Source organism: Rhodovulum strictum (assembly GCF_009649175.1).
GTDB lineage: Bacteria > Pseudomonadota > Alphaproteobacteria > Rhodobacterales > Rhodobacteraceae > Rhodovulum > Rhodovulum strictum.
Genome location: NZ_WJPO01000002.1, coordinates 53508 through 164855, shown reverse-complemented (window position 1 = coordinate 164855; position 111348 = coordinate 53508). Strand labels below are relative to the sequence as shown.

Annotated in this window: 114 protein-coding genes and 1 riboswitch (2 of these 115 running past the window's edge); of the genes, 72 read left to right on the top strand and 42 right to left on the bottom strand. The window is 67.5% G+C overall.

Features of this window, described 5'->3' with window-relative positions:
• The 3 genes in view from grxC to GH815_RS02470 are tightly spaced (at most 47 nt apart) and all read left to right on the top strand, a layout consistent with a single transcriptional unit that may run on beyond the window.
• On the top strand, window positions 1-98 hold the end of the coding sequence (gene grxC, locus GH815_RS02480) for a glutaredoxin 3 (RefSeq protein WP_153747153.1). It extends 160 nt beyond the left edge of the window; the window shows 98 of its 258 coding nt (coding positions 161-258); its start codon lies off the left edge, out of view; its stop codon occupies window positions 96-98.
• A gap of 5 nt (window positions 99-103) precedes the next feature.
• Window positions 104-937, top strand: coding sequence for a carbon-nitrogen hydrolase family protein (locus tag GH815_RS02475; RefSeq protein ID WP_153747152.1), 834 nt, complete (start codon window positions 104-106; stop codon window positions 935-937).
• A 47-nt stretch (window positions 938-984) separates the two neighbouring features.
• Window positions 985-1377, top strand: coding sequence for a MarR family winged helix-turn-helix transcriptional regulator (locus tag GH815_RS02470; protein WP_153747255.1), 393 nt, complete (start codon window positions 985-987; stop codon window positions 1375-1377).
• Here the strand turns inward: GH815_RS02470 and ubiG are convergent.
• On the bottom strand, window positions 1374-2120 hold the full coding sequence (gene ubiG / locus GH815_RS02465; protein WP_153747151.1) for a bifunctional 2-polyprenyl-6-hydroxyphenol methylase/3-demethylubiquinol 3-O-methyltransferase UbiG: 747 nt from the start codon (window positions 2118-2120) through the stop codon (window positions 1374-1376). The genes GH815_RS02470 and ubiG overlap by 4 nt on opposite strands.
• Window positions 2121-2191: 71 nt before the next feature.
• Here ubiG and pip point away from each other — a divergent pair, with 71 nt between their 5' ends.
• The 6 genes from pip to infB all read left to right on the top strand — a co-directional run bounded on the left by pip (window position 2192) and on the right by infB (window position 9338).
• On the top strand, window positions 2192-3181 hold the full coding sequence (gene pip, locus GH815_RS02460) for a prolyl aminopeptidase (RefSeq protein WP_153747150.1): 990 nt from the start codon (window positions 2192-2194) through the stop codon (window positions 3179-3181).
• Window positions 3178-3804: a methyltransferase domain-containing protein gene (locus GH815_RS02455; protein WP_153747149.1), complete on the top strand. Its 627-nt coding sequence runs from the start codon at window positions 3178-3180 to the stop codon at window positions 3802-3804. The genes pip and GH815_RS02455 overlap by 4 nt, the downstream gene beginning before the upstream one ends.
• Window positions 3805-3948: 144 nt before the next feature.
• The gene (gene rimP, locus GH815_RS02450; protein WP_153747148.1) at window positions 3949-4542 is read left to right on the top strand and encodes a ribosome maturation factor RimP; all 594 of its coding nucleotides are present in this window, start codon (window positions 3949-3951) and stop codon (window positions 4540-4542) included.
• Window positions 4543-4545: 3 nt separating this feature from the next.
• A complete protein-coding gene (gene nusA, locus GH815_RS02445; RefSeq protein WP_153747147.1) occupies window positions 4546-6150 on the top strand; it encodes a transcription termination factor NusA in 1605 nt (534 codons plus the stop codon).
• A gap of 22 nt (window positions 6151-6172) precedes the next feature.
• Window positions 6173-6793 carry an RNA-binding protein gene (locus GH815_RS02440; protein ID WP_153747146.1) on the top strand — a complete coding sequence of 207 codons (621 nt, stop codon included), beginning with the start codon at window positions 6173-6175 and terminating at the stop codon, window positions 6791-6793.
• Window positions 6794-6800: 7 nt separating this feature from the next.
• On the top strand, window positions 6801-9338 hold the full coding sequence (gene infB, locus GH815_RS02435; RefSeq protein WP_153747145.1) for a translation initiation factor IF-2: 2538 nt from the start codon (window positions 6801-6803) through the stop codon (window positions 9336-9338).
• 76 nt (window positions 9339-9414) lie between these two features.
• Here the strand turns inward: infB and GH815_RS19365 are convergent, their stop codons facing one another.
• The 4 genes from GH815_RS19365 to GH815_RS02420 all read right to left on the bottom strand — a co-directional run bounded on the left by GH815_RS19365 (window position 9415) and on the right by GH815_RS02420 (window position 12312).
• Window positions 9415-9549, bottom strand: a complete 135-nt coding sequence (locus GH815_RS19365; RefSeq protein WP_281354765.1) for a hypothetical protein — start codon at window positions 9547-9549, stop codon at window positions 9415-9417.
• Window positions 9550-9671: 122 nt separating this feature from the next.
• Window positions 9672-10070 (bottom strand): 8-oxo-dGTP diphosphatase MutT, encoded by a 399-nt coding sequence (gene mutT, locus GH815_RS02430; RefSeq protein WP_153747144.1) that lies wholly within the window; start codon window positions 10068-10070, stop codon window positions 9672-9674.
• On the bottom strand, window positions 10067-11419 hold the full coding sequence (argJ, locus tag GH815_RS02425; RefSeq protein WP_407072159.1) for a bifunctional glutamate N-acetyltransferase/amino-acid acetyltransferase ArgJ: 1353 nt from the start codon (window positions 11417-11419) through the stop codon (window positions 10067-10069). Before argJ ends, mutT begins: the two co-directional genes overlap by 4 nt.
• A 47-nt stretch (window positions 11420-11466) precedes the next feature.
• Entirely contained in the window at window positions 11467-12312 is an 846-nt protein-coding gene (locus GH815_RS02420) for a peptidylprolyl isomerase (RefSeq protein ID WP_153747142.1), read from the bottom strand.
• A gap of 184 nt (window positions 12313-12496) precedes the next feature.
• Between GH815_RS02420 and secA the strand changes: the two genes are divergently transcribed.
• Both secA and GH815_RS02410 read left to right on the top strand, forming a co-directional pair.
• Entirely contained in the window at window positions 12497-15220 is a 2724-nt protein-coding gene (gene secA, locus GH815_RS02415) for a preprotein translocase subunit SecA (protein ID WP_153747141.1), read from the top strand.
• 90 nt (window positions 15221-15310) lie between these two features.
• Window positions 15311-16852, top strand: a complete 1542-nt coding sequence (locus GH815_RS02410) for a substrate-binding domain-containing protein (protein WP_153747140.1) — start codon at window positions 15311-15313, stop codon at window positions 16850-16852.
• A gap of 7 nt (window positions 16853-16859) precedes the next feature.
• On the opposite strand, the gene GH815_RS02405 is transcribed toward GH815_RS02410, so the two are convergent.
• Window positions 16860-17546: a response regulator transcription factor gene (locus GH815_RS02405; protein WP_153747139.1), complete on the bottom strand. Its 687-nt coding sequence runs from the start codon at window positions 17544-17546 to the stop codon at window positions 16860-16862.
• Window positions 17547-17701: 155 nt separating this feature from the next.
• On the opposite strand from GH815_RS02405, the gene ribA reads away from it, so the two are divergent.
• Complete coding sequence (gene ribA, locus GH815_RS02400) at window positions 17702-18778, top strand: GTP cyclohydrolase II (RefSeq protein WP_153747138.1); 1077 nt, start codon at window positions 17702-17704, stop codon at window positions 18776-18778.
• A 13-nt stretch (window positions 18779-18791) separates the two neighbouring features.
• Here ribA and GH815_RS02395 read toward each other — a convergent pair whose 3' ends face one another.
• Window positions 18792-18992 carry a hypothetical protein gene (locus GH815_RS02395; protein WP_246176280.1) on the bottom strand — a complete coding sequence of 67 codons (201 nt, stop codon included), beginning with the start codon at window positions 18990-18992 and terminating at the stop codon, window positions 18792-18794.
• 123 nt (window positions 18993-19115) lie between these two features.
• Here GH815_RS02395 and GH815_RS02390 point away from each other — a divergent pair, with 123 nt between their 5' ends.
• The gene (locus tag GH815_RS02390) at window positions 19116-19610 is read left to right on the top strand and encodes a L,D-transpeptidase family protein (RefSeq protein WP_153747137.1); all 495 of its coding nucleotides are present in this window, start codon (window positions 19116-19118) and stop codon (window positions 19608-19610) included.
• Window positions 19611-19622: 12 nt separating this feature from the next.
• Here the strand turns inward: GH815_RS02390 and GH815_RS02385 are convergent, their stop codons facing one another.
• The 3 genes from GH815_RS02385 to GH815_RS02375 form a co-directional block, all read right to left on the bottom strand.
• Complete coding sequence (locus GH815_RS02385; RefSeq protein WP_153747136.1) at window positions 19623-20276, bottom strand: YggS family pyridoxal phosphate-dependent enzyme; 654 nt, start codon at window positions 20274-20276, stop codon at window positions 19623-19625.
• The gene (locus GH815_RS02380; RefSeq protein ID WP_246176279.1) at window positions 20273-22066 is read right to left on the bottom strand and encodes a tetratricopeptide repeat-containing sulfotransferase family protein; all 1794 of its coding nucleotides are present in this window, start codon (window positions 22064-22066) and stop codon (window positions 20273-20275) included. Before GH815_RS02380 ends, GH815_RS02385 begins: the two co-directional genes overlap by 4 nt.
• Window positions 22067-22193: 127 nt before the next feature.
• Entirely contained in the window at window positions 22194-23198 is a 1005-nt protein-coding gene (locus GH815_RS02375; RefSeq protein WP_153747135.1) for a porin, read from the bottom strand.
• Window positions 23199-23441: 243 nt separating this feature from the next.
• Between GH815_RS02375 and GH815_RS02370 the strand changes: the two genes are divergently transcribed.
• The 5 genes from GH815_RS02370 (at window position 23442) to GH815_RS02350 (ending at window position 28870) form a co-directional block, all read left to right on the top strand.
• Window positions 23442-23984 (top strand): DUF3576 domain-containing protein, encoded by a 543-nt coding sequence (locus GH815_RS02370; RefSeq protein WP_153747134.1) that lies wholly within the window; start codon window positions 23442-23444, stop codon window positions 23982-23984.
• An 83-nt stretch (window positions 23985-24067) separates the two neighbouring features.
• Entirely contained in the window at window positions 24068-26728 is a 2661-nt protein-coding gene (gene leuS / locus GH815_RS02365; RefSeq protein ID WP_153747133.1) for a leucine--tRNA ligase, read from the top strand.
• Window positions 26715-27209 (top strand): LPS assembly lipoprotein LptE, encoded by a 495-nt coding sequence (gene lptE, locus GH815_RS02360; protein ID WP_153747132.1) that lies wholly within the window; start codon window positions 26715-26717, stop codon window positions 27207-27209. The genes leuS and lptE overlap by 14 nt, the downstream gene beginning before the upstream one ends.
• The gene (gene holA, locus GH815_RS02355) at window positions 27206-28234 is read left to right on the top strand and encodes a DNA polymerase III subunit delta (protein ID WP_153747131.1); all 1029 of its coding nucleotides are present in this window, start codon (window positions 27206-27208) and stop codon (window positions 28232-28234) included. The genes lptE and holA overlap by 4 nt, the downstream gene beginning before the upstream one ends.
• Window positions 28235-28282: 48 nt before the next feature.
• Window positions 28283-28870, top strand: coding sequence for a glutathione S-transferase family protein (locus GH815_RS02350; protein ID WP_153747130.1), 588 nt, complete (start codon window positions 28283-28285; stop codon window positions 28868-28870).
• Here the strand turns inward: GH815_RS02350 and GH815_RS02345 are convergent.
• The 4 genes from GH815_RS02345 to GH815_RS02330 all read right to left on the bottom strand — a co-directional run bounded on the left by GH815_RS02345 (window position 28849) and on the right by GH815_RS02330 (window position 32747).
• Window positions 28849-30045: a TIGR03862 family flavoprotein gene (locus tag GH815_RS02345; RefSeq protein ID WP_153747129.1), complete on the bottom strand. Its 1197-nt coding sequence runs from the start codon at window positions 30043-30045 to the stop codon at window positions 28849-28851. The genes GH815_RS02350 and GH815_RS02345 overlap by 22 nt on opposite strands.
• Before the next feature lie 78 nt (window positions 30046-30123).
• Window positions 30124-31686 (bottom strand): hypothetical protein, encoded by a 1563-nt coding sequence (locus tag GH815_RS02340; protein WP_153747128.1) that lies wholly within the window; start codon window positions 31684-31686, stop codon window positions 30124-30126.
• Window positions 31687-31731: 45 nt separating this feature from the next.
• Window positions 31732-32370 (bottom strand): winged helix-turn-helix domain-containing protein, encoded by a 639-nt coding sequence (locus GH815_RS02335; protein WP_153747252.1) that lies wholly within the window; start codon window positions 32368-32370, stop codon window positions 31732-31734.
• An 83-nt stretch (window positions 32371-32453) separates the two neighbouring features.
• Window positions 32454-32747 carry a hypothetical protein gene (locus GH815_RS02330; protein ID WP_153747127.1) on the bottom strand — a complete coding sequence of 98 codons (294 nt, stop codon included), beginning with the start codon at window positions 32745-32747 and terminating at the stop codon, window positions 32454-32456.
• 198 nt (window positions 32748-32945) lie between these two features.
• On the opposite strand from GH815_RS02330, the gene GH815_RS02325 reads away from it, so the two are divergent.
• Window positions 32946-33377 carry a hypothetical protein gene (locus tag GH815_RS02325; protein ID WP_153747126.1) on the top strand — a complete coding sequence of 144 codons (432 nt, stop codon included), beginning with the start codon at window positions 32946-32948 and terminating at the stop codon, window positions 33375-33377.
• A 116-nt stretch (window positions 33378-33493) separates the two neighbouring features.
• Here the strand turns inward: GH815_RS02325 and GH815_RS02320 are convergent, their stop codons facing one another.
• Window positions 33494-34315: an ABC transporter permease gene (locus GH815_RS02320; protein ID WP_153747125.1), complete on the bottom strand. Its 822-nt coding sequence runs from the start codon at window positions 34313-34315 to the stop codon at window positions 33494-33496.
• A gap of 118 nt (window positions 34316-34433) precedes the next feature.
• Between GH815_RS02320 and cysQ the strand changes: the two genes are divergently transcribed.
• From cysQ to GH815_RS02285, 7 genes are all read left to right on the top strand, one after another.
• Window positions 34434-35219: a 3'(2'),5'-bisphosphate nucleotidase CysQ gene (gene cysQ, locus GH815_RS02315; RefSeq protein ID WP_407072158.1), complete on the top strand. Its 786-nt coding sequence runs from the start codon at window positions 34434-34436 to the stop codon at window positions 35217-35219.
• The gene (locus GH815_RS02310) at window positions 35219-36019 is read left to right on the top strand and encodes a 3-deoxy-manno-octulosonate cytidylyltransferase (protein ID WP_153747123.1); all 801 of its coding nucleotides are present in this window, start codon (window positions 35219-35221) and stop codon (window positions 36017-36019) included. Before cysQ ends, GH815_RS02310 begins: the two co-directional genes overlap by 1 nt.
• Window positions 36020-36279: 260 nt before the next feature.
• Complete coding sequence (locus GH815_RS02305; protein WP_153747122.1) at window positions 36280-37182, top strand: UTP--glucose-1-phosphate uridylyltransferase; 903 nt, start codon at window positions 36280-36282, stop codon at window positions 37180-37182.
• 105 nt (window positions 37183-37287) lie between these two features.
• Entirely contained in the window at window positions 37288-38274 is a 987-nt protein-coding gene (locus GH815_RS02300) for a glycosyltransferase family 2 protein (protein WP_153747251.1), read from the top strand.
• A gap of 112 nt (window positions 38275-38386) precedes the next feature.
• Window positions 38387-39373 carry a glycosyltransferase family 2 protein gene (locus GH815_RS02295; RefSeq protein WP_153747121.1) on the top strand — a complete coding sequence of 329 codons (987 nt, stop codon included), beginning with the start codon at window positions 38387-38389 and terminating at the stop codon, window positions 39371-39373.
• Window positions 39370-41067 (top strand): DUF5927 domain-containing protein, encoded by a 1698-nt coding sequence (locus tag GH815_RS02290; RefSeq protein WP_153747120.1) that lies wholly within the window; start codon window positions 39370-39372, stop codon window positions 41065-41067. The genes GH815_RS02295 and GH815_RS02290 overlap by 4 nt, the downstream gene beginning before the upstream one ends.
• A 1-nt stretch (window position 41068) precedes the next feature.
• A complete protein-coding gene (locus GH815_RS02285; protein WP_153747119.1) occupies window positions 41069-42505 on the top strand; it encodes a nodulation protein NodH in 1437 nt (478 codons plus the stop codon).
• Window position 42506: 1 nt separating this feature from the next.
• Here GH815_RS02285 and GH815_RS02280 read toward each other — a convergent pair whose 3' ends face one another.
• The 10 genes from GH815_RS02280 to GH815_RS02235 form a co-directional block, all read right to left on the bottom strand.
• The gene (locus GH815_RS02280; RefSeq protein ID WP_153747118.1) at window positions 42507-42971 is read right to left on the bottom strand and encodes a PTS sugar transporter subunit IIA; all 465 of its coding nucleotides are present in this window, start codon (window positions 42969-42971) and stop codon (window positions 42507-42509) included.
• A 58-nt stretch (window positions 42972-43029) separates the two neighbouring features.
• Window positions 43030-43593: a ribosome hibernation-promoting factor, HPF/YfiA family gene (hpf, locus tag GH815_RS02275; protein WP_153747117.1), complete on the bottom strand. Its 564-nt coding sequence runs from the start codon at window positions 43591-43593 to the stop codon at window positions 43030-43032.
• 87 nt (window positions 43594-43680) lie between these two features.
• The gene (locus GH815_RS02270) at window positions 43681-44943 is read right to left on the bottom strand and encodes an RNA polymerase factor sigma-54 (RefSeq protein WP_170290277.1); all 1263 of its coding nucleotides are present in this window, start codon (window positions 44941-44943) and stop codon (window positions 43681-43683) included.
• A 10-nt stretch (window positions 44944-44953) separates the two neighbouring features.
• Complete coding sequence (gene lptB, locus GH815_RS02265; protein ID WP_153747115.1) at window positions 44954-45715, bottom strand: LPS export ABC transporter ATP-binding protein; 762 nt, start codon at window positions 45713-45715, stop codon at window positions 44954-44956.
• Window positions 45712-46212: a lipopolysaccharide transport periplasmic protein LptA gene (gene lptA, locus GH815_RS02260; RefSeq protein WP_407072152.1), complete on the bottom strand. Its 501-nt coding sequence runs from the start codon at window positions 46210-46212 to the stop codon at window positions 45712-45714. Before lptA ends, lptB begins: the two co-directional genes overlap by 4 nt.
• Window positions 46213-46228: 16 nt before the next feature.
• Entirely contained in the window at window positions 46229-46837 is a 609-nt protein-coding gene (locus GH815_RS02255) for a hypothetical protein (RefSeq protein ID WP_153747113.1), read from the bottom strand.
• A 3-nt stretch (window positions 46838-46840) separates the two neighbouring features.
• Window positions 46841-47800 (bottom strand): KpsF/GutQ family sugar-phosphate isomerase, encoded by a 960-nt coding sequence (locus tag GH815_RS02250; protein ID WP_153747112.1) that lies wholly within the window; start codon window positions 47798-47800, stop codon window positions 46841-46843.
• Window positions 47801-47809: 9 nt separating this feature from the next.
• Window positions 47810-48421 carry a ribonuclease D gene (locus GH815_RS02245; RefSeq protein ID WP_343030615.1) on the bottom strand — a complete coding sequence of 204 codons (612 nt, stop codon included), beginning with the start codon at window positions 48419-48421 and terminating at the stop codon, window positions 47810-47812.
• Between the two features lie 180 nt (window positions 48422-48601).
• On the bottom strand, window positions 48602-49228 hold the full coding sequence (locus GH815_RS02240; RefSeq protein ID WP_343030614.1) for an enoyl-CoA hydratase/isomerase family protein: 627 nt from the start codon (window positions 49226-49228) through the stop codon (window positions 48602-48604).
• A complete protein-coding gene (locus GH815_RS02235; RefSeq protein WP_153747111.1) occupies window positions 49225-49980 on the bottom strand; it encodes an SDR family oxidoreductase in 756 nt (251 codons plus the stop codon). The genes GH815_RS02240 and GH815_RS02235 overlap by 4 nt, the downstream gene beginning before the upstream one ends.
• Before the next feature lie 139 nt (window positions 49981-50119).
• On the opposite strand from GH815_RS02235, the gene GH815_RS02230 reads away from it, so the two are divergent.
• The 6 genes from GH815_RS02230 (at window position 50120) to lpxK (ending at window position 56319) form a co-directional block, all read left to right on the top strand.
• A complete protein-coding gene (locus GH815_RS02230; RefSeq protein WP_153747110.1) occupies window positions 50120-51622 on the top strand; it encodes a DUF2125 domain-containing protein in 1503 nt (500 codons plus the stop codon).
• Between the two features lie 85 nt (window positions 51623-51707).
• A complete protein-coding gene (locus GH815_RS02225) occupies window positions 51708-53054 on the top strand; it encodes a TldD/PmbA family protein (RefSeq protein WP_153747109.1) in 1347 nt (448 codons plus the stop codon).
• Window positions 53041-53814, top strand: coding sequence for an inositol monophosphatase family protein (locus tag GH815_RS02220; RefSeq protein ID WP_153747108.1), 774 nt, complete (start codon window positions 53041-53043; stop codon window positions 53812-53814). Before GH815_RS02225 ends, GH815_RS02220 begins: the two co-directional genes overlap by 14 nt.
• 80 nt (window positions 53815-53894) lie before the next feature.
• A complete protein-coding gene (locus tag GH815_RS02215) occupies window positions 53895-54140 on the top strand; it encodes a DUF4170 domain-containing protein (protein ID WP_132693343.1) in 246 nt (81 codons plus the stop codon).
• An 11-nt stretch (window positions 54141-54151) separates the two neighbouring features.
• Entirely contained in the window at window positions 54152-55318 is a 1167-nt protein-coding gene (locus GH815_RS02210) for a 3-deoxy-D-manno-octulosonic acid transferase (protein WP_153747107.1), read from the top strand.
• Complete coding sequence (gene lpxK / locus GH815_RS02205) at window positions 55318-56319, top strand: tetraacyldisaccharide 4'-kinase (protein WP_153747106.1); 1002 nt, start codon at window positions 55318-55320, stop codon at window positions 56317-56319. The genes GH815_RS02210 and lpxK overlap by 1 nt, the downstream gene beginning before the upstream one ends.
• Here lpxK and GH815_RS02200 read toward each other — a convergent pair.
• Genes GH815_RS02200 through GH815_RS02190 form a run of 3 tightly spaced genes read right to left on the bottom strand, consistent with a single transcriptional unit; the run spans window position 56291 to window position 58646 of the window.
• Complete coding sequence (locus tag GH815_RS02200) at window positions 56291-57448, bottom strand: CaiB/BaiF CoA transferase family protein (RefSeq protein WP_153747105.1); 1158 nt, start codon at window positions 57446-57448, stop codon at window positions 56291-56293. The genes lpxK and GH815_RS02200 overlap by 29 nt on opposite strands.
• Before the next feature lie 3 nt (window positions 57449-57451).
• Complete coding sequence (locus tag GH815_RS02195) at window positions 57452-58114, bottom strand: DsbA family protein (RefSeq protein WP_170290276.1); 663 nt, start codon at window positions 58112-58114, stop codon at window positions 57452-57454.
• A gap of 13 nt (window positions 58115-58127) precedes the next feature.
• Window positions 58128-58646: a DUF721 domain-containing protein gene (locus GH815_RS02190; RefSeq protein WP_153747103.1), complete on the bottom strand. Its 519-nt coding sequence runs from the start codon at window positions 58644-58646 to the stop codon at window positions 58128-58130.
• A gap of 84 nt (window positions 58647-58730) precedes the next feature.
• On the opposite strand from GH815_RS02190, the gene mutY reads away from it, so the two are divergent.
• Both mutY and GH815_RS02180 read left to right on the top strand, forming a co-directional pair.
• On the top strand, window positions 58731-59792 hold the full coding sequence (gene mutY, locus GH815_RS02185; RefSeq protein ID WP_246176278.1) for an A/G-specific adenine glycosylase: 1062 nt from the start codon (window positions 58731-58733) through the stop codon (window positions 59790-59792).
• A 65-nt stretch (window positions 59793-59857) separates the two neighbouring features.
• Window positions 59858-60997, top strand: a complete 1140-nt coding sequence (locus GH815_RS02180; RefSeq protein ID WP_153747102.1) for an alkane 1-monooxygenase — start codon at window positions 59858-59860, stop codon at window positions 60995-60997.
• 14 nt (window positions 60998-61011) lie between these two features.
• Here GH815_RS02180 and GH815_RS02175 read toward each other — a convergent pair whose 3' ends face one another.
• The 3 genes from GH815_RS02175 to GH815_RS02165 form a co-directional block, all read right to left on the bottom strand.
• Window positions 61012-61650: an NAD(P)-dependent oxidoreductase gene (locus GH815_RS02175; RefSeq protein ID WP_153747101.1), complete on the bottom strand. Its 639-nt coding sequence runs from the start codon at window positions 61648-61650 to the stop codon at window positions 61012-61014.
• A 156-nt stretch (window positions 61651-61806) separates the two neighbouring features.
• Window positions 61807-62910 (bottom strand): site-specific DNA-methyltransferase, encoded by a 1104-nt coding sequence (locus GH815_RS02170; protein WP_153747100.1) that lies wholly within the window; start codon window positions 62908-62910, stop codon window positions 61807-61809.
• Window positions 62911-63009: 99 nt separating this feature from the next.
• On the bottom strand, window positions 63010-63660 hold the full coding sequence (locus GH815_RS02165) for a ribonuclease HII (protein WP_153747099.1): 651 nt from the start codon (window positions 63658-63660) through the stop codon (window positions 63010-63012).
• Between the two features lie 190 nt (window positions 63661-63850).
• On the opposite strand from GH815_RS02165, the gene GH815_RS02160 reads away from it, so the two are divergent.
• From GH815_RS02160 to purU, 10 genes are all read left to right on the top strand, one after another.
• On the top strand, window positions 63851-64498 hold the full coding sequence (locus GH815_RS02160; protein WP_153747098.1) for a helix-turn-helix domain-containing protein: 648 nt from the start codon (window positions 63851-63853) through the stop codon (window positions 64496-64498).
• A gap of 198 nt (window positions 64499-64696) precedes the next feature.
• Window positions 64697-65584, top strand: coding sequence for a class II glutamine amidotransferase (locus GH815_RS02155; protein WP_153747097.1), 888 nt, complete (start codon window positions 64697-64699; stop codon window positions 65582-65584).
• A 3-nt stretch (window positions 65585-65587) separates the two neighbouring features.
• A complete protein-coding gene (locus GH815_RS02150) occupies window positions 65588-66271 on the top strand; it encodes a GltB/FmdC/FwdC-like GXGXG domain-containing protein (protein ID WP_153747096.1) in 684 nt (227 codons plus the stop codon).
• 10 nt (window positions 66272-66281) lie between these two features.
• Window positions 66282-67607, top strand: a complete 1326-nt coding sequence (locus tag GH815_RS02145) for an FMN-binding glutamate synthase family protein (protein WP_153747095.1) — start codon at window positions 66282-66284, stop codon at window positions 67605-67607.
• 58 nt (window positions 67608-67665) lie between these two features.
• Complete coding sequence (gene glnT, locus GH815_RS02140) at window positions 67666-68970, top strand: type III glutamate--ammonia ligase (RefSeq protein WP_153747094.1); 1305 nt, start codon at window positions 67666-67668, stop codon at window positions 68968-68970.
• A 16-nt stretch (window positions 68971-68986) separates the two neighbouring features.
• A complete protein-coding gene (locus GH815_RS02135; RefSeq protein ID WP_153747093.1) occupies window positions 68987-70237 on the top strand; it encodes a sarcosine oxidase subunit beta family protein in 1251 nt (416 codons plus the stop codon).
• 12 nt (window positions 70238-70249) lie between these two features.
• Entirely contained in the window at window positions 70250-70528 is a 279-nt protein-coding gene (locus tag GH815_RS02130; RefSeq protein ID WP_153747092.1) for a sarcosine oxidase subunit delta, read from the top strand.
• Window positions 70525-73473 carry a sarcosine oxidase subunit alpha family protein gene (locus GH815_RS02125; RefSeq protein WP_153747091.1) on the top strand — a complete coding sequence of 983 codons (2949 nt, stop codon included), beginning with the start codon at window positions 70525-70527 and terminating at the stop codon, window positions 73471-73473. The genes GH815_RS02130 and GH815_RS02125 overlap by 4 nt, the downstream gene beginning before the upstream one ends.
• Complete coding sequence (locus tag GH815_RS02120) at window positions 73466-74029, top strand: sarcosine oxidase subunit gamma (protein WP_343030613.1); 564 nt, start codon at window positions 73466-73468, stop codon at window positions 74027-74029. Before GH815_RS02125 ends, GH815_RS02120 begins: the two co-directional genes overlap by 8 nt.
• Window positions 74030-74097: 68 nt before the next feature.
• Window positions 74098-74982: a formyltetrahydrofolate deformylase gene (gene purU, locus GH815_RS02115; protein ID WP_153747090.1), complete on the top strand. Its 885-nt coding sequence runs from the start codon at window positions 74098-74100 to the stop codon at window positions 74980-74982.
• Between the two features lie 33 nt (window positions 74983-75015).
• On the opposite strand, the gene GH815_RS02110 is transcribed toward purU, so the two are convergent.
• Entirely contained in the window at window positions 75016-76176 is a 1161-nt protein-coding gene (locus GH815_RS02110; protein ID WP_153747089.1) for an MFS transporter, read from the bottom strand.
• A gap of 392 nt (window positions 76177-76568) precedes the next feature.
• Between GH815_RS02110 and GH815_RS02105 the strand changes: the two genes are divergently transcribed.
• The 6 genes from GH815_RS02105 (at window position 76569) to phoB (ending at window position 82586) form a co-directional block, all read left to right on the top strand.
• Window positions 76569-77603 carry a substrate-binding domain-containing protein gene (locus tag GH815_RS02105; RefSeq protein ID WP_153747088.1) on the top strand — a complete coding sequence of 345 codons (1035 nt, stop codon included), beginning with the start codon at window positions 76569-76571 and terminating at the stop codon, window positions 77601-77603.
• Between the two features lie 70 nt (window positions 77604-77673).
• Window positions 77674-79050 (top strand): phosphate ABC transporter permease subunit PstC, encoded by a 1377-nt coding sequence (gene pstC, locus GH815_RS02100; protein WP_153747087.1) that lies wholly within the window; start codon window positions 77674-77676, stop codon window positions 79048-79050.
• A gap of 10 nt (window positions 79051-79060) precedes the next feature.
• Window positions 79061-80347 (top strand): phosphate ABC transporter permease PstA, encoded by a 1287-nt coding sequence (gene pstA / locus GH815_RS02095; protein WP_153747086.1) that lies wholly within the window; start codon window positions 79061-79063, stop codon window positions 80345-80347.
• Between the two features lie 21 nt (window positions 80348-80368).
• Window positions 80369-81166, top strand: coding sequence for a phosphate ABC transporter ATP-binding protein PstB (gene pstB / locus GH815_RS02090; protein ID WP_153747085.1), 798 nt, complete (start codon window positions 80369-80371; stop codon window positions 81164-81166).
• A 13-nt stretch (window positions 81167-81179) separates the two neighbouring features.
• A complete protein-coding gene (gene phoU, locus GH815_RS02085; protein ID WP_153747084.1) occupies window positions 81180-81890 on the top strand; it encodes a phosphate signaling complex protein PhoU in 711 nt (236 codons plus the stop codon).
• A 3-nt stretch (window positions 81891-81893) separates the two neighbouring features.
• The gene (gene phoB, locus GH815_RS02080) at window positions 81894-82586 is read left to right on the top strand and encodes a phosphate regulon transcriptional regulator PhoB (RefSeq protein WP_153747083.1); all 693 of its coding nucleotides are present in this window, start codon (window positions 81894-81896) and stop codon (window positions 82584-82586) included.
• 11 nt (window positions 82587-82597) lie between these two features.
• Here phoB and GH815_RS02075 read toward each other — a convergent pair whose 3' ends face one another.
• Both GH815_RS02075 and GH815_RS02070 read right to left on the bottom strand, forming a co-directional pair.
• Window positions 82598-83578: a hemerythrin domain-containing protein gene (locus GH815_RS02075; RefSeq protein ID WP_153747082.1), complete on the bottom strand. Its 981-nt coding sequence runs from the start codon at window positions 83576-83578 to the stop codon at window positions 82598-82600.
• Window positions 83579-83580: 2 nt separating this feature from the next.
• Entirely contained in the window at window positions 83581-84150 is a 570-nt protein-coding gene (locus GH815_RS02070) for a hypothetical protein (RefSeq protein WP_153747081.1), read from the bottom strand.
• A gap of 381 nt (window positions 84151-84531) precedes the next feature.
• Here GH815_RS02070 and GH815_RS02065 point away from each other — a divergent pair, with 381 nt between their 5' ends.
• Window positions 84532-85230, top strand: coding sequence for a helix-turn-helix domain-containing protein (locus GH815_RS02065; RefSeq protein WP_153747080.1), 699 nt, complete (start codon window positions 84532-84534; stop codon window positions 85228-85230).
• Window positions 85231-85236: 6 nt separating this feature from the next.
• Here GH815_RS02065 and GH815_RS02060 read toward each other — a convergent pair whose 3' ends face one another.
• Both GH815_RS02060 and GH815_RS02055 read right to left on the bottom strand, forming a co-directional pair.
• Window positions 85237-85962: an NnrU family protein gene (locus tag GH815_RS02060; RefSeq protein ID WP_246176277.1), complete on the bottom strand. Its 726-nt coding sequence runs from the start codon at window positions 85960-85962 to the stop codon at window positions 85237-85239.
• Window positions 85935-86348: an Rrf2 family transcriptional regulator gene (locus GH815_RS02055; RefSeq protein WP_153747079.1), complete on the bottom strand. Its 414-nt coding sequence runs from the start codon at window positions 86346-86348 to the stop codon at window positions 85935-85937. Before GH815_RS02055 ends, GH815_RS02060 begins: the two co-directional genes overlap by 28 nt.
• 78 nt (window positions 86349-86426) lie before the next feature.
• Here GH815_RS02055 and GH815_RS02050 point away from each other — a divergent pair, with 78 nt between their 5' ends.
• The 14 genes from GH815_RS02050 (at window position 86427) to GH815_RS01985 (ending at window position 99992) form a co-directional block, all read left to right on the top strand.
• The gene (locus GH815_RS02050; RefSeq protein WP_153747078.1) at window positions 86427-87623 is read left to right on the top strand and encodes an NnrS family protein; all 1197 of its coding nucleotides are present in this window, start codon (window positions 86427-86429) and stop codon (window positions 87621-87623) included.
• Between the two features lie 53 nt (window positions 87624-87676).
• Window positions 87677-87774: riboswitch (TPP riboswitch) on the top strand.
• Window positions 87775-87819: 45 nt separating this feature from the next.
• Window positions 87820-88611: a hydroxyethylthiazole kinase gene (gene thiM / locus GH815_RS02045; RefSeq protein ID WP_153747077.1), complete on the top strand. Its 792-nt coding sequence runs from the start codon at window positions 87820-87822 to the stop codon at window positions 88609-88611.
• Entirely contained in the window at window positions 88608-89213 is a 606-nt protein-coding gene (gene thiE / locus GH815_RS02040; RefSeq protein WP_153747076.1) for a thiamine phosphate synthase, read from the top strand. Before thiM ends, thiE begins: the two co-directional genes overlap by 4 nt.
• A complete protein-coding gene (gene thiD / locus GH815_RS02035) occupies window positions 89210-90007 on the top strand; it encodes a bifunctional hydroxymethylpyrimidine kinase/phosphomethylpyrimidine kinase (protein WP_132695227.1) in 798 nt (265 codons plus the stop codon). Before thiE ends, thiD begins: the two co-directional genes overlap by 4 nt.
• Window positions 90008-90199: 192 nt before the next feature.
• Window positions 90200-91573, top strand: coding sequence for a siroheme synthase CysG (gene cysG, locus GH815_RS02030; RefSeq protein WP_153747075.1), 1374 nt, complete (start codon window positions 90200-90202; stop codon window positions 91571-91573).
• Complete coding sequence (locus GH815_RS02025; RefSeq protein WP_153747074.1) at window positions 91570-91869, top strand: DUF2849 domain-containing protein; 300 nt, start codon at window positions 91570-91572, stop codon at window positions 91867-91869. The genes cysG and GH815_RS02025 overlap by 4 nt, the downstream gene beginning before the upstream one ends.
• Before the next feature lie 18 nt (window positions 91870-91887).
• Window positions 91888-93543 (top strand): nitrite/sulfite reductase, encoded by a 1656-nt coding sequence (locus GH815_RS02020; RefSeq protein ID WP_153747073.1) that lies wholly within the window; start codon window positions 91888-91890, stop codon window positions 93541-93543.
• A complete protein-coding gene (locus GH815_RS02015) occupies window positions 93533-94273 on the top strand; it encodes a phosphoadenylyl-sulfate reductase (protein ID WP_153747245.1) in 741 nt (246 codons plus the stop codon). The genes GH815_RS02020 and GH815_RS02015 overlap by 11 nt, the downstream gene beginning before the upstream one ends.
• Window positions 94274-94275: 2 nt before the next feature.
• Window positions 94276-94695: a DUF934 domain-containing protein gene (locus GH815_RS02010; RefSeq protein ID WP_153747244.1), complete on the top strand. Its 420-nt coding sequence runs from the start codon at window positions 94276-94278 to the stop codon at window positions 94693-94695.
• A gap of 85 nt (window positions 94696-94780) precedes the next feature.
• The gene (locus GH815_RS02005) at window positions 94781-95515 is read left to right on the top strand and encodes a response regulator (protein ID WP_153747072.1); all 735 of its coding nucleotides are present in this window, start codon (window positions 94781-94783) and stop codon (window positions 95513-95515) included.
• Between the two features lie 18 nt (window positions 95516-95533).
• Complete coding sequence (locus tag GH815_RS02000; protein WP_343030612.1) at window positions 95534-96688, top strand: FIST N-terminal domain-containing protein; 1155 nt, start codon at window positions 95534-95536, stop codon at window positions 96686-96688.
• Window positions 96685-98922, top strand: coding sequence for a PAS-domain containing protein (locus GH815_RS01995; protein WP_153747070.1), 2238 nt, complete (start codon window positions 96685-96687; stop codon window positions 98920-98922). Before GH815_RS02000 ends, GH815_RS01995 begins: the two co-directional genes overlap by 4 nt.
• Before the next feature lie 45 nt (window positions 98923-98967).
• Entirely contained in the window at window positions 98968-99645 is a 678-nt protein-coding gene (locus GH815_RS01990; RefSeq protein ID WP_153747069.1) for a hypothetical protein, read from the top strand.
• Window positions 99642-99992, top strand: coding sequence for a hypothetical protein (locus tag GH815_RS01985; RefSeq protein ID WP_153747068.1), 351 nt, complete (start codon window positions 99642-99644; stop codon window positions 99990-99992). Before GH815_RS01990 ends, GH815_RS01985 begins: the two co-directional genes overlap by 4 nt.
• 129 nt (window positions 99993-100121) lie before the next feature.
• Here the strand turns inward: GH815_RS01985 and GH815_RS01980 are convergent, their stop codons facing one another.
• Entirely contained in the window at window positions 100122-100928 is an 807-nt protein-coding gene (locus GH815_RS01980; RefSeq protein WP_153747067.1) for a quinoprotein dehydrogenase-associated SoxYZ-like carrier, read from the bottom strand.
• Between the two features lie 140 nt (window positions 100929-101068).
• Here GH815_RS01980 and GH815_RS01975 point away from each other — a divergent pair, with 140 nt between their 5' ends.
• Window positions 101069-102106, top strand: a complete 1038-nt coding sequence (locus tag GH815_RS01975; RefSeq protein ID WP_153747066.1) for a quinoprotein relay system zinc metallohydrolase 2 — start codon at window positions 101069-101071, stop codon at window positions 102104-102106.
• Between the two features lie 10 nt (window positions 102107-102116).
• On the opposite strand, the gene GH815_RS01970 is transcribed toward GH815_RS01975, so the two are convergent.
• Window positions 102117-102728 (bottom strand): hypothetical protein, encoded by a 612-nt coding sequence (locus tag GH815_RS01970; RefSeq protein ID WP_153747065.1) that lies wholly within the window; start codon window positions 102726-102728, stop codon window positions 102117-102119.
• A 158-nt stretch (window positions 102729-102886) separates the two neighbouring features.
• Between GH815_RS01970 and GH815_RS01965 the strand changes: the two genes are divergently transcribed.
• The 6 genes from GH815_RS01965 (at window position 102887) to GH815_RS01940 (ending at window position 108878) form a co-directional block, all read left to right on the top strand.
• The gene (locus GH815_RS01965) at window positions 102887-103999 is read left to right on the top strand and encodes an S-(hydroxymethyl)glutathione dehydrogenase/class III alcohol dehydrogenase (RefSeq protein WP_153747064.1); all 1113 of its coding nucleotides are present in this window, start codon (window positions 102887-102889) and stop codon (window positions 103997-103999) included.
• Between the two features lie 9 nt (window positions 104000-104008).
• Complete coding sequence (fghA, locus tag GH815_RS01960; protein ID WP_153747063.1) at window positions 104009-104845, top strand: S-formylglutathione hydrolase; 837 nt, start codon at window positions 104009-104011, stop codon at window positions 104843-104845.
• A 251-nt stretch (window positions 104846-105096) separates the two neighbouring features.
• Entirely contained in the window at window positions 105097-106899 is a 1803-nt protein-coding gene (xoxF5, locus tag GH815_RS01955) for a lanthanide-dependent methanol dehydrogenase XoxF5 (RefSeq protein ID WP_153747062.1), read from the top strand.
• A gap of 80 nt (window positions 106900-106979) precedes the next feature.
• Window positions 106980-107501: a c-type cytochrome, methanol metabolism-related gene (locus GH815_RS01950; RefSeq protein ID WP_407072157.1), complete on the top strand. Its 522-nt coding sequence runs from the start codon at window positions 106980-106982 to the stop codon at window positions 107499-107501.
• The gene (locus GH815_RS01945; protein ID WP_343030611.1) at window positions 107494-108330 is read left to right on the top strand and encodes a substrate-binding domain-containing protein; all 837 of its coding nucleotides are present in this window, start codon (window positions 107494-107496) and stop codon (window positions 108328-108330) included. The genes GH815_RS01950 and GH815_RS01945 overlap by 8 nt, the downstream gene beginning before the upstream one ends.
• Window positions 108327-108878 (top strand): PQQ-dependent catabolism-associated CXXCW motif protein, encoded by a 552-nt coding sequence (locus GH815_RS01940; protein WP_153747059.1) that lies wholly within the window; start codon window positions 108327-108329, stop codon window positions 108876-108878. The genes GH815_RS01945 and GH815_RS01940 overlap by 4 nt, the downstream gene beginning before the upstream one ends.
• Here the strand turns inward: GH815_RS01940 and GH815_RS01935 are convergent.
• The 4 genes in view from GH815_RS01935 to GH815_RS01920 are tightly spaced (at most 56 nt apart) and all read right to left on the bottom strand, a layout consistent with a single transcriptional unit that may run on beyond the window.
• The gene (locus GH815_RS01935) at window positions 108872-109681 is read right to left on the bottom strand and encodes a quinoprotein dehydrogenase-associated SoxYZ-like carrier (RefSeq protein ID WP_153747058.1); all 810 of its coding nucleotides are present in this window, start codon (window positions 109679-109681) and stop codon (window positions 108872-108874) included. The genes GH815_RS01940 and GH815_RS01935 overlap by 7 nt on opposite strands.
• Window positions 109682-109685: 4 nt before the next feature.
• On the bottom strand, window positions 109686-110627 hold the full coding sequence (locus GH815_RS01930) for a beta-propeller fold lactonase family protein (RefSeq protein WP_246176273.1): 942 nt from the start codon (window positions 110625-110627) through the stop codon (window positions 109686-109688).
• Window positions 110614-111111: an SRPBCC family protein gene (locus GH815_RS01925; RefSeq protein ID WP_407072156.1), complete on the bottom strand. Its 498-nt coding sequence runs from the start codon at window positions 111109-111111 to the stop codon at window positions 110614-110616. The genes GH815_RS01930 and GH815_RS01925 overlap by 14 nt, the downstream gene beginning before the upstream one ends.
• Before the next feature lie 56 nt (window positions 111112-111167).
• A protein-coding gene (locus GH815_RS01920; RefSeq protein WP_153747055.1) for a DUF3280 domain-containing protein crosses the window boundary here: on the bottom strand, window positions 111168-111348 show its final stretch. It continues 299 nt past the right edge of the window; only the last 181 of its 480 coding nucleotides appear in the window; its start codon lies off the right edge, out of view — the gene reads right to left on this strand; its stop codon occupies window positions 111168-111170.

The following is a 111348-nucleotide window of genomic DNA, read 5'->3' as shown; positions in this document are numbered from 1 at the left end:
TGCCGCAGATCTTCATCGGCGAGATCCATGTGGGCGGCTGCGACGATCTTTATGCGCTGGACCGGGCGGGCAAGCTCGATCCTCTGCTGGCGGGGTGACGGCAATGCGGGTGGCCCTGATCCAGATGACATCGGGCGACGTGCCCGAGGACAATATCGCCCCGGCCTGCGAAATGGTGCGCGAGGCGGCCGCGGGCGGCGCGGGTTTCGTGCTGACGCCCGAGGTCACGAACTGCCTGTCGTCCAGCCGGGCGCAGCAGCAGCGCGTTCTGTCCCACGAGGAAGACGACGCGATGCTGTCGGCCCTGCGCCAGGAGGCGGTCAATGCCCGTATCTGGCTGTTGATCGGCTCGCTTGGGCTGCGGACCCATGACGCGGATGGCCGCTTTGCCAACCGGTCCTTCCTGATCGCGCCGGATGGGTCCATCGCCGCGCATTACGACAAGATCCACATGTTCGACGTGCAGATCACCGAGACCGAGAGCTATCGCGAATCGGATGCCTTCCGGCCCGGCGACCGCGCCGTTCTGGCCCGGACACCGTTCGGCACTGTCGGGATGTCGATCTGCTACGACCTGCGATTCCCCCATCTTTACCGCGCGCTTGCCAAGGGCGGGGCCGAGATCCTGACCATTCCGGCCGCCTTCTCGCCGGTCACCGGCGTTGCCCATTGGGAAACCCTGCTCCGGGCGCGCGCGATCGAGACGGGCTGTTACGTTCTGGCGCCCGCGCAATGCGGGTTGCACCCCGCGACCGAGGGACGCCCGCGCCGCACCCATGGCCATTCGCTGGCCGTGGCGCCCTGGGGCGAGGTGCTGGCCGATGGCGGCACCGCGCCGGGCATCACCTATGTCCAGATCGACCGTCAGGAGGTGGCGCGCGCCCGGGCCCGTGTGCCCTCGATCACGCATGACCGGCCCTTTGCGCCGCCGACGTGACCGAGATCGGCGACAATCTGGCCGTGACGCTGTTCAGCGAGATCTTCATGGCCGACCAGCTTGCGCGCAACCGCATTTCCCGGGCCTTGCCCAAGGGGATGGAACTCAGCCATTTTTCGGTCCTGAACCATCTGGCGCATCTGAACGTGGAACGCAGCCCGGCGCAGCTGGCCGCTGCCTTTCACGTCACCCGCGGCGCGATGACCAACACGCTGAACCGGCTGGACTGGGCGGGGCATGTGCATATCCGCCCCGACTGGGACGATGCGCGGCGCAAGATGGTCTCGATCAGCCCGTCGGGCCGGGCCGCGCGCGATGCGGCGATCCAGGTGATGACCCCGATCCTGGCCGAGGCCGTTGCCGATATCGGCGAGGACCGCCTGCGCGCCGCGCTGCCCGTACTGCGCATGCTGCGCCAGAAGCTGGAAGGCCCGCGTTAGGCCGGTTTCACCGAGGCCGTGACATAGTTCACGCTCAGATCCCGGCTCGACAGCGACCAGCCCCAGGTGATCGGGTTGAACACGAATCCGGTGCGGTCCACCGGTTTCAGCCCGGCCTGTTCCAGCAGGCGGCACAACTCGTCCGGGGTGATGAACTTGGACCATTCATGCGTGCCCTTGGGCAGCCAGCGCATGACATATTCCGCCCCGACAATCGCCATCGCAAAGCTTTTCGGATTGCGGTTGATGGTCGAACACAGATGCAGCCCGCCGGGTTTCAGGAGCTTCCGGCAGGCGGTCAGATAGGCCAGCGGGTCGGACACATGCTCGACCACTTCCATGTTCAGCACCACGTCGAACTGCTCGCCCGCCTCGGCCAGCGCCTCGGCGGTGGTGTGGCGATAGTCGATCTCCAGCCCCGATTGTTCGGCATGGATGCGCGCGACGGGAATGTTGCGCGCGGCCGCATCCGCGCCCACGACCGTCGCCCCCAGACGCGCCATCGGTTCGGACAGAAGCCCGCCGCCGCAGCCGATATCCAGCAGCCTGAGCCCCTTGAACGGCATCTCGCCCGCCAGGTCGCGGTCGAATTCCGCGGCGATCTGCCGCGTGATGTAGTCCAGCCGGCAGGGGTTGAGCATGTGGAGCGGCTTGAACTTGCCGTTCGGATCCCACCATTCGGCGGCCATCGCCTCGAATTTGGCGACTTCCGTGGGGTCGACGGTTGTTTCGGCTCCTTGCATCGGGCGCTCCGTTCCTGTCTTCTGTCTCAACGCCCTTGGGGCGGGCGGCTGAGGCGTTATATAGTCGGCGCATGGACAAATCCGCAGGCCAAAAGCGCGCATCGCAACTTCTTTACCCGCCGCTCGATCCGTTCGACCAGCGGATGCTGGATGTTGGCGACGGGCATCGCATCTATGTCGAGCAATGCGGCCATCCCAAGGGGATCCCGGTTGTGGTGCTGCATGGCGGTCCGGGCGGCGGGTGCAGCCCGGCGATGCGGCGCTATTTCGACCCCGAGGAATTCCGCGTCATCCTGTTCGACCAGCGCGGCTGCGGCCGGTCGCGGCCCCATGCCAGCGTCACGGCCAACACCACCTGGCATCTGGTGCAGGATATCGAGACGATCCGCACGGCGCTGGGCATCGACCGCTGGATCCTGTTCGGCGGCAGCTGGGGGGCCACGCTTGCGCTGATCTACGCCCAGACGCATCCCGACCGCGTGGCCTATCTGGCGCTGCGCGGCGTGTTCCTGATGACGCAGGCCGAACTTGACTGGTTCTATGGCGGCGGCGCGGGGCAGTTCTGGCCCGATCTCTGGGCGCGTTTTGCCGAGATGATCCCGATGGACGAGCGCGGCGACATGATCGAGGCCTATCACCGCCGGCTGTTCTCGGGCGACCTGATGCTGGAAACCCGTTATGCGCGCGCCTGGGCGTCGTGGGAAAACGCGCTGGCCTCGATCGACCATGACGGCCCGCTGGGCGAGGCACCGGCCGATTACGCCCGGGCCTTTGCGCGGCTCGAGAATCACTATTTCCGCAACCGCGGCTTTCTGGACCGCGACGGGCAGCTTTTGCAGGACATCCCGCTGATCGCGCATATCCCGGCGACCATCGTGCAGGGCCGCTATGACATGGTCTGCCCGCCCGCCTCGGCCTGGGCTCTGGCCGAGCGGTGGGGCCGGGCGGATCTGCGGATGGTGCCGCTGGCCGGGCATGCGCTGTCCGAACCCGGGATCAGCGCCGAACTGGTGCGCACCATGCGCGGCGTGCAGCGGCAAGCGGCGGCATTGGGACTGTGAGCATCAATATCCGCTTCTGGGACAGGATCGCGCCGCGCTATGCGCGCATGAAGCTGCGCGACCCGGACAGCTATGAACGCAAGCTGGCGATGACCCGCGCCTACCTGGCCCCCGGCGCGCGGGTGTTCGAGCTTGGCTGCGGCACCGGCACGACCGCGCTGAACCACGCGCCCCATGCGGGCCATGTCACCGCCATCGACTGTTCCGCCAACATGATCGCGATTGCGCGCGACAAGGCCGCGGCCGAAGGGATCGGCAATGTCACCTTCGAAGTTGCCAGCCTCGAGGACATGCCCGACACGCCCGGCGCCTGGGACATGGTGATGGCGCATAACGTGCTGCACCTGCTGCCCGATCGCCCCGGCGCGCTGGCGCGCATCCACCGCATGCTGAAACCCGGCGGCGCGTTCGTCTCGTCCACCGCCTGCGCAGCGCGCGCGCCCGTGCTGTTCCGCGCCATTGTCCGCACGGGCCACGCGCTGCGCCTGCTGCCGCTGTTCAACTTCCTGACCGAAGACCAGCTTCGCGCCGATATCCGCGCCGCCGGGTTCGAGATCGTCGAGGACTGGCTGCCCCCCGGCGGGCGTTCCGCGCTGTTTCTGATCGCGCGCAAGCAGAGCTGATCCGCCCGCGACACAATCTCCTTGCAGGTTGCGGCCATTGCGCCTATATCCACTTCAACAACGGCGGTTCGGCCTCCACACCCGATCCTCCACCGGTGAGTTTCGCACGGGCCGTTGGCCCGTTTTTTTGTGTCTGGAACTGCCATGTCCGACCTTATCGCCAAGACGGCCATTGACCGGCGCCTCGCCGGGATCCTGACCCCCGTGATCGAGGGGCTGGGGTTCGAGTTGGTGCGCATCCGGCTGATGGGCGGCAAGACCAAGACCCTTCAGATCATGGCCGAACGCCCCGAGGGCGGGATCGAGGTGGACGAATGCGCCCGCATCTTGACCGCCGTCTCGGCCGTGCTGGATGTCGAGGATCCGCTGGAGGATGCCTATACGCTGGAAGTGTCCAGCCCCGGCATCGACCGGCCCTTGACCCGGCTCAAGGATTTCGAAGCCTGGGAAGGGTATGAGGCAAAGATCGAGACGACCGAGATGATCGACGGCCGCCGCCGCTTCAAGGGCGTGCTGGCCGGTGTCGAGGATGGCGAGGTGCTGATCGAGATCGACGGCCCCGAGGGCGAGCCGGTGACCATCGGGCTGGACTACGAGTGGTTGTCGGACGCCAAGCTGGTGCTGACCGACGAGCTGATCCGCGAGATGCTGCGCGCCCGCAAGGCCGCCGGTATCATCGACGAGAGCGCATTTGACGAGATCGAGACGGACGAGGGTTCCGTCCCGCAGGAGGACTGAGACATGGCGATTACCTCTGCCAACCAGCTTGAACTGCTTCAGACCGCCGAAGCGGTGGCGCGCGAGAAGATGATCGACCCCGATCTGGTCGTTCAGGCGATGGAGGAAAGCCTCGCCCGGGCCGCCAAGTCGCGCTACGGCTCGGAAATGGACATCCGCGTGTCGATTGACCGCAAGACCGGCCGCGCGACCTTTACCCGGGTGCGCACCGTCGTCGCCGATGAAGAGGTCGAGAATTACCAGGCCCAGCTGACCGTCGCGCAGGCCAAGCAGTATCTCGACAATCCGCAGATCGGCGACACCATCGTGGATGAGGTGCCGCCGGTGGAAATGGGCCGGATCGCCGCGCAAAGCGCCAAGCAGGTGATCCTGCAAAAGGTGCGCGAGGCCGAGCGCGACCGGCAATACGAGGAATTCAAGGACCGCGCCGGGACGATCATCAACGGTGTCGTCAAGCGCGAGGAATACGGCAACGTCATCGTCGATATCGGCCGGGGCGAGGGCATCCTGCGCCGGAACGAAAAGATCGGCCGCGAAAGCTATCGCCCGAACGACCGCGTGCGCTGCTACATCAAGGATGTCCGCCGCGAGACGCGCGGCCCGCAGGTGTTCCTGTCGCGCACCGCGCCCGAGTTCATGGCGGAACTGTTCAAGATGGAAGTGCCGGAAATCTATGACGGCATCATCGAGATCAAGGCCGTCGCCCGCGACCCCGGCTCGCGCGCCAAGATCGCCGTGATTTCCTATGACAACTCGATCGACCCGGTCGGCGCCTGCGTCGGCATGCGCGGCAGCCGCGTGCAGGCCGTTGTGAACGAGTTGCAGGGCGAAAAGATCGACATCATCCCGTGGAACGAGGATCAGGCCACCTTCCTCGTGAACGCGCTGCAACCCGCCGAGGTCACCAAGGTCGTGATCGACGAGGAGGCGGGCAAGATCGACGTTGTGGTGCCGGACGAGCAGCTTTCGCTGGCCATCGGCCGTCGCGGCCAGAACGTGCGGCTGGCCAGCCAGCTGACCGGGCTTGACATCGACATCATGACCGAGGCCGAGGAAAGCCAGCGCCGTCAGGCCGAGTTCGAGGAACGCACGCGGCTGTTCATGGACACGCTCGATCTGGACGAGTTCTTTGCCCAGCTTCTGGTCTCCGAGGGCTTCACCAATCTCGAAGAGGTCGCCTATGTCGATCTGGACGAGCTTCTGGTGATCGAGGGCGTCGACGAAAGCACCGCAAGCGAGCTTCAGGCCCGCGCCCGCGACCATCTGGAAGAACAGAACCGCAAGGCGCTGGAACATGCGCGCGAACTGGGCGTCGAGGACAGCCTGATCGAGTTCGAGGGCCTGACGCCCCAGATGATCGAGGCGCTGGCCGAGGACGGGGTCAAGACGCTGGAAGATTTCGCCACCTGCGCCGATTGGGAACTGGCCGGCGGCTGGACCACCGTCGATGGCGAGCGGGTCAAGGACGAGGGCCTGCTTGAAAAGTTCGACGTCTCTCTCGAAGAGGCGCAGAATCTGGTGATGACCGCGCGTGTCATGCTGGGCTGGGTCGATCCCACCGAGCTTGAGGGCGAGGACGAAGACGGCGAAGAGGAGGCCGGGGCCTGATCCCAGGCCCGGGATGGGTGACATGGGCCGAGCAGGCGCGCGGACAGCCGCGACCGAGCCGGAACGGCGCTGCATCGCCACCGGCGAGGTTCAGCTCAAGGCGGGGCTGATCCGCTTTGTCGTGGGCCCCGATGACGGGATCGTGCCAGACCTTGCGGGCAAGCTGCCCGGCCGGGGCATCTGGGTCGCGGCGGACCGGGCGGCGCTGGAGCTGGCGATCCAGAAGCGGCTGTTCGCACGGGCGGCAAAGCGGCAGGTCACCCTGCCCGAAGGTCTGGTCGATCTGGTCGAGGCGGGGCTGTTGCGCCGCGTGGTCGAGGGGCTGTCGCTGGCGCGCAAGGCCGGGCAGGCGGTGGCCGGATACGAGAAGGTCAAGGGCTGGCTTGACAGCGGCCAGGCCGCGGTTCTGGTCCAGGCCAGCGACGGGTCCGAGCGGGGCAAGACGAAGCTCAGGCCCCCGCGACGCGAGGGCGCATATATCGGCTGTCTGACGGCCGGGGAAATCGGTTTGGCTTTCGGCCGCGAACATGTGATACATGGCGCGCTTGCGGCTGGCGGACTCACGGAACGTGTAGTAGAGGATGCAGCCAAGCTTTCGGGCATCCGCACGAAGATCGGGGGCGAGGCCCCCGGAAAGGGTTGAAGGCCTTATGGACGATACTGACGGCAAGAAGACACTGGGGTTGCGCGGCGGCTCGCGATCCGGCCAGGTGAAGCAGAGCTTCAGCCACGGCCGGACCAAAAGCGTTGTCGTCGAGACGAAGCGCAAGCGCGTCGTCGTGCCCAAGCCCGGTGCCGCGAAATCCGGTGCGGGTTCTCCCGCGGGCGTGTCGGGTGGCGACCCGGCCAAGCGCCCGGCCGGGATTTCCGATGCCGAGATGGAGCGCCGTCTGAAGGCCCTTCAGGCCGCCAGGGCGCGCGAGGCCGAAGAAGCCGCGCAGCGTCTGGCCGACGAGCGCCAGCGCGAGGAAGAGCGCCAGCGCCGCCGCGATGAGGCCGAGGCCAAGGAACGCGAACAGCGCGAGATCGAGGAAGCCGCCCGCCGCAAGGCCGAGGAGGAAGAGAACGAGCGCCGTCGCAAGGACGCGGACAAGGCCGCCAAGGCCGCCAAGGCCGCCGCTCCGGCACCTGCGCCCGCTGCCGCTCCTCCGGCTGCCGTTGTCGAGACCGATCCGGCCAAGGCCGCCGCCGCGGCCGCCAAGGCGGCTTCGGCCCCGCGCAAGACCGACCGCGAGCGCGAGCGCACTGACGACCGTCAGGCCCGCACCAAGGCCAAGGATGACAGCCGCCGCGCCGGCAAGCTGACGCTGAACCAGGCGCTGGATGGCGGCGAAGGCGGCCGCCAGCGGTCGCTGGCCGCGATGAAGCGCAAGCAGGAACGGATGCGCCAGAAGGCGATGGGCCGCGGCGACACGCGCGAAAAGGTCGTGCGCGATGTCCAGCTGCCCGAACAGATCGTGGTTTCCGAGCTTGCCAACCGCATGGCAGAGCGCGTGGCCGATGTGGTCAAGGCGCTGATGCAGAACGGCATGATGGTCACCCAGAACCAGACCATCGACGCCGATACCGCGGAACTCATCATCGAGGAATTCGGCCACCGCGTTCAGCGGGTGTCGGATGCCGATGTCGAGGACGTGATCGACTCGCTGGAAGACAATCCCGAGGATCTGCTGCCGCGTCCGCCGGTCATCACGATCATGGGTCACGTCGACCACGGCAAGACCTCGCTGCTGGACGCGATCCGAAATGCCAAGGTCGTCGCCTCCGAAGCGGGCGGCATCACCCAGCATATCGGTGCCTATCAGGTGCTGACCGATGGCGGCGCCAGGCTGACCTTCCTCGACACGCCGGGCCACGCGGCCTTTACCTCGATGCGGGCGCGCGGGGCGCAGGTCACCGATATCGTGGTGCTTGTCGTTGCGGCCGATGACGCGGTGATGCCGCAGACGGTCGAGGCGATCAACCACGCCAAGGCCGCCAAGGTGCCGATGATCGTGGCGATCAACAAGATCGACAAGCCCTCGGCCAACCCGACCAAGGTGCGCACCGACCTGTTGCAGCACGAGGTCGTGGTCGAGCAGATGTCGGGCGAGGTGCAGGATGTCGAGGTTTCGGCGCTGACCGGCCAGGGGCTGGACGAGTTGCTGGAGGCGATTGCCCTTCAGGCCGAGATCCTTGAACTCAAGGCGAATCCGAACCGCGCGGCCGAAGGTGCGGTGATCGAGGCGCAGCTTGACGTGGGCCGTGGCCCGGTCGCGACCGTTCTGGTCCAGAAGGGCACGCTGAAACGCGGCGATATCTTTGTCGTGGGCGAGCAATGGGGCAAGGTCCGCGCGCTGATCAACGACAAGGGCGAGCGCGTCGAGGAAGCCGGACCCTCGGTGCCGGTCGAGGTGCTGGGCCTGAACGGCACGCCCGAGGCGGGCGATGTTCTGAACGTGGTCGAGACCGAGGCCCAGGCGCGCGAGATCGCCGAATACCGCGAGTCGAAGGCCAAGGAAAAGCGCGCTGCCGCCGGGGCTGCCACGACGCTGGAACAGCTCATGGCCAAGGCCAAGGACGACGCGAACGTTGCCGAGCTGCCCATTCTGGTCAAGGCCGACGTTCAGGGCTCGGCCGAGGCGATCGTGCAGGCGATGGAGAAGATCGGCAACGAGGAAGTGCGCGTGCGCGTGCTGCATGCCGGTGTCGGCGCGATCACCGAGACCGATGTGGGTCTGGCCGAGGCGTCGGGTGCCCCGATCATGGGCTTCAACGTCCGCGCCAACACGCCCGCGCGGAACGCCGCCAACCAGAAAGGCGTCGAGATCCGCTATTACAGCGTGATCTACGATCTGGTGGATGATGTGAAGGCTGCGGCAAGCGGGCTTCTGTCGGCCGAGATCCGCGAGACCTTTATCGGCTACGCCCAGATCCGCGAGGTCTTCAAGGTGTCGAATGTCGGCAAGGTTGCTGGCTGCCTGGTCACCGAAGGGGTGGCGCGCCGGTCCGCGGGCGTGCGTCTGCTGCGCGACAACGTGGTGATCCACCAGGGCACGCTGAAGACGCTGAAACGCTTCAAGGACGAGGTGTCCGAGGTCCAGTCCGGCCAGGAATGCGGCATGGCCTTCGAGAATTACGACGATGTCCGCCAGGGCGACATCATCGAGATCTTCGAGCGTCAGGAGGTCGAGCGCACGCTCGTTTGATCCTTTTGCCATGCCAACGCGAAAAGGGGCGTCCACAGGGCGCCCCTTGTTTGTTGGATCACCGAGGAATGGTGCCTCAGGCGGCCTTGTTGACCGGCTTGCCCGTGAAAAGCCGATTGCCGACACGAACAACGATGCGACCGTCCGGCTGACGCGCCACAAATGAACCTTGAACCGACACGCACGAGCCCAGCACAATTGTCAGGATCATCAGTCCGTCCTTCATTCGGATACAATTCTGTCGTAACTTGGGCGACTCTCTTAAAGAAATTTAATTTCGTCGCAGGGGTCGCGGATGCGCGGATTTCCGCTTGTCCCCGGCGCGCTGCTGGCTCAGAGCCAGTCGCGCAGGATCGGGATCAGCGGCAGGTCGGCGGGCGGCATCGGGTAGCTGCGCAGGTCATTGGCGCGGACCCAGGCCAGCGCCTGTCCCTCGTGCCCATGCGGCTGGCCCTGCCATTTGCGGCAGATGAACAGCGGCATCAGCAGGTGGAAATCCTCGTAGCTGTGACTGGCGAAGGTCAGCGGGGCCAGGCAACTGGCCCAGGTGTCGATGCCCAGTTCTTCCTTCAACTCGCGCATCAGCGCCGCCTCGGGCGTTTCGCCGGGCTCGACCTTGCCGCCGGGAAATTCCCAGAGCCCCGCCATCGACTTGCCCTCGGGGCGCTGCGCGAGCAGCACGCGGCCGTCTGCATCCACCAGCGCGACGGCCGCGACCAGCACCAGTTTCATGAGCGGTAATCGGCGTTGATGTCGATATAGCGATGCGTCAGATCGCAGGTCCAGACCGTCGCCGCGCCCGTGCCGACGCCCAGATCCACGCCGATCACCAACTCGTCGCGGCGCATGTAGGCGGCGCCCGCTTCCTCGGCATAGCCTTCGGAGACCCAGCCGTTTTCGGCTACAAGGATGTCGCCGAAGCGGATCGACAGCCGGTCGCGGTCGGCCTTGGCGCCGGATTTGCCCACGGCCATCACGATCCGGCCCCAGTTCGGATCCTCGCCCGCGAGCGCGGTCTTGACCAGCGGCGAATTGGCAATCGCCATGGCGGCCTTTTTCGCGTCGGTGGCACTGGCTGCGCCGGTGACCGCGATCTCGACGAATTTCGTCGCGCCCTCGCCGTCGCGCACTACCTGTTGCGCCAGATCCAGCATCACGCCGCGCAATGCGTCCTGAAAGATTCGGGCCGAGGCGCTGCGCAGGTCGGTGATCGCGGGCGCCCTGGATTTGCCCGTGGCCGCCAGCAAGAGCGTGTCCGAGGTCGAGGTGTCGCCATCGACCGTGATGCAGTTGAAGGTTTCATCGGTCAGCTTGCTCAGCATCCGCTGCAACGGTACCTGCGCGATCTGGGCATCGGTGAAGATGTAGACCAGCATCGTCGCCATGTCGGGCGCGATCATGCCCGAACCCTTGGCAATGCCCGCGATCCTGACCTCTTGCCCGTCGATCTCGACCGTGGCGCTGGCGCCCTTGGGGAAGGTGTCGGTCGTCATGATCGCGCGCGCCGCCAGCGCCAGCCCCTCGGGCGAAAGCCGCGCGGTCAGATCGTCCAGGACTGCCGTGATCTTCTCATGCGGCAGCGGTTCGCCGATCACGCCGGTCGAGCTGGTGAAGACGCGCGCCTCGGGCACGCCTGCGGCCTGTGCCACACCGGCGCAGATCGCCAGCACGGAATCGACGCCGCGCGCGCCGGTGAACGCATTGGAATTGCCCGAATTCACCAGAATCGCCGCGCCTTGCCGCGGCCCGGCCTTGGCGCCGATCTTGGCCTCGCAATCAAGCACCGGCGCCGAGCGCGTGGCCGAGCGGGTGAAGGCCCCCGCGATCGTCGTGCCGGGCGCAAGGCGGGCCAGCATCACGTCCAGCCGCTCCTTGTAGCGCACGCCCGCCTCGGCCGCGGCGAATTCCGCGCCCGCGATCACCGGCAGGGCGGGAAAGCCGCCCGCGGGTGCCAGCGGCGACAGCGATGCGGCGCGCACCGGCGCTGCGGCCGGGGCCGATGCCGATTCCAGTTCCTGACGCAGCCGGGCAAGCTCGCGCTTCAGCGGCTTGACCTTGGCTTTGGTGATCTTCTTCTCGATCTTCTTTTTCGACTTGGCCATCGCCGTCCCTCTGCTGCGCCTGCGGATCAGTCTTCGACCAGCTCGCGATTCTTCAGGATCGCGGGGTCGATCTCCAGTTCGGTGCGGATGACCTTTGCCTCGGCGGTGTGCCGCTCCAGCGCCGCCTCCATCGCATCGCGCTGGATCTGCTGGATGATGCCGTCGCGCACCTCGTCCAGCGGCGGGGCGTCCTTGAGCCGGGATTCGTGCAGCTTGACCAGGTGCCAGCCGAATTGCGTCTCGAACGGGCCGGACACGGTGCCCGGTTGCATCGCGACCACGGCATCCTCGAAGGATTGCACCATCATGCCCTTGGTAAACCAGCCCAACTCGCCCCCCATCGGTCCCGAACTGTCGATCGAGGTTTCCTTGGCGACCTCGCCGAAATCGTTGCCCTCCCTGACCTTGGCAAGGGCGGCCTGAGCTTCTTCCTCGGTCTCGACCAGGATATGGGCGGCGCGGTATTCGGTCGTGGGCTCGGCCCCGGAATAGGCGGCGTCATAGGCGGCCTGAATCGCCTCGTCGGTCGCGGCCTCGCGGGCAATCCGCGCAAGCGCCTCGCCGGCCAGGAAGGACCGCCGCTCGTTCTCAAGCGCAAGCCGCGCCCCCAGCGACAGCCGGTCGCCGACCTGTTCGGCCACGGCGCTCTGGCGGACAAGCTGATCGAGGATCGCCTCGTAGAGCACGTCATCGGGCAGCGACTGATACTCGAACGGCAGTTGCGAGCGCATGACGATCATGTGGCCCAGCGTGATCTCGGTTGCGCCGACACGGGCCACGACGGTTTCGGGGCCGATGTCGTCCGCTGCGGCGGGGAAGGCCAGCCCGGCCATCAGGGCCAGCGCAAGCAGCGGTTTCAGGGCTCTGGGCATAGGGGCAACTCCTTTCGTGCCGCGTGCTCGGGCGACGTTGACACCATTCTGGCCGCCCCTTACATCGCAGGTGGTCCTTGGGGCCGGTCCTCTGACTCTGGCCACTTCTATTGCCGCATCGACAGGCGGGCAAGGCGTCCGTCGAACACCATCGCTTGAGACAGGCAGCCGCCGCGGAGAGAACATGCTGGGCATCGGAACAGTCACCCGTAAGGTCTTTGGCACCAGGAACGACCGCATGGTCAAGAAGGTGCGCCCGCTGGTGGCCCGCGTCAACGAGCTGGAGCCCGAGTTCCAGGCGCTGACCGACGAGGGCATCAAGGACAAGACCCGGGAACTGATGCGGCGCTGCGCCGATGGCGAGGATCTGGACGATCTGCTGCCCGAAGCCTTTGCCAATTGCCGCGAGGCCGCGCGCCGGGCGCTGGGCCTGCGCGCCTTTGACGTGCAGCTTGTCGGCGGCATCTTCCTGCATCGCGGCAACATCGCCGAGATGAAGACCGGCGAGGGCAAGACGCTGGTCGCAACCTTCCCGGCCTATCTGAACGCGCTGACCGGAAAGGGCGTGCATATCGTCACGGTCAACGACTATCTGGCCAAGCGCGACGCCGAATGGATGGGCAAGGTCTTTGCCCATCTCGGCATGACGACGGGCGTGGTCTATCCTTGGCAGCCCGAAGAGGAGAAGCGCGCCGCCTATCGTGCCGACATCACCTATGGCACCAACAACGAGCTTGGCTTCGACTATCTGCGCGACAACATGAAGGCCGAGCTGAAGGACATGTCCCAGCGCGGCCACCATTTCGCGATCGTCGACGAGGTCGACTCGATCCTGATCGACGAGGCGCGCACGCCGCTGATCATCTCGGGGCCCAGCCAGGACCGGTCCGAACTGTATGTCGCGATGGACAAGGTGGTGCCCGACCTGACCGAAGAGCATTACAAGCTCGACGAAAAGACCCGGATCGTGACCTTCACCGAGGAAGGCAACGAGTTCATGGAAGAACGCCTGCACGAGGTGGGCATCCTTCCCGAGGGCCAGTCGCTTTACGATCCCGAAAGCACGACCATCGTCCACCATGCGACCCAGGCGCTGAAGGCGCACAAGCTGTTCCTCAAGGACAAGGACTATATCGTTCGCGACGGCGAGGTGATGCTGATCGACGAGTTCACCGGCCGGATGATGCGCGGCCGCCGCCTGTCCGAGGGTCTGCACCAGGCCATCGAGGCCAAGGAAGGCGTCAAGATCCAGCCCGAGAACGTGACGTTGGCCTCGGTCACCTTCCAGAACTATTTCCGCCTTTACGAGAAACTGGCGGGCATGACCGGCACCGCGGCCACCGAAGCCGAGGAATTCATGCAGATCTACGGCCTTGGCGTGGTCGAGATCCCCACTAACCGCCCCGTTGCCCGCAAGGACGAGCATGACGCCGTCTACCGCACCGCGCGCGAGAAGTTCGAAGCCATCGTCGCCTCGATCAAGCAGGCGAATGAGCGCGGCCAGCCGGTTCTGGTCGGCACCACCTCGATCGAGAAATCCGAGAAGCTGGCCGAGCTTCTGAAAAAGGACAAGATCCCCCACAACGTCCTGAACGCCCGCCACCACGAACAGGAAGCCAAGATCGTCGCCGAGGCCGGCCGCTTTGGCGCTGTGACCATCGCCACCAACATGGCCGGTCGCGGCACCGACATCCAGCTTGGCGGCAATGTCGAGATGAAGGTGATGGAGGCGCTGGCCGCCGACCCCGAGGCGCATCCCGACGAGATCCGCGCCCGGATCGAGGCCGAACATGCCGACGAGAAACAGAAGGTGCTGGAGGCGGGCGGTCTGTTCGTCCTGGGCACCGAGCGGCACGAATCGCGGCGCATCGACAACCAGTTGCGCGGCCGTTCGGGGCGGCAGGGCGATCCGGGGCTGTCGGCCTTCTTCCTGTCGCTCGAAGACGACCTGATGCGCATCTTCGGATCGGACCGGCTGGACAAGGTGCTGTCCACGCTGGGCATGAAGGAAGGCGAGGCCATCGTTCACCCCTGGGTGAACAAGTCGCTTGAAAAGGCCCAGGCCAAGGTCGAGGGCCGCAACTTCGACATCCGCAAGCAATTGCTCAAGTTCGACGACGTGATGAACGAGCAGCGCAAGGTCATCTTTGGCCAGCGGCTGGAAATCATGAAGGCGGCCGACCTGTCCGAGATCGTTCAGGACATGCGCCATCAGGTGATCGACGATCTGGTCGAAACCTACATGCCGCCGAAATCCTATGCCGACCAGTGGGATACCGAAGGTCTGCACGAGGCGGTTGTAGATCAGCTCAGCATCGACGTTCCGGTTGCCGCATGGGCCGACGAAGAGGGCGTGGACGACGAGGAAATCCGCGAACGGCTTTACGACGCCGCGGACGAGGCGATGGCGGCCAAGGCGGCGCAGTTCGGCCCCGATGTCATGCGCAACATCGAAAAGCAGGTTCTGTTGCAGACCATCGACACCAAATGGCGCGAACATCTGCTGACGCTGGAACATCTGCGCTCGGTCGTGGGCTTCCGCGGCTATGCCCAGCGCGACCCGCTGAACGAGTACAAGACCGAATCATTCACCCTGTTCGAATCGATGCTGAACGCGCTGCGCGAGGAGGTCAGCCGCAAGCTGGGCCAGATCCGGCCGCTGACCGAGGAAGAGCGCGGCGCGATGATGCGCCAGTTGGCCGAGCAGCAACAGCAGATGGCCGAGGCCGCAGAACAGGCGACCGCCCAGCATCCCCCTGCCCCCGGCGAAGCCCCACCGCCCGCCGAAGGCGCCATCGAGGGCTTTGACGAGACCCGGCCCGAGACCTGGGGCCGACCGGGGCGCAACGATGCCTGCCCCTGCGGTTCGGGACGCAAGTTCAAGCATTGCCACGGCCAGCTTGTCTGATCGGAACCCGGCGGGCGACGATCCGGTGTTGAAAAACCGGTCCCCGCACCGGAAACTCGCCGCCAACTGAGGCGGACAGGTTCCCTTGTGATGCGGTTCTTCGGATGCGCGGCGCTGACCGCCGCGCTGCTCTCCCTTCTCGGCGCCCCCGCCCGGGCACAGGATGTCACGCTGACCTCGCGCGATGGCGCGGTCGAGATCAGCGGCGTGCTGATCGGGTTCGACGGCGAATTCTATCGCGTCGACACGATCTATGGCCCGCTCACCCTCGATGGTCAGGGCGTTGTCTGCACCGGCCCCGGCTGCCCGGACATGGAAGCCCATGTCGCCCGCTTCCGCCTCTCGGGCACGCCCGTTCTGGGCGAGATGCTGATGCCTGCCCTGATCGAAACCTATGCCGACCAGCGCGGCCTGGCCGTCGCCAACGAGCATGACCTTTTCGTGCTCAGCGATCGCGAGACCGGCCACAGGGTTGCCGAGATCGCGCTGGGGCTGGTCAGCACCGAGGAGGGTTTCGCCGATCTGCTGGCGGATGCGGCCGATATCGTCATGGCCGCCCGCGAACCCCGCCCAGACGAGATCGAACGGCTGCGCGAGGCGGGATTCGGCGATCTGTCGGATCCGGCGCGACGCCATGTCGTGGCGCTGGATGCGATCGTGCCGGTGGTTGCGCCGGGGCATCCGGTGCAGCATCTGGCGATCGAGGCGGTGCTTGGCATCGTCACCGGCCAGATCACCGACTGGGCCGATCTGGGCGGCCCCGATGCGCCGGTGACGGTGCATCTGCTGGACCGCCAGAACGGGCTGCAACAGGCGATTGCCCTGCGGCTGCTTGACGGCGCGTCACCGACGCCCGCGGCGCGGCGCCACAAGGATGCGGCCGCGCTGTCTGCCGCGGTGGCTGCCGATCCGCTGGGCTTCGGGCTGACCCGGTTCTCGGCGCTGGGCGATGCGCAGCAATTGCCGCTGATCGGGACGTGCGGCTTGCGGCAGGTCGCCACCCGGCAATCGGTCAAGACCGAGGATTATCCGCTTGTCGCGCCCCTGTTCCTGTACACGCCCGCCCGCCGTCAGCCGCTTTTCGTTCGCGAATTCTTCGACTGGCTCGACACCGCGCCTGCGCAACTGGTGATCCGCCGCGCGGGGTTCGTTGACCAGTCGCGCGACACCATCCCCTTTGGCCGGCAGGGCGACCGGCTGGCCCAGGCCATTGCCCAGGCCGGTCCCGAGGTGCCGCTTTCGGAATTGCAACGCCTTGTCGCGGCGCTGGCCGGGGCGGAACGGCTGACCACCACCTTCCGCTTCCGCGAGGGCGGCTCGTCGGAACTGGACGCGCAGTCCTTCGGCAATGTCGGCGCGCTGGCCCGTGCGCTGGAGGCGGGGCTGTTCGACGGACGCACGCTGATCTTTGCAGGCTTTACCGATGGCGACGGCCCGGCCGAGGCCAATCTGGGCATCGCCCGGCTTCGGGCCGAGGCGGTGCGCGATGCCGTCGAGGCTGTCGCGACCGCCGCCGATCTGTCGCGCGTGACCCTGCGGGTCGAGGCGTTCGGCGAGGTGCTGCCGATCGCCTGCGACCAGAGCCCATGGGGCGGCGTCACCAACCGCCGGGTCGAGGTCTGGATCCGCTGATGCCCGCTCAGGCGACCAGCCGGTAGCCCCCCGACTCGGTCACCAGAAGCCGCGCGTTCGAGGGATCGGGCTCGATCTTCTGGCGCAGCCGGTAGATATGGGTCTCCAGCGTGTGCGTGGTGACACCCGCATTGTAGCCCCAGACCTCGTGCAGCAGCACATCGCGCGCCACAACGCCCTCAGAGGCCCGATACAGGAACTTGAGGATGTTGGTTTCCTTTTCGGTCAGCCGGATCTTGCGCTCGTCCTCGGTGATCAGCATCTTCATCGCGGGCTTGAAGGTATAGGGCCCAAGCTGGAAGATCGCGTCCTCGGACTGTTCGTGCTGGCGCAACTGCGCGCGGATGCGGGCCAGAAGCACGGGGAACTTGAACGGCTTGGTTACGTAATCGTTCGCCCCGGCATCAAGGCCAAGGATCGTGTCGGCATCGCTGTCATGCCCCGTCAGCATGATGATCGGGCATTTGACATTCTGCTTGCGCATCAGGCGGCACAACTCGCGCCCGTCGGTATCGGGCAGGCCGACATCCAGGATCACCAGATCGTAGATCGCCGCCTTGGCCTTTTCCAGCGCCTCGTGACCGCTGCCCGCCTCGAACACGTCGAAATCCTCGGTCATCACAAGCTGCTCGCTCAGCGCCTCGCGCAGGTCTTCGTCATCGTCGACCAGCAGGATTTTCTTCAGGTTGCTCATGGGTCTGCCTCCTCTGTCCATTTGCCGCTCAGATGTGGATGGCGGGCGCGGTCACAAGTTTTGCAACAGGTTGCTCACGTAAGCGTGTGGCGGGGAAGGGAATTGTTTCATATCTGTCGGCTTTGGCGCTACAGACGCGCAGGAAAGGATCGCCCATGCCGCTTGGCCCCGACAGCACCGAACGCATCGCGCGCGCCCGCGGCGATCTGCGCATGGGCGTGCCTGTGGTGGTGGGCGGGCTTGTGGTCGCCGCGGCCGAGACGCTGACCCCCGAACGGCTGGCGGCCTTGCGCGGGCTGGGGGATGCGGTGCTGGCGATCACCGCGCGGCGGGCGGCAACGCTCAAGGCGCGGCCCTATGATGGCGACATCGCGCGGCTGCGCCTGCCCGCCGATATCGGACCCGGCTGGGTGCAGGCGGTGGCCGATCCGGCGGATGATCTGCAAAACCCGCTGCTCGGGCCGTTCGTGTCGCTGCGGGACGGCGATGCGGCGTCACATCGCGCGGCCATCGGGCTGGCGAAATCCGCACGCCTCTTGCCCGCGGTGCTGGCGGTCGAGATCGCCGATCCCGCGGGGCTGGCCGCGGCGCAGGGCCTGACCCTTGTCACTCTGGCCGAGGCTGCGGCGGCGCTGGCGGATGAAACGCATCTTGCCGAGGTTGTCTCGGCCCGGGTGCCGCTTGCGGTTTCGCAGGCAACCCGGCTGCATGTCTTCCGCCCTGCCGATGGCAGCGAGGAACATTACGCGGTCGAGATCGGCACCCCCCCGCGCGGCGCGCCGGTGCTGGCGCGGCTGCATTCGGCCTGTTTCACCGGCGATCTGCTGGGCAGCCTGAAATGCGATTGCGGCGCGCAACTGAACGCCGCGCTGGCGCAGATGGGGGCCGAGGGCGCAGGCGTTCTGCTTTACCTGAACCAGGAGGGGCGCGGCATCGGGCTTGCCAACAAGATGCGCGCCTATTCGCTTCAGGATCAGGGCTTTGACACGGTCGAGGCGAACCACCGGCTCGGCTTCGAGGATGACGAGCGCGATTTCCGCCTCGGCGCGGCGATCCTGCGCGAGATGGGGTTTTCCGCCGTCCGGCTGATGACCAACAACCCCGCCAAGATCGAGATGATGCGCGCCAATGGCATCGACGTCGTCGGCCGCGTGCCGCTCAAGGTCGGGCACACGGCCGAGAATGCCCGCTACCTTGCGACCAAGGCCGAGAAGTCCGGGCATCTGCTGTAGCGCGGGGCCTGTCTCAGCCCTGATGCGGCGGGCGCATCTGGCGGATCGCCGATTCGATGGCGCGCCAGGTTTCGGCATCCGACTCCTCGCCGGCCGCCTCATGCGCGGCGGCCTTCTGCGCCGCCTCGGCCTGCGCCTTGTCGCCATGGGCTGCCAGGAGAGAGCGGGCGTATTCCATCACCTTGGCCGTTTCCATCTCGAACCTCCGTGTCATGGTTGCACCTGGGCAGGCCAGACGACCCGCCCGACGACTAGTTTACCATGATCCGCGCGACCGGGGCTTGATCGACCGCAAGACCCCTTCCCCTGACCGCCCCCTTCGGCCAGTCTGCCCGTCATGCGTGCAACCGACCTTGTCCTGACCCCGACCCATCTGCGCTTTGCCGGGCGCCGCTTTCCCCGATCCATCGGGCGCGGTGACATCACCAGTGACAAGCGCGAGGGTGACGGCGCGACGCCCCGGGGCATCCACCGAATCGTCGGCATGCTGTATCGCCCCGACCGGATGTTGCCGCCCGCGCCCTGGGCGGTGCCCATCGGACCCACTGACCTGTGGTCGGACGATCCCGGGCATGAGGATTACAACCTCATGGTCCGCGCGCCCTATAGCCACAGCCACGAAAGGCTGCGCCGGGCCGATCCGCTTTACGATCTGGTGCTGGTCACGGACTGGAACTGGCCCTTCGCCCAGCGCGGGCGCGGCTCCGCGATCTTTCTCCATCAATGGCGCAAGCCGAGGCACCCGACGGCGGGCTGCATCGCGCTGGCCCGCCATGACCTGCGCTGGATCGCGGAACGGCTGACGCCGGACAGCCGGTTGATCGTGCCTTAGCGGCGCGCGGCCTCAGTCATAGGCGCGCGAGCCAAAGATCGCCGAGCCGACCCGCACATGGGTCGCGCCGAAGGCGATGGCCTGTTCGAAATCGTCGCTCATCCCCATCGACAGGCCCGACAGCCCGTTGCGCGCCGCGATCCTTGCCAGCAATGCGAAATGCAGCGCGGGTGTTTCTTCCACGGGCGGGATGCACATCAGCCCCCGCACCGGCAGATCCAGCGCGCGGCATTCGACGATGAACCCATCCGCCTCGCCCGGCAGAACCCCCGCCTTCTGCGGTTCCTCGCCCGTGTTCACCTGGATGAACAGGTCGGGGCTGGCGCCGCGCTCCTGCGCGTGGTCGGCCAGGCGCTGGGCCAGCCTGATCCGGTCGAGTGAATGGATCGCGTCGAACAGCTCGACCGCCTGCCGGGTCTTGTTGCTTTGCAGCGGGCCGATCAGGTGCAGTTCGACGCCTGCGAAGCGGTCCATCAGCGCGGGCCATTTGCCTGCCGCCTCCTGAACGCGGTTCTCGCCAAAGACGCGCTGACCGGCCGCCAGCACGGCCTCGACCCGGTCGAGCGGCTGCACCTTGGATACCGCGATCAGCGTGACCGAGCCGGGCGCGCGCCCCGCGTCGGCCTCGGCCTGTGTTACCCTTGCGCGAATCTCGTCCAGGCTCATTCCGTTCCCCCTTGCTCGACCGCATCGCCCAGCGCCTCGATCAGCGGGGCAAGCTCATCCGCGTGGCGCTGCCAACCCTTCAGCGACGAGGCATAGATCGGCTGGCGCACCTGATGCAGGCTGAGTGTCGAGACCCGCCGCTCGGTCTTGTGGAAATCCAGGCAGCCGTCTTCCCAGTCAAGCCCGGCGGCTGCGATCAGGGCGCGGGCCTGGGGTTCGGGGTCGGCGATCAGATCCTCGTAGCGGATTTCGTGAAAGCCGCCGGGCAGCCTGTCGCGCCAGAAATCGACCAGTTCCAGGAACATCCGGGTGTAAAGCCCCAGGTCGCGCAGGTCATAGGCGTAGCGATGCGTGCCTTCGGCAAAGATGTTCTTGTAGATCGACAGGCAGGTGTCGCGCGGGTCGCGATGCACCACCACGATACGCGCATTGGGCAGCGCCAGCCGCACCAGCCCGGCGACCATATAGGTCTGGATCGACTTGTCGGTGACGATGTCGGCACCCGGCAGGCGCATGCGGAAATGCGCCTCGATGGCATGGCCGAACCCGGCGATTTCCTCGTCCGACAGCGCCGAAACGGGCCGCAGCCCGCCCGCCCCGTCCGATAGCAACCGCATTGCCTCGGGCATGACGAAGCCCAGTTCGCCGCCGCCGGTCACGCGCGAATGGCTGGCGATGATCTGTTCCACCAGTGTCGTGCCCGATCGCGGCATGCCGGTGACGAAGACCGGGGCGTAACCCGACGTGCCCGGCACGCGGCGGGCGGTGAAATCGGTATCGGCAAAGGCGGTCCTCACCGCGTCGATCTCGGCCCGGCGTTCGGCGATGTCATAGGGGTAAAGCTTGCGCATCAGCGCGTTGGCCTTGTGCAGATAGCCAAAGATGCGGTCGTCGCGGCGGATGTCCTCCATCGCCTTGGCAAGTGCAAAGCCCAGGTTCATCCGGCTGTGATCGCTCAGGTCCGGCCGCGCCCAGAGCGTTTCCATTTCCGCGATCAGCGGATCGTCGGGCGCCAGCTTGCGGCCCTTGACCATCAGCCGGTAGGGCTCGCCATCCCGGGGGTTCAGCGCGATGGCGCGGCGAAAGCCTGCATCGGCCTCGTCGAAGCGGCCCATCTGTTGCAGCAGGATCGCGCGGCGGCCATGGGTTTCGGGGCGGTCGGGGGCGGCGGAAACGGCGCGGTCATGGGCGGCAAGCGCGGCCTCGGTCTGGCCCGATCCGTCCAGCGCGCGGGCATGCGCGGTGTGGGTTTCGGCGCGGTTGTCGCCCAGCGCGATGGCCCGGCCAAACACGTCGGCGGCGGCGGCGAAATCCTTGGCGCGCAGCAGGGCCTGACCCAGCCGGACCTGCGGTTCGGCCGCGTCGGGCAGGGCCTGTGCGGCGCGGCGCAGCGCATCCAGCGTTTGGGCGGGCGTCGCCGCCGGGGGCGCCAACGCCTCTTGCAGGCGGGCAAGGACCGGGGCGGGCAGGCGTGCCGCCTTGGCCTTGCGCTGAAAGCTGCGGATGCGGGTGCGGTCGGCCAGCGCGGCCAGCGCCTGCGCCCAGGCCAGCCAGATCGCGGGCTCGGCCGGTTGGGCCTCGGCGGCGCGTTCGAAATGCTGGGCGGCGCGTTTCGGGGCGCCGCGGGTCATGGCGATCCGGCCCATCTGGAACAGCGCCTCGGCCTGACGCGGGCGGGCGGCCAGCACGTCGCGCAGCCGCGCCTCGGCGCCGTCAAGATCGCCTGCGGATTGCCGGGCAAGGGCCTCTCGGTACAGTCGGGCGATCTGGGCGGGGTCGGGGGGCTGCATGGGCACCGGGTCACAAGGCTTCGGTGCCGGACCTAGCATGGGCGGCGGCACTTGTCGAACCCGTGCCCCGCAACGAAAAAGAGCGGGCACAAGGCCCGCTCTTCCCCTATCGACAAGCCGGTAAGGCTTAGAACGACATCGCCACGCCGAACGACCAGGTCTCGACGTCGTCGGCGATCACGCCGGTCGGGCCGTCGGAGTCGCCATAGCCGAGATGGACCGAGGCACCGCCGCCCAGGTCATAGGCGACCGCCAGGCCGTAGCCCTTGATCTTGCCAACGGTGTCAACGTCAAACTGACCCCAGTTGACGCCGAACGACCAGGCGTTGATCGAGTAGCCCATCGACAGGCCGATGTGGTCGGCGTCGACCGCACCCGGGAAGTTCCAGTCCGAATAGGCCAGACCGGCGACGAAGCCGTTCTGGAAGTCGGCGGTCGCCGAAACGCCCCAGACATCGACATCGCCAGCGGCAAACGGGGTCGCGACGGTGAAGTTGTCGATGTTGCCGGGCAGGTAGGTGCCGTCCTGCTCGAAGGTCTGGTAGGCAAGGCCCAGGCCGATATCGACGCCGGTCATCGAGGTCTTGTAGCTGACGCCCAGGGCATAGCCGTCATCCAGCGCGCCGGTGTCGTCCAGCTCCATCGACGCCGAGAAGCCGAAATCGCCGAAATTGTAATCGTAGCGCAGGATCTGGTTGTCATAGGCACCGTCGCCATAGCCACCCAGGTAACCGGCGTGGATGGTTTCGTCGTCACCGATGGTGCCGGGGTTGCCGATGTTCTCGGTCAGGCGGAAGTCCATCGCGCCGTCGATTTCGCCCATCGTCAGGGTGCCGAACGCGCCCGAGATGAACATCGCGGTGTTGTCGGCCGCGAAGTTGCCGTTGGCTTCGCCTTCGGCTTTCTGGATCTCGGTGCTGACGCCGACGGTGATGCCCATGTCGGTCTCGGTCGTGGCCGAGAATTTCAGCATCAGGTCGTTGTGGAACTGGGTTTCGCCGTCGCTGAAACCGGTGCTGTTGTCACCGCCGCCCACGACACCCATTTCCCCGTAGCCCGAGAACGTGATCTCGGCGGCAGCGAAGCCGGCCGAAGCAACCAGCGCAGTGGTCGCGAAGAGAACCTTTTTCATGGTTTTCCCTCATTCGATTAAAGATGCACCTCAGGCCGGAGCATCCGATCTGAGTATGTTCCGGGTTTCGCTCTTGCCCCCCTCAAATGCAAGGAACACCGCCAGCCCCCCGGAACGCTGCCCCCGATTGATGCAGCAAAGCCACACACCCCCCGCGCCCAAGCGGACGTGGCGCAAGGGAAAAACCTTGTCCGCCCCGACCCGCTCCGGTAAAGACCGGCGAAGGACAACGAGGGCGCAGGCATGACCTTCCACCGCATCGCGCGCGGGGCACTGATCGGGACGATGGCTGTCGGACTGGCCGGCTGTGGCGGCGGGCTGTTCGGCCGCAGCGCCCCGTCCCCCGAACAGGACGCCGCCCGGATCGAGGCGCGCGAGGCCAATATCGCGCGGCAGTTCGAGAACACGCCCGCGGCCGAGATTCGGCGCGAACGCCAGGAGCGCGGCTCGATCTTCGACCTGTTCGGCAATGCCGACGACCCGAACACCACGGTCGAGGTGAACAAGTATCTCTGGCAAGCCTCGCTGGAGGTGCTGAACTTCCTGCCGATTCGGTCTGTCGATCCGTTTTCGGGCGTGATCGTCACGGGTTACGGCACGCCGCCCGGCGGCGGTCGGGCCTATCGCGCGACCGTCTATGTGCAGGATCCGGCGCTGGACGCACGCTCGCTCAAGGTGTCGCTGCACAGCCAGTCGGGCGCGGTCGATGCCGCCACCGTGCGCGCGGTCGAGGATGCGATCCTGACCCGCGCCCGCCAGATCCGCATCCGCGACAGCAAGCTCTGACGCCCCACTGGACGCCCCGCGCGGCGCCGATTATGCACGACGCCGGGCCACCCGCGCCCGGCGTTTGACTGAGGATTGCTGACATGGCGCGCTACACCCCGGCCGAGATCGAGCGGAAATGGCAGGACGCATGGGAGGCCGACGCCACGTTCCGCGCCTGCCACGACCCGGCCCGGCCGAAATACTATGTGCTGGAAATGTTCCCCTACCCGTCGGGGCGCATCCATATGGGGCATGTGCGCAACTACACCATGGGCGACGTCGTGGCGCGCTACAAATCGTCCTGCGGTTTCAGCGTGTTGCACCCGATGGGCTGGGACGCGTTCGGGATGCCCGCGGAAAACGCGGCGATGGAACGCGGCGGCCATCCCAAGGACTGGACCTATGGCAACATCGCCGACATGCGCGCGCAGATGAAGCCCCTGGGCCTGTCCATCGACTGGAGCCGCGAATTCGCCACCTGCGACCCGGAATATTACGGCCAGCAGCAGGCGATGTTCCTGGACATGCTGGCGGCGGGGCTGGTCTATCGCAAGAACGCCACCGTGAACTGGGATCCGGTGGACATGACGGTTCTGGCCAACGAGCAGGTGATCGAGGGCAAGGGCTGGCGGTCGGGGGCCCCGGTGGAACGGCGCGACCTGACGCAATGGTTCTTCCGCATTTCCGATTTCGCGGACGAGTTGCTGGCGGCGCTGGACGGGTTGGAGAACTGGCCCGAAAAGGTCAAGCTGATGCAGCGCAACTGGATCGGCAAGAGCCGCGGGTTGCAGATGGCGTTCGGGCTGGTGGACGGGCCCGAGGGATTCGACCGGATCGAGGTCTACACGACGCGCCCCGACACGCTGATGGGGGCGAGTTTCCTCGGCATTTCGCCCGACCACCGGCTGGCGAAGGCGCTGGAGGACGGCAACCCCGAGGTGGCCGCCTTCTGCGCCGAATGTCGCCGGATGGGGACCAGCGAGGAAGAGCTGGAAACAGCCGAGAAGAAGGGTTTCGACACCGGGCTGAGGGTGCGCCATCCGTTTGATCCGGAATGGGAACTGCCGGTCTACATCGCCAATTTCATCCTGATGGATTATGGCACCGGTGCGATCTTCGGCTGCCCGGCGCACGACCAGCGCGACCTGGATTTCGCGCGGAAATACGGGCTGCCTGTGACCGATACCTTCGTGGCGCTGGAGGGCGGCGAACCGGTTGGCGAGGTGGCCTTCGTGCCGCCCAAGACCGAAGCCGTGCGCTGGCTGAAAGCCTTTGGCTGGGACGAGGTGGCCACCGGCGAACAGGCCATCGACGCCGCGATTCGGTTCTGCGAGGAAAACGGCGTCGGCCATGGCGTGACCAAGTTCCGCCTGCGCGACTGGGGCATCTCGCGGCAACGCTATTGGGGCTGCCCGATCCCGGTGGTGCATTGCGAAGGCTGCGGCGTGGTGCCCGAGCGGAAGGAGAACCTGCCCGTCCGGCTGCCCGACGACGTGAGTTTCGACCAGCCGGGCAACCCGCTGGACCGGCACCCGACCTGGGCCAGTTGCACCTGCCCGAAATGCGGGGCCGCGGCGCGGCGCGAAACCGACACGATGGATACCTTCGTGGATTCGTCCTGGTACTACGCCCGCTTCACCGCGCCCCATTCGGCGACGCCCACCGATCTGGCCGAAGCGGACTACTGGATGAATGTCGACCAGTATATCGGCGGCATCGAGCACGCGATCCTGCACCTGCTCTATTCCCGGTTCTTCGCCCGCGCGATGCAGATCACCGGCCACCTGCCCGCCAAGGCGAAGGAGCCCTTCGATGCGCTGTTCACGCAAGGGATGGTGACGCACGAGATCTACATGACGCGCGACGCCGCGGGCCGGCCGGTCTATCACCTGCCCGAGGAGGTGGAGTTTCGAAATGGCAAGGCATATCTGAAGCGCCCACTGCAAGATCAGTCCGGAGACTTTCTTCAGGATTCGAGTGGGCGCCCATTGTTCGCAAATGATGTCGAGGTCATCCCCTCGGCCAAGATGTCGAAATCCAAGAAGAACGTGGTCGACCCGGTCAGCATCATCGAAAGCTTCGGCGCCGATACCGCGCGCTGGTTCGTGCTGTCGGACAGCCCGCCGGAACGCGACGTGGAATGGACCTCGGCCGGGGCCGAGGCGGCGCACCGGCACCTGGGCCGGGTCTGGCGCATCGCGAACGGCATCGCCGAGGAAATGGATCAGGGGGGCGGGATCGCCGTCTACGAGTCCGAAGGCCAGGGCGCGGCTTCGGGGGGTGGAGACGACCTGACCCTGCGCCGCGCCCTGCACAAGACGATCCATGATGTGACAATGGGGATCGAAAGCTTCGGCTTCAACACCTCGGTCGCGAAACTCTATGCCTTTACCAACACGCTGGCGAAATCGCAGGCCGCGCTGCCCGCGCGGCGCGAGGCGGCGATGGTCATGGCGCAGCTCATGGCGCCGATGACCCCGCATCTGGCCGAGGATATCTGGTCCATGCTGGGCGGTCAGGGCCTGATCGCCCGCGCCCCCTGGCCCAAACCCGACCCTGCGCTGCTGATCGAGGATACCGTCACGCTGCCGATCCAGATCAACGGCAAGCGCCGCTCGGAAATCGCGGTGCCGCGGGACATGGACGCCGCCGAGGTTGAAAAGCTGGTGCTGGCCGACGATGCTGTGCTCAAGGCGCTGGAGGGCGGCGCCCCGAAAAAGCTGATCGTCGTGCCGGGCCGCATCGTCAATGTCGTCGTCTGACCGCCGCACCCTTGTCCTTGGTCTTGCCGCGCTGGCGCTGGGCGGCTGCGGGTTCCGTCCCGCCTATGGGCCCGGGGGCGTGGCCAGCGACCTGCGCGGCGGCATCGCGATAGACCCGCCCGACACGCGCAACGCCTTTGCGCTGGTCGAACGGCTGGAGGATCGGCTGGGCCGGGCCGAGGCGCCGGTCTACCGGCTGGGCTATCGCATCGGTACAAGCCGCAAGGCGCTGGGAATCACCGGCGCGCAGGAAACCACGCGCTACACGATCGAGGGCGATCTGACCTTTGAGCTTGTCGAGATCGCGACCGGCCGTCTGGTGCAATCCGGCAATGTGACGGCGTTCTCCGCCTATTCCGCGACCGGCAGCACGGTGGCGACCCTTGCCGCCGAGCGCGATGCGGAACGGCGGCTGATGGTGATGCTGGCTGACCAGCTTGTGACGCGGCTGATCGCCACCGCCCCCGGCCGCGCGCGATGAAGCTTTCCCCCCGCGAGGCCGCGCGCTATTTCGCCCGGCCCGATCCCGACGGCGCGGGGCTGTTGCTTTATGGTGGCGACCCGATGCGCGTGGCGCTCAAGCGGCAAGAGGTGATCGCCCGGCTGCTGGGCCCCGGCGCCGAAGAGGAAATGCGCCTGACCCGGCTTTCCCCGGGCGATCTGCGCGGCGATCCCGCGGCGCTGGGCGATGCGCTCAAGGCGCGCGGCTTCTTTCCCGGCCCGCGGGTGGTGTTCCTGGACGAGGCGACCGATACGCTGGCCGACATGATCGAGGCGGCGCTGGCCGACTGGCAGCCGGGCGACGCGCAGCTTGTCGTCACCGCGCGCCAACTGACCCCGCGCTCGGCGCTGCGCAAGCTGTTCGAGGGGCATCGCACCGCCATCGCCATCGGCATCTATGACGACCCCCCGGGCCGGGACGAGATCGAGGCGATGCTGGCCGCAGCCGGACTGACCGGGCTTGACCGCGCCGCGATGGGGGCGCTGACCGATCTGGCGGGGGCGCTCGACCCGGGCGATTTCCGCCAGACGGTGGAAAAGCTTGCGCTGTTCAAGCTGGGCGATTCTGCCCCCGTCACCGCGGATGACGTGGCCATCTGCGCCCCCCGCTCGACCGAGGCGGATGCCGATGCGCTGATCCATCTGGTGGCCGAGGCGAAGGGCAACCAGATCGCCCCGATGCTGCGCCGGCTCGAAGCGCAGGGGGTAACCCCGGTGACGCTGTGCATCGCCGCAACCCGGCATTTCCGCGCGCTGCACGCCGCGGCCGCGGACCCGGGCGGTGCGGCGCAAGGCATTGCGCGCGCCCGCCCGCCGGTGCATTTCAAGGCGCGCGACCGCATGGTGCGGCAGGCGCAGGGCTGGGGCGTGCGGCGGCTGGAACAGGGGCTGGGCCTGTTGATCGACACCGATCTGCAATTGCGGTCGTCCAGCCGCGCGCCGCAGATGGCGGTGATGGAACGTTGCCTGATCCGGCTGGCCCATCTGGGTGCGTCGCGGTCTTGACGGCGCGCGCGATTGCTGGAACCCCTTGGGCAAGGTGGGGGGACGGCGATGTATCGTGTGATCGGCAGCGGCAACAGCCGCGCTCGGCGAGTACTCTGGATGCTGGAGGAGATGGGCCTGCCCTACGAGCATGTGCCCGCCCCGCCCCGTTCCGAGGATGTGATTGCGCTGAACCCCGCGGGCAAGGTGCCGGTCCTGATCGCCGACAATGTGCCGATCACCGATTCGACCGCGATCCTGAGCTTTCTGGCCGACCGGCACGGGCAGTTGACCTATCCCGCAGGCAGCATCGACCGCGCCCGGCAGGACAGCCTGACCCAGTTCCTGCTGGACGAGTTCGATTCGGCGCTGTGGATGGCGGCGCGGCACAGTTTCGTTCTGCCCGAGGCGCTGCGCCAGTCGGCGATCAAGGACAGCCTGAAATGGGAATTCGGCCGCAGCCAGAAGGTGCTGATGCAGCGGATGGGCCAAGGGCCGTTCCTGATGGGCGAGGTTATGACCGTGCCGGACATCATCCTGACCCATTGCGGCGACTGGGCCAGCGCCGCGTGCTTTCCGATCACCGAACCCGGTCTTGAGGATTATCTGGCCCGGATGCGGACGCGGCCCGCCTATCAGCGCGCGCAGGCTGTCTGAAGCCGCCGCGCCGCCGCCTGCCCGGCCCAGCGCCCGGTGGCCAGACATGCGGTCAGCAGATAGCCGCCGGTCGGGGCCTCCCAGTCCAGCATCTCGCCTGCAAGGAAGGTGCCGGGGCGGGTGCGCAGCATCAGGCTCTCGTCCAGCGCCGCCCAGCGCACGCCGCCCGCGGTCGAGATCGCCTCGTCGATGGGCCGCGGGCCTGCGTGGCGGATCGGCAGGGCCTTGACCAGCCCGGACAGCGCCGCGCCGTCGGGCAGCGGGCGGCCGAACTCCATCAGCAGCGCCAGCCGCGCCGGATCAAGCCCCAGCGCCTTGCGCAGATGGTTGGCAAGGCTTGCCTTGCCGCGCGGGCGGGCAAGCCGCTCGGCCACCCGGTCGGGCGTCCAGTCTGGCAACAGGTCGGCGACCAGCGGTGCGCCGTCGCGCAGCGGGCGGGACAGGGCATAGATCCCGCCGCCTTCAAGCCCGCGGGCCGAGATCACGAATTCGCCCCGCTGCCACGGCCCGTTGCCCGCGCGCAGCGCCACGCCCTTGACCGGCTGGCCGAACTGGCGGGCCATCGGCGCGGACCAGTTCACCCGCAGCCCGACATTCGCGGGCGCAAAGGGCGCAAGCGGCACGCCCGCCGCCGCAAGCGGCCCCGCCCAGGCGCCATCAGAGCCTAACCTTGCCCAACTCGCGCCCCCCAGCGCCAGGATCGTGACCCCGGCCATTACCGCGCGCGGTCCGTCCGGCGTGTCGAACGTGACCGCCTCACCCTCCCAGCCGGTCCAGCGCCAGCGCGGGCGCAGGCTCGCGCCGTAGCCCTCAAGCCGCCGCAACCAGGCGCGCAGGAGCGGCGAGGCTTTCATCGCCTTCGGGAATACCCGCCCGGTACTGCCGGTAAAGACCGGCTGGCCCAACCCCTCGGCCCAGGCGCAGACATGCTCGGGGCCGAACGCCGCGATCATCGGCCCAAGCGGCCCGGCGGCCTCGGCATAGGCGGAAAGAAAGCTGTCCGGCGGCTCGGCCCGGGTCAGGTTCAGCCCCGACTTGCCCGCCATCAGGAACTTGCGCGCGGGCGCGGCCTTGGCCTCGGCGATGACCGCGGGAATGCCCGCCGCGCCCAGCGCCTCGGCCGCCATCAGCCCCGCAGGCCCCGCCCCGATCACCAGCGCCCCGATCCGCTCCATTGCCTGCCTTCCCGATCGCTGCCCGTGCCTTGGTATCTGAACCGTTCGCCCTGCCCGGGCAAGGCGCGCTCTTGCCCGTCACTCGTCAAAGCGCAGAAGTGGCTGGCGGGGGTTGGTCCGGTCGATCCGGTAGCGCGCCCCGCCCGCCGGGCGAAGGTCAGCGAATGGGACGAACCGCTCGCGCCCATCGGCCCAGCGCCGGGTCCAGCCCAGCAACCGGCCATCGTCATCATGGCGCGCCTCGTCCGACCATGGGGCGGTCCAGTGCAGGATGGGGTCGAAATCGGCACCGCGCCCGGCCGCGTCATAGTCGATGGACACAAGCCGCGGCGTGTCCTCCGGCCCGGCGGGGCCATAGCTGCGCCGCTCATGCGCGGGAAAGGCGATCGAGACGAAACCGGGCGCGCTGTCCTGGGCGCCGTTATGGGCGAAGACGCCGATATCGACACGCGCATGGCGGCGGCTGTCATACTCCTCGCCTCCGCCGGGTGCGGGCAATGTCCAGGGGGCGTGCCAGTCGATGACGATCCGCGCGCGCCGCCCCGCGGGGTCGAGCGGTTCGATCCGCACGCGCCCGGGATCGCCCGCCAGAAGCCGCCATTCGAAGCGCAGCGGGCGGCCATTCGGATCCGCGGTCTCGTCGGCGCTGACGATCATCTCGCGCTGCCAGTCGAAATCGCGCCAGATCCGCGCAATCGCCGATGTCGTGTCGAACAGCCGTTCATCAAGCCCCGCCAGCCCCGCCGCTTGGCGGAACGATTCGTCGATCACGCGCAGCCGCACCATGGGCGGGATTTCGTCCGCTGGCAGGGCGGCGGCCTGGGCCACCATGCGCCCGATCCGGATCTGGCCGGGTTCGAAGGCGGCGGGATGGGTGCGGCCCGACAGGTAATCCTCGCGCGTGGCAACGGGGGCGAGGTTGCGGCGCAGGATCATCTGGACGGTCGGCGCCACAAGCCCGCGATCGCGCAACGCCGCCATCGTGTCGGCGGGAAAGGCGGCCAGCGTCATCGCCACCGCGATCAGGAACCGCCGGTCGGACCCCGACGAGCCCTGGCTGGTGATCGTATAGGGCCAGTTCGCGGGAAACAGATCCGCGGCGTCGTGGTCGCGATGCTCGGGATAGATGTAGACCGCATTGCGCTGGTAAAGCTCTGCGGCAAGGTGCGGCCCCATCGGCCGGGTCATGGCAAGGCGCACAAGGCTGCGCGGCGCCGGTCCGGCGGTCACCGCGGTCGAGGAATTGCCCAGCACGACCGCGGGCAGATGAATCTGACCCGCCAGACCGTAATCAAGCCCCGCCTCGACCAGATCGGGCGCATAGACCAGCCGGGTAAGGCGCGGGAACAGGTCGGGGCGCAGGGGGGCATGGCCGCGGTCGCGGTTGTCGTAAAGGAGGCCCGCAAAGCCGTTGATCCCGCCCCGCCCCGCCAGATGGCGCAACAGCCGCGTGCCGTCCTCGGTGTTCTGGTCGCCGACAATGGGCAGGGTCCGGTCCTCATCGGGCAGCACCAAGCCCGGGGCGGACCAGAGCCCGGGCGCGATCTCGGCCAGATCGGCGCGGGACAGGGTCACCTCGGCGGCGCCCGCCGCAAGGGGGAACAGCAGGGCCACAAGGGCAAGACATGGCAGGGTGCGCATGGGCCCGATCCTGACGCGGCGCTGCGCCCGCGTCCAGCGCAGCCGTCAGCTCATGCGGATCACGTCCTTGTCGATGGCCAGCATGTAGCCCCGCCGCGCGACGTTCTTGATCAGGAGTTCGCTGACCATCTGGTTGCCCAGTGCGTCGCGCAGCCGCTTGATCCGGGTGGCGCCTGCCGCCTCGTCGCAATCCTCGCTGCGCCGGCCCGAGATCATCGCCTCGATCTCGGCCCCCGAGAGCATGTCGTCATCCATCCGCGCCTCGGCCAGCACCGAGAGCGTCTCGATCGCGGCGGGCGTCAGCCTGAAGGCCATGCCGTTCAGGATCACCGTATTCTCGGCCCGGTTGATGGTCAGCGACGCAACGCGGATGCCCGCGCGCTCGATCTCGGACATCCGGCGGTTCAGGGTGATGATCGTCAGCAGGAACACCAGCGCCGCGATCAGCAGCGCGGTGGAAAAGACCAGCAGCACGAAGATCACCACCCGATACGAGGTCAGCACATCCGCAAAGGCGGTGCCGGATTGGGCAAGAATCTCCAGCAGCTTGATCTCGGCGCCCGAGGTCAGGTCGTCATTCTCGACGAAGATCCGCTCGACACGGATGTTGAAGGCGTCGGCATCGGGCAGGCTGAAGAACAGGACGCCCGCGGCGATCAGCAGGATCGCGACGATGGCGATCATGCCCGCGACGACGACGCGCCCGGCCTGAAGCGGGCGCGCGGGCGTCTCGGCGCCGGTCTGGGCGGCAGGTTGCACCGGTGGCATCAGAATCGCAGGAAGAACTGCCCGGCGCTTGCCTTGCGCTCGGCCAGCCCGTCCGCGCCGAAGATCGACATGACGTTCAGCAATTGCCAGCCGCTGCGGCCGATCCTGCGGTCGATCTCGCCCGCGGCATCGCCCCGGCTGCCGCAGGCCGCGGCGGGCAGTTCGATCACGCCGTAATGCAGCCGCAGGGGGTTGTCCTGCTTGGCCTTGTAATCGGCATAGCACTGGGCCGAGGCGGCCCCTGCCAGGAAGATCGCCGCCAGCGCGGCCAGGATGAGGCGATGCGTTTTCATGGGGCAGAGCATGGGCCAGCGCGCGGCGCTATTCAATATCACCCATGGCGCAAGGGGCTTCGGGGTGGCGGTTATCCGATAACAGGGGGGCGTTATTGCCTGTCAGCGCGGCCCGGCCGGATGGTCGATCCATCGCAAGGCCGGGCGGGCCGCGGTTCCGCCGACTCGCCCCGGCGCCAAAAGGAAAGGACCACGACCATGCCCCGCTTCTTCCTTGCCCCCCTGCTCGCGGCCTCCATCGCGCTGACGCCGGTCGCGGCCGCGCCAGCCCGTGCGGCGGACGATCTGGCCAAGATCCTGCTGGGTGCGGCGGCGGTCTATGTGATCGTCGACAAGCTGGAAAGCAACCGCCGCTCTGCGAACCGGGTCGAGACGAACCAGGCCGCAGGCTGGTACGGCCCGCGCGGCCATGACCGCCATCGGGTGATCCCGGCAAGCTGCGTGCGCAGTGTAGACACCCGCCGCGGGTCCGAGCGTATCGTCACCGAACGCTGCCTGCGCAACGAGGGCATCCGCCGCCTGCCCGACCGCTGCGAAATCTCGGTGCGCGGCCCGCGCGGCAGCGTCGATGCCTACAGGCTGAGCTGTCTTCAGAATGCCGGTTACCGGGTCGAGGGCCGGCGCCGCTGAGGCGACGGTTCGAGCAGGGCGCGGGGGATGAGGCCCCGCGCCGGGGGCGGAGGGACGAGCAGCCTCCGCCCCCTTTCGGTGACGGGGCCTGCCCTGCGGGCCGCCATCGCAGCGCCCTAGCGGCGGGCGTACCAGCTCGCGGACGCGAATTTGCGCGTGTAGAACTCGCCCATCAGGCCGATCATGATCAGCGCGAGGCTGACAAGCAACGGGTAGCTGATCGAGGTGAAATGCGGGCTGTAATTGATGAAGGTGAAGCCGCGCGCCTGGTCGATGCAGTGAAACAGCGGGTTCCAGTCGAACAAGGCCAGCATGTAGCCGGGCAGCATGTTGGCCACGAACATCTTGCCCGAGGCGATCATGTTCAGCCGCTGGAAGATCGTCGAGGCAAGCCCGACAAAGCCCGGCGCCCAGGGTTTCATCGCCAGGAACACCATCCCGATCGACAGCCCCGCGAACCAGGACAGAAGCACCATGGCCATCGCGCCAACCGGATCGTCGATGGTGATGGGGGTCACTGCTGCGTGGTAGATGAATCCGACCACGACCATCGACAGGATCTGGATGTAGAGTGTGCCGAACGCCGCCGATCCGATGGCCACGATGGTATTCATCGGCGCGTGCTGCATCATCGGCGAGGCCGGCCCCTCGGATGCGATCACCGCCCCCATCGTCTTGTTGAAGGTCATGAACAGGAAGATGCCGGACATCAGGTAGAGCAGGAAATCGCCCCGGATCGCGGCGCCGCGCATGCCCAGCAACTCGAACATCAGATAGAAGGCGGCGACGAAGATCACCGCCTGAAGGATATTCGTCACAAGACCGACCAGGGCGTTGCCGTGGCCCTTGCGCACATGGCGCACGCTGCCGTGATAGATCAGCGCCAGCAGGCGCAGCCCGCCCATGGTCCGGGTTCGCGGTGTCCTGTCCTGAAACATGGCCTTGTCCACAGGGCGCGGGCGCTGGCCGCCCTTGCCGTTCCCCGGAGAGCCAAGCATAAGGGCCTTGCGATTTCCTTACGATCCGCGCCCGAAGGAGCCTGGCTTGGACTATCACATGCTTCAAGACGTGATGCGGCGAACTGCGCTTCTGGCCGGGGAACGGATCATGGAGGTCTATGGCGCCGATGATTTCGAGGTCCGCGCCAAGTCCGATTCCAGCCCCGTGACCGAGGCCGACGAGGCCGCCGACGCGCTGATCTCGGCCGCGCTGGCCGAGGCGTTTCCCGGCGTGCTGATCGTGACCGAGGAACAGGCCGCAAGCCATGCCCTGACCGCGCGCGATTTCCTGATCGTCGATCCGCTGGACGGCACCAAGGAATTCGTCCAGCGCCGCGGCGATTTCACCGTCAACATCGCCTGGGTCGAGAACGGCGTCCCGGTGCGCGGCGTGGTCTATGCCCCGGCCAAGGGGCGGCTTTTCTACACCACCTCCGATGGCCGCGCGGTCGAGGAAACCGGGCCGTTCGATCTGGATGCAGCGGGGCCGCTGACGCCGCTTTCGGTTGCGGCGCCTGACAATGACGCGCTGATCGTGGTCGCCTCGAAATCCCATCGCGACCAGGCAACCGACGACTACATCGCCCATTACGCCGTCAAGTACATGACCAGCGCGGGATCGTCGTTGAAATTCTGCCTTTTGGCCTGTGGCGAGGCCGATCTTTACCCGCGGCTCGGCCGCACGATGGAATGGGACACCGCCGCGGGCCATGCGGTTTTGACGGGCGCGGGCGGGTGTGTGGTGCGCTTCGACGATCACAGCCCGCTGACCTATGGCAAGCCCGGCTACGCGAATCCCTTCTTCATCGCCCATGCGCCGGGCGTCGCGTTGCGGCCTGCCTGATGGCGGTTCTCGTCGTCATCCCCGCGCGCCATGCTTCCAGCCGCTATCCGGGCAAGCCGCTTGTCGCGCTCAGGGGTGCCTCGGGCGAAAGCCGCACGCTGATCGAGCGGTCCTGGCGGGCGGCGCAGGCGGTTGCGGGAATCGACCGGGTGGTGGTGGCAACCGATGATGCACGCATCCGCGATGCGGCCGAGGGATTCGGCGCCGAGGTGGTGATGACTTCGGAAAGCTGCGCCAACGGCACCGAACGGGTGGCCGAGGCGGTCGCGGTTCTGGGCGGCGGGTTCGAGATCGTGGTCAACCTGCAAGGCGACGCGCCGCTGACCCCGCCCTGGTTCATCGAGGCGCTGGTTGCCGGGCTTGCCGCCGATCCCGAGGCCGAGATTGCGACGCCGGTTCTGCGCTGCGACGGGCGCGCGCTGGCCGCACTGCTGGCCGACCGCCGCGCGGGCCGGGTGGGCGGCACCACCGCGGTCTTCGACCAGCAGGGGCATGGGCTGTATTTCTCGAAAGAGGTGATTCCCTTCACGGCCCAGAGCTATGGCGAGGACGATCCGACCCCGGTCTTTCACCATGTCGGCGTCTATGCCTACCGCCCCGCGGCGCTGGCCGCCTATCCGCACTGGCCGCCGGGGCCGCTGGAAACGCTTGAGGGGCTGGAACAGCTTCGCTTCCTCGAACGCGGGCGCCCGGTGCTCTGCGTCGAGGTCGAGGCGCGCGGCCGCGAGTTCTGGGAACTGAACAACCCCGAAGACGTGCCGCGGATCGAGGCGATGATGGCCCGGATGGGGCTGGACTGAGCGGGCGAAAGCCGAACTGTCCGTTTGGCCATGTTGCCCGGTTCGGCGGAATCCGGCCCAATACCCGGAAGATGAGGCATGCCTCCGCCGATCGGTGTCAGATACCGATATGCGGGCCGCCTTGTTTCCCTAGGGGAAGGGGGTATGCGTTCACGGCTCGTATAACCTTTCTGATACGATCTTGATGCATTACATTGGTCCGGTGGGAAGTGGGCCGTCGCGGACATGAGAAACCAAACCAGATAAGAGCGATTGAGCGAATGAAGCGTAAGGTAACCAAAGCCGTCTTCCCCGTTGCAGGGCTGGGGACGCGCTTTCTGCCCGCCACGAAGTCGATCCCGAAAGAGATCATGACCCTCGTGGACCGTCCCCTGATCCAGTACGCGATCGACGAGGCCCGCGCCGCCGGGATCAAGGAGTTCATCTTCGTCACCTCTCGCGGCAAGGGCGCGCTTGAGGATTACTTCGACCATTCGCCCACACTCGAAGAAGCGTTGCGCTCTGCCGGCAAGACCGACCTGCTGGCGCTGCTCAACAGCACCGACATGGAAAGCGGGGCGATCGCCTATATCCGCCAGCACAAGCCGATGGGGCTTGGCCATGCCGTCTGGTGCGCCCGCCGTCTGATCGCCAATGAACCCTTCGCCGTGATCCTGCCCGATGACGTGATCGCCGCCGAGACACCGTGCCTTGAACAGATGGTCGAGGCTTACGAGGAATCGGGCGGCAACATGGTCGCCACGATGGAAGTCCCGCGCGAGAAGACCAAGGCCTACGGGATCCTTGATGTCGGCCGCGACCTTGGCGACAGGGTGCTGGTCAAGGGCATGGTCGAGAAGCCCAAGGTCGAGGAGGCACCTTCGAACCTTGCCGTGATCGGCCGGTACATCCTGACGCCGCGCGTGCTGCACAATCTCGACCAGAATCTTCGGCACAACCGTCTGGGGGCTGGTGGCGAGCTTCAGTTGACCGACGCCATCGCCGCCGAGATCGACGGCCAGGGCGTCTATGGCTACCGCTTCAAGGGACAGCGCTTCGACTGCGGCTCGAAGGCGGGTTTCCTTCAGGCGACGGTTTCCTTTGCCATGGCCCGGCCCGAGCTTCGCGACGAGTTGATGGATTACCTCGTGGATCTCGTCGCCATGCGCGAGGCGGCGCAGTAGCCGCGGGGGCGCGTGCATCTCGCCGAGGTTCCGCTTGCCGCCGGAGGGGACGAGGCATCCCATGCCCCGTTCCCCGATCTGCGCGGTCTTTGGGCCGCCTGCCGCATGCGCTGGATGCGGCGGCGGCTGTTGTTCCGGGCGCTGCGCAAATGCGGGCAACTGGCCGCCGTGGCCGACCGCACCGGCGCGATCCGCCCGAACGACATCCTGTGCTTTGCCACCGTCCGCAACGAGGCAGAGCGGCTGCCCTATTTCCTGGACCACCACCGCGGGCAGGGCGTTGCGCATTTCCTGATCGTCGACAATGACAGCACGGACGGCACGCGCGACCTGCTGACCGCCCGGCCCGATGTCTCGCTCTGGCGGACAGGGCACAGCTACCGGCTTTCGCGATTCGGGATGGACTGGCTGGCCTGGCTGATGATTCGGCATGGTCATGGCCATTGGTGCCTGACGCTGGATGCCGATGAACTGCTGGTCTATCCCCACCATGACACGCGCGACCTGCGCGATCTGACCGCCTGGCTCGATGCCGCGCGCCGCCCGTCCTTCGGCGCGATCATGCTGGACCTCTACCCCAAGGGTCCGCTGGCGGATCGCAGCTATCAGCCCGGGCAGAACCCGCTTGACGTGATCGACTGGTTCGATGCGGGCAATATCGTCACCAAGTACCAGCCGCCGCAAAGAAACCTGCTGGTCCGTGGCGGCGTCCGGCGGCGTGTGTTCTTCGCCGCCGAGCCCGAGCGTGCGCCGACGCTGTCCAAGACCCCGCTGATCCGCTGGAACCGGCGCTATGTCTATGTCAGCTCGACCCATTCGGCGCTGCCGACCCATCTGAACCGGGTGCGCGGCCGCGCGGCGGGCGATGTGCCCTCGGGCGTGCTGCTGCACACCAAGTTCCTGCCCTCGATCGTCGCGAAATCCCGCGAGGAGAAGCGCCGCCGCGAGCATTTCGCCAACAGCTCGCTTTACGAGGACTATTACGACGCCCTCATCGGCAATCCCGATCTATGGTCCCCCACCTCGACCCGCTACCAGGGCTGGCGCCAGCTCGAGGCGCTGGGGATCATGTCGCGCGGCCGCTGGGACTAGTCGCATTTGTCCGCCTTAACCGTCGGTTAGCCGCTTTCCGCTAGGCAATGCACACCACCCCGAGGGGTGGACATTTGCCGGAGGCGGATTGGGCGCGCTGTCCTCATATCACATGCGCATCGAACGCAAGCTGTGGAAGCTGCGCGCGCGCCGCAGGCGCTGGCAATTGTCGCGCGTGGCCGACCGGACGGGCCGGATCGGGCCGTCGGACGTGCTGGCCTTTGTCGTCCTGCGCAACGAGGCGGTGCGCCTGCCCTATTTCCTGGATTATTACCGCCGCCACGGCATCGGCCATTTCCTGATCGTGGACAACGGTTCTGACGATGGCTCGCGTGAGTATCTGGCGGATCAGCCCGATGTTTCGGTCTGGTCGACGCGGGCCAGCTATCGCAAGGCTCATTTCGGCGTCGATTGGCTGAACTGGCTGCTGATGCGCCATGGGCATGGCCACTGGACGCTGAGCGTCGATGTCGACGAATTCCTTGTCTACCCGTTCTGCGACACCCGTTCGATCCCGGCGCTCTGCGACTGGCTCGACACCGCGGCGATCCGGTCCTTCGGGGCGATGCTGCTCGACATGTATCCCAAGGGTCCGATCGACGCGGTGCCCTATCGCCAGGGACAGAACCCGTTCGAAATCGCGTCCTGGTTCGACAGCGGTAACTACACGATTCACAGGAACGGCAGGTATCGCAACCTCTGGATTCAGGGCGGCCCACGCGCGCGCGTGTTCTTTGCCGACCGGCCGGATCGCGCCCCCGCGCTGAACAAGATCCCGCTGGTCCGCTGGCAGCGCGGCTATGTCTATACCAGTTCGACCCATATGCTGCTGCCGCGCGGGCTGAACCTGGTGCATGACGAATGGGGCGGCGAAAAGGCGTGCGGGGTTCTGCTGCATGCCAAGTTCCTGGATTGTTTTGTCGACAAGGCCGCCGAGGAAATGACCCGCCGCCAGCATTACGCGGGCGGTCACGAATACCGGGCCTATCACGCGCGGCTCAAGGATCATCCCGATCTGTGGTGCAAGTGGTCCGAGAAATACATGGGCTGGCGCCAGCTTGAAATCCTGGGCCTGATGTCCAAGGGCAACTGGGCATGAGCGTCGGGTTCGTCATGCTGGTCCACACCGCGCTGGATCGCGCCGCCGCGGTGGCGCGGCACTGGGCCGAACGCGATTGCCCCGTGGTGATCCATGTCGACCGCCGCGTGCCGCGTGCCGAGACCCGCGCCTTTGCAGCCGCGCTGACCGGGCTGGCCAATGTCCGGTTCTGCCGCCGCCACCGCTGCGAATGGGGCACATGGTCGATCGTGGCGGCCACGATCACGGGCACGCGGATGGCGTTGAACGAGTTTCCCGAACTCAGCCATGTCTTTCTTGTCTCGGGATCCTGCCTGCCGCTGCGCCCGGTCGACGAGTTGCGCAGCTATCTGGCCGAACGGCCGCGCACCGATTTCATCGAATCGGTCACCGCCGACGAGGTGGACTGGATCGTGGGAGGGCTGGGGCGCGAACGGTTCACCCTGCGCTTTCCCTTTGCCTGGAAGCGCCATCGCCGGTTGTTCGACGGCTATGTGCGGCTGCAACGGCAGGTCGGGTTTCGCCGCCGGATCCCCGTGGGGCTAGAGCCGCATCTTGGCTCGCAATGGTGGTGCCTGACGCGCCAGACCCTGACCGCTATCCTGAACGATCCCGCGCGGACCGGCCATATGCGCTACTTCCGCCGCGTCTGGATCCCGGACGAATGCTACTTCCAGACGCTGGTGCGCAGGCATTCCACCCGGATCGAAAGCCGCTCGCTGACGTTGTCTAAGTTCGATTTCCAGGGCAAGCCGCATATCTTCTACGACGATCACCTCGAATTGCTGCGACGTTCGGATTGTTTCGTCGCGCGCAAGGCCTGGCCCCAGGCAAACCTGCTTTACGATACCTTTCTCGGGCCGGGGACCGCCGGGATGAACCGGGCAGAGCCGAACCCGGCGCGCATAGACCGGCTGTTCTCCAAGGCGGTCGAGCGGCGCACCCGGGGCCGTGCGGGGCTTTACATGCAAAGCCGTTTCCCGCGCGAGGGATGGGAAAACGGCCCGACCTCGGCGCCCTATTCGGTCTTCGAAGGGTTCTCCGAGCTGTTCGAGGATTTCGAGGACTGGCTGGGCCGGATGGTGGGCGCGCGGGTGCATGGCCATCTGTTTCACCCCGAACGGGCCGAATTCGCGGATGGCGAGACGGTGTTCAATGGCGGGCTGTCCGACAGCGCCGCACTGCGCGATCACGCGCCCCGGGCCTTTCTGACCAACCTTGTCTGGAACACCCGCGGCGAGCGGCAATGCTTTCAGTTCGGCCCCGGCGACCGGCAGGAGATCGGCTGGTTCCTGGCCCGCGATCCGAACGCGCAGATCTCGGTCATAACTGGCGCCTGGGCGGTGCCGTTGTTCCACTCGCATCAAAGCTTTGTCGATCTGCGCAAGCGCGCAGCACTTCTGCAACGGACCGAGGCGCGGCATCTCGACATCCTGCGCGCGCCGCAGACCCGTGCGCGGGTGCGGATCTGGACGATGGCCGATTTCGTGCTCAACCCGATGGAGCCCTTGCAGATCCTGATCGACGAGATCGCGCCGCGCGCCCAGCGCCGCCTGACCGAAGCGCCGCGGCTGGCCGATCTGACGGGCTTCGGCCAGTTCCTTCAGACCCTTAAGAACCAGGGGATGAAACCCTATCTGATGGGCGATTTCCCCGCCGACGATGGCGTGCGCGCCGCCCCTGCCCGGCCGCGCAGGCCCTATCTGGTGCAGTAGCATGTGCGCCGCCGCCTCTTTCGACAGTTTCGTGGTTCTGGCCGAAATGCGCACCGGCTCCAACTTTCTCGAGGAGAACCTGAACGCGGTGCCGGGGCTGGCCTGTCATGGCGAGGCGTTCAACCCGCATTTCGTCGGCCACAAGGGGCGGCATGCACTGTTCGGCGTCGATCAGGCCGCGCGCGACCGCGATCCGGGCCGTCTGCTGGATGCGATGCGGCGGGAAAGTCCGGGGCTGGCGGGCTTTCGGTTTTTCCACGACCACGATCCGCGGGTGCTGGCGCGGGTGCTGGACGACCGGCGCTGCGCCAAGATCGTGCTGACCCGCAACCCGGCCGACAGCTATGTTTCGCGCAAGATTGCCGGGGAAACCGGACAGTGGCGGCTGACCGACGCGACCCATGCGCGCCGCGCCCGCGTGCGCTTTGACGCGGCCGAGTTCGCCGAATACCTTGACCGGCTTCAGGGTTTTCAGCTGCGGCTGTTGCGGGCGCTTCAGACCAGTGGGCAGACGGCGTTCCATCTGGCCTACGAGGATATCGGCGATGTCGCGGTGCTGAACGGGCTGTTGCGCTTTCTTGGCGTCGCGGCGCGGCTGGAGACCGTTTCGGACCGGCTGAAGAAACAGAACCCCGAGCCGCTTTCCGCCAAGGTCGTGAACTTCGCCGAGATGGAGGCCGCGCTGGGCCCGCTTGACCGGTTCGACCTGTCGCGTACCCCCTGTTTCGAGCCGCGCCGCGGCCCGGCGGTGCCCGGTCATGTCGCGGCGCCCGAAAGCCCGCTGTTGTTCCTGCCGATCCGGGGCGGGCCGGTGGCGCGGGTCGAGGCATGGCTGGCCGCGCTTGACGGTACGGGCACCGATGCGCTGCGCCGCGGCTTCACGCAGAAGACGCTGCGCCAGTGGCAGCGCCAGACACCCGGGCACCGCGCCTTTAGCGTCGTGTCGCATCCGCTGAGGCGCGCCCATGCGGCCTTTGTCGCGCATATCCTGCCGACCGGGCCGGGCAGTTTCCCGGTGATCCGTACCGCGCTGCGCGACAGCTACGGCGTGCCGCTGCCCGAAGCCGCGCCCGGGCCGGCTTTCGACGCGGCCGCGCACCGGGAGGCATTCCTGGGCTTTTTGCGGTTTCTCAAGGGCAATCTGGCGGGGCAGACCGGGCTGCGGGTCGATGCCAGCTGGGCCTCGCAGACGCGCGTGATCGAGGGCTTTGCCGAAACCGTTCTGCCCGACATGGTGCTGCGCGCAGAACGGCTGGAGGCCGATCTTGCCATGCTGGCCGCGCAAGTGGGGGCCACCGCCCCCGCCCTGCCCCCGCCAGAGACCGAGGATGGCCCCGTCCCGCTGTCAGCGATCTGCGATGCCGAGATCGAGGCCGCCGCCCGCGATGCCTATGCGCGGGATTACGAGCGGCTTGGCTATGGTGCCTGGTCCGTCTAGCTCAGGCTGCCTGCGAGGCTTGGGCCTCGGTCAGCAGAACATGCAGTTTCGCCGGATCGGTATTGGCGCGCAGCTTGCCGCACACCGTCGCGTCGCGCAGCGTGCGCGAGACCAGCGCCAGCGCCTTGAGATGGTCGACGCCCGAATCCTGTGGCGCGAACAGCCCGAAGATCAGATCGACCGGCATCCGGTCGACCGCGCCGAAGTCGATCGGTTTCTCCAGCCGGATAAAGGCGCCCTGCACCTTGTCCAGCCCGGCGAGCCGGGCATGGGGCAGCGCAACGCCATGCCCCACGCCGGTCGGACCAAGGCTTTCGCGTTCCTGCAACGCGTCGACGACTTCGCTGGCCGACAGCCCGTAGACGGTATGCGCGACCTCGCCCAGTTCCTGAAACAGGCGCTTCTTGCTGGACATCGTTCCGAAGACGCGCACCGCCTCGGGTTTCAGGAGGGTCGAAAGCTGCATGTGCCTCTCGCTTCTGTAGTGCCGCGCCCGGCGCTGGGTGCGCCGGGCAGGCTGCGTCTTACGGGTCGATCCAGCCCACATTGCCGTCGTCGCGGGTATGCACGACGTTGATCTTGCCGGTCTTTTCGTTGCGGAAGACCAGCAGATCCTTGCCGGCCAGTTCCATCTGCATCACCGCCTCGCCGACTGACATCGAGGGGATCTGCGTCTCCATCTCGGCGATGATCATCGGTTGCAGGGTCTCGGGCTCGGCCTCGTCCTCATGCTCGGCGGCGGCCAGGATATAGGACGACGCCTGCATCAGCTCGATCGGCTCGGCGCGGTCGCGGTGGTGGTCCTTGAGCCGGCGCTTGTAGCGGCGCAGCTGCTTTTCCATCTTGTTGCAGCAGCTGTCGAAGGCGGCATAGATCTCGGTGGCGTGGGCCTTGGCCTGGGCGGTCAGGCCGGTCGACAGATGCACCGTGGCCTCGCACACATATTCATGTGCATTGCGCGAGAAGACCACATTCGCATCGGTCGGGCGCTCGGCATACTTCTTCACGGCCGCGTTCAGCTCGTCCTTGACGTGGGTTTGCAGCGCCTCGCCGATGTCGATCTGTTTGCCGCTGATCTGATACAGCATCTTGCCTCCTGAGATTGCCTGCCTGTCGCAGGGTTGCACCCCGTTAAAGCCGGGGCACCGCGGGGTCAACGGGGTTCGGGGCGGGCTTCATCCGCTGCGCCCCTTTCGCCTCCTGCGTTCGAAGGATGACGGAATGGTCAGGCATTGCCTGTATTTGGCGACAGTTCTCCGGGCGATGTCAACGCCCTCGCGTTGCAGCAACTCTGCGATCTCGGCGTCGGAAAGGATGCCGTCGGGGGGTTCGGTCTCGATCAGGCGACGGATGCGGCGCTGGGCGGCAAAGGCGGTGACCCCGCGCGCCCCGGTGGTGGGCAGCGCGGGCGAGACGAACAGCGACAGCGGATGCACCGCACCGCGAAAGGACAGCGCCTTGCCCGACAGCGCGCGGCCCACGGTCGAGGGGTGAAGCCCCAGCGCGCGCGCCATCTCGGCGCGGGTCATCGGCAACAGATGCTCGGGGCCATCGCTGAAGAAGCGGTGCTGGCAGGACAGGATCAGGCGGGCGACGGCCTCAAGCGTGCGTTCGCGAAAGCGCAGCGCCTGGATCAGCGCCTGGGCGCTTTCGCGCATCGGCGCGGCCCCGCGCCCCAGCCCCTGCACAAGGTCGGTGTCCAGTTCGGCCTGCGGCAGGGTGTGCCGGTCGAGGGTCACGCGGAACTGACCGTCCGGCCCGTCCTCGACCAGGATTTCCGGCACGGGCGGCAGCGGTTCGTCCCCGATCCCGTCGCCCGGCCGGGGGGTAAGGCCGGGCAGGGCGTCGGCCATGGCCCGCAGCACCGCAGCCCCGATCCCGGTCAGGGCGGCAAGTTCGTCCAGCCGCCGCTCGGCCAGCAGGTCAAGCCGGGCGCAGGCGGCGCGCGCCTCGTCCTCGTCGAAACCGCGCTCGCGCAATTGCAGGGCAAGGCATTCCTCCAGGCTGCGCGCCCCCACGCCCGCCGGTTCGCAGGATTGCAGCGCGGCGATTGCCGCCGCGGCCTGTTCGGGTGCTGCGCCCATCGCCTCGACATTGGCGGCGGCTTCGGCGTCGAGATAGCCGTGATCGTCGACATCCCCGGTCAGGAACCGGGCGATGGCGGCAATAGCCGAGTCCAGCGGCATCAGCGCGATCTGGCGGCGCAGCCTTTCGCCCAGCGGGTCGGGGGCGGCAAGCGTGTCGGCCCCGACCCAGCCCCCGGATCTGTCAGGCGCGTCCTCGGCCAGCCGGATCAGCGGGTTCTCGGCTGCGGCGCGGTGCAGTTCGGTGACCAGATCGGCCGCGGGCATCCGCAGAAGCGACAGGCTCGTGCGCAGCGCCGGGGTCAGGCGCAGGGTCTGTATCTGGCGCTGGGTGAGTGTGGTGCGGAGGTTCATTGTCCTGCCGTCACGAAATCCGGAAACTCTGGCCAAGATAGACGCGGCGCACATTCTCGTCGCGGACGACCTCCTGGGTGGTGCCGCTCATCAGCACCTTGCCGTCATGCAGGATATAGGCACGGTCCACGATTTCCAGCGTTTCGCGGACATTGTGATCGGTAATCAGAACGCCGATGCCGCGCGTCCGGAGATCGGCCACCAACGCGCGGATCTCGCCCACCGCAATCGGATCGACGCCCGCAAAGGGTTCGTCCAGCAACAGGTATTTCGGGTTCGCGGCCAGGCAGCGCGCAATTTCGACCCGTCGCCTTTCGCCGCCCGACAGCGACAGCGCCGAGGCCCGGCGCAGATGCTCGATCGAGAATTCCGACAGCAATTCCTCAAGCCGCTCGCGCCGCTTGTGGCGGTCGCTCTCGACCAGTTCGAGGATCGCGAGGATGTTGTCTTCGACGCTGAGCCCGCGAAAGATCGACACTTCCTGCGGCAGATAGCCGATCCCCAGCCGCGCGCGGCGATACATCGGCAGCCCGGTGACATCGCGCCCGTCGATGGTGACGCGCCCGCCCTCGGGCATCACAAGCCCCGCGATGGCGTAAAAGCAGGTGGTCTTGCCCGAGCCGTTCGGCCCCAGCAGCGCCACCACCTCGCCGCGGTCGAGCGTCAGGCTGACATCGCGGATCACCGGGCGGCGGCGGTAGTTCTTGCGCAGATCGCGCACGCGCAGCCCGGCCGCGCCTTCGGCAACGCTCAGATCGGTGCGCCCGATCATCGCGGGCTGCCGGGTTGCAGAACGGTGCGGACGCGACCCTCCATCGTGCCGGTGCCGCGGTCCAGATTGACCACCAGCCGCTCGCCCGAAATCGCGCTCTGGCCCTGGGTCAGCAGCACGCTGCCGGTCATCACGATGGTCCCCGCGTCGATGGTATAGACTGCCCGCTCGGCCTCGGCGGCCTCGTCGCCCAGCGCCAGCACGACCTTGCCCTGCGCCTCCATCCGCGCGATGCGCCCCGATGCCTCGGCCTCGGTGTCGTAGACCACCAGCACCTCGTCGGCCGAAAGCCGCATTTCGCCCTGCCCCACAAGAACGCCGCCGGAAAAGATCGCGGTGCCATCGGTCTGATCGACGGTCAGCCGGTCGGCGGTAACCTCGACGGGCTGGGACTGGTCATGGGCAAGCGTACCGAACGCGATCTCGGCGCCCTGGGACAGGGCCACCGACGCGCCACAGGCAAGGGCCATCGCGGCCAGGGCAACGCGAAACGACAAGAGCAAGACCTTTCCCCTAACGCTCCGGATCATATACCAGCCTGACGCCGTCCTTGAAAACCAGAACGTATCTGTCTTCGTTTCCGGGATCGGTGCTGAGCTGCATCGCTCCCGCCTCGATCCGGCCGGGCGGCCCCTCGGCGGTGACCGGCCCCTCGCCCAGCACATCGGTCCGTTCCAGCGCTGCGGTCAGGCGCATTGCGCGCACGGTGTAGCCGGTCGAAGTGTCGATCTGCGCCGCGCCATCCAGCACCGCGACCCCCGCGCCGGTATCGACGATGCCGCGCCGGGCAGCGATGTCGGCATGGCTGCCATCGGGCATGTCGAGCCGGGCACGCATCGCCTCGGCCGAGGCGCGGCCAGAGATGTCGGGATCGGGCCGCGCGGTTTCGGCCCGGAACGCGATGGCCGTGCCGTCCTGCGTGACGCCCGCATAGTTCGGCGTGCCGATCCGCTGTTCGCGGATCAGTTCGTCCACATCGACCTGCGAATAGGGCAGTTCGTCGCCCGATGGCGTATCGCGCGAGAACAGGAACAGCGTCGAGAGGATCCCCAGCGCGGCCAGCGGCAGCACGATCCTCGCCAGCGCGATGAACCGGGAATAGGCGTTGTCATACGAGGCCATGCCTCAGGCGATCCCGGCGCGCAGGCAGTCGTGGATATGCAGGATGCCCTGCGGTCGCCCCTCGGCGCCCACCACGAACAGGCAGGTGATCTTGCGCCCGTTCATCACGCCCAGCGCCTTTTCGGCCAGATCGTCGGGGCCGATGGTCAGCGGCGCGCGGGTCATCACCTGATCGACATTGCGTTCGAGCAGCCCCGCCATGTTCCGGCGCAGGTCGCCATCGGTGACAATGCCCGCCAGCCGGCCATCGGCATCGGTCACGCCCACCACGCCGAAGCTCTTGCCGCTCATGGTCAGCAGCGCCTCGGCCATCGGCGTGCCCAGCGGCACCAGCGGCAGATCGGCGCCGCCATGCATCAGATCGCCCACCTTGGACAGCCGCGCGCCCAGCTTGCCGCCCGGGTGAAAGGCGCGGAATGCCTCGGGGGTGAACTGGCGATGTTCCATCAGCGCCACGGCCAGCGCATCGCCCAGCGCCAGCGTCATCGTGGTCGAGGTGGTGGGCGCAAGGCCCATCGGGCAGGCCTCGTCGGCGGGCGGCAGCACCAGCGCCACATCGGACTGGCGCAACAGCGTGCTGTCCGCGCGCCCCGCCACCCCGATCAACGGAATCGCGAAGCGGCGGGTATGGGCGACGATATCGGCCAGTTCCGGCGTCTCGCCCGAATTCGACAGCACAAGGCAGACATCGCCCCGTGCCAGCATGCCCAGATCGCCATGGCTGGCCTCGGCGGGGTGGACGAAATGCGCGGGCGTGCCGGTCGAGGCGAAGGTGGCCGCGATCTTGCGCGCCACATGGCCCGATTTGCCCATGCCCGAGACGATCACCCGGCCCTCGGCGGCCAGGATCAGTTCGACCGCCGCCGCGAAACTGTCATCCAGGGCCTCGGACAGACTGGCCAGCGCCCTGGCCTCGCTGGTCAGAACCCGGCGGCCGATGGCTATGTAAGTGTCGCGGTTCATGGCTTGGCCTCAATGGGCAAAGATGTCGATCTCGGGCCAGCCTTCAAGATCCAGCCGTGCGCGCATCGGCAGAAAGCCGAAACAGGCCTGCGCCATGTCCGCCCGCCCCTCGCGTTCCAGCATCGCGTCCAGAATGGCCTTCAGCGCATGCAGGTGCAGCACGTCCGACGCTGCATAGTCAAGCTGCGCCGCACTCAGCTCGGCCGCGCCCCAGTCCGAGCTTTGCTGCTGTTTCGATATGTCGACGTTCAGCAATTCCTGAAGCAGGTATTTCAGCCCGTGCCGGTCGGTATAGGTGCGCACCAGTTTCGAGGCGATCTTGGTGCAATAGACCGGCGCCGTCACGACGCCAAAGGCATTGAACAGCGCGGCAATGTCGAACCGGCCGAAATGAAACAGCTTCAGCACCGCCGGATCGGCCAGCATCCGGGTCAGGTTCGGCGCCTCGGTCTGGCCCCTGGCGATCTGCACGATATGCGCATTGCCGTCCCCACCCGAAAGCTGCACCACGCACAGCCGGTCGCGATGCGGGTTCAGCCCCATCGTCTCGCAGTCGATGGCGACCATCGCGCCAAGGTCTAGGCCGTCAGGAAGGTCTCGGTCGTAAAGGAAATTCGCCACGTCGGCCCCTGATCCAGAGAGGTTGCTGCCCGGCAAGGGCAAAGGGTTGCCCGATGATCTGCCCCCCGGCGCAGGACGCGCGGGAACGTCAGGGGCTCTTGCGGTCCGGTCCTGTCGCCTGCCGGGCCTGTTCTATGCCCTGCCGCATGGCGCCGTCAACGCCACAGCAAGGCTCTGGCGCTAGGGTTTGCGCCCCTCGCACATCGCCTTGATCGCGGCCCGGTGCGCGCGCGTCGCGGCCAGCGGGGCCTGAGCCAGCTCGTCCGCCGCCTCCATCAGCCCGTCCGGCGGCACCAGCCGGTCCACCAGCCCGAAGCCCAGCGCCTCGTCGGCGCTGACCCTGGCGCCGCCCATCAGGATCAGCTTGGCCCGCGCCGGGCCGATCAGCGCCGCCAGCCGCCCGGGATCGGAGGGTTGCGGCAGGAAGCCGAGCTTCATCACCGGATAGAAGAATTTCGCCTCGGGCACGGCAATCCGCAGATCGCAGGCCAGCGCCATGCCAAAGGCGCCGCCCGCCAGCGTGCCGTTCAGCGCCGCCACCGTCAGAGCGTCCAGCGCCACGATCCGGCCCGAGACGCTTTCCCAGACCGGATCTGTGGCCAGTCCCGCCTTCGCCTCGTCCAGATCGGCGCCCGCGCTGAACACCTTGCCCGCGCCGGTGATGACCAGCGCCGCGATGCCCTCGCGCGCGGCTTCGGACAGAATGTCGTCCAGATCTCCCAGCATGGCGCGGGTCAGCGAATTGGCCTTGTCGGGCCGGTTCAGGGTCACAACCCAGCGCGCGCCGTCCTTGTCCAGCCCGATCACGAGGGCAACCCCGCGCGGCGGCGGATCGCGCGTTCGCGCAGCGACACCTCTTGGCCCAGGAACTCGTCTGCATCCGCGCTGCACATCCAGACCAGCGCGCGGGCGGGCCAGGCGGGGGGGACATGCTCGGCCCAGTCCAGACGGCTGACCGGGTTCACGCCGCTTTCGCGGATCGTCTTCTGCATGTCGGTCGCGACCGTGCCGGGCGACAGCGACAGCGCCCTGATGCCCTGCGCGCGGCCTTCTAGATCGGCGCAGCGGGTCAGCATCGCGGCCCCGGCCTTGGCGGTGCAATAGGCGCTCCAGCCCTCCATCGCGTTATGGGCCGCGCCCGAGCCGATGGTCAGGATCGTGCCGCCGCCTGCTGCCGCCATCACCGGCATCGCCGCGCGAAAGCCGTGGAAGACACCCTTGAGGTTGATGTCTATCGCCGCCGCCCAGTCGCCGGGATCGGCATCCTGCAAGCGCGCGATGGGTTCGATCACGGCGGCATTGTTCACCAGAATGTCGATCTGCCCGAAAGCCGTGACCGTGGTGCGCACCGCGTCCGCGACCTGCGCGAAATCGGCCACGTCGCAGGGCAGGGCGATGGCGCCGCCGCCGATCTCGCGCGCGATGCTGGCCATCGCCTGTTCGCTGCGCGCGGCCAGCGCCACCCTTGCCCCGGCTTCGGCAAAGGCGCGTGCGGCGGCGGCGCCGATGCCGCGGCTGGCCCCCGTGATCAGAACGCTCTTGCCCGACAATTCACCCATGTTACCCCTCATCGTCAGCACAATGCCTCGGGCCAAGTCCTAGCCCAGCCTCTGGCGGCAGACCAGAGCAACGTGGCGTTGACTCCCCCCGGCCAAGCACCGACATTCAGGTCTGACATCCTGCCATGAAAGGGAACACATGCTGCTGCGCATCTCGGCCTCTGCCGGGGCCATCGTCGCCGCGCTGGCCATCGCCGCGCCGGCCTGGGCTGATCTGACCGCCGCCGAGGTCTGGGCCTCGTGGAAGGCGCTGGCCGAGAGGTCCGGCCAGACCATTTCCGGCAGCGAAACGAAGTCGGGCGACACCCTGACCGTCCGTGACGTGACCATGGCGATGGAAACCGCCACCGGCTCGGCCTCGGGCGCGATGGGCGACATCGCCTTTACCGAGAACCGCGACGGGTCGGTGTCGATCCGCCTTGCGCCGGACTATCCGCTGGTCGTGTCATCGACATCCGAGACGGGCGAGCGCGTCGAGATGAAGATGACGCTGCGCCAGCGCGATCTCAGCATGACCGCCCGCGGCAATGCCAGCGCCATCGCCTATGAGTTCGCCGCGCCCGAGGCGTCGTTTACCCTCGACCAGATGCTGGTCGATGGCCAGCCGATGGACATGGCGATGCAGATGTCGGCGCGCGGGATTTCCGGCGGCTACACCATGGCCGAGGGCGCGACCGGCCGGATCGAGGGTGTGCTGAACGCCGCCACCGCGCGGCTTGACATGAATGCGACCAATCCCGAGGACGGGGCGCGTTTCAAGCTGGGCGGCGAGATGACCGATCTGGTCGCGTCCTCGGCCAGCACGGTGCCCGCGGCGATGCCGAGCACCGATCTGGGCGCGATGCTGGCGGCGGGTTTCGCCTCGACCGGCAAGATCGCCCATGGCGGCATGGCCTATGCCGTCGACATGGCGCAGGCGGGCGAGACCACGAATGTCGCGGCAACGCTTGGGCCCGGGACGCTGGATTTCGCGCTGGCCGATGGCGGCATGCTGTATGATGTGCGCTCGACCAAGGGGCAGATCGGGATTTCCGGTTCGGCGCTGCCGCTGCCCCGGATCGACGTCGCCTTTGACGACAGCGCCTTCAGCTTCCGCATGCCCATGGTCCAGAGCGCGGCGCCCTCTGATTTCGGGCTGCTGACCCGGATTGCCGGGCTGACGGTCAGCGACGGCATCTGGGCCATGTTCGACCCCTCGGGACAGTTGCCGCGCGATCCGGCGACGCTGGTGATCGACCTGGCGGGCAAGGTGCGGCTTCTGTCCGACCTGACCAACCCGGCGGTTGCCCAGTCACCCGAGGCGCCCGCCGAACTGCACGAGCTGAACGTCAAGGATCTGAAGCTCAGCCTTGCCGGGGTGGAACTGACCGGCAACGGAGCCTTTGTCTTCGACAATTCCGACAAGGTCACGTTTGACGGGATGCCCCGGCCCACCGGCGGGATCGCGCTGCGGCTTGCGGGGGGGAACACGCTGCTTGACCGGCTTGTGGCGATGGGGCTGGTCCCGCCGGATCAGGCAATGGGCATGCGCATGATGCTGGGCATGTTCGCCCGACCCACCGGCGAGGGCGACACGCTGAGTTCGCAGATCGAGGTCACGCCCGACGGTCAGGTGGTGGCGAACGGCCAGCGGCTGCGCTGAGCGCGCGGCTGCCCACCCCTCGCGCGGGCTTGCGCGGGGGGTGGGCGCGGCCTAACTGAACGCCACAGTCTTCGCCGGAGGCCCGATGCCAGACACAATCGAAACGCTGACCGCCGCGCTGCTGGATGCCGCGATCAAGGCCGGTGCCGACGCGGCGGATGCGCTGGCGGTTGCAGAGGCGTCGCTGTCGATCGACGTGCGCGGCGGGCGGCTGGAACAGGCCGAGCGCGCCGAAAGCACTGAGATCGGGCTGCGCGTGCTGATCGGGCGGCGGCAGGCTTGTGTCTCGGCCTCGGACACGCGGCCCGCGACGCTGGCCGAGATGGCCGAACGCGCCGTCGCCATGGCGCGCGAGGCGCCAGAGGATCCGACCGTGGGGCTGGCCGAGTCCGGCCAGATCGCCCGAGAGATCGACATCGCCGCGCTGGAACTGGCCGATCCCGCAGCCGAACCCGAACCCGGCACGCTGGAAGAGGATGCGCGCCGGGCCGAGGCCGCCGCGCGTGCCGTCCGGGGCATCACCCAGATCGAATCGGCGGGCGCGGGCTATCACCGGCAGCGGCTGTTTCTGGCCGCGACGAACGGCTTTGCGGGCGGATACGAGCGGACCATCCGCTCGACATCCTGCGTCGCGATCTGCGGCGAGGGCACGGGGATGGAACGCGACTGGTGCCACGAGGCGCGGGTCTTTCAGGCCGATCTGCCCGGCCCCGAAGAAATCGGCCGCATTGCCGGGGAACGCACGATCGAACGCGCCGCGCCGCGCAGACCCAGGACTGGCGCCTATCCGGTGCTGTTCGACGAGCGTGTGGCCGCATCGCTGATCGGGCATCTGCTGTCGGCGATCAACGGCACCGCCATCGTGCGCGGCGCCTCATGGGCGCGCGATCTGATGGGGCAGGCGGTGCTGCCCGCGGGCCTGTCGCTGATCGCCGAACCGCAGCGCCCGCGCATTTCAGGCTCGCGCCCCTTCGATGGCGAGGGGCTGGCGACCGCGCGGCGCGCGCTGGTCGCGGACGGTGTGCTGGCGGGATGGGTGCTGGATCTGGGCACCGCGCGCAAGCTGGGGCTGGAAAGCACCGCGAATGCCGCGCGCGGCGTCTCCTCGCCGCCGTCGCCCTCGGCGGGCAATGTCACGCTGACGCCGGGCACGCGCTCGCGCGACGACCTGATCGCCGAGATGGGCACCGGGCTGCTGGTGACCTCGATGATCGGCAGCACGATCAACCCGACCACGGGCGATTATTCGCGCGGCGCTGCGGGCTTCTGGGTCGAGAACGGGCAGATCGCCTGGCCGGTCAACGAATGCACCATCGCCGGCAGCCTGCCCGACATGCTGCGCCGGATCGTTCCGGCCAACGATTCCCGTGATCACAAGTCGCATCGGGTGCCAAGCCTGCTGGTCGAGGGGCTGACGCTTGCCGGCGACTGACCTTGCGCTGCTGATCGAGGCGGCCGAGGCCGCAGGCATGATCGCCGAACGCCACTGGAAACGCAGGCTGCGCGTCTGGGAAAAGCCCGGCCATCAGGGCCCCGTGACCGAGGCCGATCTGGAAATCGACGCCATGCTGCGCGAGCGTCTGATGGCAGCGCGGCCGGGCTATGGCTGGCTGTCCGAGGAAACCGAGGATACCCCCGCGCGGCTGGGCGCCGAGCGCCTTTTCGTGGTCGATCCGCTGGACGGCACCCGCGCCTTCATCGAGGGCGACAAGTCCTTTGCCCATGCGTTGGCCGTGGCCGAGGCGGGCCGGGTGGTGGCCGCCGCGGTCTATCTGCCGATGCTGGACAAGCTTTACGCCGCAACCGCCGGGGGCGGCGCCACGCTGAACGGCGCGGCGATCCGGGCCAGCGGGCGGGCGCGGCTTGACGGCGCCGCGGTGCTGACCTCGCGCCCGGCGCTTGAGCCGCGGCACTGGTCGGGGCCGCCGCCCTCTGTCCACCGTTCGCTGCGCGCCTCGCTGGCCTATCGGCTGTGCCTGGTGGCCGAGGGGCGGTTCGACGCGATGCTGACCCTGCGCGACAGCTGGGACTGGGACACCGCGGCAGGCAGCCTGATCGTCACCGAGGCGGGCGCGCGGGTCACCGACCGGGCGGGTGCCGCGCTGGCCTTCAATACCGCGATCCCGGTATCGCGCGGGGTGATCGCCGCGCCGCCGCCGCTGCATGACGAGGTGATCTCGCGGCTGGCCTGACGCCCCGATGCGCCCTTTCGCGCCCCCCTTGCTTGGTCTAGGGTGCGGCTGACGGCAAGGCAGACCCAAGGGGGATGACGATGACCCAGCGCCTTCATCTGGTGTTCGGCGGCGAACTGGTCGATCCCGGCCGCACGGTGTTTCGCAACACGGACGACATTCATATCGTCGGCATGTTCCCCGACTATGCCAGCGCCCATGCGGCCTGGAAGGCCGAGGCCCAGCGCACCGTGGACAACGCCCATATGCGCTATTTCATCGCCCATATCCATCGGCTGCGCGACGAAGAGGCCGAGGCCGGGCCGACCGAGGAACTCGGAACCTGAAAGCGGCGCGGATGGCGGGTGGGGGGCAGGAACCGGCGGCGCGGCCCGAGGGCCCGGTGGTCTGGCTGCACGCGCCGCCGCCCGCGGAATGGCCTGCCGCTGCCGAACTGATCCGCATGCTGCATGCCGAGCGGCAGGGACTGACCTTTCTGGTGACCGGCGATGACGCGCCGCCGAACAGGACCGGCGCGCGGATGCCTGCGCTGCATCATTGCGCCGCCCCGCGTGACACGGCGCGCGGCGCCGCCGATTTCCTCGCGGCATGGCGGCCCGACATCTGCATCTTCTACCCCGAGACCCTGCCGATGACGACGGCGGCGCATGCCCATGCCCGCGGCAGCACGCTTTTCCTGATCGCCCGCGACCTGCCCGAGGCATGGCGCCGACGCTGGCGGCTGGGCAGCGGGATGATCCGGCGTCTGCTGCGCCGCTTCGACCGGATCTATGCCCAGACCCGGCAAGGCGCCGATCAGTTGCGGGCGATGGGGGTTTCGTCGGTCCAGCTCAGCCCCTGCGGTCCGCTATCCGAAGGCAGCGCGGTCCTGCGTTGCAGCGAGGCAGAGCGAGAGGTTCTTGCCCGCCTGATGGGCGGACGCCCCGCCTGGCTGGCCGCCTGTACCCGTCCGACCGAAGAACCCGTCATCATCGCGGCCCATGCCCGCGGGATCCGTCAGGCGCACCGGCTGTTGCTGTTCCTTGTCCCCGATGATCCCGCCCGCGGTCCGGCGCTGGCGCAGCATCTGCGCGACGAGGGCTGGGTGGTGGCGCTGCGCTCCGACGATGAGGAGCCCGAATCCGAGACCCAGATTCAGATCGCCGATACCGAGGGCGAGTTGGGGCTCTGGCTGCGGCTTGCGCCGATCACCTTTGTCGGCGGCACGCTTGCGGGCGAAGGCGGCCCCGACCCCTATCACGCCGCCGCGCTGGGCTCGGCCATCGTGCATGGCCCGGCCACGGACACCCATGCCGCGCATTTCCAGCGGCTTGCCGCCGCGCGTGCGACCCGGCTGGTGCGCGATGAACGGATGCTGGCAGAGGCGGTCGCCGACCTGCTGTCGCCCGACCGCGCCGCCAAGATGGCCAGCGCCGCCTGGGAGGTCTCGACCGATGGCGCAATGGCCACCGACCGCATCGTGCGCCGGATGCTCGAAGCCCTCGACCTTGCGGGGGCGCGCTGATGCGGCCGCCGGGTTTCTGGTTCAACCCGCCCGACGCGCCGGGGATCGCGGCCCGCGCGCTGGCCCCCCTGGGAGCGCTTTACGCGCTGGGCACCGCGCGGCGGCTGCGGCGGGGTACGCCCGAACGGGTTGGCGTGCCGGTGATCTGCGTGGGCAACATCAATGCGGGCGGCACCGGCAAGACGCCCACCGTGATCGCGCTGGCGCAGCGTCTGGCGGCGCGCGGGGTCGCGGCGCATGTGGTCAGCCGCGGCCATGGCGGGCGGCTTACGGGCCCGGTCAGGGTCGAAGAGCGCCGCCACAGCGCCGCGGATGTCGGCGACGAGCCGCTCTTGCTGGCGGCCTTCGTGCCGGTCTGGGTGGCGCGCGACCGGGCGGCGGGCGCGCGGGCGGCGGTGGCGGCGGGGGCACAGGCGATCCTGATGGATGACGGCTTGCAGAACCCGGCGCTGGCCAAGGATCTGTCCATTGTCGTGGTCGATGCCGCCAAGGGGTTCGGCAACGGCCGCGTGATCCCCGCAGGGCCGCTGCGCGAACCGGTACCCACGGGTCTTGCCCGCGCCGATCTGGTCCTGTCGATCGGCCCGGCCCCGGCCCAGCGCCATTTCGCGTCCGTCTGGGGTTCGGGGCTGCGCCTGCCCCATCTGATCGGTGCGCTGAGACCGCTGGAAACCGGCATGGACTGGGCGGGGCTGCGGGTGCTGGCCTTTGCGGGCATCGGCCATCCCGAAAAGTTCTTTGCCACGGTCGAGGCGCTGGGCGCACGGCTGATGCGGGCCGAGGCGCTGGAGGATCACCAGCCGCTGACGCCCGCCCTGATGACACGGCTGGAAACCGAGGCCAGGCTGATCGGCGCGCAACTGGTGACCACCGAAAAGGACGCGGTGCGCCTGCCGCCCGGGTTCCGGCAAAAGGTGCTGACGGTTCCGGTGCGGCTGGAAATCGCGGATTGGGCCGGGATAGAGACTTTTTTCAATCGGCTGGGGCTTGGCGGCGGCTGAGTTCCTGCCGGATCGCAGCGCCATCCTCGTCCAGTTTCGGCGCGGCCCGGTCCAGCGCAAGCTCTGCGTCGGAAAAGACGATGGGCGTGCGCACACCCGACACGCCGTCGCGCGTTGCGACCAGCCCGCGATGGCGGATCTGCGGATCGGCAAAGACCTCGGCCAGATCGTTGATCGGCCCGGCGGGCACGCCCTGCGCCTCGCAGGCTGTCAGCAGATCGGCGCGGGCAAAGCGGCGGGTCGCGGCCTGAAGCCGGTCAATCAGCGCCGCGCGGTTCGCGATCCGGTCCGGGTTGGTGGCAAAGGCGGGATCGGCCGCCAGAGCGGAAAGCCCCAGCAGCGCGCAAAGCCGCGCGAATTGCCCCTCATTGCCGACCGCGATGATGATATGCCCGTCGGCGCAGTCGAAAACCTGATAGGGTGCGAGGTTGGGATGGGCATTTCCCATCCGCTGCGGCGCCTGCCCGGTGGTCAGGTAGTTCATCGCCTGGTTCGCGGTGATCGCCGTGGCCACATCAAACAGCGCCATGTCGATCTGCTGGCCACGCCCCGTTGTCTGCCGCTGATGAATCGCGGCCAGGATCGCGGTGGCTGCATAGACTCCGGTAAAGATGTCGGCCACCGCCACGCCCACCTTTTGCGGCTGGCCGTCCGGCGTGCCGGTGATCGACATCAGCCCCGACATGCCCTGAATGATCGCATCATAGCCCGGCCGGTGGGCATAGGGGCCGTCCTGCCCGAAGCCGGTGATCGAGCAATAGATCAGACCCGTGTTGAGCCGGGACAGAGAATGATAATCCAGCCCGTATTTCGCAAGACCGCCGAGTTTGAAGTTCTCGATCACCACATCCGCCCCGGCGGCCAGATCGCGCACCAGCGCCTGTCCCTCGGGCGTACGGAAATCGCAGGCGACCGACCGCTTGCCCCGGTTGCAGGAATGGTAATAGGCAGCCGATCGGTCGCCGTCGCGTTCCACGAAGGGCGGTCCCCAGCGGCGGGTATCGTCGCCCTCGGGCGACTCGACCTTGATGACCTCGGCGCCCAGATCGGCCAGAACCTGACCAGCCCAGGGGCCGGCCAGGATGCGGGCCAGTTCGACGACCCGCAATCCGGCAAGCGGCGCCGCCATGGGCTATCCGGCCAGCTTGTCGTCGAGGATCTTCTTCAGATCGCGGTAGCGCATGTTCTTGTAAAGCTGCCCGTCGATCACCAGCGAGGGGGTCGCGCTGACCCCGGCCTTGTTGGTCATCTCGGCCGAATGGTCGCGCAGCGCGGCGGCCAGCGCCGCATCGCTCAGGCAGGCTTCCATCTGGTCATTGCCCAGTCCGGCCGCACGCCCGATCTGGCGCAGGTTTTCGGCGGTCTTCTGAGGGTTGTTCGGGTCGATCCAGTCGCGCTGTTTCTGGTAGATCGTGGACACGATCCCGAAGAACCGCATCTCGCCGCCACAGCGCGCCAGAAGCCCGGCCCAGATCGCGTAAGGGTCCCAATAGACTTCGCGATAGGTGAAATGCACCTTGCCGGTGTCGATATACTCCGCCTTGAGCTGCTTGAAGACCTCGTCATGGAAGGCGCCGCAATGCCCGCAGGTGAACGAGGCGTATTCCTCCAGCCTGATCGGCGCATCGGGATCGCCCAGCGTGAAGGACTCGATCTGCGGCGCCGTCTCGGCATGGGCGGCCGGAACCGGCGTCAGCGACAGGCCGGGCGCCTGGCTTGGCGCCGAGGTCAGCCACAGCCCGCCCAGGGCGGCCAGCGCCACAAGACCAAGCGAGAGCGAAAGGATGCGGATCATGGAACGGGACTCCCTAGCGTTTCGGGCGGGATAGGACGTTTTGGCCAAGCGCGGCAAGGGCTGCGCGCAACCCCTCGTCATGCACGTCGCCGGACAGGGCGGCGGCCTCTGTCGCGATGGCCGGATCGGGCGGGGCCGGGGCGGGTCTCGGGGCCGGGGCGAACTGCGCATGGCCTTCGGCAAAGCCCGTGGGCGCGGTCTGCGTCAGCCGGATACGCGCGATGGCGTTGTAGCCGTAACAGGCGTTCACCTTGGCGCGGATCGTGTCCTTCTGCATTTCCAGCACCGGGGCATTGGCCCCCGTGGTCAACAGCGTCAGCGTCGCGCCAAAGCCTTCGCGGCCATATTTCACCTCGACCGGCCGGGCGATGCGGGCGGTGTCCTCGCCCACGATCTCGGCCCAATGGGTCAGCACGCGCGACACGGCAAAGCCACGCTTCTCGCCCGCGTTGCGGATGCGCTTGGCCAGCAGCGTCGCCGCGGGTTCGAACCCCCGCCTGCGTCGGCTGTGACTGTCGCCCGGCCTGGCCATGCCTGTCCTTTCGCTTGCCTGCGCCTAGCTTAAGCGGCAGGAGGGCGGGCAGCCAGACAAATGACCGGGGCGGGGGCATAAAGATTGCGTGACGCGGAGCTGAGCCGGGCGTTGCTGGACTGGTATGATCGGCATGCCCGCGACCTGCCCTGGCGGGTGGGGCCTGCGGCGCGGGCGGCGGGGGTGCAGCCCGACCCCTATGCGGTCTGGCTGTCCGAGGTGATGCTGCAACAGACCACCGTGGCCGCGGTGCGCGATTATTTCTACCGCTTCACCGCCCGCTGGCCCGATGTCGAGGCGCTGGCCGCGGCCGAGGATGCGGCCGTGATGGGCGAATGGGCGGGGCTTGGATATTACGCGCGGGCGCGCAACCTGTTGAAATGCGCGCGGGCCGTGGCGCGGGACCATGGCGGGCGTTTTCCCGACAGCCGCGACGGGCTGCTGGCCCTGCCCGGCATCGGCCCCTATACCGCCGCCGCGATCGCCGCGATCGCCTTTGACCGGGCCGAGACGGTGGTGGATGGCAATGTGGAACGGGTGATGGCGCGGCTTTTCGCGGTGCAAACGCCCCTGCCGACCGCCAAGCCGGAACTGACCGCACTGGCGGCCCGGCTGACGCCGATGCTGCGCCCCGGTGACCATGCCCAGGCGGTGATGGATCTGGGTGCGACGATCTGCACGCCGAAACGCCCGGCCTGCGGCATCTGCCCGCTGCGCACGCCCTGCGCGGCGCGGGCGCAGGGCATCGCGGCCGACCTGCCGCGCAAGCTGGCGAAAGCCCCGAAACCCACGCGGCTTGGCATCGCCTATATCGGCCGCCGAAGCGATGGCGCGTGGCTGCTGGAGCGCCGCCCGGAAAGCGGGCTTCTGGGCGGCATGCTGGGCTGGCCGGGCACGGATTGGGCCGAAACAGAGCCTGTTTGTGCCCCCCCCGCCGATGCCGAATGGCGCGATCCGGGGGCCGAGGTGCGCCATACCTTCACCCATTTCCACCTGCGTCTGGCGCTGCGCGTGGCCGAGTTGCCCGCCGATTGCACGCCCCGTTGCGGCATGTTTGTCGCGCACCGCGATTTCCGCCCCTCGGACCTGCCGACCGTGATGCGCAAGGCGTTCGATCTGGCCCGTGCCAGCGTCGGTTGCGATTGAGCCTGCCCGCGGCTTCGCGCTATAGAGGCTGTGGAGCGGGCGCGCGCAACCACGGGAAGATCACGATGAGCGACACAGCCCCCCTTTCCCCCCTGCGATCCGCCCTGCCATTCTGGATGTCGCTGGGCATGATCCCGATGGCGATCCTTGGCGCTGCCTTCGGCGGCTGGGCGCTGGCCCTGCTGCCGCTTTACGGTTGGGTTTCGGTCACGCTGCTTGACGCGATCCTGGGCCGGAACGAGACCAATCCAGACCCTGACACGCCTGAACAGGCCCTTTTCTGGCACCGGCTGGTCACGCTGATCTGGTTTCCGATCCAGTTCGTCACGATCTTCGGGATGCTCTGGTGGGTCAGCCGCAGCGATCATCTGTCGGCGCTTGAAACCGTCGCGCTGTTCTTCGGGGTGGGCGTGATCTCGGGCACGGTCGGGATCGTCTATTCGCATGAATTGCTGCACCAGCGCACCCGGCTGGAACGCTGGCTGGGTGATCTGCTGCTGTCCACGGTGCTTTACAGCCATTTCCGGACCGAGCATCTGCTGGTCCACCATCCCCATGTCGGCACCCCCCGCGACGGCGTGACCGCGCGCTATAACGAGGGGTTCTTCCGCTATTTCCTGCGGGTGCTGGCGACCGGGCTGCCGTCCGCCTGGCGCGCGGAACGGCTGATGCTTGCCCGCGCCAACCGGCCGGTCTGGCACCTGTCGAACCCGTTCTGGCGCTATGGCGCGCTGCAACTGGCGATGGCCGGGCTTGCGGTCTGGATCGGCGGCTGGGCCGGGCTTGCGCTGTTCCTGTGGCAGGCTTTCGTCGCGGTCTGGCAACTGGAACTGACCAATTATGTCGAGCATTACGGCCTTACGCGGCGCTATCTGGGTGATGGCCGCTATGAGCCGGTCAAGCCGCATCATAGTTGGAACGCGGCGCATACCGCGTCGAACTGGCTGCTGATCAACCTTCAGCGCCATTCCGACCACCATTGCAAGCCGCAGCGCCGTTTCCCGCTGTTGCAGACCTGGCCCGAGGATCAGGCGCCGCAATTGCCGCTGGGTTATCCGGCGATGACGGCGGTCGCGATGATCCCGCCGCTCTGGCGGCGGCGGATGAACCCGCGGGTGCGGGCATGGCGGCGCAGATACTATCCCGACATCACCGACTGGACGCCCTATCGCGAGGCCAGACTGCCCTTGCCCGCGGGCAGCTGACCCTGCGGTGGGGGCTAGCGGATCAGGACGGGCGCCTTGTGGACATGGCTGCCGTCCTCGGCCGTATGGACCAGGAAATGCGCGACATCCCCGCGCGAAATCAGGCCGTTGCGCCAGCTTTCGGGCTCGACCAGCACCTCGTAGGCGTGGCTGGGCGGGCGGTTCATCAGGATGCCCGGCCGCGCGATTGTCCAGTCCAGATCCGAGGCGCGGATCATCTCCTCCTGCACATCCTTGTCGGCATAGGCCCGGCCGAGCAGCGTCTTGAACGGGATCTTCTCGACCGTGCTGATTTTGTCCTTGCTGTCGCCCGCGCCGAAGCCGGTGACGACCAGAAGCCGCCGCACCCCCGCCGCCGCCATCGCCGGCAACAGAACCCGCGTCGCGTCGGAAAACAGCGTGGTGCGCTCGGCTATCCCCGACAGCGTCTTGGGGATGCCAAGGGCCACGATCACCGCATCGACGCCCTTTACCGCCGCCGCCACATCCTCGGGCTTCAGCGCGTCGCCGGTCACCTTTTCCAGCCGGGCATCCTCGATCCCGATCCGGTCCGCGCTGCGCGCAAAGGCGCGCACGTCATGTCCGCGGTGCAGGGCGTAGCGCACGGTCTCAAGCCCGATGCCCTTGCTCGCGCCAATCACAAGAAATCGCATGTGACACCTCCTTTTCGTTGGGAGATTAGGGCGGGGCCTGCCGATTCCGAGCCCCCGGCCCGGCCCATGCGAAAAAAAGCCCCGCCATCGGAATGGCGGGGCAAGGTTGTGCGCAGCAGCCCGAAGGCCGCAGGCACAGGCGGTAAGCGATGGGGTCTAGTTCGGCCGCTCGGCCATCTCGGCGCGGATCTGCTGGCGCAGGATGTCGATGGGCACGGTCTTGCCGTCGCGGCGGAAATGCCAGTAGGTCCAGCCATTGCACGAGGGCGCCCCCTCGAACGCCGCGCCGACCTGGTGGATCGAACCGGTCACGTCCGGGCCGACCAGCGTGCCATCGGCGCGCACCTTGGCGGTCTTGCCGCGCGGCGAGACCAACACCTCGCCCGGGCGCAGCATCCCGCGTTCGACCAGCAGGCCAAAGGCCACCCGCGGTTCGGCCCGGCGCGAGGTCGAGACCATCAGCGCCTCGCGGTCGAACTTGCGCACCCGCGCCAGCCGCGCCTCGGCCACCTTGCGATAGCTTTCCTCGCGCTCGATCCCGATGAAGTCGCGGCCCAGCATCTTGGCAACGGCCCCGGTCGTGCCGGTGCCGAAGAACGGGTCCAGCACCACATCGCCGGGGTTGGTCGTGGCCAGCAGCACGCGATGCAGCAGTGCCTCGGGCTTTTGCGTCGGGTGGGCCTTGTCGCCATTTGCGTCCTTCAGCCGTTCATGCCCGGTGCAGATCGGCAGCACCCAGTCACTGCGCATCTGCACGCCCTCGTTCAGCGATTTCAGCGCCTCGTAGTTGAAGGTGTATTTCGCGCCCTCGGATTTCGAGGCCCAGATCAGCGTCTCATGTGCGTTGGTCAGCCGCTTGCCCTTGAAATTCGGCATCGGGTTCGACTTGCGCCAGACCACGTCGTTCAACAGCCAGAAACCCTGGTTCTGCAACTCGGCGCCCAGGCGGAAGATGTTGTGGTAACTTCCGATCACCCAGAGCGCGCCATTGGGTTTCAGCAGCCGCCGCGCCGCGGCCAGCCAGTCCCGGGTAAAGCGGTCATAGGCGGCGAAGCTGTCGAACTGGTCCCAATGGTCGTCCACCGCATCGACGCGCGAATTGTCGGGCCGATGCAGATCGCCCCGCAATTGCAGGTTATAGGGCGGGTCGGCAAAGATCAGGTCGATGCTGGCCTCGGGGAGGCCGTTCATCTCGGCGATGCAATCGCCCGCAAGAATGGTGTTGAGCGGGAGCGTCCCCACCCCTTTCGCCTTGGTCATCTCGTGTCACTGCCTCTTGTGGCGCACCCTTGTTTCGGGTGTCGCTCCTTGGCCATGAGTCTGAGTCAAACCCGATTCGCCGTCAAATTCTTTTTTGAATCAGCTACTTACGGTTTTATCTTGATACAATATGTTGTGTACCGGCGCGAACGAACGCCTATGGTGTGGGCTGACCCCAATATCTCGAAGCGCCTGAACATGCGCCCTGGTCGGATAGCCCGCGTTCCTGTCCCAGCCATAACCGGGGAAGTGTTGCGCAAGCTCCACCATGATCCGGTCGCGCGCCTCCTTCGCCACGATCGAGGCCGCCGCGATCGACAGCGCGCGCGCATCGCCCTTGACGATGGCAAGGCCCGGGCAGGGCAGGTCGCGGGGCAGCAGGTTGCCGTCGATCAGCGCCAGATCGGGCAGGGAGGACAGCCCGGCAATGGCGCGGCACATCGCCAGATGGCTGGCGGCAAGGATGTTCAGCGTGTCGATCTCGGCGACGCTGGCGTGCGCAATGCTGACCTCGGCGCAGCCCATCAGCGTCGCGGCCAGTGCCGCGCGGCGGGCGGGGGTCAGTCGCTTGGAATCGTCCAGCCCCGGCGGGATCGCGGCCGGGTCCAGCCGCACCGCTGCGGCCGTCACCGGACCTGCCAGCGGGCCGCGCCCGACCTCGTCCACGCCCACGACGATGCGGGCGCCCCGGGCGAAGGCGTCTGTCTCCAGCGTGAAATCGGGGCTCTGGCGGGGGGGGCTGCGGGTCATGGGGGCGACAGAACCGCCCCGCGCGCCGGTCTGCAAGCCGAATCCTGCGGCAGCGTCTGTCCCGTGACTGCCGCACCGCGCGCGGCGGCATGGCTTGAGTCCGCGGCCCGCCTTGGCTAGAAAGTCGGCTGCCTTTGTGCGGCGGGCGCGGGTGCCGGTGCCGCAATATGGGGCCAGAACGGGGCGCGCGATGAAATCCAGGGCGAAAAGCATCGCATCCCGGCTGACGCAGGATCCCCATGCGGTCCGCGAGCTGCGCGAGAAGAACCTTGAGGTGGCTATCGGCCGCCAGGTCCGCGACCTGCGCAAGCGCCAGCGGATGACGGGCGCCGATCTGGCCGCCCAGACCGGGCTTTCGGTCGGCATGCTGTCCAAGATCGAGAACGGTCTGATCTCGCCCTCGCTCAACACGTTGCAGGTGCTGGCCAATGCGTTGCGCGTGCCGCTGGTACAGCTTTTTTCGGGCTACGAGAAAACCAAGGGCGCGATGCATGTCAAGGCGGGGCAGGGCGTCGAGATCGACCGCGCGGGCACCCGGGCGGGCCATCAGTACAATCTGCTCGGCCATATCGGGTCGAACAATTCCGGCGTGGTGGTCGAGCCCTATCTCATCACCCTGTCAAGCGAGGCCGACCGTTTCCCGGTGTTCCAGCACGAGGGGATCGAGTTGCTCTACATGCTGGAGGGGGCGGTGGAATACCGCCATGGCGAACAGCTTTACCTGCTGGAGCCGGGGGATACGCTTCTGTTCGACTCGGATGCCCCGCACGGGCCCGAACGGCTGGTGGTGCTGCCTGCGCGCTATCTGTCGGTCATCACCTATCCGCAGCAGAAATAGGCCGCTATCCACCCCGGCGCGTCTGTTGTCCGGCTGTCCTTCGGTCAGCCTGCACCTTGGGCTGCACATATTTCAGGCAGGTCCGGTCTGGTGCGTCGGGCTTTCTAAATAAGAAAAAATCTTTCTTGATGGGAAATAGCGCCTGCGTTTGACTGGTTCTCGACGGCGTTGACGCCGAAGACCGAAACGGAGACGACCATGTGTGGCATCGTTGGCCTGTTCCTGAAAAAGGACGAACTTCGCCCCCGGCTGGGCGACATGCTGACCGACATGCTCATCACCATGACCGACCGCGGCCCGGATTCCGCCGGGATCGCGATCTATGGCGATGACGCTGCGGGGCTCAAGATCACGGTCCAGTCGGACGACCCCGCCGGGGCCTTCGACGGGCTGGCCGAGGTGCTGGGCGCCGAACTGGGCCAGCCTGTGGCGATCAAGCTGGCCGATACCCATGCCGTCCTGACCGTGCCCGAGGGCGCGGAGCGGGCGGCGAGCGCGTTTCTTGACGCGCGCGGTCTCAGGATCATGGGCGTCGGCAAGTCGATGGAAATCTACAAGGAGGTGGGCCTGCCCAAGGATGTGGCCGCCCGCTTCGGCATCCGCGCGATGGGCGGCAGCCACGGCATCGGGCACACCCGCATGGCCACCGAATCCGCGGTCACGACGCTGGGCGCGCACCCGTTCTCGACCGCCGAGGACCAGTGCCTTGTGCATAACGGCTCGCTGTCGAACCACAATGACATGCGTCGGCGGCTGGCCCGCAAGGGTTTCGTGCCGAAGACCGAGAACGATACCGAGGTGGCGGCCTGCTACATCTCGTCCCGCATCGCGGCGGGCGACAATCTGGGCCAGGCGCTGGAAGGCACGCTGAAGGATCTGGACGGGTTCTTCACCTTCGTTACCGGCACCCATAACGGCTTTGGCGTGGTGCGCGACCCCATCGCCTGCAAGCCCGCGGTGATGGCCGAGACCGATGATTACGTCGCCTTCGCCTCGGAATACCGCGCGCTGGTCGACCTGCCGGGGATCGAGAACGCCCGCGTCTGGGAACCCGAGCCCGCCACCGTCTATTTCTGGGAGCGTTGAGACATGCAGACGATCGACATGGGGCAAACGCCGCTGCGCGAGGTGAACGCCGCGCTTCAGGCGCAGACCACCACCACGAACCAGACCAAATGGGTGCTGGAAAACCCCCGCGGCGCGCATGCCGTGGCCGTTGGGCTGGATGCGCCGATCGAGGTCGTGGTCAAGGGATCCACGGGCTATTACTGCGCCGGGATGAACAAGCAGGCCACCGTCCAGATCGAGGGCTCGGCGGGCCCCGGCGTGGCCGAGAACATGATGTCGGGCACCGTCATCATCGAGGGTGACGCCAGCCAGTATGCGGGCGCCACCGGCCATGGTGGATTGCTGGTGGTCAAGGGCAACGCCTCGTCGCGCTGCGGCATCTCGATGAAGGGCATCGACATCGTGGTGCATGGCAATGTCGGGCACATGTCGGCCTTTCTTGCGCAGAAGGGCAACCTGGTGGTGCTGGGCGATGCGGGCGAGGCGCTGGGCGACTCGATCTACGAGGCGCGGCTGTTCGTGCGCGGCAAGGTCAAGTCGCTGGGCGCCGACTGCATCGAGAAGGAGATGCGGCCCGAGCATGTCGAGATCCTGCGGGATCTGCTGGACCGGGCGGGCGCGGATGCCAGACCCGAGGAGTTCCGCCGCTACGGGTCTGCCCGCAAGCTCTACAACTTCCACGTCGACCACGCCGGCGAATACTGAGGACCGACCCATGGAAAAGACCCCCCCGACGACGCCGCGCCAGTCCTGGACCTTCTCGAACGAGATCAACTCGGAAATCCGGCGCGCTGCGGCCACCGGCATCTACGACATCCGCGGCGGCGGCGCGAAACGCCGGGTGCCGCATTTCGATGACCTGTTGTTCCTCGGCGCCTCGATCTCGCGCTATCCGCTGGAAGGTTACCGCGAGAAATGCGCGACGAACGTGGTGCTGGGCACCCGCTTTGCCAAGAAACCCATCGAGATCGCGATGCCGATCACGATTGCGGGCATGAGCTTCGGCTCGCTCTCGGGCCCCGCGAAAGAGGCCCTGGGCCGTGGCGCGACTCTGGCGGGCACCTCGACCACCACCGGCGATGGCGGCATGACCGAGGAAGAGCGCGGCCATTCCGAAAAGCTCGTCTACCAGTATCTGCCCTCGCGCTATGGCATGAACCCCGACGACCTGCGCCGCGCCGATGCCATCGAGGTGGTGGTGGGGCAGGGCGCCAAGCCCGGCGGCGGCGGCATGCTTCTGGGCCAGAAGATCACCGAGCGCGTGGCGGGCATGCGCGACCTGCCGGTGGGCATCGACCAGCGGTCGGCGTGCCGCCACCCGGACTGGACCGGGCCGGACGATCTCGAGATCAAGATCCTCGAACTGCGCGAGGTGACCGGCTGGGAAAAGCCGATCTATGTCAAGATCGGCGGCGCGCGCCCCTATTACGACACCGCGCTGGCGGTCAAGGCGGGTGCCGATGTGGTGGTTCTGGACGGCATGCAGGGCGGCACCGCCGCCACGCAGGAAGTGTTCATCGAACATATCGGCCAGCCCACGCTGGCCTGCATCCGCCCCGCGGTGCAGGCGTTGCAGGATCTGGGCATGCATCGCGAGGTGCAGTTGATCGTGTCGGGCGGCATCCGCACCGGGGCGGATGTGGCCAAGGCGCTGGCGCTGGGGGCGGATGCCGTGTCCATCGGCACCGCGGCGCTGGTGGCCATCGGCGACAACGATCCGAAATGGGAATCCGAGTACAACAAGCTCGGGACCACCACCGGCGCCTATGACGACTGGCACGAGGGGCGCGACCCGGCGGGCATCACCACGCAGGATCCGGACCTTGCCGCGCGCCTTGATCCGGTCGAGGCCGGGCGCAAGCTGCGCAACTACCTTTCGGTGCTGAACCTCGAATGTCAGACCATCGCGCGCGCCTGCGGCAAGAGCCATGTCCACAATCTGGAACCCGAGGATCTGTGCGCCCTGACCATCGAGGCCGCCGCCATGGCCGGGGTTCCGCTGGCGGGCACCAACTGGATCCCCGGGCGCACGGGGTTCTGACCGACCGAGCGGGCGGGGCGCGCATCCCGCCTGCCGCATAACAACAGGGATAGGACGAATGACGGATCTGGCTGCCTTCGCCCGGGAAAAGGGCGTCAAGTACTTCATGATTTCCTACACCGACCTGTTCGGTGGTCAGCGCGCCAAGCTGGTCCCCGCGCAGGCGATCACGGACATGACCCGGGACGGCGCGGGCTTTGCCGGGTTCGCCACCTGGCTGGACATGACCCCGGCCCATCCCGACATGCTGGCCATGCCGGTGCCCGAAACGGTGGTGCAACTGCCCTGGCGGCCCGACATTGCCTGGGTCGCCTCGACCTGCGTGATGGAGGGCGCCGAGGTCGCGCAGGCGCCGCGCAACGTACTCAAGCGCCTGGTCGACGAGGCCGCCAGCGAAGGGCTGCGGGTCAAGACCGGGGTCGAGGCCGAATTCTTCCTGCTGACCCCCGGCGGCACCGAGATCTCGGACCCTGCCGACACCGCCGAGAAACCCTGCTACGACCAGCAGGCGCTGATGCGCCGGTTCGACGTGATCTCGGAGATCTGCGATTACATGCTGGAACTGGGCTGGGGCGCCTATCAGGCCGATCACGAGGATGCCAACGGCCAGTTCGAGATGAACTGGTCCTTCGACGACGCGATGGTGACCGCCGACCGCCATTCCTTCTTCAAGTTCATGGTCAAGTCGGTCGCCGAAAAGCACGGCTTCCGCGCCACTTTCATGCCCAAGCCGATCAAGGGGCTGACCGGCAATGGTTGCCACGCGCATATCTCGGTCTGGGATCTCGAGGGCAGGACAAACGTCTTTGCCAATGGCGACCCCGAACTGGGCCTTTCAGAGCGCGGCCGCCATTTCCTTGGCGGGATCATGAAGCACGCCACCGCCATGGCCGCGTTCACCAACCCCACGGTGAACAGCTACAAGCGCATCAACGCACCCCGCACCATCTCGGGCGCGACCTGGGCGCCCAATTCGGTCACCTGGACCGGCAACAACCGCACGCATATGGTGCGCGTCCCCGGACCGGGCCGGTTCGAGTTGCGCCTGCCCGACGGTGCGGCCAACCCCTACCTGCTTCAGGCGGTCATCATCGCGGCGGGGCTGTCGGGGCTGCGCACGCAGGCCGATCCGGGGCCGCGCCACGACATCGACATGTATGCCGAGGGCCATACCGTCAAGAACGCCCCCAAGCTGCCGCTGAACCTGCTTGACGCGATCCGCGCGCTGGATGCCGACAGCGAACTCAAGGCGCTGATGGGCGAGGAATTCTCGGCCTCGTACATGAAGATGAAGCAACAGGAATGGAACTCGTTCGTGTCGCATTTCTCCCGCTGGGAACGCGATCACACGCTTGACATCTGAGGACGGCATCCGAGCCATGCGCTTTTCCGGTTTCCGCATCATTGCCGAGGCCCTGACCGGCCAGAAGGGATGGCGCCCCCTGTGGCGCGATCCCGACCCCCAGCCCGCCTATGACATCGTCATCGTGGGCGGCGGCGGTCATGGCCTTGCCACCGCCTATTACCTGGCGACGGTGTTTCGTCAGGCACGCATCGCGGTGCTGGAAAAGGGCTGGCTGGGGTCCGGCAATATCGGGCGGAACACGACGATCATCCGGTCGAACTACCTGCTGCCCGGCAACGAGCCATTCTACGAATTCTCGATGAAGCTGTGGGAGGGGCTGGAGCAGGAACTGAACTTCAACGCGATGGTCAGCCAGCGCGGCATCCTGAACCTGTGCCATACCGACGCCCAGCGCGATGCCTATCGCAGGCGTGGTAACGCCATGATCCTGGCGGGCGCGGATGCCGAATTGCTGGGGCCCGATCAGGTGCGGGCGATGTATCCGTTCCTGAACTTCGGCAACGCGCGCTTTCCGATCAAGGGCGGGCTCTTGCAGCGCCGGGCGGGTACCGCACGTCATGACGGGGTGGCCTGGGGCTATGCCCGTGGCGCCGACCTGCGCGGCGTGGACCTGATCCAGAATTGCGAGGTGACGGGCTTCCGCATCGAGGGCGGGCGCGTCCGCGGGGTCGAGACCAGCCGCGGCTACATCGCCGCCGGCAAGGTGGGTGTCGCGGTTGCGGGCTCGTCCAGCCGGGTGATGGCGCAGGCCGGGATGCGGCTGCCGATCGAAAGCCATGCCTTGCAGGCTTTCGTCTCCGAGGGGCTGAAACGCAGCATCGACGGCGTCATCACCTTCGGCGCGGGGCATTTCTACATCAGCCAGTCCGACAAGGGCGGACTGGTCTTCGGCGGCGATATCGACGGCTACAATTCCTACGCCCAGCGCGGCAACCTGCCCGTGATCGAGGATGTCGCCGAGGGCGGCATGGCGCTGATGCCCGCGCTTGGCCGCGCCCGCGTGCTGCGCATCTGGGGCGGCATCATGGACATGTCGATGGACGGCTCGCCGATCATCGACCGCACGTCCGTCGAGGGGCTCTATCTGAACGCCGGCTGGTGCTATGGCGGGTTCAAGGCGACACCGGCCAGCGGCTATGCCTTTGCCCATCTGATCGCCACCGGCACGCCGCATCCGACCGCCACCGCCTACCGGCTGGACCGCTTCGCGCGCGGCCATCTCATCGACGAAAAAGGCGCAGGCGCCCAGCCGAACCTGCACTGAGGTCACCCAAGAATGCTGATCCCCCATCCCTTGCTCGGTCCTCGCGACGCGCAGGAATTCACCTATCTGGGCGATGCGTCGCTGATCGACCGGCCCGACGGCATGGCCGACGGCGCCGAGGCCGCGTTCTGCGACTACGTCTATCTGCGCGACAACCCCGCGGGCGTGCATCGCGAGTTGTGGTTTCACGAATTTGGCGACCGGTCCTGGCTGGTGGTCACGCGCAACACCGTGACCCACGAAATCCTGGGCGCGGAACTGGCCGCCGATGTCGCGCGGAGGGGCAGATGAGCCGGATCGAGGGCGGTCTGATCGACCGCAGCCGCAGCCTGGGCTTTACCTTCGACGGCAAGCGGCTGAAGGGGCATCCGGGCGATACGCTGGCCTCGGCGCTCCTGGCCAACGGCGTGCGGCTGGTGGGCCGCAGCTTCAAGTATCACCGCCCGCGCGGTATCCTTTCCGCCGGGTCCGAAGAACCGAACGCGCTGGTCGAGTTGGGCACCGGCGCGCGGCGCGAGCCCAACACCCGCGCGACCGTGGTGGAACTGTTCGACGGGCTGGCGGCGTCCAGCCAGAACCGCTGGCCCGCGCTCGGCTTCGACGCGCTGGCGGTCAACGACATGCTCGCACCGTTCCTGACGGCGGGGTTCTACTACAAGACCTTCATGTGGCCGAAATCCTTCTGGGAAACGGTCTACGAACCCGCGATCCGCCGCGCGGCGGGGCTGGGGCGGCTGTCGATGCAGCCCGACCCCGATGCCTATGACAAGGGTTTCCTGCATTGCGACTTGCTGGTGATCGGCGGCGGTCCCGCTGGCCTTGCGGCGGCGCTGACTGCGGGGCGTGCGGGGGCGCGGGTGATCCTGGCGGACGAGGATTTCCGGCTGGGCGGGCGGCTGCTGGCCGAGACGCATCCGCTGGACGACGCCCCCGCGACCGACTGGGTTGCGGCGGTCGAGGCGGAGCTGGCCAGCCTGCCGAATGTGCGGGTGCTGAGCCGGACCACGGTTTTCGGCGCGTTCGACCACGGCATCTATGGCGCGGTTCAGCGGGTGGCCGACCACCTGCCGGACCCGGGCGCGCAGGTGCGCCAGAGCCTCTGGCGCATCACTGCGCGGCGTGCGGTGCTGGCCGCAGGGGCGACCGAGCGGCATATTCCCTTTGCCGATAACGACCGGCCCGGCATCATGCTGGCCGGTGCCATGCGCGCCTATGCCAACCGCTGGGCGGTGACGCCCCTGACCCGGCCCGGCCAGCGGGTCGCCGTCTTTGCCAATAACGATGACGGCCACCGCACCGCCATCGACCTGGTCGCCAGGGGCGTGAACGTGCTGGCCGTGATCGACCCGCGGCCCGATGCGCCGCGGCTGGGCGAGTATCAGCTTTTCGCCGCTGCACAGGTGACGGGCGCAAGGGGGCGGCTGGGTCTGTCCTCGATCGAGGTGACCCATGCCGATGGGCGCGCACACTGGCTGGAGGTTTCCGCGCTGGGCGTCTCGGGCGGGTGGAACCCCAACCTGCACCTTGCCTCGCACCACCGCGGCCGCCCGGTCTGGTCCGAGGGGCATAAGGCGTTCCTGCCGGGTCCGGACGGTCCCGCGGGTCTGAGTGTCGCCGGGGCCGCCGCGGGCCAGGGCACCACACATGCCGCCCTGACCGGCGGGGCACGGGCTGCGCAGGGCGCGCTGGCCGATCTGGGGATCGCGGCGGCGCTGCCCGCGCTGCCCGCGGCCGAGGACCGGCCAGCGATCCCGACGCCCTTCTGGCACGTCAAGGGGCGCGGCCGCGCCTGGGTCGATTTCCAGAACGATGTCACGGTCAAGGATATTGCGCTCTCCCGCCGCGAGAACATGACGAGCGTCGAGCACATGAAGCGGTGGACGACGCTGGGCATGGCCACCGATCAGGGCAAGACCGCGAATGTCACTGCGCTGGCGGTGATGTCGGAACTGACCGGCAAGGCGATCCCCCAGACCGGCACCACGATCTTTCGCCCGCCCTACACGCCGGTTTCGCTGGGCGTGCTGGGCGGCGGCGACACCGGCCCCCATTTCCGCCCCCGCCGCCTGACCCCCACCCATGCCTGGGCCAAGGCGCAGGGCGCGGTGTTTGTCGAGGTGGGTCAATGGATGCGGGCGCAGTATTTCCCGCGCCCCGGCGAAACCCATTGGCGTCAGAGCGTCGACCGCGAGGTGACGGCGACCCGCGCGGGCGTGGGCCTGTGCGACGTGACCACGCTGGGCAAGATCGACGTGCAGGGGCGCGATGCGGCGGCCTTCCTCGACCGCATCTATGCCAACACGATGTCCACCCTTGCCGTCGGCCGCGTGCGCTATGGGGTGATGCTGCGCGAGGATGGCATTGCCTATGACGACGGCACCTGCGCGCGGCTGGCCGAGGATCATTTCGTGGTGACGACGACCACCGCCAATGCAGGGCTCGTCTACCGCAACATGGAATTCGCCCGCCAGTGCCTGTGGCCCGATCTGGACGTGCAGCTGATTTCCACCACCGACGCCTGGGCGCAGATCTCGGTGGCGGGGCCGCGGGCACGCGACCTGCTGGCGCGCATCGTGGACGGGGCCGATCTGTCGAACGCGTCGTTTCCGTTCATGGCCTGCGCCGAACTGACCGTCTGCGGCGGGCTCAGGGCGCGTCTGTTCCGCATCTCGTTCTCGGGCGAACTGGCCTATGAGATCGCGGTGCCCGCCCGCTATGGCAACGCGCTGATGGCACGGATGATCGAGGCGGGCGCCGATCTGGGCGCCACCCCCTACGGCACCGAGGCGCTGGGCGTGTTGCGCATCGAAAAGGGCCACGCCGCGGGCAACGAGATCAACGGCCAGACCACGGCGCAGATGCTGGGGCTGGGCAAGATGGTGTCGACGAAGAAGGACGCGATCGGCGCGGTCATGTCCCGACGCGAGGGGCTGGCCGCCGATACGCGGCGTCTGGTGGGGCTGGTGCCGGTCGATCCGGCCGAGCGGGTGGTCGCGGGCTCGCATCTGTTTGCCGAAGGCGCCGCGCAGCGGACCGAGACCGATCAGGGCTGGATCACCTCGGCCTGCTTCTCGCCGCATCTGGGCACGCATATCGGCCTGGGGTTCCTTGTGGACGGGGCCGGGCGGACGGGCGAGGTGGTGATCGCCGCCAACCCGGTCGAGGGCATGGCGGTGCGGCTGCGCGTCGTCAGCCCGCATTTCGTCGACCCGGAAGGAGGGCGCCTGCGTGACTGACCTGACCCCCATCACCGCCCTTGGCGCTGATCTGCCGCGTTGCGCGCGCTTTGGCCCCCTGACATTGACCGAGACCCCCGGGCTGGCGCTGGCTTCGCTGGCGCTGCGCCGGGGAACGGCGGCGCCCGCCCTGTTCGGCCTGACGCTGCCCTCCCCCGGCGGCTGGGTCGCGGGCGCGGGCGTCGCCGCGTTCTGGACCGGGCCGGGCCAGTGGATGATCGAGGCCGAGGGCCGCGCAGAGCACGATTTTGCCGCCGAGGTGAAACGCGCCGCGCCGGGATGTTCCGTGACCGAACAGACCGATGGCTGGGTGGCCATCGAGATCGCCTCGTCCGCAGGGGCGGACCCGCTGATCCGGCTGATGGAAAAGTTGGTCAATGTCGATGCCGCCACCTTTGGCCCCGGGCGCGCGACGCGCACCGCGCTTGAACATATGGGCGTGTTCCTGATCCGCCGGGCAGAGGACCGGCTGGCCGTGCTGGGGATGCGCTCGGCGGCGGGCTCGCTCTGGCACGCGCTGGAAACCGCCGCAAGCAGGCTGGCCCGCCCCGGCTGACGCGACCGACATCCCACGTCCCGAACCGCCCCGGCAGGGCCGATGCCCCTTGCCCGATGGAGACCCGAATGAGCAAGTTCTGCCTGACCGTCACCTGCCCCTCGACCCGCGGCATCGTTGCCGCGATCTCGGCCTGTCTGGCCGAACAGGGCTGCAACATCACCGACAGTTCGCAATTCGACGATGCCCAGACCGGCAGCTTCTTCATGCGCGTCAGCTTCGTGTCCGAGGGGGGCGCGGGTCTGGCCGAATTGCGCGACGGCTTTGCCGCCACCGCGCAGCGTTTCGCGATGACCCACGCCTTCCATGACGAAAGCGAAAAGATGAAGGTGGTGGTCATGGTCTCGCGCTTCGGCCATTGCCTGAACGACCTGCTCTATCGCTGGCGGATCGGCGCGCTGCCCATCGACATCGTGGCGGTGATCTCGAACCACCTCGACTACCAGAAGCTTGTCGTGAACCACGACATCCCGTTCCACTACATCAAGGTCACGAAAGAAACCAAGGCCGAGGCCGAGGCGCAGCAGATGCGCCTAATCGAGGAGACCGGCGCCGAACTGGTGGTGCTGGCGCGTTACATGCAGGTGCTGTCGGACGATATGTGCCGCAGGATGTCGGGCCGGATCATCAATATCCACCATTCCTTCCTGCCCTCCTTCAAGGGCGCCAACCCCTACCGTCAGGCGTTCGAGCGCGGGGTGAAGCTGATCGGCGCGACCTCGCATTACGTCACCGCCGATCTGGACGAGGGTCCGATCATCGAACAGGACGCGATCCGCGTGACCCATGCCCAAAGCCCCGAGGATTACGTCTCGCTCGGCCGCGATGTCGAGGCGCAGGTGCTGGCGCGCGCGGTGCATGCCCATATCCACCGCCGGGTGTTCCTGAACGGCAACAAGACCGTGGTCTTCCCCGCCTCGCCCGGATCCTATGCCAGCGAGCGGATGGGTTGACCCGGGTCTTGCCGGAAGGGCCATGCCGCCGGGCTATGACCGCCTGAGCAGCAGAAGGGCAGTCAGCGCCGCCAGCCCCAGCCCGGCCGTCAGCCAGATCGCCGAAAGCCCCCAGGCCGTCAGCGCCGCCCCGAAGATCAGCGGGGCCGCGGCCTGAAGGATGCGCGCCGGGGCGTTCAGCCAGCCAAGCCGCTGGCCATACCCGGCCGCGCCGAACAGCGCCAGCGGCAGGGTGCCCTTGGCAATGGTCAGGATACCGTTGCCCGCCCCGTGCAACAGCGCAAACACATAGGCGGCCGGGCCGCCGAAGGCCACCAGCGTCACGGCGGCGACCGGATGGGCCGCCGCGGCGATGCGGGTCGAAAACAGCGGGTGGAAGCGGCGCAGCAGGCCGAACTCCAGCAGCCGCGCCGCCACCTGCGCCGGGCCGATCAGCGCCCCGGCCGCGATGGCAACCGCCGTGCTGGCCCCGGCGGCCTGCAAAAGCCCCGGCAGATGCGCGGCCATGGCGGTCGAGTTGAACCAGGTCACGGCAAAGACAAAGGCCAGAAGGACAAGCGCCGTGCGCGACGGTGGCGGCCCGGCCTCGGTCTGGGCCGGGGCCCTGGTGAAAGACCCCGTCCCCGTCGGCAGCAGGGCGTTCAGCGGCAGCGCAAGGCACAGGTGGATCAGCGCCCAGCCCAGGCATGCCTCGCGCCAGCCCCACAGCGCCAGCATCAGCCCTGAAAGCGGCCAGCCGACGGTGCTGGCGAAACCGGCGATCAGCGTGATGCCGGTGATCGGCCCGCGGGCCTCCTTGCCGTAGATACCCGCCAGCGTGGCAAAGCCCGCCTCGTAAAGCCCGATGCCCATGCCCAGCCCGATGACCGCCCAGCCCGCGAACAGCAGGACGGGCGAGGGTGCCGCAGCCAGCAGCACCAGTCCGGCGGCAAAGATCAGGTTCGATGCCATCAGCACGCCGCGCCCGCCGGCGCCGTCGATCCGCGCCCCGGCCCAGGGGCCGACCATGGCCGAGACCACCATCGCCATGGAAAATGCGCCGAAGACCCAGACCGGCGACAGGCCAAGGCTTTCGGCCATCGGCACCGCCAGAACCGCGGGGATGTAGTAGCTTGACGCCCAGCTGACCGTCAGCGCCGTGCCAAGCGCCGCGACGATCAGCCCGCGCCGTTCGGGCGGAAGCCGGGGGATCATGGCGCGGCCCGCAGGCGGCGCGGACCGGAAAGCCCCGGCGGGCGGGCAGGCGGGAGGATCATGCGCATGCGGGCAGGATCACCATGGCGCCGGTCTTGTAAATAGCCGTGCTCCGGGACGGGCGCGCGACATGCGGATGTTGCGCCTGAGTCGGTCGCTGCCCGCGCCGGTTCGCGCATTTGCGGCTGGATGACGGCGGGCAAGGCCGGATACAATCCAGGGGTGAAATCATTTGGGTACAATGCCTTGTGGGCGCCCGGCCCAAGAGACTTTCCGCGGAAAGCGGGCTGTCATAAATCTGTCATCGAACTATTACACAAGCGTCACTGGCAGCCGATACCCAGCCCGGGCAGGTGCGAATCCGCACCCCGAACCAAGCTTCAGGAGTTCCCATGTCCCGTATCAAAGTGACCGCCTCGGCGCTGGCAATCGCCGCCGTCTCGGCCACCGCGGCCTCTGCGCGCGACGAAATCCGTATCGTCGGCTCGTCCACCGTCTTCCCCTACACCCAGGCGGTGTCCGAGCAATTCGCCAACAACACTGGCGCCCCCTCGCCGATCGTGGAATCGACCGGCACCGGCGGCGGCATGAAGATCTTCTGCGGCGGCATCGGCGAAGGCCATCCCGACATCACCGGCGCCTCGCGGGCGATGACGGTCTCGGAATACGAACTGTGCACCCAGAACGGCGTGACCGACATCTCGGAAGCGATGATCGGCTATGACGGCCTGTCGATGGCGATCTCGCGCTCGAACAGCTTCGACTGGGACGTTTCGCTGGGCGAAGTCTTCCTGGCGCTGGGCGCGCAGGTTCCGGTGAATGGCGAATGGGTCGACAACCCCTTCAAGAAATGGTCGGAAATCGACAGCCGCCTGCCCGACGTGAACATCGTCGTGCTTGGCCCGCCGCCCACCTCGGGCACCCGCGATGCCTTTGTCGAACTGGCGATGCATGCGGGCTGCAAGGAACTGGCCTATGTCAAGGATGGCGGGTTCGACAGCGCCTGGGTCAACGAGAACTGCTCGCGCATGCGCACCGATGGCCCGTTCATCGAGGCGGGCGAGAACGACAACCTGATCGTTCAGCGCCTGGAATCCGATCCCAATGCGATGGGCATCTTCGGCTACTCGTTCCTCTACGAGAACCTCGACAAGCTGAAGGGCGTCAAGCTGGCTGGCGTCGATCCCGAATTCGACACCATCGCCGACGGCTCCTACCCGGTGTCGCGCCCGCTGTTCTTCTACGTCAAGAACGCGCATCGTGGCGTGATCCCGAACCTTCAGGAGTTCATCGAGGAATACATGTCCGATGATGCGCTCGAGCCGGGCGGCTACCTGACCGAGCGTGGCCTTGTGCCGCTCGACGCCGAAAGCCGCGCCGCGCTTCAGGACAGCGTTCTGAACGCCAAGTCCATGGACGCGAAGTAATCGGCTTTCAAGCCAGGGACTGCCCGGGTTCTGCCCGGGCAGTCGTCACTTTCGACGGGGCGCACCCAAGATGACCTCTCTCGCATTCTCCCTGCTCTTTGCCCTCGCGATCGCCGGGTATGTCTGGAACCTGATGGCGGCGCGGTCGATCCGGCAGAGCGGGGCCCGCATGCATTCGCTGTCGGGCTTTCACGGGATGTATTCCTTCCTGCTGGCGGTCGTTCCGGTGATGGTGCTGATCCTTGTCTGGCAGGTTCTCAAGGGTCCGGTGATCGACCGGATGGTATTGGGCGGCCTGCCGCCCGGAACGCTGGATGGTGTGAACGCGGGGGCGGTGCAACTGATCCTGTCCGAGATCAAGTCGCTTGCCGGGGGGCGCACCTTCGGCACGCCCGAAGACTGGAAGATCGAGGCCGCCGAACGGCTGGTCGGGCTGCGCCAGACTGCCGCCTATTCGCTGGTGGGGCTTGTCGCGGTGGTGGCCGGGGGGCTGGTGCTGTTTGCCCGACTGCGCGTCGGCGCCGAGTTCCGCGCTCGCCACCGGGTCGAACGCATCGTTTCGGGCCTGATGATCTTTTGTGCCTCGGTCGCGATCTTCGTCACGCTGGGCATCGCCGGATCGCTGATGTTCGAGACCTACCGCTTTTTCGAGCGGGTGCCGCTGACCGAGTTCCTGTTCGGGCTGAACTGGGAGCCGCAGATCCCGCTGCGCGAGGACCAGATCGCCGCCGAGGGGGCCTTTGGCTGGATCCCGGTCTTTCTGGGCACCATCGTCATCACCGTGGTCGCGCTGTTCATCGCGATCCCGGTGGGCCTGTTGTCGGGCATCTATCTCAACGAATTCGCCCCGCGCCGGATGCGTGCGGTGGCCAAGCCGATCCTCGAGATCCTGGCCGGCGTGCCGACCGTTGTCTACGGTTTCTTCGCGATCCTGACGGTGGCACCGGCGATCCGCTCTGCGGGGGCCGCGCTGGGCATCGACATTGCGCCCAACACCGCGCTTGCTGCGGGCAGCGTGATGGGGATCATGCTGATCCCGTTCATCTCGTCCTTTGCCGATGACGCGCTGTCGGCGGTGCCGCAGGCGCTGCGCGACGGGGCGCTGGGGCTGGGCGCGACCCGGGCCGAGATGATGACCACCGTCCTGTTCCCGGCGGCCATTCCCGGCATCGTGGGCGGCATCCTGCTGGCGGTCAGCCGCGCGATCGGCGAGACGATGATCGTCGTGATGGCCGCGGGGCTGATCGCCAAGATGACCATCAACCCGCTGGACAGCGTGACCACCGTCACCGTGCAGATCGTGACCCTGCTGATCGGCGACACCTCGTTCGACAATCCCAAGACGCTGGCGGCGTTCGCGCTGGGGATGATGCTGTTCCTCGTCACTCTGGTGATCAACGTCTTCGCGCTGCGCATCGTGCGCAAGTACCGCGAAGCCTATGACTGAGGCCCGTGCCATGACCGATATCGCAGCCGGACCGCGCCGGCTTTCCTCGACAGAGACCGTTCGCGCGGGCCTTGGGCGGCGCAAGCGTCACCAGATCATGCTTCAGGGCCTTGGCCTTGCCGCGATCTCGTTTGCCTTCCTGATGCTGGCGACGCTGGTGGGCTCGCTGGTGATGACCGGCCACAAGGCGTTCACCCAGACCCACATCACGCTGGATGTCTATGTCGATCCGGCCGAGATTCCGGCGGCCGGGCTGCCGCGCGGGGGCTTTCGCGACGTGATGACCGCGGCACTGGCCGAGCGGATCCCCGGCGTCGAGAGCCGCGCCGAATTGCGCGCGCTGGGCGCGATCCTCAGCAACGGGGCGCAGTTCATGCTGCGCGACCGGATCGTGGCGGACCCCTCGCTGATCGGGCAGACGATCACCATGAGGGTGCCGGTTTCCGACCCCTATGACCAGCTCAAGAAGGGGCTGATCGACCGCGAGACGCCCGAGGCGTTCCGCCGCGTCAAGGATCAGGAAATCGCCTGGTTCGACACGCTGATGGCGCAAGGCGCGATCACCGAGCCGTTCAACTGGGCGCTGTTCAGGAATGCCGACTCGCGCTTTCCCGAACTGGCGGGGCTTAAGGGCGCGCTGATCGGCTCGGCCTGGGCGCTTCTGGTCTGTTTCCTGATCTCGTTCCCGCTGGGGATCGGTGCGGCGATCTATCTTGAGGAATTCGCGCCGAAGAACCGGGTCAGCGACCTGATCGAGGTGAACATCAACAACCTGGCGGCGGTGCCTTCGGTGGTGTTCGGTCTGCTGGCGCTGGCGGTGTTCCTGGGCTGGTTCGGCATGCAGCGCTCGGCGCCCTTCGTGGGCGGTCTGACGCTGGCGCTGATGACGATGCCCACGATCATCATCGCGACGCGGGCTGCGCTGAAGGCCGTGCCGCCCTCGATCCGCGAGGCGGCGCTGGGTGTGGGTGCGTCCCGCCATCAGGTGGTGTTCGGCCATGTGCTGCCGCTGGCGATGCCGGGCATCCTGACCGGCACCATCATCGGCCTGGCGCAGGCGCTGGGCGAGACCGCGCCGCTTCTGCTGATCGGGATGAACGCCTTCATCACCTCGGCCCCGAGCACGCCTTTCGACAGTGCCACCGCCCTGCCGACGCAGATCTTCATCTGGGCCGACAGCCCCGAACGCGGCTTTGTCAGCCGCACCTCGGCGGCAATCCTGGTGCTGTTGACCTTCCTCGTAGTTATGAATGCGCTCGCCATCTTCCTGCGCAACCGGTTCGAGCGGAAATGGTAGCGCTGGCAAAGGAATTCGATCATGTATGACAATCCGCTGACGAAGAGGACTGCAGTGACCCATGAGGTGAAGATCTCGGCCCGCGGGGTCAACGTGTTCTATGGCGAGAACCGCGCCATCAAGGACGTGGACGTGGACATCGAGGACAAGACGGTGACCGCGTTCATCGGGCCGTCGGGTTGCGGCAAGTCGACCTTCCTGCGCTGCCTGAACCGGATGAACGACACCATCGACATCTGTAGCGTCAAGGGCCTGATCACGCTGGACGGCGAGGACATCTATGCGCCTTCGATCGATCCGGTGCAGTTGCGCGCCAAGGTCGGCATGGTGTTCCAGAAGCCGAACCCCTTTCCCAAGTCGATCTACGACAATGTCGGCTATGGCCCCAAGATCCATGGCATGGCGCAGTCCCGGGCCGATCTGGACGAGATCGTGGAACGCGCGCTGCGCCGGGCCGCGCTGTGGGAGGAGGTCAAGGACCGGCTTTCGTCCCCCGGCACCGGCCTGTCGGGCGGCCAGCAGCAGCGTCTGTGCATCGCGCGCGCCGTGGCGACCGAACCCGAGGTTCTCCTGATGGACGAACCGTGTTCGGCGCTGGACCCGATCGCGACCGCGCAGGTCGAGGAACTGATCGACGAACTGCGCGAACAGTATTCGGTGGTGATCGTCACCCACTCGATGCAGCAGGCCGCCCGCGTCAGCCAGAAGACCGCCTTCTTCCATCTGGGCCATCTGGTCGAGTTCGGCGAGACCGGGCAAATCTTCACCAACCCGCACGACCCGCGTACCGAAAGCTACATCACCGGCCGGATCGGCTGAGAAGGGATCGCAGATGAACGACCGCCATATCGTGAAATCCTACGACCGCGACCTCGAGGCGATCCAGGCGCTCATCATGAAGATGGGCGGGCTGGTCGAGGTCGCGATCCTCGAGTCCGCGCAATCGCTGGAAAACCGCGACGAGGAACTGGCCGAGCGGGTGCGCAAGAACGACCGCGCCGTGGACGAGCTGGAAGAGCGCGTGAACCAGGAATGTGCCCGGATGCTGGCGCTGCGCCAGCCTTCGGCCAGCGATCTGCGCACGGTGCTGACCGTGATGAAGATCGGCGCCAATCTGGAACGGATCGGCGACTATGCCAAGAACATGGCCAAGCGCACCGGGGTTCTGGTGCAGATGACCCCCATTGACGGGTCTGCGGGCGCGATCCGGCGCATGTCTATGGCGGTCGAGGCGATGCTGAAGGACGCGCTGGACGCCTATATCCAGCGCGATGCCGAACTGGCCCAGGATGTGCGCATGCGCGACATGGAAGTGGACCAGATGTACAACGCGCTGTTCCGCGAGTTCCTGACCTTCATGATGGAGGATCCGCGCAACATCACCGCCTGCATGCATCTGCATTTCATCGCCAAGAACATCGAGCGGATGGGCGACCATGTCACCGCGATTGCGGAACAGGTGATCTATCTGGTGACCGGCGAGATGCCCGAGGACGAACGGCCCAAGGCCGACCGTACCGCGGTCGAGGCGCCGAGGGTCTGAGCGATGTCAATCGCCGAAAGGCCCACAGTGCTGATCGTCGAGGACGAGCCCGCCCAGCGCGAGGTTCTGGCCTACAATCTGGAGGCCGAGGGCTTTCGCGTGGCCCGCGCCGCGACCGGGGACGAGGCGTTGATCCTGGTGGACGAGATCGTGCCCGATCTGGTGGTGCTGGACTGGATGCTGCCCTCGGTCTCGGGGATCGAGATCTGCCGCCAGCTCAAGACCCGCAACGACACGCGCGCGATGCCGATCATCATGCTTTCGGCCCGGGCCGAGGAAGTTGACCGGGTGCGCGGGCTGGAAACCGGCGCCGATGATTACGTCGTGAAACCCTATTCGGTGGTCGAACTGATGGCGCGGGTCAAGGCGCTGCTCAGACGCACGCGGCCCGCGGCGGTGGGCCAGCGGCTGGAATTCGAGGATATCGTTCTGGACCCCGAGACCCACAAGGTTTTCCGCGACGGCCAGACGCTGAAGCTTGGCCCGACCGAGTTTCGGCTGCTGTCGACCTTCATGGAGAAACCCGGCCGGGTCTGGAGCCGCGAGCAGTTGCTGGATCGGGTCTGGGGCCGGGATATCTATGTCGATACCCGCACCGTCGATGTCCATATCGGCCGGTTGCGCAAGGCCCTGTGCCAGCATGGCGGCGAGGATCCCGTCCGCACCGTCCGCGGCGCGGGGTACGCGCTGGGCTGAGCCCGCCCGGCTCAGGCGTCGATGGTCCCGCGGGCGGTGGCAGGGGGAAGGCCCCGCCGCGCGGCCATGGCGGCGCGCAGATCCTGCCGGTCGCGCTGGGACAGGCGCATGCGCGCAAGCGGCAGGATCAATGTCTCGTCCACGATCAGGTGGCGGCGGGTGGCAACGGCAAAGCGGCCCAGCGCGCGCATGTCGGGCGGTGTCCGGCCGGTAATGACGCTGCGCAGGATATGGCTGACCTCGCCCGCCAGATCGTCGATCACGGCATGTTCGGCGGCAAGCCGGTCAAGCAGCCAGTCCGGCCGGTCCCGCGGTCCGGCCCGTCGGCGCAGAAGATCGAACAGGTCCACTTCCTCGTCCAGGAAATTCACCGGCAGTTCGATATCGACATGCGCCAGCAACCCGATGATGTGTTCCAGGCACGGCACCTGGCCGTGCGCCAGCCGTTCCAGCGCGCCCGCCATCTGCCGCTGCCGCAAGTGATCGGCCGCAATCGCGTCGAGCGGATCGGCATGGTTGCGCAGATCGACCGGAACCGGGCCGAATTCCTGGGATCGGGGCTGCGTGTCCCGGGGGGCAAGTGCCGGTTGACCGGCCGACCCTCCGGCCGGTGTTCCGGGCCAGCCCGGGTTGTTCGGTCGGTTCATCCGGGCAAAGGCGGCCCGCGCCCGCCGCTCGCGCGCGGCCAATTCCAGCGCCCCGTTCAGCCGGGCGCGCGCCAGGTCCAGATCGAACGGCCCCATCGCCCCCGGTGCAAGGTCGATGTTGCGGCTGGCCAGCGCCGATCCGACCCGCGCAAAGCTGGTGCGCCGCTCCTCCAGTCCGCCTGCGCGGAATGGCGCATCGCCAAAGTCCCCGGGCGCGCAACCCGATTGTGCCCTTGCATTGCCCGGGCCGTTTGCGGCTGCGGTGCGGACCGTTGTCCTGGCCGCAATCGTCGTTGGCGCCAGGGCGACACCGTCGATGGTGATTTCGGGAAAGCGCGTCCTCATCGCTATCGCTCGGGCAGGTGGAGGGCGGCGGCGGCCGGGGTCGGCCCCGTGCAGCCGGTGAGTCCGGGCGGGCAGCGGCTGTAAGCGAAGTATCCTTCGGCGTCGTGTGCGGTACGCGCCCCCTGGACCGCCAGATGCAGCAATGCCCGGAAAACGCCCGCATAGCTGCTGCCCAGCGCCTCGAGCCGAAGCGCCAGGATCTCGACCACGGGCGCGACATCCGCCAGCACGCCGCGCACCTCGTTCAGGGGACGGTCGGCAAGGGTGTCGAGCAACAGGGCCAGGTGACAGGAGTCCAGATGGGCGGCGGGCCCGGCCTCGTCCGTGGGCAGGTGCTCGATCAGGTTCAGCGACAAGGATCGCGAGCGCTGGAAATGCGCCGCGAAGCGTTCCTGCTGGCGTCCAAGCTCCATCTCGTGGATTTCGTCAAGCAATGGCAGAAGCTGGCGGCGTACCTCTGGAGTCAGCAGATCCTCGACCAGCATGGCATCGGCGATATCCCATGTGGCGGCCTTGAACTGGGCACTGGGCGGGCTCAGCATCGCGGCGAGTGCCTTGATCGTCACGATCATCTGACTGTCTCCCATTCGGCCCGGCCCGCTTGTTCCCCTGTCGCCAGTGTTTCACCTTCGGCCGGATCGATGGCCCGACGCACCCGTTCCTGAGGCCCCTGCGGCGCCGCGTTCAAGAACCCCATCCCGATCCCCCACGAAGAAGTGTTCCAAATTACTGTCCCGGCAGCCTATTTGAATGTCAGCATTGTATGGGCAAGTCGCTTTCGGGTTGATTGGTGCCCGGAAGATACGCCAGAATGACGAAATAAGGCCGCGCGGGCAAAAGGTCGGGCGATTGGGTGAAACATCTCAACCGGGCCTCACCAATCTGGGCGCGAGAGCTTTGATATTTAACGCAAGTTCACTTGATAATTGTCAAGAGATTAGGCCGGAGAGGACATGCGCGAATCGGATATCTGTGAAATCCGCAACCTGCCGATCTTTGCCGATATGGCCGAGAGCGCCTTTGCCCGGCTGCATCGCGGTGCCTATGTCCAGACCTTTCCGCCGCAAGTCGACCTGTTCCATGAGGGCGAGGCAAGCGATTTCCTGCATGTGCTGACCGCCGGTCAGGTCGAGCTTTTCGCCACATGGAACCGGCGCGAGACCACGATGGAGATCGTGACCCCGGTCTCGAGCTTCCTGCTGGCAGCTACGATCCAGGATGCGCCTTTCCTGTGTTCTGCGCGCACGCTTGAAAAAAGCCGCGTTGTCCTGTTGCCTTCGGAGAATGTGCGCGATGTCTTCGACGAGGACCGTGCCTTTGCGCGCGCCGTGGTCAGGGAACTTGCAGCAAGCTATCGCGGCGTTGTGAAATCCAGCAAGAACATCAGGTTGCGCAGTTCGATAGAGCGGCTGGCCAATTACCTGCTACGGTATCAGGATTTGGCGGGCGGGGCCGAGAGCTTTGCGTTGCCGCTGGAAAAGCGCAAGATCGCCTCGCTGCTTGGCATGACGCCCGAGAACCTGTCACGGGCGCTGCGGACGCTGGGCGAATATGGCGTGCAGAATGACGGTCAATCCATCACGATCTGCGATCGCGGGCCGCTTCTCCGGCTGGCCAAGCCGGCCCGTCTGATCGACGACCCGTCGAGCTGAGCCGGCTCAGATCGGCGCAGGCAGGGGCGAGACGCCGATCACCGCCTCGTGGCCAAGAAACAGCACCGCCCAGAGCGCCAGCGCGATCATCACCCGCGCCGGGGCGGGCCATGCGCGGGGCCGCCAGCGCCCCGCGATCAGCGCCGCAAGCGGCAGGTTCGCGGTATGGGCGGCCAGCCGCTGCCATTCGGCCTCGCCCAGAAGGCGGCGGTTGCGCCGATCGATGATCCGCGTGCCGAGAACCGCGAACCCCGCGAAGCCGCCGAACATCAGCAGATGCGCCAGATCGGGATTGGCCAGCGCATGCGCGCCCGACCACAGCGCCAGCGCCCAGGGCAGCGGGTGGCGGGTCAGCCCCACGATGCCGGGGCGGGCGGGATCGAAGCGGTCGTTGCGCGCACCGCCGAAGCTGAGCGGATTGGGTGCCGCCGTGCCAAAGGCGATCAACAGGCAGACCACCGGCATCGCAAGGTTCGGTACCCAGGCTTGCCACGCCGCCCAGGGCAGCAACGGCACATGCGGCGCGCGCCCGGCGGCAACGATCAGCCAGGCCAGCACCGCGACCGACAGCGCGCTATAGGCCGCCAGATAGCCGCCCCGCCCCAGCATAGCTGTCAGCCGCCGTTTCACGGGGGGCTGCACCGGAACGCCATGCGAGGCCAGGAACACGCCGAAGGCCAGCGCCAGTTCGCCCCAGCCGCCCATCATTCCGCCCTCGGCGCCCAGGCGCAATCGGCCAGCGTTGCGCGGTCAAGCTCGGCCAGAAAGGCGGCCTCGGCCCGGGCCAGCCGCCCCTTGAGACGGCAATCCGGCGTCAGCGTGCAGGCCCCGCCATCGGCCGCGAAACATTCGACCAGCGCCTGATCTGCCTCCAGCAGGCGCACCACCTCGCCCAGCCGGATCTCGGCCGCGGGGCGTGCCAGCCGCAACCCGCCGCCACCGCCGCGCCGTGTCTCGACCAGCCCGGCCGCCGCAAGGCGAGCCACGACCTTGGCCAGATGATGACGCGAGACGCCGAATTCCTCTGCCAGTTCGGCGGTGGAAAAGCCGCGCTCGGGGCGGCCTGCCAGCCGCATCAGCGCGCGCAATCCGAAATCGGTGAACTGGGTCAGGCGCATTGGGCCTCACGAATTGGAGTTTCAAATACGTATTACATCGGTTAATCGGTATTTGAAATACCAAAAGCGAGTCGTCCCATGGCCACCACCTCCGAGCGCCGCCGCGCCTTTGCCGGTCCCGCCCTTCTGGCGCAGGGCCATCGCCCGTTCTTCCTGTTCGGCAGTCTCTGGGCGGCCGCGGCGATGACATTGTGGATCGCGATGCTGGGCGGCGGCGTGGCGCTGCCCACTGTGCTCGATCCGGTCAGCTGGCATGCCCATGCCTTTCTGTTCGGCTATCTCGGCGCCGTCACGGCCGGGTTCCTGCTGACGGCGGTGCCGAACTGGACCGGGCGGCTGCCGCTGATGGGCTGGCCGCTTCTGGCACTGGTATTGCTCTGGGCGGCGGGGCGGGTCGCGGTGTCGGTTTCGGCGCTGCTGCCGGTCGGGGCGGCCGCAGCGGTCGATCTGGCCTTTCCGCTGGCGCTGGCTGCGGTCATGCTGCGCGAGATCGTGGCGGGCCGGAACTGGCGCAACCTGTCGGTCTGGGCGCTGCTGTTGCTGATGACGCTGGGGCAGGGGCTGTTCCATCTCGATGCCCTGCGCGGCGATTATGCGGCGGGCGGGCTGGGGCTGCGGGTGGCCTTGGCGGCTGCGATCGGGATGATCCTGCTGATCGGCGGCCGGGTCGTGCCGAGCTTTACCCGCAACTGGCTGGCCCAGCGCCGCGAGACGCGGCTGCCCGCCCCCCTCGGCCAGTTCGACGGGATCGCGCTGGCGGTGGCCGGTCTGGCGCTTGCGGTCTGGACCGTGGCGCCCGCGCATTGGCTTGCCACGCTGCTCTGTCTGCTGGCGGGGGTCTTGCAGCTGATCCGGCTGGGCCGCTGGGTCGGGCACCGCACGCTGGCCGAGCCGCTGGTCTGGGTGCTGCACCTTGCCTATGCGCTGGTGCCGGTCGGGTTTCTGGCGGTGGGGCTTGCGTCGGTGCTGCCGGGGCTGGGCTCGGTCACGGCGGCGCAGCATGTGTGGATGGCGGGCGCGGTCGGCATGATGACGCTGGCGATCATGACGCGCGCCAGCCTTGGCCATTCGGGCCGCCCGCTGACCGCAAGCCCGGCCGTCGCCGCGCTGTATGTGCTGCTGCTGGTCTCGGTCATGGCCCGGTTTGCCGAAGGGCTTGGCGCGCCGGGCTGGCTGCTGCATCTGGCCGGGGCGGGCTGGATTGCCGCCTTCCTGGGCTTTGCGCTGCTCTACTGGCGGATCCTGACCGGGCCGCGCGCGGCTGTTTCGTCCTGAGATCCGGGCAGGCAAAAGGTGCTTTTGTTTCCCCGCGGGACGTGGTTCCATGCCCACCGTGACAGGGGCGTCCGGGGTCATCCCGGGCTGAGAAGTACCCTTTGAACCTGAACCAGATCATGCTGGCGGAGGAAGTCGCACCCGAAGCGCCCAAGGGGCTTTCGCGTTCGTTTCCTGCCCGGCCACGGAGGACGTGATGCCCGACTGGGGAGCCCATTTGAGCGAGATGCGCCAGCGCGCGCCGCTTGTGCACAACATCACCAATTACGTCGCGATGAACGTCATGGCGAATGTGCTGCTGGCCGCAGGCGCCTCGCCCGCAATGGTTCATGCGGTCGAGGAAGCGGCCGAGTTCACGCCGCTGGCCGGGGCGCTGACGATCAATATCGGCACCCCCAGCGGCCCCTGGGTCGCGGCGATGGAGGCGTCGGCGCAGGCCGCGCAGGCGGCGGGCCTGCCCTGGGTGCTGGACCCGGTCGCGGTCGGCGCCACGGCGTTCCGGCGCGAGATCGGCGCGCGGTTGCTGGCGCTTGGCCCGGCGGCGATCCGCGGCAATGCCTCCGAGATCCTGGCGCTGTCGGGGGCGGCGGCGCAGGGCAAGGGGGCGGACAGCGCCGATCCGGTGGCCGCGGCCGAGGAGGCGGCGCGTGCGCTGGCGTGCAGCACGGGCGCTGTTGTCGCCGTTACCGGGCCGGTCGATTACGTCACCGACGGGGCGCGCGGCTGGCGCGTGGCGAATGGCCATCCGGCCATGCCCAGAGTAACGGCGCTGGGCTGTTCGCTGACCGGGCTTGTCGGCGCGTTCCTGGCCGGGGCCGAGGACCGGGCGACCGCAACGGTGGCGGCGCTGGCCTATTTCGGGCTTGCGGGCGAGCGGGCCGGGGAAACGGCTGCGGGGCCGGGCAGCTTTCAGGTCGCATTGCTGGACGCGCTGGCCACGATCACGCCGGACGCGTTGACCGCCGGGGCGCGGGTGCAGGCGGCATGAGTTTTCGGGTCTATTTCGTGACGCCTGATGGCGTGTCCGACGAACTGGTGATGGCGGCGGTGCGGGGCGGCGCAACGGCGGTGCAGTTGCGCGACAAGCATGCCGAGGATGCGGCGATGATCGCGCAGGCCCGCCGCCTGCGCGCCCTGCTGGCGCCGCTGGGCGTGCCGCTGATCGTCAATGACCGGCTGGCGGTGGCGCTGGCCGCGCGGGCGGACGGGCTGCATATCGGCCAGTCGGATGGCGACCCGCTGCGGATGCGCGCGGCGCTGGGGCCGGTGGCGATCCTGGGGCTGTCGATCGAGACCGGGGCGCAGCTTGCCGCCCTGCCGCCCGGCGCTGTCGACTATCTGGGCGTCGGTCCGGTGCGCGCCACCGCGACCAAGCCCGATCACGCTGCGCCGCTGGGCATGGACGGGCTGGCCCGGATCGTGCGCGCGGCGCCGGTGCCCGCGGTTGCCATCGGCGGTGTGGGTGCCCCGGATATCCCCGCCCTCAAGCACATGGGCTGCGCCGGCATCGCCGTCGTCTCGGCCATCGCGTCCGCCCCCGACCCCGAGGCCGCCGCCCGCGACCTTGCCCAGACATGGAGCCATGCATGATCCCCAACATCCTGTCCATTGCCGGGTCCGATCCGTCGGGCGGGGCGGGCATTCAGGCCGATCTCAAGTCGATAGGTGCCAATGGCGGCTATGGCATGGCCGCGATCACCGCGCTGACGGTGCAGAACACCCAAGGCGTGCGAGCCGCCGAGCTTGTCGCGCCCGAGTTTGTCGCGGCGCAGGTTCAGGCGGTGTTCGACGATATCCGCGTCGATGCGGTCAAGATCGGCATGCTGGGCTCGGCCGCCATCGTGCAGGCGGTGGCGGGCGTTCTGGACGGGCGCGACGTGCCGGTGGTGCTGGACCCGGTGATGGTGGCCAAGGGCGGCGACCGGCTTCTGGCGGCGGATGCTGTGGCGGCGCTGCGCGATCTGCTGCTGCCCATGGCCAGGGTCATCACCCCGAACCTGCCCGAAGCGGCCGATCTGCTGGACCGGCCCGAGGCGCGGACGCGCGAGGAGATGGAAGCACAGGCCGAGGCGCTGCTGGCGCTGGGCTGCGGCGCGGTGTTCCTGAAGGGTGGGCATCTGGGCGACGAGGAAAGCCCCGATCTGTTCCTTTCGCCGGGTCGGCGGGTCTGGCTGATCGCGCCGCGCGTTGCGACGCGCAACACCCATGGCACCGGCTGCACGCTGTCGGCGGCGCTGGCGACCCATCTTGCGGCGCTTGCCGATCCGCTGGCGGCGGCCAGTGCAGCCAAGGACTACACACTGGCCGCGATTCGGGCCGCGGATGGCTTGTGGGTCGGGCGCGGGACCGGTCCGACGGATCATTTCCACGCCTTGCGGCGCTGAGTGGGGGCTGCGGCCGGGGCTGGCGTCCCGGCCGCAGGGCGGATTTCGGACCGGCATGCGGCGCGGACTGCATTATGGGGATAATTTTCCCGCGGATGCGGGAAGGCACTGAGAACACGTCCCTTTCAGCGGCGTGGTATGGCTCTGGAAAGGGAATTTGTTCTATATCTGGCCCATAGCCAGAGGTGCCCCATGAACCATTTTCCGATCTTCCTGCGCGTTGCCGGTCTGCGTGTCGCCGTTTCGGGCGGGGGTGCGGCTGCGGTGGCGAAACTGCGGTTGCTGCTCAAGACCGAGGCGCGGATCGAGGTTTATGCCGAAACCGTCGATCCGCTGATCGCCGCCTGGGACGCCGAGGGGCGCATCGCTCTGTTTTCCCGGCCGCTGGCGCAGGACGACCTTGCCGGGCTGCGGCTGGTCTATGCCGCCGACGAGGATGCGGCCGCGGATGCCCGCGTGGCCGCGCTGGCCGAAGCGGCCGGGGTGCCGTTCAACATCGTCGACAATCTTGAGGCCAGCGCCTTCCTGACGCCCGCGCTGGTCGATCGCGATCCGCTGGTGATCGCCATCGGGACCGAGGGCACGGGGCCGGTGCTGGCGCGCAAGGTCAAGGCGCTGCTCGAGGAACGACTGCCCGCCGGGCTGGGCGCGGTGCTGCGCGGCGCGAAGGCGCTGCGCCCCGAGGCCGAGGCGCTGCCGCCGGGCCGGGCGCGGCGTGACTTCTGGAGTGCGCTGTTCGACCGCGCGATGGCGGGCGAAGCCGTGCCCGAGGCCGCGCCGCTTCTGTCCGACCATCTGGACCGCGCGCCCGCGCCGGGCCGGGTGCTGTTCGTGGGCGCGGGGCCGGGCGATCCCGACGAATTGACGCTGCGCGCGCGCCGGGCGCTGGATCAGGCCGATGTGGTGATCCATGACCGGCTGGTGCCGCAACCGATCCTGGAACTGGCCCGCCGCGAGGTCGAGATCATCGAGGTCGGCAAGACCGGCTTCGGCCCGTCCACGCCGCAGGCCAGGATCAACGGCCTGATCGTCGAGCGCGCCCGCGCCGGGGCGCTGGTGGTGCGGCTCAAGGCGGGCGATCCGGGCGTGTTCGGCCGCCTTGACGAGGAGATCGACGCCTGCACGGCGGCGGGTCTGGACTGGGCGATCCTGCCCGGCATCACCGCGGCCTCGGCGGCGGCGGCGAGCCTTGGGCAAAGCCTGACGCGGCGCGGGCGCAATGGCGAGTTGCGGATCATCACCGGGCAGGATGTCGACGGTCTGGCCGATCACGACTGGGCGGCGCTGGCCCGGCCCGGCGCGGTGGCGGCGATCTACATGGGCAAGCGCGCGGCGCGTTTCGTTCAGGGCCGGCTTCTGATGCATGGCGCCGATCCCGCAACGCCCGTCAGCGTGGTCGAGAATGCCTCGCGCCCGGATCAGCGCGTTCTTGCCTCGCGGCTTGGCCGGTTGGCCGCCGATCTGGCGGCCGCCGATCTGCGCGGCCCCGCGGTCATCATGCTGGGGCTCGCCCCGCGCGATGCGGCCGCGCTGGCCCCCGCCCCCCTGCGGGAAGCCGCCCAATGAGCCGGATCGTGATGCCCGTGGTGGTCGCCGCCAACGACCTGTTCGACGGCGATCCGGTCTGGATGACGCCGGGGGGCAACTGGTCGCGCTCGCTTGCCGATGCCGAGGTGATCGGCGACCTGGCCGAGGCGCAGGCCCGTCTGGCTGCCGCCGTGGCGCAGGCCGATCGCGTGGTCGGCGCCTACATGGCCGAGGTGCGGCCGGGTCCGTTCGGCCCGGTGCCCGTCGATTTCCGCGAACGGGTCCGCGCGCGCGGACCCGCCCCCTTCGTGCTGCCCGCCCAGGCCGCAGAATGACGCCGCAGGAGTAAGCCCATGTATGCCTATTCCGAGTTCGACGATGCCTTTGTCCGCGAGCGCGTGCGCCAGTTCCGCGATCAGGTGGAGCGCCGGATCGACGGCCGCCTGACCGAGGACGAGTTCCGCCCGCTGCGCCTGATGAACGGGCTTTACCTGCAACTGCATGCCTACATGCTGCGGGTGGCGATCCCCTATGGCACGCTGAATGCCCGCCAGTTGCGCCAGCTTGCGATGATCGCCGAGCGCTGGGACCGCGGCTATGGCCATTTCACCACGCGCCAGAACATCCAGTTCAACTGGCCCAGACTGCGCGACGTGCCCGACATGCTGGATGCGCTGGCCGATGTCGGGATGCACGCGATCCAGACCTCGGGCAATTGCGTGCGCAATGTCACGGCCGATCATTTCGCGGGCGCCGCCGCCGACGAGGTTGCCGATCCGCGCCCCTACGCCGAACTGATGCGGCAATGGTCGACCGACCATCCCGAATTCCAGTTCCTGCCGCGCAAGTTCAAGATCGCGATCAGCGGCGGGGCCGAGGATCGGGCGGTCACGCGCGCCCATGATATCGGGCTGCGCCTTGTGCGGCAGGGCGACGAGACGGGGTTCGAGGTCAGCGTGGGCGGCGGGCTGGGCCGGACGCCGATGCTGGGCCGGGTGATCCGCGACTTCCTGCCCGAAGCCGACCTGCTGCCCTATCTCGAGGCGATCCTGGGCGTCTACAACCGGCTCGGGCGGCGGGACAACAAGTACAAGGCGCGCATCAAGATCGCCGTGCACGAGATCGGGCTTGAAACCCTGCGCGATCAGGTCGAGGCGCGCTTTGCCGAGACCCGGGGCGAATTCGGCGGTGCGGACAGGGCGATGCTGGCGGACATTGCAGCGCATTTCGCCCCGCCCGCGCTGCGCGATGGCCCCGCGGCGATCCCGCAGGGCAGCCCGGCCTTTCGCGCGTGGTGCGACACGAACCTTGCCGCGCACCGGCGGGCGGATCATGCCATCGTCACCGTTTCGCTCAAGACACCGGGGCAGGTGCCGGGGGATGCGACCGCCTGGCAGATGCGGCTCTTGGCCGATCTGGCCGAGCAATACGGCCATGACGAGATCCGGATCAGCCACCGCCAGAACGTGGTGCTGCCCCATGTGCGCAAGGCCGACCTGCCGGCGGTGTTCGCGGCGCTGGCGGATGCGGGGCTGGCGGCGGCGAATGCCGGGCATATCTCGGACATCATCGCCTGCCCGGGGCTGGATTACTGCGCCCTGGCCACGGCCCGCTCGATCCCGGTTGCGCAACAGATCGCGCAGCATTTCGAGGCGCTGAAGATCGAGCATGAGGTGGGTCCGCTGCGGCTGAACATCTCGGGCTGCATCAATGCCTGCGCGCATCACCATGTTGCCGAGATCGGCATCCTCGGGCTCGAACGCGCGGGGGTCGAGACCTATCAGATCACGCTGGGCGGCGATCCGACCCAGAATGCGGCCATCGGCCAGCGCACCGGCCCCGGCTTTGCCGCGGACGAGATCGTGGGCGCGGTCGAGCAGATCGTCCTGACCTATCTGGGGCTGCGCCGGGACGGGGACGAAACCTTTGGCGAGGCATTCCGCCGGGTCGGGCTGGGACCGTTCCAGCAGGCGCTTTACAATAACGAGGGGGCCGATGATGCGGCGTGAGGCGATCTTCGATCCGGCCGAGGCGCAGGTGGCGGCGCTGAACGCCACGCTGTCCGACGCGGCGCCCGAAACGGTGCTGGCCCATGTGCTGGCGGATTTCGCGGGCCGCATCGCGCTGGTGTCGTCCTTTGGCGCGGAATCGGTTGTGCTGCTGCACATGATCTCGCGGATCGACCGCGCGTTGCCGGTGCTGTTTCTCGATACCGAACTGCTGTTCCCCGAGACGCTGGCCTATCAGTACGAGGTTGCGCAGGCGCTGGGGCTGACCGGCGTGCGGATGGTGCGGCCCGATGCGGCTGAACTGGCCGCCGCCGATCCGCAGGGGCTGCTGCATCGCGACGACCCCGATGCCTGCTGCGCGTTGCGCAAGACTCGCCCGCTGGAGGCGGCGCTGGGCGGCTATGGCGCCTGGATCACCGGGCGCAAGCAGCACCAGACCGGCGCGCGCAGCGGCCTGTCGCTGTTCGAACTGGACGCGGGCGGCCGGGTCAAGGTGAACCCGCTGCTGAACTGGTCGGGCCAGGATGTGCGCCACTATGTCGACGCCCACGCCCTGCCGCGTCACCCGCTGGTCGGGCGCGGCTATCCCTCGATCGGCTGCGCGCCCTGCACCAGCCCCGTGGCCCCCGGCGAAAGCCCGCGGGCAGGTCGCTGGCGCGGGCGGGACAAGGAGGAATGCGGCATCCATTTCATCGACGGCCGCGCGGTGCGGCGGGCGGGTGCGGCATGACCATGGGCAATGTTCTGGTCAGCGATGCGGGCTTCGCGGCGGTCGCGCCGGACGAGGTGTTCGTGCCGCTTGCTGCGCTGGGCGAGGCTGCGCCGGGCGCTGTCGATCTGGCGCCTGCCGACGATCCGGCGGCGCTGGCGCCGATCCTTGGCCGGATCGCCGCGATCCGCATTGCCTTTCCGGTCTTCTCGGACGGGCGCGGCTTTACGCTGGCGCGCGACCTTCGGCGGATGGGGTTCACCGGGCGCCTGCGGGCGGCGGGGCATCTGATCGCCGACCAGTATCCGATGGCGCGGGCCTGTGGCTTTGACGAGGTCGAGATCAGTGCCGATCTGGCCGCCCGCCAGACCGAAGCCGACTGGCAGCGCGCGGTGCGGCGGGGGGCGGGATATCTGGACCGGCTGCGCGCCGCCCCGGCCTGAGACCCCCTCCTTTCGGCCCGGTGTGCGGCAAAGTTGCGCGGTGTCTTCTTCTTTTGCTATCCTCCCCGACGGGGAGGACTTTCACATGGACCATGACACGGTTGCGCCCGCTGCCAGTCGCATCCGCGCGATCCTGGTGATCGACGATCATCCGCTTTACAGCGACGCGCTGTCGATGGCGCTGCGCCATGTCTTCGACGATTGCACGATCCGCAGCGCGACATCGCTGGGCGAGGGGCTTGCGCAGCTTGGCCCCGATTTCAGCCCGGATCTGGTGATGCTGGATCTGCGGCTGCCCGATGTCACCGGGCTGAGCGGCTTTCTGCGCCTGCGCGAACGCATCCCCGATGTGCCGGTGCTGGTGATTTCGGCGCTGACCTCGGTCGAGGTGGTGCAGGCGCTGATGGAGGCCGGGGCGGCAGGCTTCATCCCCAAGGAGGCCGCTACCCACGAGCTGAAGACGGCGCTGATCGAGATCCGCTCGGGCCGCCGCTATCTGCCTGCGGGGTGCCGCAATGCGGGCCGCGCGGCGCGGACCGGGGCGCGCATGCCCTCAGTGCAGGAGGTCAGCCAGCGGATCGCGGAACTGACGCCCCAGCAGGCGCGAATCATGAAGCTGATCTGTGCGGGCAAGCCCAACAAGCAGATCGCGCATGAATTGTCGCTGGCCGAGGCCACGGTCAAGGCGCATATCACCGCGCTTCTGCGTCGGCTGGGGGTGCAGAACCGCACCCAGGCCGCGGTGCTGGTGGAAAGCGCCAATCTCGAGATCGGCGCGGGGCTGGGCGAGACGGATGCCCGCGCCTTCCTCAGCCAGTAACCCGGCGTGATGCGCGACATGCGTGACAGGCCCGGGGCTGGCGCGGTTGGCGTGGGGCTGTCCCGCGCCGCCGATCCGGCCGAGGCCGTGCGCGAGGCGGCCGCGCAGCTTGACCTGTCGCAAAGCTGCTTCGTGCTGGTCTTCGTGCCCGACCGGCTGGCGCCCGAGCCGCTGGCCGACGCGCTGAATGTCTCGCTGGCCGGTCTGCCGGTCTTTGGCTGCACCACGGCGGGGCAGATCACGCCCGAGGGCTACGAGGACGAGGCGCTGATGATGCTGGCCTTTCCGCGGGCGCATTTCCGCTGTGCCTCGATGCTGATCCGCCCGCTTGGCACCTGCCCGATCGAGCGGGTCTCAGCCGATGCGCGCAAGCTGGCGGCGCAGTTCCTGCATTCGGCGCATTGGAACCGGCTGGCGCTGATCTTTGCCGACGGCCTGTCCAAGCAGGAGGACATGCTGGTGGCCGCGCTGGCCGCGGGGCTGGGCGATCTGCCGGTCTTTGGCGGTTCGGCGGGGGACGGGCTGAACTTTCGCCGGACGGCGGTGTTCCATGGCGGCGCGGTGCACAGCGATGCGGCGCTGCTGATCCTGCTGGAAACCGATCTGGAATTCGTCGGGATCGGGTTCGACCACTTCCTGCCGACCGAGCATCTGATGGTGGTCACCGACGCGGTGCCCGAGGAACGCCTGGTGCTGGAACTGAACGGCGCGCCCGCGGCCGAGGAATATGCCCGCCTTGTCGGGCACAACGTGGACGAACTGTCGCCCGAGGTCTTTGCCGAGCATCCCGTACTGGTGCGCAACAAGAGCCTCTATCACGTCCGCGCGATCCAGCGGGTGACGGAAACCGGCGCGCTTGCCTTCTTTTCCGCAATCGACGACGGGCTGTTGCTGACGCTGGGACAGGGGCAGGAGATCCTGCGCACCCTCGATCAGGGGCTGGACGTGACCGGCGCGGCGGGCCGGGCACCCGATTTCATCCTGGGGTTCGACTGCGTGCTGCGAAAGCTTGAAATCAGGCAGAAGCAACTGACCGGACGGGTGTCCGAGATCCTGCGCGCCCGCCGGGTGCTGGGCTTCAACACCTATGGCGAACAGCATTGCGGGGTGCATGTGAACCAGACCTTTGTCGGCGTCGCCTTTTTCGAGCCGCAGCCCCGGACGCTGGCATGATCGACCCGAACGCGCCGCCCGAGGTCGTGATCGAGCGTCAGGCCCGGATCATCGACGCGCTGGTGCGCCGTGCCAGCCGCCAGCACGAGGTCGGCGATTCGGCCTATGCGCTGTTCCAGTCGGCGGTGGCCTTGCAGGGTCAGGTCTGGGCCAAGACGCGCGATCTGGAACGCACGTCGAGCGAACTGGAAATCGCGCGCTTCGACCGCGAGCAGACCCAGCGCCGCCTGACCGAGGCGCTGGACGCGATGGAGGGCGGGTTTGCCCTGTTCAACGAGGGGCGGCTTCAGGTCTGCAACGATCTGTTCAAGTCGATCCTGCCCGACATCTCGGCCCGCATCCTGCCCGGGCTGACGGTCGAGGATTACTTCCGCGCGCTTCAGACCAGCCGCCATCTGGCCGATCCCGACAAGGCCTGCCGCGATCTGGCCGAGGCGATCCGCGGCCCCGCAGGCGGCGCCAGCATGTCCTTCGTGCTGGAATTGCAGGCCGACCGCTGGTTCCAGATCAGCCAGCAGCGCACCCGGTCGGGCAACATCATCCTGTTGCAGACCGAGATCACCGACATCGTGCGCAAGAACCGGATGGAAAAGGATCTGCTGATCGACATGCAGGCCCATTACCTTCAGGCGGCCTTCGATCACATGAGCCTTGGCATCTGCACCTTTTCCCGCGCGGGCGAGGTGACGATCCGTAACGGCCGCTTCCGCGAGCTGCTGGGCGTGCCCTACACGCTGGTTCAGGACGGCACCGAGTTCGCGACGATCCTGCGCCATATCCGCGACAACCGGCTGGTGGACGAGGCCGACATCGCCGATATCGACCACTGGCCCGCCGAGCTGCGCGGCGAGGGGCGGTTGCGCAAGCGGCTGCACCATGCCAGCGGGCGGGTGCTGGATCTGCATGTGCACCTGTTGCCCGACCGCGGCTTTCTGGTCGATATCGCAGATGTGACGCTGGAATCGCGGGCGACCGAGTTGCTGGAAAAGCGCGTCCGCGAACGCACCAGCGAACTGACCGAGGCAAACCGCCGCCTGCGCGAGCAGCACGAGGAACAGCGCCGCGTCGAGGAGGAATTGCGCCTGGCCAAGGAAGAGGTCGAGGCGGCGATGTCGTCCAAGACCCGCTTTCTGGCCGCGGCCAGCCATGACCTGCTGCAACCGGTCAATGCCGCCAAGCTGCTGATCTCTACCCTGGCCGAAACCGCCGCGGGCACGGCGATGGCGCCGCTGGTCGACCGGCTGGCGGGCTCCTTCGGGTCGATGGAATCGCTGCTGCACGCGCTGCTGGACATTTCGCGGCTGGAAAGCACCGGTTCGGCGCTGACACCGACCGAGTTCTGCCTCGGCACGCTGATGACGGAGGTGGCCGAGGATCAGGCGATGGTCGCCGCGCAAAAGGGGCTGCGGCTGGATGTGGTGCCCTGCTCGGCCTGGGTGCGCAGCGACCGGCAATACCTGATGCGCTCGCTGCGCAATCTGGTCGTGAACGCGATCCAGTACACTGATCGAGGCCGGGTTCTGGTCGGCTGCCGGCGGCGCGGCGGCAAGGTGGTGCTTCAGGTCTGGGATACCGGCATCGGCATCCTGCCCGCCGATCAGGCCCGCATCTTCGAGGAATTCACCCGCGCCGACAACGTGCCGCCCGGGTCAGGCATGGGGCTGGGACTGTCGATCGTCGAACGCACCTGCCGCCATCTGGGCCATGGGCTGACTGTGCGCTCGGAACCGGGGCTGGGATCTGTCTTTGCCATCGAGATCTACATGGCGCCGCCCCGGACCGACGGGCCGGGCGTGGCCGATCCGGGGGCCGCGCCGGGCGAGGAGGGCGATCTGAACCTGATCGTGCTGATCGTCGAGAACGATCCCGAGGTGCTGTTTGCCACCACGCAGAAGCTGGAAAGCTGGGGGGCAAGCGTGCTGGCCGCGGGCTCGACCGCCGAGGCGGTGCGGCTGGTCGACGAGATCGGCATGGCCCCCGACGTGATCCTGGCCGATTATCAGCTGGATGGCGGCGATACCGGCATCGCGGCGATTGCGGCGCTTCGGGCGGCGACGGGCAGCCATATCCCCGCGATCATGATCACGGCCGATCAGGGCGACGAGGTGCTTGGCGCGGGGCTGGCGGGGGATTTCACGGTGCTGCGCAAGCCCGTGCAACTGTCGCGGCTGCGCCCGCTGATCGACTGGAAGACACGGGCCCCCGCCCCCGCGACCGACGAAAGTATCGCGTGACAGCGGCCGCGGGCGGGCTAGGCTTGCGCCAAGGGAGAGGATAACATGCGAAAGACATTCACGGGCCTTCTGGCCGCGGCCCTTGTGCTGGGCGGCGCCGCCATGGCCGATACCGAAGGCACCGGAACCTATGACCTGCTGTTTCGCGGCGGCACGCTGGACGAGGTGCCGCGCTCGGCCCTGCTGGTCTATGAGCGCGAGGTCATCAACCAGGCCAGACCCGACGCGGCAGCGGGCGCAAGCGGGGCGGTCGAGCTGAGCTTCAGCGCCGAGGATCCGCCGCGGGCGGTGCTGCGCTTCACCCATGGCGACAGCTACAGCGCCATCGGCGCCTTTGCCGCCGAGGTGGGCAACCCGATCGTGATGTATTTCATGGAGACGGTTGTGCGCGACATGGCCGAAACCTCGGGCGGCAGCCCGTTCTACATCCGCAACCGCCTGAAGGAGGCGCTGCTGCGCCCGGCCAGCCTGGAGACGGTCGAAGCCGGTTTCGGCACCGACGAGGTTCAGGCGCAGGCGCTGACGCTGCACCCCTTTGCCGAGGATCCGAACCGCGACCGGATGCGCGGCTTTGCCGATCTGGCGGTGACGGTGACCATGTCGGACGATGTGCCGGGCTGGTATCACACGCTCAGCGCGCAGGTGCCCGACCCCGCAGGCGGCGCGCCGCTTTACCTGTCGACGCTGAAGCTGGAAGCGCCGGGCGCGGAGGCGATGCGATGAGGGGGGCTGTTCTCGCGCTGATGGCCGCCGGGCTGACGGCGCCCGCTGCGGCGCAGGATGTGGCGGCGCGGCTGAACGATTACCCCACGGCGGCGCGGGCGGATTATGTCTTTGCCTGCATGGCGACGAACGGGCAGGGGCGCGACGTGCTAGAGAAATGTTCGTGCTCTGTCGACGTGATCGCCTCGATCCTGCCTTACAAGAAGTATCTCGAGGCCGAGACGGTGCTGATGATGCGGCAGGTGGGGGGCGACCGGGCAGCGATCTTTCGTACCTCGGCCATGGCGAATGCGCTGGTCGCCGATCTGCGCCGCGCGCAGGCCGAGGCCGAGATCGTGTGTTTCTGAGGCTTCGGGCGCGCTCCCGCCCCCGACCTGCGCGGGGCTGACGCCCCGCTTGTCCGGGGTTGGGCGTGGCGCGGCCTGACGGCCGCGCGCCTCCGGCGGGGATATTTGGAGCCAGAAGAAGGCAGGGCGTCAGGACTGGCCGGCTTTGGGCAGGTCCTGTTCGAAGACATTGCCCTCGGTGTCATGGGCGATCACCCGCAGGCTTGGCGATCCGTTGTCAGTATAGGTAAAGCGGAAGACCGGGTTTTCGCTGATCGAGATGCCGCCTTCCATGGTCAGCAGCATTTCGTCGCCTTGCCAGATTTCGAGCCGGTCGATGAAATGGGCGAGGATGAAAAGCTGGGTGATCTGGTCGCGCTGGAGGCCCGAATAGTTCGGGTGGCGGATCATGATCTGGGCGTCGCGCCGCGCGGTCGACAGTCCGGGCGTGTCGGGGAAATGGCGCAGGCGCATTTCGCCCATTCCGGCCAGCGCCTCGGCGGGATTGCGGGTTGCGGGGGCCGAGCATCCGCCCGAGGCCTTGACGAAGCGGCCGGTCATCAGGTGGCCCTGGTCGGTATCGGCGATCACGCGGACATTGGAATACTGGTTGACCCGGACCCGGATTTCCAGTTCGAGCGGCGCCATGGCGGGACCGAAGGTAAAGCTGGCGGCAAGCGGGGCGGGGTTTTCGTCGATCACGACGGTTGCGCCGCGGATCGTCAGTGCCGGATCGGTCTGGCGGATCGTCACCGGCACCGTGGCGGCATCATTGGCGCGGAATGGGGCCTCAAGCTCGATGCGGCCTGCTGCGTCGGCGATGTCGATCTTGCCCACCAGATCGGTGCGAAGGTCGGTCCAGATCGGGCTGTCGGCCAGCGGGCTGGCGCGGTTCTCGTCGGCCAGTGCCGGGCCGAAGGCCAGCGCGGCGATGGTGGCGGCGATGACGGGTTTCATGGGGCGCGTCCTCCCTGATGCGCGGTCCTGACGGGAGAGTATGCCATGAAAACGGGGTGCGCGGTATTCCCCATAGGTCGGTATGGATCGCAGGGGGCGGGGCGCGCAGGCTGGCTGGATGGAGCCGGGAAGGGGGGCCGATGTTCGAGGCGATCGTGACGCTCTGTCTGGTGGCGGCCCCCGGGATCTGCCGCGATGTGCTGATGCCCGGCCATGAGGCGGCGACCGAGGCCGCCTGTCTGGCGGCGCTGGAGCGGGCGCCGGTCGCGGCGCTGCCCGAGGGGGTGATCGCGGGCGGGCCTTTCTGTTTGCCGGTGGGCGAGGCGCTGGGATTTGACGAGGTTGCGCCGGGGGTTCTGGTGCATGTCGGTGCCATTGCCGAGGCCGATGGCGAGAATGGTGGCGACATGGCCAATCTGGGCATCGTGATCGGCACGCGGTCTGTCGCGGTGATCGACACGGGCAGCGCGCGCTGGATGGGCGAGGCGATCTGGCGGGCGGTGCGGGCACGCACCGGTCTGCCGGTCAGCCATGTGATCCTGACGCATATGCATCCCGATCACGTCTTTGGCGCGACGGTGCTGGCCGAGGCTGGGGCAAAGGTCGTGGGCCATGAGGGGCTGGCGCGCGCGCTGGCCGACCGGCAGGAGAATTATCTGGCAAGCCTTGAGGCGCGGATCGGGGCCGGGCGGTTGATCGGCACGGCTGTCGCGCCGGTGGATGTGGCGGTTGCCGATGTGGTCGAGATCGACCTTGGCGGGCGGGTGCTGGAACTGCGCGCCTGGCCCGTCGCCCATACCGGGACCGATCTGACGGTGCTGGACCGGGACAGCGGGTTGCTGTTCGCGGGCGATCTGGTTTTCGATGTCCATGCCCCGACGCTGGACGGCGCGCTTCGGGGCTGGCAGGCGGTTCTGGCCGGGCTGGCAGATATTCCGGCCAGCGGCGTGGTGCCCGGCCATGGCGGGCCGGTGCTGCCCTGGCCCGAAGGGGCGCAGGATACGGCGCGGTATCTGGATGTGCTGGCGCGGGACACGCGCGCCGCCATCGCCCGCGGCGAACGGCTGAGCGATGCGGTGGCGGGCATTGCGGCCGAGGAACGCGACCGCTGGCAATTGTTCGACCAGCACAATGCGCGCAATGCGACGGTCGCCTTTACCGAACTGGAATGGGAGTGATCTGCGCCCGTCAATCCCCGGCGGTGCGGGCCAGCTTCTGGGCGATGGCGAACAGGCGCTGTTCCAGGATGACCGGCGTCTCGCAGACATAGGTCAGCGATTGCGCGCGGTCGGTATAGATGCGCTCGTCCCAGGCAAGCTGTTCCTCGGCCGCGTCGATGCGGTCATGGTCGAGCGGGTCGGCATCCAGCAGGGTGTTGATTTCGACCCGCGTGGCGTCGATGCGCTCGGACAGGGCGATCTGCGAGAGCGAATACTCCTCGATGCCCTTGATGATCGCCTGTCGCTGCCGCGCCATGATCGTGAAGGCGGACATGAAGACATGGCCCATCAGCGCGGGGTCGTTGCCATGTTCCGCGGCAAAGGCGGCCACGACGGGGTCCAGATCCTCCAGCGGGATGCGGCGCAGGACCAGTCGGCCGACAAGTTCCTTGACTGCGGCCTCGGTGGCGGCGTCGTAGCTTTGTTCCTCGACCGGGTGGGGCCACATGATGCCGGGCGAGAGTTGTTCGACCTTGCGCTGGATGCAGGGCCATGTGGGATCCGAGAAATCGGCTGCCGGGGCGATGGTGGCGGCGCCGAGCGCCAAAAGCGCGGCCCCGGTCAAGGCGCGTACGGTCATGGAATCTCCTCCCTTGAGGGGACTCTAACGAGGATTGGCCCGAAGTCCACGCCGGCGAATACCCACCAAGGTCGCAATTGCCGGTCAATGTGTGCCTTCGCATACTCTCTACACTTAAGAAAAATAAGAACACTGGTTTCTGGGAGGAGATAGCGAACATGCGCACCCGTGCGGCCGTTGCGTTCGAGGCTGGCAAGCCTCTGGTGGTGACCGAGGTCGAGCTGGAAGGCCCGAAAGCGGGCGAGGTTCTGGTCGAGATCAAGGCGACCGGGCTTTGCCATACCGACGAGTTCACGCGCTCGGGCGCCGATCCCGAAGGGATGTTCCCGGCGATCCTGGGCCATGAGGGCGCGGGCGTCGTGGTCGAGGTGGGACCGGGCGTGAAAAGCGTGAAGCCCGGCGATCACGTGATCCCGCTTTACACGCCCGAGTGCCGGGAATGCGAATACTGCCTCAACCCCAAGACCAATCTTTGCCAGGCGATCCGCGCCACGCAGGGCCAAGGTCTGATGCCGGACGGCACCTCGCGGTTCAAGACGCTCGATGGCGATCCGATCCTGCATTACATGGGCTGCTCGACCTTCTCGAACTACACCGTCCTGCCCGAGATCGCGGTTGCCAAGATCCGCGAGGACGCGCCCTTCGACAAGGTCTGCTATATCGGTTGCGGCGTGACGACCGGCGTGGGGGCGGTCATCAACACCGCCAAGGCCGAGCCGGGCTGCCGGGCGGTGGTGTTCGGGCTGGGCGGCATCGGGCTTAACGTGATCCAGGGGTTGCGCCTGATCGGGGCGGACCAGATCGTGGGCGTGGACCTGAACCCGTCCAAGCGCGAGATCGCCGAGCGGTTCGGCATGACCGATTTCGTCAACCCCGCCGAGGTCGAGGGTGATCTGGTGCCCTATCTGGTCAACCTGACCAAGGGCGGCGCCGATTACAGCTTTGACGCGACGGGCAATGTCAATGTGATGCGCACCGCGCTGGAGTGCTGCCACAAGGGCTGGGGCGAGTCGATCATCATCGGCGTTGCGCCCGCGGGGGCCGAGATCTCGACCCGTCCGTTCCAGCTGGTCACCGGCCGGGTGTGGCGCGGCACGGCCTTTGGCGGGGCGCGTGGGCGGACCGATGTGCCAAAGATCGTCGACTGGTACATGGATGGCAAGATCGAGATCGACCCGATGATCACCCACACGCTGGCGCTGGACGAGATCAATCACGGCTTCGACCTGATGCATGAGGGCAAGTCGATCCGCGCCGTGGTCGTGTACTGAGGCGGGCCGATGGAGGTCGTTTCCCAGAACCGCTGCTTCGACGGGGTGCAGATGGTCTGCACCCACCCGTCGCAGGTTTGCGGGGTGGACATGACCTTTGGCATCTACCTGCCGCCCCAGGCCGAGGACGGCCCGGTGCCGGTGTTGTGGTATCTGTCGGGGCTGACCTGCACGCATGAGAATGCGATGATCAAGGGCGGCTTCCAGCAGCATGCCGCCGAGCACGGGATCGCCATGATCTTCCCCGATACCTCGCCGCGCGGCGAGGGGGTGGCCGATGACGATGCCTATGATCTGGGTCAGGGCGCGGGGTTCTACGTCAATGCCACGCGCGCGCCCTGGACCGCGCATTACCGGATGTACGATTACGTGCTGGACGAGTTGCGCGGTCTGGTGCTGGACAACCTGCCGATTGCCGATGTCCATGGCGTGACCGGGCATTCGATGGGCGGGCATGGGGCGCTGACGCTGGCGCTGCGCAATCCCGACCGGTTCGACTCGCTTTCTGCCTTTGCGCCGATTGCCAACCCGACCCGGTCCGACTGGGGCCGCAAGCAGTTGAGTGCCTATCTGGGCGACGACGAATCGGCATGGGCGTGCTATGATGCGAGCCTCCTTCTGGAGGAGCATGGGTGGAAGGATGCTATCCTGATCGACCAGGGGGCCGGAGATCAGTTTCTTGACCTGCTGCGCCCCGAGGCGCTGGCGACGGTGCTTGCGCGGCGGCGTCAGGCCGGGCTGGTGAGGATGCAGCCGGGCTATGACCACAGCTATTACTTCGTTGCGAGCTTTGCGGGCGAGCATGTCGGCTGGCATGCCGAGCGTCTGCACCGGCGGCGCAACTGACAGGTTCGGAGGCGGGGGGCATGCGCGCAAACGGTTGGGACAGCTTTGCGACGGCAGGCCGGTTTGCCCGCGCCATGAAAGATACCACGATCACGGCAAGAAGGGAGGACTGACGCGACTTCACCGAAACGTTGCACCGGAGGGAGGACCAGATGTCCCGGTGCTGCGCCGGTTCCGGCCAGGCGAAGGGTGGCGAAAACCATCCCCTGCCGCGGAGCCTTGTAGAAGACCAGAACCCAAGGGAGTGAAAAATGAAGAAACTGATCGCTTTCACGTCTGTGGCCGCGCTTTGCGCAGGATCCGCGGCGCTGGCAAACGACGAACTGCTTGAGCTGATGAACGACCCGACGCAATGGGTCATCCAGACCGGCAACTACGCCAACCATCGTTTCTCTGGCCTCGACCAGATCAACCGCGAGAACGTGGGCAACCTTCAGGTGGCCTGGACCTTCTCGACCGGCGTTCTGCGCGGCCATGAGGGCAGCCCGCTGGTGATCGGCGACACGATGTATGTGCATACGCCGTTCCCGAACATCGTCTATGCGCTGGACCTGAGCAATAACGGCAAGATCAAGTGGAAATACGAGCCGCAGCAGGATAGCAGCGTCATCCCGGTGATGTGCTGCGATACCGTGAACCGCGGTGTGGCCTATGCCAACGGCACGATCTTCCTGCATCAGGCCGATACCACCATCGTCGCGCTGGATGCCGAGACGGGCGCGGTCAAGTGGTCTGCGGTGAACGGCGATCCCGCCATCGGTGAAACCAACACCGCCACCGTCCTGCCGGTCGGCGACAATGTGATCGTCGGCATCTCGGGCGGCGAGTTCGGCGTGCGCGGCCATGTCACCGCCTACAACATGGAGACCGGGGAACTGGTCTGGCGCGGCTACTCGATGGGGCCGGACAGCGACACGCTGATGGATCCCGAGAACACCACGCATCTGGGCAAGCCGGTGGGCGTCGATTCCGGCACCGCGACCTGGGAAGGCGATCAGTGGAAGATCGGCGGCGGCACCACCTGGGGCTGGTACTCGTATGATCCCGACCTGAACCTGGTCTATTACGGCACCGGCAACCCCTCGACCTGGAACCCGTCCCAGCGGCCCGGCGACAACCGCTGGTCGATGACCATCTTTGCGCGGGATGCCGATACCGGCATGGCCAAATGGGTCTATCAGATGACGCCCCATGACGAGTGGGACTATGACGGCGTCAACGAGATGATCCTGACCGAGCAGGAAGTCGACGGCCAGATGCGCAAGCTTCTGACCCATTTCGACCGCAACGGTCTGGCCTATACGCTCGACCGCGAGACCGGCGAATTGCTGGTGGCCGAGAAGTACGATCCGGCGGTGAACTGGACCACCGGCGTCGACATGGACCCGAACTCGCCGACCTTTGGCCGTCCGGCGGTGGTGCCGGAATTCTCGACTGCGCAGAACGGCGAGGATGTCAACACCACCGGCATCTGCCCGGCGGCGCTGGGCACCAAGGACCAGCAACCGGCGGCCTATTCGCCGCGGACCCAGACGTTCTATGTGCCGACCAACCACGTCTGCATGGATTACGAACCGTTCCGGGTCAGCTACACCGCGGGTCAGCCCTATGTGGGCGCGACGCTGTCGATGTATCCCGCCCCCGACAGCCATGGCGGCATGGGCAACTTCATCGCCTGGGACAACATCAAGGGCGAGATCAAGTGGTCGATCCCCGAGCAGTTCTCGGTGTGGTCGGGCGCTCTGGCCACCGCGGGCGACGTGGTGTTCTACGGCACGCTCGAGGGTCTGCTCAAGGCCGTCGATGCCGAGACCGGCGAAGAGCTTTACAGCTTCAAGACGCCTTCGGGCATCATCGGGAACGTGATGTCCTACGAGCATGACGGCAAGCAGTATATCGGCATCCTGTCGGGCGTCGGCGGCTGGGCCGGCATCGGTCTGGCGGCGGGTCTGACCAACCCGAATGACGGTCTGGGCGCCGTGGGCGGCTATGCCGCGCTCAGCGACTACACCGCGCTTGGCGGTCAGCTGACCGTGTTCAAGCTGCCGGACTGATCGGCAGCGCGAGGGGAGGAACAGGATTGGCACGGCATGCCCGTGCCAATCCACCCATTCAGGGAGAAAAGATGAAAAAGTTGCGATTGGCGCTGGTCTTCGGCGCCATGGCAGGGCTGGCCAGCGCCGGCGGTGCCACCGAGAACAGGGGGCTGCCGGGCAACGGCCCTGCCGCCTACAAGGAGGACGGCCGTTATTTCACCGAGGATGGCGTCCCCACCTATTTCATTGCCGAGGACGGCACAGTTGACTGGATGACCTTTTCCGGCTTCCGGCGCTATCACTCGGAATGCCATGTCTGCCATGGCCCTGACGGCATGGGCTCGACATATGCCCCGCCGCTGAAGGACGCGGTCGAGCGGATGGATTATTACGATTTCGTCTATACCGTCTCGAACGGGATCCAGAATGTCGACGCATCGCACCAGAAGGTGATGCCCACCTTCGGGCAGAACAAGAACGTGATGTGCTATGTCGACGATATCTACGTGTATCTCAAGGCCCGCGGCGACGGTGCATTGGAGCGCGGCCGGCCGGCCAAGAGAGAAGACAAGACGGATGCGATCAGCGCCTTCGAAGCCGAGTGCATGGCCGGTGGTTAAGGCGCTTCTGGCGGCCGCGGCAGTTGCGGCCCTTCTGTGCGGAGCGCCGGTTCCGGGTCTGGCGCAAACCTCGGATCTGGTCTCGAAGACCGCGTTCCGGGTTTGCGCCGATCCCGCCAACTATCCGATGTCGGACGATCAGGGGCGCGGGTTCGAAAACCGTCTGGCCGAGATGTTTGCCGAAAAGCTGGGCCTGCCGGTCGAATACACCTGGTATCCGATGGCGACCGGCTTTGTGCGGAACACGCTGCGCGCAAACAGGTGCGACGTCATAATCGGCTTTGCCCAGGGCCACGAACTGGTGCTGAACACCAACCATTACTTCACCTCGACCTATGTGCTGATCGTCGATCCGGACGGCCCGCTGGCGAATGTCGAGGCGCTGTCCGACCCGGCCTTGCAGGGGCGGGCGCTGGGTGTCGTCGCGGGCACGCCGCCTGCCTCGCACATGGCGCGGTACGGTCTGATGGGCAAGGCGCTGGCCTATGACCTGATGGTGGACCGCCGCTACGAGGCGCCCGGTCCCGACATGCTGGCCGCACTGAGGGCGGGCGAGATCGACGGCGCGATCCTGTGGGGGCCGATCGGCGGGCCGCTGGTCAAGACGGACTTCCCCGAATTCAAGGTCATCCCGCTGGTCCACGAGGAATTGCCGCCGCGGCTGTTCTATCGCATCACCATGGGGGTGCGGCTGAACGAAAAGGTCTGGCAGCGCCAGCTGAATTCTTTGATCCGCCGCCATCAGGACGAGATCAACGCGATCCTGCACGAGGCGGGCGTGCCGCTGGTGGACGATTACGGCAAGGTGGTGCGGGATCTGGCGCAATGATCCGCGCGGCAGCCCTTGCACTTTTGCTGGGGTTGTCATGTCCGGGACTGGCCGAGGTGCCGGAACCCCCGGGCTACCGGATGGACGAGTATCGCGGGCCGGTGCCCGCAACGCTGGCGGGCGCCACCGTGATCGGCCCCGAGCAGGCGCATGCGCTCTGGCAAGCGGGCGGGGCGGTGTTCGTCGATGTGATGCCGCGCGCGCCGCGGCCGCCGAACCTGCCCCAGGGCACGATCTGGCGCGATCCGCCGCGGCTGTCGATCCCCGGGGCGATCTGGTTGCCCAATGTCGGCTATGGCGAGATCGCCGAGGTGACGCATGGCTATTTCCGGGCCGGACTCGCGCGGGCCACCGGCGGGGATCTGGCGCGGCCGGTGGTGTTCTTCTGCCTCGATGAATGCTGGATGAGCTGGAACGCCGCGAAACGCGCGCTGGAATACGGCCATGAGCGCATCTACTGGTTTCCCGAAGGCACCGATGGCTGGGCCTTCCTTGACCTGCCGCTGGAGCGGGTCGCGCCAGAGCCGGGCGAACCGGGCACTCAGTAACCCGGCAAGTGACGGCTGGCGGTGGTGACGGTCCCGCCTGTATCCGTCATCGTCACCTCGACCAGCCGGGTTGCGCCCGGCGCGGACAGGCCGATGCGGGGGTTTTCGCTGAGCGAGATGCTGCCGGTGATCGTGGCATAGGGCTGGCCGTCCAGCGCAACCTCGAGCGTCCCGACATAGCGCGGCGGGATGAACAACAGCGAGATCTGGTCCTTTTGCAGGCCGGAATGGCTGGGGTGGCGGATATCGACCTCGATCCGGCCGGTGCGTGTGGCGACTGCCCCCAGCCGCGCTGCCGCCCCGCCCGTGTGGGCCAGCGGGGTCATCTCGATACTCATCTGGCCCAGGTCGGCCAGCGCGGCGACAGGATCGGTGCCGGGCGGCGCGGCACAGGCGCCCTGACCGCTGGTCTTGACATGGGTCTCGGCCAGGAACAGCCTGCCATCTGTCGTTTCGGCAACCACATGCAGCGCCGTCGCGCCGTTGAAGCGCAGCGTCAGGTCGAAAGTCAGCGCGGGCAGCGGACGGGCCAGCTCGACCACCGCCGAAACCGGCATCGGGTTCTCGTCAAGGATCACCGTCACCCTGTCGATCAGCCGGCCCTCTGGCCCCTCGACATGGATCCCGATCGGCGTCCTTGCATCATCCGCGGTGCGATAGGGGCTGGCGATGGCGATATGCGGGCCGGCCGGGATCAACGCGCGCTCGGCAAACAGCATCGGCCGCAATTCGTCCCATGCGGTCTGGGCCAGGGCGGGGCCGGGTGCCAGTGTCATTGCGAGGGCAAGGAAAAGGCGGCGCATGGGCTCAGTCCCCCCGTTCTGCAATGAAACGGCCAAAGGCGCGCGGGCCGTCGCCGGTGGCAATCTCGGCGGTCACGGTCAGCGTTTCGGCGTCGATCAGGCTGACGCTGTTGGAAAACCAGTTGGCGACCACGACGGTCGCGCCATCGGCGGTGGCGTCGATCCCTTCGGGATATTCGCCGACCGCGATTTCGCCAAGCGGTGCAAGCGTGCCAAGGTCGATCACGCTGACCGTGTCGGCATGCTGGTTGGTGACAAAGGCCCGGCCACGCGCGAAGGCAACGCCATAGGGCTGATCGCCGACCGGAAGGGTGGCCAGCACATGGCGTTCCGCCACATCCACCACGCTCACGTCGTTTGAGCCGACATTGCCGACGAACAGCCGCCCGTCCGGCGCAAAGCCCAGCCCGAAGGGCCGGATGCCGACCGGCACGGTCCCGGCCAGCGCAAGGCTTTCGAGATCGAAGATCGAGACCTGCCCCGCCTCCTTGTCGGCCGAGGCAAGCCAGCGCCCATCCGGCGACACCGCCAGTCCGGCCGGTGCGGTGCCCGTTTCCAGCGTTCCGGTCAGCGACATGGCGGCGGAATCCACCACCCAGAGCCTTGCGTTGTACCAGTCCGACACGAAGACCCGTCCGCGCAGCGGATCATGGGCGATGCCGATGGGACCACCGTCCAGCGCGACCTGCCCGGTCTCATTCCCCGCCGCATCGAAGCGGCGCAGCGACTTGGTGTCGGGCAAGACGGCGAAAAAGCCGCCCGCCGCAACCGCGATCCCGGCGGGCTGGCCGGGCAGCGGCACCTGCGCGAGTTCGGTTCCCGCGGCCAGATCGAGGATAGAGACCGATCCGCCATTCTGGTTGGTCACATAGGCAATGTCGCCCGCCGCAGGCAGCGCGGCGAACGCCCAGCCAAGCGCCAGCGCCAGGATGTCAGGGCGCGCCAAAGCGGTCGACCAGTGCGGACAGACCCGCCTCATAGACCGCGGTCACGGCCTTGATCGCGGCCTCGTCGTTCAGTTCGGGAGGCGGATCGTTGTTGGGATAGCCGCGATAGAAGGCCCCGCGCCATTCCACGACCGACCCGCCGCCAGCGCGCGGTTTGACGGTCAGATGCGCGGAATAGTTCGTCACCGGCAGAACCTCGACCGCGACCTCGGTGATCCGGTAGGAATAGGTCATCTTCCCGGCATCGTATTTGTAAAGCTCTTCGGCAATCGTCGGCCCGTCCGCCGCGCCCAGGGTCAGCAGCCGCGTCGCGTCAAGCGTGTTGCCGCCCTCGCCCGTGGTGGCGTGAACCGCCGGGTGCCATCCCATGTCCTGAAAGTCGCCCACGACCGCCCAGACCTCGGCAGGTTCGGCGGCAAGCTCGGCGGTCACGTCGACCTTCTGGCGCGTCGGCCCATGCGCCAGTGCCAGAGCGGGCACCATCACCGCCACGGCCGTCAGCGCGGCCAGACTCCCCTGTAGGTTCACGAAATCCTCCCTCATTCCTTGAAGAAATTGTTTTTCAGGATGTAGCGCATGCCCCGCAGCCAGGACTCGTCGGTGTTCGAGCGGATATCGACCGACAGCCCCCGCACCATCGCGCCGGTTTCGACATCGCGCATCACCAGGTTCATCGACAGGATCAGGTTCGAGACTTTCTGCACCTCGCCGACCAGAACG

Bases quoted from the DNA above. Each gene is read 5' to 3' on its own strand.
- GH815_RS02155 (WP_153747097.1), top strand. From the start codon at position 64,697: ATGTGTGGCATCGTTGGCCTGTTCCTGAAAAAGGACGAACTTCGCCCC.
- GH815_RS02310 (WP_153747123.1), top strand. From the start codon at position 35,219: ATGGCGGTTCTCGTCGTCATCCCCGCGCGCCATGCTTCCAGCCGCTAT.
- cysG (WP_153747075.1), top strand. From the start codon at position 90,200: ATGAACCATTTTCCGATCTTCCTGCGCGTTGCCGGTCTGCGTGTCGCC.
- rimP (WP_153747148.1), top strand. From the start codon at position 3,949: ATGTCCGACCTTATCGCCAAGACGGCCATTGACCGGCGCCTCGCCGGG.
- GH815_RS02375 (WP_153747135.1), bottom strand. From the start codon at position 23,198: ATGAAAAAGGTTCTCTTCGCGACCACTGCGCTGGTTGCTTCGGCCGGC.
- cysQ (WP_407072158.1), top strand. From the start codon at position 34,434: ATGCTTCAAGACGTGATGCGGCGAACTGCGCTTCTGGCCGGGGAACGG.
- GH815_RS02370 (WP_153747134.1), top strand. From the start codon at position 23,442: ATGACCTTCCACCGCATCGCGCGCGGGGCACTGATCGGGACGATGGCT.
- GH815_RS02170 (WP_153747100.1), bottom strand. From the start codon at position 62,910: ATGACCAAGGCGAAAGGGGTGGGGACGCTCCCGCTCAACACCATTCTT.
- GH815_RS02050 (WP_153747078.1), top strand. From the start codon at position 86,427: ATGGCCACCACCTCCGAGCGCCGCCGCGCCTTTGCCGGTCCCGCCCTT.
- pstB (WP_153747085.1), top strand. From the start codon at position 80,369: ATGTATGACAATCCGCTGACGAAGAGGACTGCAGTGACCCATGAGGTG.
- GH815_RS02285 (WP_153747119.1), top strand. From the start codon at position 41,069: ATGTGCGCCGCCGCCTCTTTCGACAGTTTCGTGGTTCTGGCCGAAATG.
- GH815_RS02420 (WP_153747142.1), bottom strand. From the start codon at position 12,312: ATGCCCAGAGCCCTGAAACCGCTGCTTGCGCTGGCCCTGATGGCCGGG.
- GH815_RS02300 (WP_153747251.1), top strand. From the start codon at position 37,288: ATGCGCTGGATGCGGCGGCGGCTGTTGTTCCGGGCGCTGCGCAAATGC.
- GH815_RS19365 (WP_281354765.1), bottom strand. From the start codon at position 9,549: ATGATCCTGACAATTGTGCTGGGCTCGTGCGTGTCGGTTCAAGGTTCA.
- GH815_RS02110 (WP_153747089.1), bottom strand. From the start codon at position 76,176: ATGATCCCCCGGCTTCCGCCCGAACGGCGCGGGCTGATCGTCGCGGCG.
- fghA (WP_153747063.1), top strand. From the start codon at position 104,009: ATGGAGGTCGTTTCCCAGAACCGCTGCTTCGACGGGGTGCAGATGGTC.
- GH815_RS02395 (WP_246176280.1), bottom strand. From the start codon at position 18,992: ATGACACGGAGGTTCGAGATGGAAACGGCCAAGGTGATGGAATACGCC.
- nusA (WP_153747147.1), top strand. From the start codon at position 4,546: ATGGCGATTACCTCTGCCAACCAGCTTGAACTGCTTCAGACCGCCGAA.
- GH815_RS02280 (WP_153747118.1), bottom strand. From the start codon at position 42,971: ATGCAGCTTTCGACCCTCCTGAAACCCGAGGCGGTGCGCGTCTTCGGA.
- phoU (WP_153747084.1), top strand. From the start codon at position 81,180: ATGAACGACCGCCATATCGTGAAATCCTACGACCGCGACCTCGAGGCG.
- GH815_RS01980 (WP_153747067.1), bottom strand. From the start codon at position 100,928: ATGAAACCCGTCATCGCCGCCACCATCGCCGCGCTGGCCTTCGGCCCG.
- infB (WP_153747145.1), top strand. From the start codon at position 6,801: ATGGACGATACTGACGGCAAGAAGACACTGGGGTTGCGCGGCGGCTCG.
- GH815_RS02130 (WP_153747092.1), top strand. From the start codon at position 70,250: ATGCTGATCCCCCATCCCTTGCTCGGTCCTCGCGACGCGCAGGAATTC.
- GH815_RS02305 (WP_153747122.1), top strand. From the start codon at position 36,280: ATGAAGCGTAAGGTAACCAAAGCCGTCTTCCCCGTTGCAGGGCTGGGG.
- GH815_RS02390 (WP_153747137.1), top strand. From the start codon at position 19,116: ATGCGTGCAACCGACCTTGTCCTGACCCCGACCCATCTGCGCTTTGCC.
- purU (WP_153747090.1), top strand. From the start codon at position 74,098: ATGAGCAAGTTCTGCCTGACCGTCACCTGCCCCTCGACCCGCGGCATC.
- GH815_RS02350 (WP_153747130.1), top strand. From the start codon at position 28,283: ATGTATCGTGTGATCGGCAGCGGCAACAGCCGCGCTCGGCGAGTACTC.
- GH815_RS02125 (WP_153747091.1), top strand. From the start codon at position 70,525: ATGAGCCGGATCGAGGGCGGTCTGATCGACCGCAGCCGCAGCCTGGGC.
- GH815_RS02150 (WP_153747096.1), top strand. From the start codon at position 65,588: ATGCAGACGATCGACATGGGGCAAACGCCGCTGCGCGAGGTGAACGCC.
- GH815_RS02175 (WP_153747101.1), bottom strand. From the start codon at position 61,650: ATGCGATTTCTTGTGATTGGCGCGAGCAAGGGCATCGGGCTTGAGACC.
- GH815_RS02410 (WP_153747140.1), top strand. From the start codon at position 15,311: ATGCGGTTCTTCGGATGCGCGGCGCTGACCGCCGCGCTGCTCTCCCTT.
- GH815_RS02320 (WP_153747125.1), bottom strand. From the start codon at position 34,315: ATGTTTCAGGACAGGACACCGCGAACCCGGACCATGGGCGGGCTGCGC.
- GH815_RS02215 (WP_132693343.1), top strand. From the start codon at position 53,895: ATGACCCAGCGCCTTCATCTGGTGTTCGGCGGCGAACTGGTCGATCCC.
- phoB (WP_153747083.1), top strand. From the start codon at position 81,894: ATGTCAATCGCCGAAAGGCCCACAGTGCTGATCGTCGAGGACGAGCCC.
- GH815_RS02235 (WP_153747111.1), bottom strand. From the start codon at position 49,980: ATGGGTGAATTGTCGGGCAAGAGCGTTCTGATCACGGGGGCCAGCCGC.
- GH815_RS01975 (WP_153747066.1), top strand. From the start codon at position 101,069: ATGTTCGAGGCGATCGTGACGCTCTGTCTGGTGGCGGCCCCCGGGATC.
- GH815_RS02010 (WP_153747244.1), top strand. From the start codon at position 94,276: ATGGGCAATGTTCTGGTCAGCGATGCGGGCTTCGCGGCGGTCGCGCCG.
- GH815_RS02195 (WP_170290276.1), bottom strand. From the start codon at position 58,114: ATGATCCGCATCCTTTCGCTCTCGCTTGGTCTTGTGGCGCTGGCCGCC.
- GH815_RS02165 (WP_153747099.1), bottom strand. From the start codon at position 63,660: ATGACCCGCAGCCCCCCCCGCCAGAGCCCCGATTTCACGCTGGAGACA.
- GH815_RS02180 (WP_153747102.1), top strand. From the start codon at position 59,858: ATGAGCGACACAGCCCCCCTTTCCCCCCTGCGATCCGCCCTGCCATTC.
- GH815_RS02380 (WP_246176279.1), bottom strand. From the start codon at position 22,066: ATGCAGCCCCCCGACCCCGCCCAGATCGCCCGACTGTACCGAGAGGCC.
- GH815_RS02295 (WP_153747121.1), top strand. From the start codon at position 38,387: ATGCGCATCGAACGCAAGCTGTGGAAGCTGCGCGCGCGCCGCAGGCGC.
- GH815_RS02270 (WP_170290277.1), bottom strand. From the start codon at position 44,943: ATGAACCTCCGCACCACACTCACCCAGCGCCAGATACAGACCCTGCGC.
- GH815_RS02475 (WP_153747152.1), top strand. From the start codon at position 104: ATGCGGGTGGCCCTGATCCAGATGACATCGGGCGACGTGCCCGAGGAC.
- GH815_RS02055 (WP_153747079.1), bottom strand. From the start codon at position 86,348: ATGCGCCTGACCCAGTTCACCGATTTCGGATTGCGCGCGCTGATGCGG.
- GH815_RS02405 (WP_153747139.1), bottom strand. From the start codon at position 17,546: ATGAGCAACCTGAAGAAAATCCTGCTGGTCGACGATGACGAAGACCTG.
- GH815_RS02000 (WP_343030612.1), top strand. From the start codon at position 95,534: ATGCGTGACAGGCCCGGGGCTGGCGCGGTTGGCGTGGGGCTGTCCCGC.
- GH815_RS01935 (WP_153747058.1), bottom strand. From the start codon at position 109,681: ATGCGCCGCCTTTTCCTTGCCCTCGCAATGACACTGGCACCCGGCCCC.
- GH815_RS02200 (WP_153747105.1), bottom strand. From the start codon at position 57,448: ATGGCGGCGCCGCTTGCCGGATTGCGGGTCGTCGAACTGGCCCGCATC.
- GH815_RS02075 (WP_153747082.1), bottom strand. From the start codon at position 83,578: ATGAGGACGCGCTTTCCCGAAATCACCATCGACGGTGTCGCCCTGGCG.
- GH815_RS01995 (WP_153747070.1), top strand. From the start codon at position 96,685: ATGATCGACCCGAACGCGCCGCCCGAGGTCGTGATCGAGCGTCAGGCC.
- GH815_RS02145 (WP_153747095.1), top strand. From the start codon at position 66,282: ATGGAAAAGACCCCCCCGACGACGCCGCGCCAGTCCTGGACCTTCTCG.
- GH815_RS02210 (WP_153747107.1), top strand. From the start codon at position 54,152: ATGGCGGGTGGGGGGCAGGAACCGGCGGCGCGGCCCGAGGGCCCGGTG.
- GH815_RS02015 (WP_153747245.1), top strand. From the start codon at position 93,533: ATGCGGCGTGAGGCGATCTTCGATCCGGCCGAGGCGCAGGTGGCGGCG.
- xoxF5 (WP_153747062.1), top strand. From the start codon at position 105,097: ATGAAGAAACTGATCGCTTTCACGTCTGTGGCCGCGCTTTGCGCAGGA.
- holA (WP_153747131.1), top strand. From the start codon at position 27,206: ATGAAGCTTTCCCCCCGCGAGGCCGCGCGCTATTTCGCCCGGCCCGAT.
- glnT (WP_153747094.1), top strand. From the start codon at position 67,666: ATGACGGATCTGGCTGCCTTCGCCCGGGAAAAGGGCGTCAAGTACTTC.
- GH815_RS02225 (WP_153747109.1), top strand. From the start codon at position 51,708: ATGCCAGACACAATCGAAACGCTGACCGCCGCGCTGCTGGATGCCGCG.
- GH815_RS02005 (WP_153747072.1), top strand. From the start codon at position 94,781: ATGGACCATGACACGGTTGCGCCCGCTGCCAGTCGCATCCGCGCGATC.
- GH815_RS02160 (WP_153747098.1), top strand. From the start codon at position 63,851: ATGAAATCCAGGGCGAAAAGCATCGCATCCCGGCTGACGCAGGATCCC.
- GH815_RS02255 (WP_153747113.1), bottom strand. From the start codon at position 46,837: ATGGCCTCGTATGACAACGCCTATTCCCGGTTCATCGCGCTGGCGAGG.
- thiD (WP_132695227.1), top strand. From the start codon at position 89,210: ATGATCCCCAACATCCTGTCCATTGCCGGGTCCGATCCGTCGGGCGGG.
- GH815_RS02105 (WP_153747088.1), top strand. From the start codon at position 76,569: ATGTCCCGTATCAAAGTGACCGCCTCGGCGCTGGCAATCGCCGCCGTC.
- pip (WP_153747150.1), top strand. From the start codon at position 2,192: ATGGACAAATCCGCAGGCCAAAAGCGCGCATCGCAACTTCTTTACCCG.
- GH815_RS01925 (WP_407072156.1), bottom strand. From the start codon at position 111,111: ATGGTGCCCGCTCTGGCACTGGCGCATGGGCCGACGCGCCAGAAGGTC.
- GH815_RS02230 (WP_153747110.1), top strand. From the start codon at position 50,120: ATGCTGCTGCGCATCTCGGCCTCTGCCGGGGCCATCGTCGCCGCGCTG.
- GH815_RS01970 (WP_153747065.1), bottom strand. From the start codon at position 102,728: ATGACCGTACGCGCCTTGACCGGGGCCGCGCTTTTGGCGCTCGGCGCC.
- lpxK (WP_153747106.1), top strand. From the start codon at position 55,318: ATGCGGCCGCCGGGTTTCTGGTTCAACCCGCCCGACGCGCCGGGGATC.
- GH815_RS02020 (WP_153747073.1), top strand. From the start codon at position 91,888: ATGTATGCCTATTCCGAGTTCGACGATGCCTTTGTCCGCGAGCGCGTG.
- leuS (WP_153747133.1), top strand. From the start codon at position 24,068: ATGGCGCGCTACACCCCGGCCGAGATCGAGCGGAAATGGCAGGACGCA.
- pstA (WP_153747086.1), top strand. From the start codon at position 79,061: ATGACCGATATCGCAGCCGGACCGCGCCGGCTTTCCTCGACAGAGACC.
- GH815_RS02190 (WP_153747103.1), bottom strand. From the start codon at position 58,646: ATGGCCAGGCCGGGCGACAGTCACAGCCGACGCAGGCGGGGGTTCGAA.
- GH815_RS02290 (WP_153747120.1), top strand. From the start codon at position 39,370: ATGAGCGTCGGGTTCGTCATGCTGGTCCACACCGCGCTGGATCGCGCC.
- GH815_RS02135 (WP_153747093.1), top strand. From the start codon at position 68,987: ATGCGCTTTTCCGGTTTCCGCATCATTGCCGAGGCCCTGACCGGCCAG.
- GH815_RS02470 (WP_153747255.1), top strand. From the start codon at position 985: ATGGCCGACCAGCTTGCGCGCAACCGCATTTCCCGGGCCTTGCCCAAG.
- GH815_RS02330 (WP_153747127.1), bottom strand. From the start codon at position 32,747: ATGAAAACGCATCGCCTCATCCTGGCCGCGCTGGCGGCGATCTTCCTG.
- lptE (WP_153747132.1), top strand. From the start codon at position 26,715: ATGTCGTCGTCTGACCGCCGCACCCTTGTCCTTGGTCTTGCCGCGCTG.
- lptB (WP_153747115.1), bottom strand. From the start codon at position 45,715: ATGATCGGGCGCACCGATCTGAGCGTTGCCGAAGGCGCGGCCGGGCTG.
- thiM (WP_153747077.1), top strand. From the start codon at position 87,820: ATGCCCGACTGGGGAGCCCATTTGAGCGAGATGCGCCAGCGCGCGCCG.
- GH815_RS02345 (WP_153747129.1), bottom strand. From the start codon at position 30,045: ATGGAGCGGATCGGGGCGCTGGTGATCGGGGCGGGGCCTGCGGGGCTG.
- pstC (WP_153747087.1), top strand. From the start codon at position 77,674: ATGACCTCTCTCGCATTCTCCCTGCTCTTTGCCCTCGCGATCGCCGGG.
- GH815_RS02325 (WP_153747126.1), top strand. From the start codon at position 32,946: ATGCCCCGCTTCTTCCTTGCCCCCCTGCTCGCGGCCTCCATCGCGCTG.
- GH815_RS02250 (WP_153747112.1), bottom strand. From the start codon at position 47,800: ATGAACCGCGACACTTACATAGCCATCGGCCGCCGGGTTCTGACCAGC.
- GH815_RS02070 (WP_153747081.1), bottom strand. From the start codon at position 84,150: ATGATCGTGACGATCAAGGCACTCGCCGCGATGCTGAGCCCGCCCAGT.
- GH815_RS02340 (WP_153747128.1), bottom strand. From the start codon at position 31,686: ATGCGCACCCTGCCATGTCTTGCCCTTGTGGCCCTGCTGTTCCCCCTT.
- secA (WP_153747141.1), top strand. From the start codon at position 12,497: ATGCTGGGCATCGGAACAGTCACCCGTAAGGTCTTTGGCACCAGGAAC.
- GH815_RS01985 (WP_153747068.1), top strand. From the start codon at position 99,642: ATGAGGGGGGCTGTTCTCGCGCTGATGGCCGCCGGGCTGACGGCGCCC.
- GH815_RS01940 (WP_153747059.1), top strand. From the start codon at position 108,327: ATGATCCGCGCGGCAGCCCTTGCACTTTTGCTGGGGTTGTCATGTCCG.
- GH815_RS01965 (WP_153747064.1), top strand. From the start codon at position 102,887: ATGCGCACCCGTGCGGCCGTTGCGTTCGAGGCTGGCAAGCCTCTGGTG.
- hpf (WP_153747117.1), bottom strand. From the start codon at position 43,593: ATGCTGTATCAGATCAGCGGCAAACAGATCGACATCGGCGAGGCGCTG.
- ribA (WP_153747138.1), top strand. From the start codon at position 17,702: ATGCCGCTTGGCCCCGACAGCACCGAACGCATCGCGCGCGCCCGCGGC.
- GH815_RS01990 (WP_153747069.1), top strand. From the start codon at position 98,968: ATGCGAAAGACATTCACGGGCCTTCTGGCCGCGGCCCTTGTGCTGGGC.
- GH815_RS02335 (WP_153747252.1), bottom strand. From the start codon at position 32,370: ATGATCGCCATCGTCGCGATCCTGCTGATCGCCGCGGGCGTCCTGTTC.
- ubiG (WP_153747151.1), bottom strand. From the start codon at position 2,120: ATGCAAGGAGCCGAAACAACCGTCGACCCCACGGAAGTCGCCAAATTC.
- GH815_RS02025 (WP_153747074.1), top strand. From the start codon at position 91,570: ATGAGCCGGATCGTGATGCCCGTGGTGGTCGCCGCCAACGACCTGTTC.
- GH815_RS02440 (WP_153747146.1), top strand. From the start codon at position 6,173: ATGGGCCGAGCAGGCGCGCGGACAGCCGCGACCGAGCCGGAACGGCGC.
- GH815_RS02065 (WP_153747080.1), top strand. From the start codon at position 84,532: ATGCGCGAATCGGATATCTGTGAAATCCGCAACCTGCCGATCTTTGCC.
- mutT (WP_153747144.1), bottom strand. From the start codon at position 10,070: ATGAAACTGGTGCTGGTCGCGGCCGTCGCGCTGGTGGATGCAGACGGC.
- thiE (WP_153747076.1), top strand. From the start codon at position 88,608: ATGAGTTTTCGGGTCTATTTCGTGACGCCTGATGGCGTGTCCGACGAA.
- GH815_RS02385 (WP_153747136.1), bottom strand. From the start codon at position 20,276: ATGAGCCTGGACGAGATTCGCGCAAGGGTAACACAGGCCGAGGCCGAC.